113 protein-coding genes and 1 pseudogene (1 of these 114 running past the window's edge) are annotated in these 115,343 nt (G+C 59.8%); 24 read left to right on the top strand and 90 right to left on the bottom strand.

All coding sequences use genetic code 11. The features are described from left to right. Positions 1-71: the final stretch of a PIN domain-containing protein gene (locus AD669_RS07750; RefSeq protein ID WP_371262363.1), read on the top strand. It extends 448 nt beyond the left edge of the window; the window shows 71 of its 519 coding nt (coding positions 449-519); the start codon falls outside the window, past its left edge; it ends in the stop codon at positions 69-71. Positions 72-128: 57 nt separating this feature from the next. On the opposite strand, the gene AD669_RS07745 is transcribed toward AD669_RS07750, so the two are convergent. The 10 genes from AD669_RS07745 to ccmA form a co-directional block, all read right to left on the bottom strand. Further along, positions 129-533, bottom strand: coding sequence for a hypothetical protein (locus tag AD669_RS07745; protein ID WP_053118435.1), 405 nt, complete (start codon positions 531-533; stop codon positions 129-131). A 25-nt stretch (positions 534-558) separates the two neighbouring features. After that, the gene (ccmI, locus tag AD669_RS07740; protein WP_053118433.1) at positions 559-1,761 is read right to left on the bottom strand and encodes a c-type cytochrome biogenesis protein CcmI; all 1,203 of its coding nucleotides are present in this window, start codon (positions 1,759-1,761) and stop codon (positions 559-561) included. Further along, on the bottom strand, positions 1,758-2,228 hold the full coding sequence (locus AD669_RS07735; protein WP_053118431.1) for a cytochrome c-type biogenesis protein: 471 nt from the start codon (positions 2,226-2,228) through the stop codon (positions 1,758-1,760). Before AD669_RS07735 ends, ccmI begins: the two co-directional genes overlap by 4 nt. Then, positions 2,225-2,761 carry a DsbE family thiol:disulfide interchange protein gene (locus AD669_RS07730; RefSeq protein WP_053118429.1) on the bottom strand — a complete coding sequence of 179 codons (537 nt, stop codon included), beginning with the start codon at positions 2,759-2,761 and terminating at the stop codon, positions 2,225-2,227. Before AD669_RS07730 ends, AD669_RS07735 begins: the two co-directional genes overlap by 4 nt. Then, positions 2,758-4,746: a heme lyase CcmF/NrfE family subunit gene (locus AD669_RS07725; protein WP_053118427.1), complete on the bottom strand. Its 1,989-nt coding sequence runs from the start codon at positions 4,744-4,746 to the stop codon at positions 2,758-2,760. Before AD669_RS07725 ends, AD669_RS07730 begins: the two co-directional genes overlap by 4 nt. A 3-nt stretch (positions 4,747-4,749) precedes the next feature. Continuing rightward, on the bottom strand, positions 4,750-5,205 hold the full coding sequence (gene ccmE, locus AD669_RS07720; protein WP_053118425.1) for a cytochrome c maturation protein CcmE: 456 nt from the start codon (positions 5,203-5,205) through the stop codon (positions 4,750-4,752). Continuing rightward, entirely contained in the window at positions 5,202-5,378 is a 177-nt protein-coding gene (ccmD, locus tag AD669_RS07715; RefSeq protein ID WP_008055370.1) for a heme exporter protein CcmD, read from the bottom strand. The genes ccmE and ccmD overlap by 4 nt, the downstream gene beginning before the upstream one ends. Continuing rightward, positions 5,375-6,130 (bottom strand): heme ABC transporter permease, encoded by a 756-nt coding sequence (locus AD669_RS07710; protein WP_053118423.1) that lies wholly within the window; start codon positions 6,128-6,130, stop codon positions 5,375-5,377. Before AD669_RS07710 ends, ccmD begins: the two co-directional genes overlap by 4 nt. Positions 6,131-6,209: 79 nt before the next feature. Further along, positions 6,210-6,878 carry a heme exporter protein CcmB gene (ccmB, locus tag AD669_RS07705; protein WP_007919970.1) on the bottom strand — a complete coding sequence of 223 codons (669 nt, stop codon included), beginning with the start codon at positions 6,876-6,878 and terminating at the stop codon, positions 6,210-6,212. Then, entirely contained in the window at positions 6,875-7,510 is a 636-nt protein-coding gene (ccmA, locus tag AD669_RS07700) for a cytochrome c biogenesis heme-transporting ATPase CcmA (protein ID WP_053118421.1), read from the bottom strand. Before ccmA ends, ccmB begins: the two co-directional genes overlap by 4 nt. 197 nt (positions 7,511-7,707) lie before the next feature. On the opposite strand from ccmA, the gene AD669_RS07695 reads away from it, so the two are divergent. Together AD669_RS07695 and AD669_RS07690 are read left to right on the top strand one after the other, a co-directional pair. After that, positions 7,708-9,282 (top strand): flagellar hook-length control protein FliK, encoded by a 1,575-nt coding sequence (locus AD669_RS07695; protein ID WP_053118419.1) that lies wholly within the window; start codon positions 7,708-7,710, stop codon positions 9,280-9,282. Then, positions 9,279-9,608 (top strand): EscU/YscU/HrcU family type III secretion system export apparatus switch protein, encoded by a 330-nt coding sequence (locus AD669_RS07690; protein WP_053118416.1) that lies wholly within the window; start codon positions 9,279-9,281, stop codon positions 9,606-9,608. Before AD669_RS07695 ends, AD669_RS07690 begins: the two co-directional genes overlap by 4 nt. A gap of 186 nt (positions 9,609-9,794) precedes the next feature. Here the strand turns inward: AD669_RS07690 and AD669_RS07685 are convergent, their stop codons facing one another. From AD669_RS07685 to flhA, 14 genes are all read right to left on the bottom strand, one after another. Then, on the bottom strand, positions 9,795-10,190 hold the full coding sequence (locus AD669_RS07685) for a DUF2802 domain-containing protein (protein WP_053118414.1): 396 nt from the start codon (positions 10,188-10,190) through the stop codon (positions 9,795-9,797). After that, positions 10,191-10,676, bottom strand: a complete 486-nt coding sequence (locus AD669_RS07680; protein ID WP_053118413.1) for a chemotaxis protein CheW — start codon at positions 10,674-10,676, stop codon at positions 10,191-10,193. Positions 10,677-10,749: 73 nt separating this feature from the next. After that, entirely contained in the window at positions 10,750-11,664 is a 915-nt protein-coding gene (locus AD669_RS07675) for a CheW domain-containing protein (protein ID WP_053118411.1), read from the bottom strand. Positions 11,665-11,780: 116 nt separating this feature from the next. After that, on the bottom strand, positions 11,781-12,569 hold the full coding sequence (locus AD669_RS07670) for a ParA family protein (protein ID WP_053118409.1): 789 nt from the start codon (positions 12,567-12,569) through the stop codon (positions 11,781-11,783). A gap of 43 nt (positions 12,570-12,612) precedes the next feature. Next, positions 12,613-13,503: a flagellar motor protein MotD gene (gene motD, locus AD669_RS07665; protein ID WP_053118407.1), complete on the bottom strand. Its 891-nt coding sequence runs from the start codon at positions 13,501-13,503 to the stop codon at positions 12,613-12,615. Between the two features lie 12 nt (positions 13,504-13,515). Beyond that, positions 13,516-14,256 carry a flagellar motor protein gene (locus tag AD669_RS07660; RefSeq protein WP_053118405.1) on the bottom strand — a complete coding sequence of 247 codons (741 nt, stop codon included), beginning with the start codon at positions 14,254-14,256 and terminating at the stop codon, positions 13,516-13,518. Continuing rightward, positions 14,256-15,410 carry a chemotaxis response regulator protein-glutamate methylesterase gene (locus tag AD669_RS07655; RefSeq protein WP_053118403.1) on the bottom strand — a complete coding sequence of 385 codons (1,155 nt, stop codon included), beginning with the start codon at positions 15,408-15,410 and terminating at the stop codon, positions 14,256-14,258. The genes AD669_RS07660 and AD669_RS07655 overlap by 1 nt, the downstream gene beginning before the upstream one ends. A 49-nt stretch (positions 15,411-15,459) precedes the next feature. Beyond that, complete coding sequence (locus AD669_RS07650; RefSeq protein WP_053118401.1) at positions 15,460-17,703, bottom strand: chemotaxis protein CheA; 2,244 nt, start codon at positions 17,701-17,703, stop codon at positions 15,460-15,462. Positions 17,704-17,739: 36 nt separating this feature from the next. Continuing rightward, positions 17,740-18,528 carry a protein phosphatase CheZ gene (locus AD669_RS07645; RefSeq protein ID WP_053118398.1) on the bottom strand — a complete coding sequence of 263 codons (789 nt, stop codon included), beginning with the start codon at positions 18,526-18,528 and terminating at the stop codon, positions 17,740-17,742. An 18-nt stretch (positions 18,529-18,546) separates the two neighbouring features. Next, complete coding sequence (locus tag AD669_RS07640; RefSeq protein WP_024012118.1) at positions 18,547-18,918, bottom strand: chemotaxis response regulator CheY; 372 nt, start codon at positions 18,916-18,918, stop codon at positions 18,547-18,549. Between the two features lie 166 nt (positions 18,919-19,084). Continuing rightward, on the bottom strand, positions 19,085-19,825 hold the full coding sequence (fliA, locus tag AD669_RS07635; RefSeq protein WP_007920004.1) for an RNA polymerase sigma factor FliA: 741 nt from the start codon (positions 19,823-19,825) through the stop codon (positions 19,085-19,087). Then, positions 19,822-20,652 carry a flagellar synthesis regulator FleN gene (fleN, locus tag AD669_RS07630; protein WP_003222917.1) on the bottom strand — a complete coding sequence of 277 codons (831 nt, stop codon included), beginning with the start codon at positions 20,650-20,652 and terminating at the stop codon, positions 19,822-19,824. Before fleN ends, fliA begins: the two co-directional genes overlap by 4 nt. A 116-nt stretch (positions 20,653-20,768) precedes the next feature. After that, complete coding sequence (gene flhF, locus AD669_RS07625; protein WP_053118396.1) at positions 20,769-22,109, bottom strand: flagellar biosynthesis protein FlhF; 1,341 nt, start codon at positions 22,107-22,109, stop codon at positions 20,769-20,771. Between the two features lie 11 nt (positions 22,110-22,120). Continuing rightward, the gene (gene flhA / locus AD669_RS07620; RefSeq protein WP_053118395.1) at positions 22,121-24,250 is read right to left on the bottom strand and encodes a flagellar biosynthesis protein FlhA; all 2,130 of its coding nucleotides are present in this window, start codon (positions 24,248-24,250) and stop codon (positions 22,121-22,123) included. 301 nt (positions 24,251-24,551) lie between these two features. On the opposite strand from flhA, the gene AD669_RS07615 reads away from it, so the two are divergent. Then, positions 24,552-25,430 (top strand): YncE family protein, encoded by an 879-nt coding sequence (locus AD669_RS07615; RefSeq protein ID WP_053118393.1) that lies wholly within the window; start codon positions 24,552-24,554, stop codon positions 25,428-25,430. 282 nt (positions 25,431-25,712) lie between these two features. Here AD669_RS07615 and AD669_RS07610 read toward each other — a convergent pair whose 3' ends face one another. Next, positions 25,713-26,375 carry a hypothetical protein gene (locus AD669_RS07610; RefSeq protein WP_053118392.1) on the bottom strand — a complete coding sequence of 221 codons (663 nt, stop codon included), beginning with the start codon at positions 26,373-26,375 and terminating at the stop codon, positions 25,713-25,715. Between the two features lie 373 nt (positions 26,376-26,748). On the opposite strand from AD669_RS07610, the pseudogene AD669_RS07605 reads away from it, so the two are divergent. After that, positions 26,749-26,961 (top strand): annotated as a pseudogene (locus tag AD669_RS07605) (DUF6124 family protein); the annotation flags it as partial. Between the two features lie 549 nt (positions 26,962-27,510). Beyond that, a complete protein-coding gene (locus AD669_RS07600; RefSeq protein ID WP_053118390.1) occupies positions 27,511-27,867 on the top strand; it encodes a DUF6124 family protein in 357 nt (118 codons plus the stop codon). Between the two features lie 343 nt (positions 27,868-28,210). Here AD669_RS07600 and flhB read toward each other — a convergent pair whose 3' ends face one another. From flhB to AD669_RS07350, 50 genes are all read right to left on the bottom strand, one after another. Next, complete coding sequence (gene flhB / locus AD669_RS07595) at positions 28,211-29,350, bottom strand: flagellar biosynthesis protein FlhB (protein ID WP_053118388.1); 1,140 nt, start codon at positions 29,348-29,350, stop codon at positions 28,211-28,213. A 3-nt stretch (positions 29,351-29,353) separates the two neighbouring features. After that, positions 29,354-30,139: a flagellar biosynthetic protein FliR gene (fliR, locus tag AD669_RS07590; RefSeq protein ID WP_053118386.1), complete on the bottom strand. Its 786-nt coding sequence runs from the start codon at positions 30,137-30,139 to the stop codon at positions 29,354-29,356. Between the two features lie 3 nt (positions 30,140-30,142). Continuing rightward, complete coding sequence (fliQ, locus tag AD669_RS07585) at positions 30,143-30,412, bottom strand: flagellar biosynthesis protein FliQ (protein ID WP_053118383.1); 270 nt, start codon at positions 30,410-30,412, stop codon at positions 30,143-30,145. Next, positions 30,409-31,167 (bottom strand): flagellar type III secretion system pore protein FliP, encoded by a 759-nt coding sequence (fliP, locus tag AD669_RS07580; RefSeq protein WP_053118381.1) that lies wholly within the window; start codon positions 31,165-31,167, stop codon positions 30,409-30,411. The genes fliQ and fliP overlap by 4 nt, the downstream gene beginning before the upstream one ends. Continuing rightward, positions 31,167-31,613 (bottom strand): flagellar biosynthetic protein FliO, encoded by a 447-nt coding sequence (gene fliO / locus AD669_RS07575; RefSeq protein ID WP_053118379.1) that lies wholly within the window; start codon positions 31,611-31,613, stop codon positions 31,167-31,169. The genes fliP and fliO overlap by 1 nt, the downstream gene beginning before the upstream one ends. After that, positions 31,614-32,072 carry a flagellar motor switch protein FliN gene (fliN, locus tag AD669_RS07570; protein WP_053118377.1) on the bottom strand — a complete coding sequence of 153 codons (459 nt, stop codon included), beginning with the start codon at positions 32,070-32,072 and terminating at the stop codon, positions 31,614-31,616. Between the two features lie 58 nt (positions 32,073-32,130). Continuing rightward, positions 32,131-33,099, bottom strand: a complete 969-nt coding sequence (gene fliM, locus AD669_RS07565) for a flagellar motor switch protein FliM (protein ID WP_053118375.1) — start codon at positions 33,097-33,099, stop codon at positions 32,131-32,133. A gap of 9 nt (positions 33,100-33,108) precedes the next feature. Beyond that, positions 33,109-33,612, bottom strand: a complete 504-nt coding sequence (fliL, locus tag AD669_RS07560) for a flagellar basal body-associated protein FliL (RefSeq protein ID WP_053118371.1) — start codon at positions 33,610-33,612, stop codon at positions 33,109-33,111. Positions 33,613-33,819: 207 nt separating this feature from the next. Further along, complete coding sequence (locus AD669_RS07555; RefSeq protein WP_053118370.1) at positions 33,820-35,181, bottom strand: flagellar hook-length control protein FliK; 1,362 nt, start codon at positions 35,179-35,181, stop codon at positions 33,820-33,822. A 105-nt stretch (positions 35,182-35,286) separates the two neighbouring features. Continuing rightward, positions 35,287-35,634, bottom strand: coding sequence for an Hpt domain-containing protein (locus AD669_RS07550; RefSeq protein ID WP_053118368.1), 348 nt, complete (start codon positions 35,632-35,634; stop codon positions 35,287-35,289). 31 nt (positions 35,635-35,665) lie between these two features. After that, complete coding sequence (locus tag AD669_RS07545) at positions 35,666-37,369, bottom strand: fused response regulator/phosphatase (protein ID WP_053118366.1); 1,704 nt, start codon at positions 37,367-37,369, stop codon at positions 35,666-35,668. Between the two features lie 5 nt (positions 37,370-37,374). After that, positions 37,375-37,680, bottom strand: a complete 306-nt coding sequence (locus AD669_RS07540; protein WP_053118364.1) for an STAS domain-containing protein — start codon at positions 37,678-37,680, stop codon at positions 37,375-37,377. Between the two features lie 154 nt (positions 37,681-37,834). Beyond that, on the bottom strand, positions 37,835-38,287 hold the full coding sequence (fliJ, locus tag AD669_RS07535) for a flagellar export protein FliJ (RefSeq protein ID WP_053118362.1): 453 nt from the start codon (positions 38,285-38,287) through the stop codon (positions 37,835-37,837). Positions 38,288-38,293: 6 nt separating this feature from the next. Beyond that, positions 38,294-39,652 carry a flagellar protein export ATPase FliI gene (fliI, locus tag AD669_RS07530; RefSeq protein ID WP_053118360.1) on the bottom strand — a complete coding sequence of 453 codons (1,359 nt, stop codon included), beginning with the start codon at positions 39,650-39,652 and terminating at the stop codon, positions 38,294-38,296. After that, positions 39,642-40,448 (bottom strand): flagellar assembly protein FliH, encoded by an 807-nt coding sequence (gene fliH, locus AD669_RS07525; RefSeq protein ID WP_053118358.1) that lies wholly within the window; start codon positions 40,446-40,448, stop codon positions 39,642-39,644. The genes fliI and fliH overlap by 11 nt, the downstream gene beginning before the upstream one ends. 4 nt (positions 40,449-40,452) lie before the next feature. Continuing rightward, positions 40,453-41,472: a flagellar motor switch protein FliG gene (fliG, locus tag AD669_RS07520; RefSeq protein ID WP_053118356.1), complete on the bottom strand. Its 1,020-nt coding sequence runs from the start codon at positions 41,470-41,472 to the stop codon at positions 40,453-40,455. Then, complete coding sequence (gene fliF, locus AD669_RS07515; protein ID WP_053118354.1) at positions 41,465-43,249, bottom strand: flagellar basal-body MS-ring/collar protein FliF; 1,785 nt, start codon at positions 43,247-43,249, stop codon at positions 41,465-41,467. Before fliF ends, fliG begins: the two co-directional genes overlap by 8 nt. 15 nt (positions 43,250-43,264) lie before the next feature. Then, positions 43,265-43,594, bottom strand: a complete 330-nt coding sequence (fliE, locus tag AD669_RS07510) for a flagellar hook-basal body complex protein FliE (RefSeq protein ID WP_053118352.1) — start codon at positions 43,592-43,594, stop codon at positions 43,265-43,267. Between the two features lie 126 nt (positions 43,595-43,720). After that, complete coding sequence (locus AD669_RS07505) at positions 43,721-45,112, bottom strand: sigma-54 dependent transcriptional regulator (RefSeq protein WP_053118565.1); 1,392 nt, start codon at positions 45,110-45,112, stop codon at positions 43,721-43,723. A gap of 5 nt (positions 45,113-45,117) precedes the next feature. Continuing rightward, positions 45,118-46,329 carry a PAS domain-containing sensor histidine kinase gene (locus tag AD669_RS07500; protein WP_053118350.1) on the bottom strand — a complete coding sequence of 404 codons (1,212 nt, stop codon included), beginning with the start codon at positions 46,327-46,329 and terminating at the stop codon, positions 45,118-45,120. A 110-nt stretch (positions 46,330-46,439) separates the two neighbouring features. Then, positions 46,440-47,915: a sigma-54 dependent transcriptional regulator gene (locus tag AD669_RS07495; protein WP_053118349.1), complete on the bottom strand. Its 1,476-nt coding sequence runs from the start codon at positions 47,913-47,915 to the stop codon at positions 46,440-46,442. A 172-nt stretch (positions 47,916-48,087) separates the two neighbouring features. Continuing rightward, positions 48,088-48,384 (bottom strand): hypothetical protein, encoded by a 297-nt coding sequence (locus AD669_RS07490; RefSeq protein ID WP_053118348.1) that lies wholly within the window; start codon positions 48,382-48,384, stop codon positions 48,088-48,090. Positions 48,385-48,395: 11 nt separating this feature from the next. After that, the gene (gene fliS, locus AD669_RS07485; RefSeq protein WP_053118346.1) at positions 48,396-48,791 is read right to left on the bottom strand and encodes a flagellar export chaperone FliS; all 396 of its coding nucleotides are present in this window, start codon (positions 48,789-48,791) and stop codon (positions 48,396-48,398) included. Positions 48,792-48,921: 130 nt separating this feature from the next. Further along, positions 48,922-50,373 (bottom strand): flagellar filament capping protein FliD, encoded by a 1,452-nt coding sequence (gene fliD, locus AD669_RS07480; protein ID WP_053118344.1) that lies wholly within the window; start codon positions 50,371-50,373, stop codon positions 48,922-48,924. Positions 50,374-50,455: 82 nt separating this feature from the next. Continuing rightward, complete coding sequence (locus tag AD669_RS07475; RefSeq protein ID WP_053118342.1) at positions 50,456-50,812, bottom strand: flagellar protein FlaG; 357 nt, start codon at positions 50,810-50,812, stop codon at positions 50,456-50,458. Between the two features lie 73 nt (positions 50,813-50,885). Next, on the bottom strand, positions 50,886-51,737 hold the full coding sequence (locus AD669_RS07470) for a flagellin domain-containing protein (protein ID WP_053118340.1): 852 nt from the start codon (positions 51,735-51,737) through the stop codon (positions 50,886-50,888). Positions 51,738-51,980: 243 nt separating this feature from the next. After that, the gene (locus AD669_RS07465; protein WP_053118338.1) at positions 51,981-52,247 is read right to left on the bottom strand and encodes a hypothetical protein; all 267 of its coding nucleotides are present in this window, start codon (positions 52,245-52,247) and stop codon (positions 51,981-51,983) included. Further along, positions 52,244-53,533 carry a motility associated factor glycosyltransferase family protein gene (locus AD669_RS07460; RefSeq protein WP_053118336.1) on the bottom strand — a complete coding sequence of 430 codons (1,290 nt, stop codon included), beginning with the start codon at positions 53,531-53,533 and terminating at the stop codon, positions 52,244-52,246. The genes AD669_RS07465 and AD669_RS07460 overlap by 4 nt, the downstream gene beginning before the upstream one ends. Before the next feature lie 84 nt (positions 53,534-53,617). Further along, on the bottom strand, positions 53,618-54,544 hold the full coding sequence (locus AD669_RS07455) for a ketoacyl-ACP synthase III (protein ID WP_053118335.1): 927 nt from the start codon (positions 54,542-54,544) through the stop codon (positions 53,618-53,620). Positions 54,545-54,770: 226 nt separating this feature from the next. Next, a complete protein-coding gene (pseI, locus tag AD669_RS07450; RefSeq protein WP_053118334.1) occupies positions 54,771-55,823 on the bottom strand; it encodes a pseudaminic acid synthase in 1,053 nt (350 codons plus the stop codon). After that, positions 55,816-57,321: a UDP-2,4-diacetamido-2,4,6-trideoxy-beta-L-altropyranose hydrolase gene (gene pseG / locus AD669_RS07445; protein ID WP_053118333.1), complete on the bottom strand. Its 1,506-nt coding sequence runs from the start codon at positions 57,319-57,321 to the stop codon at positions 55,816-55,818. Before pseG ends, pseI begins: the two co-directional genes overlap by 8 nt. After that, complete coding sequence (pseF, locus tag AD669_RS07440; RefSeq protein WP_053118327.1) at positions 57,318-58,013, bottom strand: pseudaminic acid cytidylyltransferase; 696 nt, start codon at positions 58,011-58,013, stop codon at positions 57,318-57,320. The genes pseG and pseF overlap by 4 nt, the downstream gene beginning before the upstream one ends. A 6-nt stretch (positions 58,014-58,019) precedes the next feature. Then, positions 58,020-59,183: a UDP-4-amino-4,6-dideoxy-N-acetyl-beta-L-altrosamine transaminase gene (gene pseC, locus AD669_RS07435; RefSeq protein WP_053118325.1), complete on the bottom strand. Its 1,164-nt coding sequence runs from the start codon at positions 59,181-59,183 to the stop codon at positions 58,020-58,022. Further along, positions 59,180-60,181, bottom strand: coding sequence for a UDP-N-acetylglucosamine 4,6-dehydratase (inverting) (pseB, locus tag AD669_RS07430; RefSeq protein ID WP_053118323.1), 1,002 nt, complete (start codon positions 60,179-60,181; stop codon positions 59,180-59,182). The genes pseC and pseB overlap by 4 nt, the downstream gene beginning before the upstream one ends. 23 nt (positions 60,182-60,204) lie before the next feature. Further along, on the bottom strand, positions 60,205-63,117 hold the full coding sequence (locus tag AD669_RS07425) for a TIGR00180 family glycosyltransferase (protein ID WP_053118322.1): 2,913 nt from the start codon (positions 63,115-63,117) through the stop codon (positions 60,205-60,207). A 61-nt stretch (positions 63,118-63,178) separates the two neighbouring features. Then, complete coding sequence (locus AD669_RS07420; RefSeq protein ID WP_053118320.1) at positions 63,179-63,913, bottom strand: cephalosporin hydroxylase family protein; 735 nt, start codon at positions 63,911-63,913, stop codon at positions 63,179-63,181. Positions 63,914-63,976: 63 nt separating this feature from the next. After that, positions 63,977-64,834, bottom strand: coding sequence for an NAD(P)-dependent oxidoreductase (locus AD669_RS07415; RefSeq protein WP_053118317.1), 858 nt, complete (start codon positions 64,832-64,834; stop codon positions 63,977-63,979). Further along, positions 64,831-66,057 carry a class I SAM-dependent methyltransferase gene (locus tag AD669_RS07410; RefSeq protein ID WP_053118316.1) on the bottom strand — a complete coding sequence of 409 codons (1,227 nt, stop codon included), beginning with the start codon at positions 66,055-66,057 and terminating at the stop codon, positions 64,831-64,833. The genes AD669_RS07415 and AD669_RS07410 overlap by 4 nt, the downstream gene beginning before the upstream one ends. Continuing rightward, positions 66,054-66,614, bottom strand: a complete 561-nt coding sequence (locus tag AD669_RS07405; protein WP_053118314.1) for a dTDP-4-dehydrorhamnose 3,5-epimerase family protein — start codon at positions 66,612-66,614, stop codon at positions 66,054-66,056. The genes AD669_RS07410 and AD669_RS07405 overlap by 4 nt, the downstream gene beginning before the upstream one ends. Beyond that, positions 66,611-67,693: a CDP-glucose 4,6-dehydratase gene (gene rfbG / locus AD669_RS07400; protein WP_053118312.1), complete on the bottom strand. Its 1,083-nt coding sequence runs from the start codon at positions 67,691-67,693 to the stop codon at positions 66,611-66,613. Before rfbG ends, AD669_RS07405 begins: the two co-directional genes overlap by 4 nt. After that, positions 67,675-68,448 carry a glucose-1-phosphate cytidylyltransferase gene (gene rfbF / locus AD669_RS07395; RefSeq protein ID WP_053118309.1) on the bottom strand — a complete coding sequence of 258 codons (774 nt, stop codon included), beginning with the start codon at positions 68,446-68,448 and terminating at the stop codon, positions 67,675-67,677. The genes rfbG and rfbF overlap by 19 nt, the downstream gene beginning before the upstream one ends. Positions 68,449-68,707: 259 nt before the next feature. Next, a complete protein-coding gene (locus tag AD669_RS07390) occupies positions 68,708-72,310 on the bottom strand; it encodes a glycosyltransferase (protein WP_053118307.1) in 3,603 nt (1,200 codons plus the stop codon). Between the two features lie 107 nt (positions 72,311-72,417). Beyond that, the gene (locus AD669_RS07385; protein WP_053118305.1) at positions 72,418-73,986 is read right to left on the bottom strand and encodes a flagellar hook-associated protein 3; all 1,569 of its coding nucleotides are present in this window, start codon (positions 73,984-73,986) and stop codon (positions 72,418-72,420) included. A 13-nt stretch (positions 73,987-73,999) separates the two neighbouring features. Continuing rightward, positions 74,000-76,045, bottom strand: a complete 2,046-nt coding sequence (gene flgK / locus AD669_RS07380; RefSeq protein WP_053118303.1) for a flagellar hook-associated protein FlgK — start codon at positions 76,043-76,045, stop codon at positions 74,000-74,002. Positions 76,046-76,069: 24 nt separating this feature from the next. Then, positions 76,070-77,368: a flagellar assembly peptidoglycan hydrolase FlgJ gene (gene flgJ / locus AD669_RS07375; RefSeq protein ID WP_053118301.1), complete on the bottom strand. Its 1,299-nt coding sequence runs from the start codon at positions 77,366-77,368 to the stop codon at positions 76,070-76,072. A gap of 11 nt (positions 77,369-77,379) precedes the next feature. Further along, positions 77,380-78,468, bottom strand: a complete 1,089-nt coding sequence (locus AD669_RS07370; protein ID WP_053118300.1) for a flagellar basal body P-ring protein FlgI — start codon at positions 78,466-78,468, stop codon at positions 77,380-77,382. 27 nt (positions 78,469-78,495) lie between these two features. Then, positions 78,496-79,191, bottom strand: coding sequence for a flagellar basal body L-ring protein FlgH (gene flgH / locus AD669_RS07365; RefSeq protein ID WP_053118299.1), 696 nt, complete (start codon positions 79,189-79,191; stop codon positions 78,496-78,498). Between the two features lie 51 nt (positions 79,192-79,242). Further along, a complete protein-coding gene (gene flgG / locus AD669_RS07360) occupies positions 79,243-80,028 on the bottom strand; it encodes a flagellar basal-body rod protein FlgG (protein WP_053118298.1) in 786 nt (261 codons plus the stop codon). Between the two features lie 45 nt (positions 80,029-80,073). After that, positions 80,074-80,814, bottom strand: a complete 741-nt coding sequence (locus AD669_RS07355) for a flagellar basal body rod protein FlgF (RefSeq protein WP_053118297.1) — start codon at positions 80,812-80,814, stop codon at positions 80,074-80,076. Positions 80,815-81,158: 344 nt separating this feature from the next. Then, positions 81,159-82,721, bottom strand: a complete 1,563-nt coding sequence (locus tag AD669_RS07350; protein ID WP_053118288.1) for a sigma-54-dependent transcriptional regulator — start codon at positions 82,719-82,721, stop codon at positions 81,159-81,161. A 391-nt stretch (positions 82,722-83,112) separates the two neighbouring features. Here AD669_RS07350 and phhA point away from each other — a divergent pair, with 391 nt between their 5' ends. The 6 genes from phhA (at position 83,113) to AD669_RS07325 (ending at position 87,572) form a co-directional block, all read left to right on the top strand. Next, complete coding sequence (gene phhA, locus AD669_RS07345; protein ID WP_053118286.1) at positions 83,113-83,904, top strand: phenylalanine 4-monooxygenase; 792 nt, start codon at positions 83,113-83,115, stop codon at positions 83,902-83,904. 69 nt (positions 83,905-83,973) lie between these two features. After that, on the top strand, positions 83,974-84,330 hold the full coding sequence (locus tag AD669_RS07340; RefSeq protein WP_016771115.1) for a 4a-hydroxytetrahydrobiopterin dehydratase: 357 nt from the start codon (positions 83,974-83,976) through the stop codon (positions 84,328-84,330). Continuing rightward, positions 84,330-85,523 (top strand): amino acid aminotransferase, encoded by a 1,194-nt coding sequence (locus AD669_RS07335; protein WP_053118284.1) that lies wholly within the window; start codon positions 84,330-84,332, stop codon positions 85,521-85,523. Before AD669_RS07340 ends, AD669_RS07335 begins: the two co-directional genes overlap by 1 nt. Positions 85,524-85,884: 361 nt before the next feature. After that, a complete protein-coding gene (locus AD669_RS28730) occupies positions 85,885-86,016 on the top strand; it encodes a hypothetical protein (protein WP_008088845.1) in 132 nt (43 codons plus the stop codon). A 70-nt stretch (positions 86,017-86,086) separates the two neighbouring features. Beyond that, the gene (locus AD669_RS07330) at positions 86,087-86,269 is read left to right on the top strand and encodes a hypothetical protein (protein WP_053118279.1); all 183 of its coding nucleotides are present in this window, start codon (positions 86,087-86,089) and stop codon (positions 86,267-86,269) included. 115 nt (positions 86,270-86,384) lie between these two features. Next, a complete protein-coding gene (locus tag AD669_RS07325) occupies positions 86,385-87,572 on the top strand; it encodes an MFS transporter (protein WP_172680087.1) in 1,188 nt (395 codons plus the stop codon). Here AD669_RS07325 and arfB read toward each other — a convergent pair. The 8 genes from arfB to AD669_RS07285 all read right to left on the bottom strand — a co-directional run bounded on the left by arfB (position 87,569) and on the right by AD669_RS07285 (position 95,503). Beyond that, positions 87,569-87,982 (bottom strand): alternative ribosome rescue aminoacyl-tRNA hydrolase ArfB, encoded by a 414-nt coding sequence (arfB, locus tag AD669_RS07320; RefSeq protein ID WP_007920134.1) that lies wholly within the window; start codon positions 87,980-87,982, stop codon positions 87,569-87,571. The two genes, AD669_RS07325 and arfB, sit on opposite strands and share 4 nt — an antisense overlap. Positions 87,983-88,174: 192 nt before the next feature. Then, positions 88,175-89,587 (bottom strand): amino acid permease, encoded by a 1,413-nt coding sequence (locus AD669_RS07315; RefSeq protein ID WP_053118275.1) that lies wholly within the window; start codon positions 89,585-89,587, stop codon positions 88,175-88,177. A gap of 918 nt (positions 89,588-90,505) precedes the next feature. After that, positions 90,506-91,726 (bottom strand): 23S rRNA pseudouridine(2605) synthase RluB, encoded by a 1,221-nt coding sequence (gene rluB, locus AD669_RS07310; RefSeq protein WP_053118273.1) that lies wholly within the window; start codon positions 91,724-91,726, stop codon positions 90,506-90,508. Between the two features lie 154 nt (positions 91,727-91,880). After that, positions 91,881-92,072 carry a DUF1289 domain-containing protein gene (locus tag AD669_RS07305; protein ID WP_016771121.1) on the bottom strand — a complete coding sequence of 64 codons (192 nt, stop codon included), beginning with the start codon at positions 92,070-92,072 and terminating at the stop codon, positions 91,881-91,883. A 104-nt stretch (positions 92,073-92,176) separates the two neighbouring features. Continuing rightward, complete coding sequence (gene scpB / locus AD669_RS07300) at positions 92,177-93,163, bottom strand: SMC-Scp complex subunit ScpB (protein ID WP_053118271.1); 987 nt, start codon at positions 93,161-93,163, stop codon at positions 92,177-92,179. Between the two features lie 11 nt (positions 93,164-93,174). Continuing rightward, positions 93,175-93,996, bottom strand: a complete 822-nt coding sequence (locus AD669_RS07295; protein WP_008088827.1) for a ScpA family protein — start codon at positions 93,994-93,996, stop codon at positions 93,175-93,177. Continuing rightward, a complete protein-coding gene (locus tag AD669_RS07290) occupies positions 93,997-94,626 on the bottom strand; it encodes an L-threonylcarbamoyladenylate synthase (protein ID WP_038363745.1) in 630 nt (209 codons plus the stop codon). Positions 94,627-94,639: 13 nt separating this feature from the next. Further along, on the bottom strand, positions 94,640-95,503 hold the full coding sequence (locus tag AD669_RS07285; protein ID WP_053118270.1) for a PHP domain-containing protein: 864 nt from the start codon (positions 95,501-95,503) through the stop codon (positions 94,640-94,642). A gap of 87 nt (positions 95,504-95,590) precedes the next feature. Here AD669_RS07285 and AD669_RS07280 point away from each other — a divergent pair, with 87 nt between their 5' ends. From AD669_RS07280 to AD669_RS07255, 6 genes are all read left to right on the top strand, one after another. Continuing rightward, entirely contained in the window at positions 95,591-96,190 is a 600-nt protein-coding gene (locus AD669_RS07280; RefSeq protein ID WP_053118264.1) for a septation protein A, read from the top strand. Between the two features lies 1 nt (position 96,191). Further along, on the top strand, positions 96,192-96,491 hold the full coding sequence (locus AD669_RS07275; RefSeq protein ID WP_007919677.1) for a YciI family protein: 300 nt from the start codon (positions 96,192-96,194) through the stop codon (positions 96,489-96,491). Positions 96,492-96,854: 363 nt separating this feature from the next. Then, positions 96,855-97,265, top strand: a complete 411-nt coding sequence (locus tag AD669_RS07270; RefSeq protein WP_053118263.1) for a translation initiation factor 2 — start codon at positions 96,855-96,857, stop codon at positions 97,263-97,265. Positions 97,266-97,272: 7 nt separating this feature from the next. Next, on the top strand, positions 97,273-97,950 hold the full coding sequence (locus AD669_RS07265; protein WP_053118261.1) for a response regulator transcription factor: 678 nt from the start codon (positions 97,273-97,275) through the stop codon (positions 97,948-97,950). 301 nt (positions 97,951-98,251) lie between these two features. Then, positions 98,252-98,701 (top strand): Spy/CpxP family protein refolding chaperone, encoded by a 450-nt coding sequence (locus tag AD669_RS07260; RefSeq protein ID WP_053118259.1) that lies wholly within the window; start codon positions 98,252-98,254, stop codon positions 98,699-98,701. A 196-nt stretch (positions 98,702-98,897) separates the two neighbouring features. Continuing rightward, complete coding sequence (locus AD669_RS07255; protein WP_053118258.1) at positions 98,898-100,238, top strand: cell wall metabolism sensor histidine kinase WalK; 1,341 nt, start codon at positions 98,898-98,900, stop codon at positions 100,236-100,238. 224 nt (positions 100,239-100,462) lie between these two features. On the opposite strand, the gene AD669_RS07250 is transcribed toward AD669_RS07255, so the two are convergent. After that, positions 100,463-101,029 carry a nitroreductase family protein gene (locus tag AD669_RS07250; protein ID WP_053118257.1) on the bottom strand — a complete coding sequence of 189 codons (567 nt, stop codon included), beginning with the start codon at positions 101,027-101,029 and terminating at the stop codon, positions 100,463-100,465. Between the two features lie 121 nt (positions 101,030-101,150). Here AD669_RS07250 and AD669_RS07245 point away from each other — a divergent pair, with 121 nt between their 5' ends. Then, positions 101,151-102,605: a TrkH family potassium uptake protein gene (locus AD669_RS07245; RefSeq protein WP_053118256.1), complete on the top strand. Its 1,455-nt coding sequence runs from the start codon at positions 101,151-101,153 to the stop codon at positions 102,603-102,605. Here AD669_RS07245 and AD669_RS07240 read toward each other — a convergent pair. Beyond that, entirely contained in the window at positions 102,562-103,623 is a 1,062-nt protein-coding gene (locus AD669_RS07240) for an AraC family transcriptional regulator (RefSeq protein ID WP_218187425.1), read from the bottom strand. The genes AD669_RS07245 and AD669_RS07240 overlap by 44 nt on opposite strands. A 164-nt stretch (positions 103,624-103,787) precedes the next feature. On the opposite strand from AD669_RS07240, the gene AD669_RS07235 reads away from it, so the two are divergent. Next, on the top strand, positions 103,788-104,099 hold the full coding sequence (locus AD669_RS07235) for a DUF962 domain-containing protein (RefSeq protein WP_053118254.1): 312 nt from the start codon (positions 103,788-103,790) through the stop codon (positions 104,097-104,099). A gap of 25 nt (positions 104,100-104,124) precedes the next feature. Then, the gene (locus AD669_RS07230) at positions 104,125-104,715 is read left to right on the top strand and encodes an HD domain-containing protein (protein ID WP_053118252.1); all 591 of its coding nucleotides are present in this window, start codon (positions 104,125-104,127) and stop codon (positions 104,713-104,715) included. 77 nt (positions 104,716-104,792) lie between these two features. Here the strand turns inward: AD669_RS07230 and AD669_RS07225 are convergent, their stop codons facing one another. Continuing rightward, complete coding sequence (locus AD669_RS07225; protein ID WP_053118250.1) at positions 104,793-105,608, bottom strand: UDP-2,3-diacylglucosamine diphosphatase; 816 nt, start codon at positions 105,606-105,608, stop codon at positions 104,793-104,795. 133 nt (positions 105,609-105,741) lie between these two features. On the opposite strand from AD669_RS07225, the gene AD669_RS07220 reads away from it, so the two are divergent. Both AD669_RS07220 and AD669_RS07215 read left to right on the top strand, forming a co-directional pair. Beyond that, on the top strand, positions 105,742-106,506 hold the full coding sequence (locus AD669_RS07220) for an AraC family transcriptional regulator (RefSeq protein WP_053118248.1): 765 nt from the start codon (positions 105,742-105,744) through the stop codon (positions 106,504-106,506). 164 nt (positions 106,507-106,670) lie between these two features. Further along, the gene (locus AD669_RS07215) at positions 106,671-107,564 is read left to right on the top strand and encodes a DMT family transporter (RefSeq protein ID WP_053118246.1); all 894 of its coding nucleotides are present in this window, start codon (positions 106,671-106,673) and stop codon (positions 107,562-107,564) included. On the opposite strand, the gene AD669_RS07210 is transcribed toward AD669_RS07215, so the two are convergent. Then, positions 107,558-107,845, bottom strand: a complete 288-nt coding sequence (locus AD669_RS07210; protein ID WP_053118242.1) for a SelT/SelW/SelH family protein — start codon at positions 107,843-107,845, stop codon at positions 107,558-107,560. The genes AD669_RS07215 and AD669_RS07210 overlap by 7 nt on opposite strands. Before the next feature lie 71 nt (positions 107,846-107,916). Between AD669_RS07210 and AD669_RS07205 the strand changes: the two genes are divergently transcribed. Beyond that, positions 107,917-110,106: a patatin-like phospholipase family protein gene (locus AD669_RS07205; protein WP_053118240.1), complete on the top strand. Its 2,190-nt coding sequence runs from the start codon at positions 107,917-107,919 to the stop codon at positions 110,104-110,106. A gap of 119 nt (positions 110,107-110,225) precedes the next feature. On the opposite strand, the gene AD669_RS07200 is transcribed toward AD669_RS07205, so the two are convergent. From AD669_RS07200 to recQ, 3 genes are all read right to left on the bottom strand, one after another. Further along, a complete protein-coding gene (locus tag AD669_RS07200) occupies positions 110,226-111,905 on the bottom strand; it encodes a FimV/HubP family polar landmark protein (protein ID WP_053118238.1) in 1,680 nt (559 codons plus the stop codon). A 127-nt stretch (positions 111,906-112,032) separates the two neighbouring features. Beyond that, positions 112,033-112,467 (bottom strand): MarR family transcriptional regulator, encoded by a 435-nt coding sequence (locus tag AD669_RS07195; protein ID WP_053118236.1) that lies wholly within the window; start codon positions 112,465-112,467, stop codon positions 112,033-112,035. 503 nt (positions 112,468-112,970) lie between these two features. Next, entirely contained in the window at positions 112,971-115,100 is a 2,130-nt protein-coding gene (recQ, locus tag AD669_RS07190) for a DNA helicase RecQ (RefSeq protein WP_053118234.1), read from the bottom strand. Positions 115,101-115,343 lie beyond the last annotated feature (243 nt).

The raw sequence follows: 115,343 nt of genomic DNA, 5'->3' as shown, positions 1-115,343 counted from the left end.
TGAGTTTGCTGCAGCGTCAGGGATTGAGGAAGTCGACTCAAGCGCTCGGCAACTACCGCGCAATCCTTTGAAATCGCAAACGCAATTGACAGACAAAAAAACGGCGATCCGAGGATCGCCGTTTTCATTTACTCCCCGAACTGCTTGCCCAGTCCCGGTGGCACGCCGTGGATGTTGGTGTCTTCCCACGGGCCGTTGGGGCTGATCGAGCGGCTCCAGCCGTTGTTCCAGCGGTAGTAGGTGCGCTGGCGGTAGAAGGTGTTGGTCTGGTCGTCGAGGACGTAGACGCCGAGTTTCTGATCCCAGTGGCTGTTGCCGCCCGGCGGTGGAGCGAAGCTGGCTGAGGTGCGCGGGACGGGTTTTGCCGGTTTCGCCGGGATGCTTTTGCCCGGTGTTGGCGAGGTCGACGGGGTCGGGCTTGGTTGCGACGGCGGGATCGGTGGCAGGTTGGTCGTCGGTTCCGGGCGTTGCACCGCACATGCACTCAAGCCCAGGGCCAGTGTGAGGACTGTGATTCGGGCGATGGTGTGCATGGCGGTGCTTTCCTTGTTTGCCCGATTATTTGTCCGGGCTGTCGATGGTCAGTGTTTGTAGCGCGGTGGTGCTGCTGGCCAGAGGGCCGCTGCGACCGACCCATTCCCCGGCAGTCGGTTGGCCGGCACGGGACACGCGCGCAACCAGTTGGACTTCAGGGAAGTTCGACAGTTTCAACTGCGGCATCATTGCGTCGGCATCGCCCAGTTCGACGGTCACCGGCAGATCCGCCACGGTCAGGCGCTTGGCGGCCAGCGGTGCCGGTGGGCCGGAGGTGGCGCGGGCGAAGATGAACACGCTGTCGCCCGGTTGCACTTTGCCTTTGAGCTCGCTGGCCAGATCGACGCTGACTTTCAACAGCGCAGCTTTCGCCGGTGCCGGCGCCGCAGCGACCTTGCCGCCGCTGGCTTCCAGACGTTCGGCAGCGCGCTTGATTCCGCCTTCCAGCGCGGCACGGGAATTGTCGTCCGGCGGCAATTGCGCAAGCAGACGGTTCCAGTAATCGATGGCTTGCTGAAAGCGCTCGCCTTCGAACGCGGCGATGCCGAGCAGACCGAGGCTGGTGACTTCTTTCGGATCAGCCTTCAACGCTTCGTCAGTCAGTGCCTGAATTTTGTCCGACCACTTTTTGCCATCGGCAAAATACTGCGCCTGCGCCCACTGGCCGAGCAGTTCCGGCTGGCGACCGGCAAGATTGGCGGCGCGCTCGAACATCTTCGCTGCGTCCGCCGGACGATCCTGAGCCATGTAGGTACGGCCGAGGAAGTACACGCCCTCAGCAGAATCCGGTTGCGCGGCAACGGCGCGCTCCAGACGCTGGGTCATCTCCTCCATCGACTTCGGTGCTTCGGCGAATTCGCGGGTCAGTTCGACTTTTTCCACGGCACCGAAATGCATGTACAAGCCCAGCCCCAGCACCGGAACCAGCACCGCGGCCAGCAGCGGCAACGGTTTGCCCAATCGGGAAACCCGTGGCGCCGCAACCCCTTCGGTATCGGCCAGCAACTCACGCGCGGCTTCCGCGCGACCGCTGTCCATTTGCGCCGCGTCGAGCACGCCTTCGGCCTGTTGCGATTGCAACTCGGCAACTCGCTCCTCGTACAACGCGACGTTCAGGGCAGTACGATCCTCTTCACGCTGGGCGCGTCGTTCACGCAGAACCGGGATCAGCAGGAAACTCAGGGCGACCAGAAGCAACAGCCCTGCGGCAAGCCAGAAATCAATCATTCTTGGTTTTTATCCAACAGTTGGTCGAGGCGCTGACGCTCTTCGGTGGACAGCGATTGCGGGGGGTCGGCGCGTTGACCGCGACGACGGCGGACGATCACCGCGATCACCACGAAGCCACCGAGCAGCAGACCGGCCGGGCCGAACCACAGCAGCGCGGTCTTGGCGTTGAGTGCCGGTTTGTAGCGGACGAAATCACCGTAGCGATCGACCATGAAGTCGATGATCTGCTGGTTGTCCTTGCCCTCGCCGAGCATGCGGAAAATCTCTTTGCGCAGGTCAGCGGCAATCGGTGCGTTGGAGTCAGCGATGTCCTGGTTCTGGCACTTGGGGCAGCGCAGTTCCTTGGTCAGTTCGCGGAAGCGCTCGCGATCGCCTTCTTTGGCGAATTCGTAGGTGTCGATGGCGGCATGGGCCACGCCAACCAGACTCAAACCCAATACCGCGGCAGCTAGAAAACGCTTCATGGCTTGGCCTCATCGACCAGCGCCTGATATTTGGCCGCGAGTTTTTCGCGCCAGACTTGCTCGTCGATCACGCCGACGTATTTGTCGCGGATGATGCCTTTGGCGTCGATGAAGAAGGTTTCCGGCGCGCCGTACACACCGAGATTCAGGCCCAGCGAACCTTCGTCGTCACGGATATCCAGCGCGTATGGATTGTGAAATTCGCTCAACCATTTCAAGGCATCGGCGTTGGTGTCTTTGTAGTTGATGCCATAGATCACCACGCCACGCTCGGCGAGTTTGTTCAGCACCGGATGCTCGACCCGGCAGGAAATGCACCAGGTGCCCCACACATTGACCAGCGCCGGTTTGCCGAGAATGTCAGCCTTGGTCAGGGTCTTGTCGCCCTGCACGCTCGGCAGGGAAAACTCCGGGAATGGCTTGTTGATCATCGCCGACGGCAGCTCCGACGGATCGAGGTACAGACCGCGATACAGAAACACCGCCACCAGCAGAAAAATCGCCAATGGCACCAGCATCAACCAACGTCTCATGCAGCCGCTCCCGTCATGCCCAGTGCTTCACGCACCTTGGATTTCACCTTGACCCGATAACGTCGATCGAGCGCCGCCAGCAAGCCACCGAGCCCGGTCAGCAAACCGCCGAACCAGATCCAGCGCACGAACGGTTTGACGTGCACGCGCACGGCCCACGCGCCGTTATCCAGCGGCTCGCCGAGGGCGACATACAAGTCACGGGTGAAACCGGCGTCGATCCCGGCTTCGGTCATCACCGAGTTCTGCACGGTGTACAGACGTTTTTCCGGGTGCAGCACGCTGATTTCCTTGCCATTGCGAATGACGCGAATGGTGCCTTTGTCAGACGTGAAGTTCGGTCCTTCGAAGTGCTTGGCGCCTTCGAAGACGAAGTGATAACCGGCCAGATCCATCGACTCGCCCGGCGCCAGACGCAGGTCACGCTCGGCACTGTTCTGACTCGACAACACCACGCCCAACGCGCAAACCGCGATGCCGAGGTGAGCGATCTGCATGCCCCAATAGCTGCGGGTCAGGGTCGGCAAGCCTTTGATCAGGCCTTTGTGACGGGTCTTGTCGACGATGTCGCGCACGCCGGCGAGCAACACCCACGCGGCGAGCAGGAAGGTCGCGATCACCGCCCAGTTGAAATCGCCGTAAGCGATACCGGCAACCACGGCCAGCACCACGCTACCCAGCAGCACCGGGGTCAGCATGTTCACCAGCCATTTCACCGGGGTGTCTTTCCAGCGCACCACCATGCCGATTGCCATCACCACCATCAACAGCGCCATCAAAGGAATGAACAGCGCGTTGAAGTACGGCGGGCCGACCGAAAGCTTGGCGCCGCTGATCGCATCGAGAATCAGCGGATAGAGTGTGCCAAGCAGGATCATCGACGCGGCCACGACCAGCACCAGGTTGTTGCCCAGCAGCAGGGTTTCCCGCGACCACAGGTTGAAGCCAACCTGGCTCTTCACCACTGGTGCGCGCAACGCAAACAGCGTCAGCGAACCACCGACCACGAACAACAGGAAGATCAGAATAAACACGCCACGTTCAGGATCGGAGGCGAACGCGTGTACCGAGGTCAGTACGCCGGAACGCACGAGGAAGGTGCCGAGCAGGCTCAGCGAGAACGCAGCAATCGCCAGCAACACCGTCCAGCTCTTGAACACGCCACGTTTTTCCGTGACCGCCAGCGAGTGAATCAATGCGGTGCCAACCAGCCAAGGCATGAAGGAAGCGTTTTCCACCGGATCCCAGAACCACCAGCCGCCCCAGCCGAGTTCGTAATACGCCCACCACGAACCGAGAGTGATGCCGATGCCGAGAAAGGCCCAGGCGACAATCGTCCACGGACGCGACCAGCGCGCCCACGCCGCATCCAGTCGACCACCCATCAGCGCGGCGATGGCGAAAGCGAAGGCCACCGAAAAACCGACATAACCCATGTACAGCATCGGCGGGTGAACGATCAGACCGATGTCTTGCAGCAATGGGTTGAGGTCAGCGCCGTTGCTCGGCATTTGCGGCAGGATGCGTTTGAACGGGTTGGACGTGAGGATCAGGAACAACAGGAAACCGGTGCTGATCATGCCCATCACCGCCAGCACGCGGGCGAGCATGACTTGCGGCAACTGGCGGGAGAACACCGACACCGCGAACGTCCAGCCGCCAAGAATCAGTGCCCACAGCAGCAACGAACCTTCGTGGGCGCCCCACACGGCGCTGAATTTGTAATACCACGGCAACGCGGTATTCGAGTTGTTCGCCACGTAGGCGACGGAGAAGTCGTCGACCATGAATGCGTAGGTCAAGGCGCCGAAGGCGAACAGCAAAAACGCAAACTGCCCCCACGCGGCCGGTTGGGCCAGACTCATCCAGAAACGGTCGCCGCGCCAGGCGCCAATCAATGGCACCACGGCCTGCACCAGCGCAAAACACAGCGCCAGAATCATCGCCAGATGGCCCAACTCAGGAATAAAAATCGCCGACGTCATGAATCAACCCTCCTTCGCAGGTGTTGGGGCGGATTGACCGCTGTCTTTCAAGGCTTTGGTCACTTCCGGCGGCATGTACTTCTCGTCGTGCTTGGCCAGCACTTCATCGGCGACGACCACGCCATCAGCGTTGATCTTGCCCAGCGCCACGATGCCCTGCCCTTCGCGGAACAGATCCGGGAGGATGCCGCGATAGGTGATGGTCACGGATTTGTTGAAATCGGTGACGACGAATTTGACGTCCAGCGAGTCCGGCGAACGTTGCAGCGAGCCCTTCTCGACCATGCCACCGGCACGGATGCGCGTGTCTTGCGGTGCTTCGCCGTTGGCGATCTGCGTCGGCGTATAGAACAGATTGATGTTCTGCTGCAGGGCGCTAAGGGCCAGGCCGACGGCAGCGCCGACCCCGACCAGAATGGCCAGAATAATGATCAGACGTTTCTTGCGCAGCGGATTCACTTGCCGTTCTCCCGGCGCAGACGACGCGCCTCTTGTTGCAGATACCGCTTGCGGGCCAGGATCGGCGCCGCCACGTTCAGCGCCAGTACCGCCAGACAGATGCCGTAGGCCGACCAGACATAAAGGCCATGATGGCCCATGGCGAGAAAATCGCCGAATGAAGCAAAACTCATCGAGCGGCCTCCAGACTGTTCTGTACTTCTTCTTTCACCCAACTGGCGCGGGCTTCGCGCTTGAGCACTTCAAGGCGCATGCGCAGCAACAGCACGGCGCCGAAGAAACAGTAGAAACCCAGCACCGTCAGCAACAGCGGCAGCCACATCTCCGCCGGCATCGCCGGTTTTTCGGTGAGGGTAAAGGTCGCGCCCTGGTGCAGGGTGTTCCACCACTCCACCGAGTATTTGATGATCGGAATGTTGATCACACCGACGATTGCCAGCACGGCGCAGGCCTTGGCGGCGCTGTCGCGATTGCTGATGGCATTGCCCAGCGCAATCACGCCGAAATACAGGAACAGCAGAATCAGCATCGAGGTCAGCCGCGCATCCCAGACCCACCACGAACCCCAGGTCGGTTTGCCCCAGATCGCCCCGGTGACCAGCGCCACGGCGGTCATCCAGGCACCGATCGGCGCCGCGCATTGCAGGGCGACGTCAGCCAGTTTCATCTTCCACACCAGACCGACAATGCCGCACACCGCCAGCATCACGTAGATCGACTGCGCGAGCATCGCGGCAGGCACGTGGATATAGATGATGCGAAAGCTGTTGCCTTGCTGGTAGTCCGGCGGCGCGAAGGCCAGGCCCCAAACGACGCCGACGCCAATCAACAGCAACGCTGCGATGCTCAGCCACGGCAAGAACTTGCTGCTGATGCCGTAGAACCACTTCGGTGAGCCGAGCTTATGAAACCAGGTCCAGTTCATACTGTTTCCATCACGGGTGCCGCTCATCGATGTGAGCTGGCATTTGGGTCTTTGCTGATCAAATTTTGATCAGACCTCATTATTCGCCGACGCTGATCTTCAGGCCAGCAGCTATTGCAAAAGGTGTCAGGGTGATCGCCAGGGCGGTCAGGCTACCAAGCCACAGCAGATACCCGGTCGCCGGCATGCCTTGGAGGGCGGCCTGCAAGGCGCCACTGCCAAGGATCAACACCGGGATGTACAACGGCAGAATCAGCAGCGCCAACAACAGGCCGCCGCGTTTCAAACCGACCGTCAGTGCCGCGCCCACCGCGCCGAGCAAGCTCAGCACCGGTGTACCCAGCAACAACGACAGCAACAAAACCGGCAGACACGCGGCAGGCAAACCGAGCATCAACGCCAGCAGAGGTGAGAGCAAAACCAGTGCCAGACCGGAGAAAAGCCAGTGTGCCAGCACCTTGGCCAATACCAGTAGTGGCAGGGGGTGCGACGAAAGGACCCACTGTTCCAGGGATCCGTCTTCGAAATCACTGCGGAAAAGCCCGTCCAGCGAGAGCAGAACCGACAAAAGCGCCGCCACCCAGACTAACCCCGGGGACAGGTTTTGCAACACTTGAGTTTCCGGGCCGACGGCCAGCGGGAACAAAGCGATGACGATGGCGAAGAAAATCAGCGGATTGGCCAGCTCCGCCGGGCGGCGGAATAGCAGTCGGGATTCACGGGCAACCAGCAGGCCGAAGACACTCATACTGCCCAGTTCCCCAAATCGATATCGCGATAACCGGCCGGCATCCGGCTCAACGTGTGGTGCGTGGTCAACACCACCAGACCGCCACGTTCACAATGGTTGGCCAGATGTTCTTCAAGTTGCGCCACGCCTTGTTTATCGAGGGCGGTGAACGGCTCGTCGAGAATCCACAGCGGCGGACTGTCCAGATACAACCGCGCCAGCGCCACGCGGCGTTGCTGGCCGGCGGACAAGCTGTGGCAGGGAACATCTTCGAAACCGCGCAATCCTACGGCTGTCAGCGCTTGCCAGATCGCCTCGCGTTCGGCGGGATGATGCAGGGCGCAGAGCCACGAAAGATTCTCTTCCGGGGTCAGCAAATCCTTGATCCCGGCAGCATGGCCGATCCACAACAGGTTGCGCGCCAGTTCGCTGCGCTGTTCAGTCAGCGGCAAACCGTTGAGCAGGACTTGACCGTCGGTCGGCTGCATCAATCCGGCCAACAGGCGTAATAAACTGGTTTTACCGCTGCCGTTGGGACCGCTGATTTGCACCATATCGCCACTGGCCAGTCTCAATTCGAGATTCTCGAAGAGCAGCCGTAGATCACGTTCACACGCGAGGGCAACAGTTTGCAGGACAGGACTGGTCAAGGGATCACGGGCCTTATACGGTTCAAGTCGGCTCTGGCGCGGCCGTTAAAGAGATGCAGCATAAATGCAATGACGGCTCGATCTAGAGAGCTGCGTCAAACAATTGCTATGTTTTTTGAACGAATCGCAAGACGGGCGGCATTATACATGGCGTGCCCGACTCCCCAGAGTGCATTTTCTAAAGGTTGTTTCACTGTATGACAGGCGAAATGAACATCCTCCCGCTCCCACAGGCCACACCGGCGACTGCTCGCCCGCAGGTCGGTGAGCTGCTCAAGCTGCTGACACCGGTCGAAGGCTTGATCGGCGCCGGCCAGAGTGCCAAGGCCGAGGTGTTGTCGCTGAAGCAGGCGGATCAGACCTTTCAATTGTTGCTCAAAGTGACGCTGGACAGCGGCCGCCAGACCACCGTGCAAGCGACCAGCAATCTGCCATTGCTGCAAGGCACCAGCATTGCGATCACCCAACCCTCGGCCGGCAATCTGGCGATCACTGTGCAACAGGCAATCGCCAGCAGCGTCGCCGCCCTCACCCGCATTGATACGTCGCAATTGCCCGTGGGCACGTTGCTGCAAGGCAAAGTCCTGACTTCGCAGGTACTGCCGCAAACGCTGGGGCAAGCGACGGTGTTCCGCTCGCTGGTCAGTTTGCTCAACACCGCGCAGAGCGGCAGCACGCTGACCATCGACAGCCCGCAACCGCTGCGCATCGGCACGTTGCTCTCGGCGTTGGTGGAAGATGCGCAAACCCTGAAATTCCTGCCCCTGAGCGGCCGGCAGGAACAACTGGCCGTCAGTCAGCAACTGGTCGGCCAGCAAAGTCGCCAAGCGTCTCTGAGCGGTCTGCTGAATGCACTGCAAAATCTGCCGACGGACAACGATCAGACTTCAGCGGACTTGCGCGCGGCGGTCGACAAACTGCTCGCCAGCCTCCCCGATCTGCAGCAAATGACCAGTTCCAAAGGCGTGGCGCTGGCCTTGGCCAACAGCGGCGCCTTCCTCGAAGCCAAATTGCTCACCGGACAGAACCCAACCCTGACCTCGGACATCAAAGCCGATCTGCTCAAACTGATCGCGCAACTGTCGCCGGGAGCGCCGGGCAACGCCAGTTTCAACGCAATCATCGCGGCCAACACTTTGGCGCAAGCGCTGCCGAGCTTCGTCCGTAATGCCCTCGGCACCCTCGGCCAGGTCAGCGCGAAACCGCTGCCAAGCAGCTTCCCCCTGCCCGACCGCCTGCTGCAAAGTCTGGATGGCGAAGGCGATCTGGAGCATCTGCTGCGCCTCGCCGCCGCTGCTGTGTCGCGCCTGCAAAGCCATCAACTGTCGAGTCTTGAACAGACCGGCGTCACCGATGATGGTCGCTTGCTGAGCACCTGGCAGTTGGAAATCCCCATGCGAAATATGCAAGACATCGTGCCGTTGCAGGTCAAATTCCAGCGTGAAGAGGCACTGGAACGGGAACCGCAACCGAACGAACGCCGTGACGAACGCGAGCCCAAGCAGCAACTGTGGCGCGTCGATCTGGCATTCGACATGGAACCGCTCGGGCCAATGCAGATTCAGGCGCAACTGGTCGCCGGCAGCCTGTCCGGCCAACTGTGGGCCGAAAGGGCGTACACCGCCGACCTGATCGAAAACAACCTGTTCGCCTTGCGCCAACGCCTGCTTGATCGCGGACTCAACGTCGGCGATATCGACTGCCATCAAGGCACGCCGCCGCAAGGCAACCAAACCCGCCTCGAACACCGCTGGGTCGACGAAACCGCATGAACGATTCCACCGCCCCACGCCAGGCCATCGCCCTCAAATACGACGGCAACCACGCCCCTACACTCACTGCCAAAGGTGACGACGAACTGGCCGAAGAAATCCTGCGCATCGCCCGCGACTGCGAAGTGCCGATCTACGAGAACGCCGAGTTGGTGCGCTTGTTGGCGCGGATGGAATTGGGTGACAGCATCCCCGAGGAGCTTTACCGCACGATCGCCGAGATCATCGCGTTTGCGTGGAATCTGAAGGGAAAATTCCCCGAAGGGCAGGATCTGGAGGCGCCGGTGGTGGAGAAGGACATCACCGATCGCGGGGATGATTATTGATCGTTCCCACGCTCTGCGTGGGAATGCCGCCCGTGACGCTCTGCGTCACATTTCACAGGCGGAACGCGGAGCGTCCCAAGATGCATTCCCACGCAGAGCGTGGGAACGATCCCGGTACATTCCAATGTAGGAGCTGCCGAAGGCTGCGATCTTTTGATCTTGCTTGCCGCTAAAAGCTCGAAGCTCCTAGCTGCCTTTATGCAGTTTGCGCATCAACTCCGCCTCAGCCTGGGTCAACCCGCACGACTGAGTCAGTTCATCAACGCTCGCGCCCATCCCCACCAGCTTCGCCGCTTGGGCGAATGACAGGCTCGAAGGGTCGCGTTGCTCCAATGCAACAAGCTTGTCCGGCAACGGCGCGACGACCGAGCGCAGCTCGTGCAGGGCTTCGCCCATGCGCACGTTGCCGTTCTGGTAGTCGTCGACGCGTTTGGCCAGGTCTTTGATGCGCTGATCACGCAGCGCATCGCCCTGGGCCTGTTGCGCAGCGATTAGTTTCTGCGCCTTGATGTACGCCAGAAACATTGCCAGCGTGCCTGCCCAGAAGAGGAACAGGACAATGACCGCGACTTCAAGAATCAATCAGATGTTCTCCAGATCCGACCATTCTTCTTCGCTCATCATCTTGTCCAGTTCGACCAGAATCAGCAGCTCGCCGTTCTTGTTGCACACGCCCTGGATAAACTTGGCCGACTCTTCGTTGCCGACGTTCGGCGCGGTCTCGATTTCCGACTGACGCAAATAAACCACTTCGGCCACGCTGTCGACCATGATGCCAACTACTTGCTTGTCGGCTTCGATGATGACGATGCGGGTGTTGTCGCTGATCTCGGCATTCATCAGGCCGAAGCGCTGGCGAGTGTCGATCACGGTGACGACGTTACCGCGCAGGTTGATGATGCCCAGCACGTAGCTCGGCGCGCCCGGCACCGGAGCGATCTCGGTGTAGCGCAGCACTTCCTGAACGCGCATCACGTTGATGCCGTAGGTTTCGTTGTCCAGCTTGAAGGTCACCCATTGCAGGATCGGATCTTCAGAACCCTTTGCCGCCGTCGCCTTGTCGTTCATACCCTAGCCCCTCGAAGTACCGCGTGTGGCGGTTTATGTTTCGTCGCCGGCATTTGTACGCCGGTACTGTCTGTTATGTCGGTTTGTGGTTCGGCTTACTGCCGGACATGTGCTTCGCCCCGCCGCTGGCGATCAACTCGGCCAGTGCAGCGACATCGAGCAAGGCGCACATGTGTTCAATCACGGTGCCGGCGAGCCATGGCCGCTGACCCCGGTGACTTCTCCATTTGATTTCATTCGGATCCAGACGCAACGAGCGGCTGACCTGATGCACCGCCAGCCCCCACTCGTAACCTTGTACCGAAATCACGTACTGCAAGCCCTGACGGAAGTCATCGCGATAGCGATCCGGCATGACCCAGCGCGCGGTGTCCAGGACTTTCAAATTGCCGGCCTGGCTCGGCAGAATGCCGAGGAACCACTCCGGCTGACCGAACAGCGGCGTCAGCTCTTGCCCGGCCAGCGAATAGATCGAACCGAGGCACACCAGCGGCACCGCCAGGGTCAGCCCGGCAACGTCGAACAGCAGGCATTCGAACGCATCTGCGGCCCACGCCGGGCGGCCATCGGGCTCGACCGGTGGCGGCGTGCTGCTTGGCGGCAGATGCACTTCCACCACGGGCGGAATCAGTGTCTGTGGCGCCAGCGCTTCAATTTCAGACTCAGGCTCAGGCGCCGGGGGTTCCGGCACTGTCAGCAGTTGTGTTTGCAGCAACGGCGCCAATGTTGAAACCGGCGCACGCGTTTCTTCAATCAACGCCACAGGGGCCTTGGCAACAGGCGCCGCGGCAGGCGCGGCAACCGGTGCGGCAGCCTTTTGCGCATCACGCGCCTGCTCTTCCAGCACGGCTGCCTGAAACTCATCCAGCGCCTCAGGCTGCGCTTCGACTACCGCCGGCAATTCTTCCGGAAGATCATTGAGTAAATCCTCCAGATAAGACTGCAACGCCAACTGCGGACGCGAAGTCAGCTTCACCGGCCGATTCATGCGCAGTCCCCTGTAGGAGCTGCCGCAGGCTGCGATCTTTTGCTCTTTTCAAGGAGGCCACACAGCGAGATCAAAAGATCGCAGCCTGCGCCAGCTCCTACACAAGTCAAAGTCATTCAAGCCACCTGCGCGACGAGTTGCTGCGCCAGCAGATGCTTGAGCAGCGCGCGGTAAGCGAGAACGCCACGGCTCTTGCCGTCGAATTGCGAAGGCGTTACTCCGGCACGGCTGGCGTCACGCAGGCGCGTATCGACCGGGATGTAACCTTGCCAGATCTCTTCCGGAAATTTATCGCGCAGCACGCGCAAAGTACCCAGCGACGCCTGCGTACGGCGATCAAACAGCGTCGGCACAATACTGAACGGCAGCGCCTGTTTGCGTGAACGGTTGATCATCGCCAGCGTGTTGACCATGCGCTCCAGGCCTTTGACGGCGAGGTGTTCGGTCTGCACCGGGATCACCAGTTGCTGACTCGCGGCCAGTGCGTTGACCATCAGCACACCGAGCAACGGCGGGCTGTCGATGATCGCGTAATCGAAGTCCTGCCACAGCTGCGCCAGACTCTTGGCGATCACCAGACCGAGACCACTCTGCCCCGGCGACTGCCGCTCAAGGGTCGCCAGCGCGGTGCTCGACGGCAACAGTGAAATACGTTCATCACTGGTCGACAACAGCAACTGCCCCGGCAAGCCTTGCGGCACGCTGCCCTTGTGCAGAAACAGGTCGTAGTTGCTGTGTTCCAGGCTGTCGGGGTCGTAGCCGAAATAGCTGGTCATCGAGCCGTGCGGGTCGAGATCGACCACAACCACGCGCTTGCCCGCCTCGGCCAGCAATCCGGCTAAAGCGATGGAAGATGTGGTTTTACCGACACCACCCTTTTGATTGGCGACTGCCCAGACTCTCATTCGGTTCGTTCCTCCCGGCCGATATGCTCGACCGAGACATAGCTCAGCGTGTTAATGCGGGTGACGGAGAATTGACGGCACTCTCGCGTCCCGGCGTCTTGACCGGGGTCGGTGCAGTTTGTGTGCCAGCGCGCTTCAACGCGGCGTCCGGTTGCGCATTGGCCGTCCCGGTGCCCGTCAGGCTGCGGCGGACATCGAGATTGCGCGACACCACCAACACCACCCGACGATTCTTCGCGCGGCCTTCAACGGTGGCGTTGTTGGCCACCGGTTGAAATTCGCCGTAACCCACCGACGCCAACCGGCCAGGGTTCACACCCTGCATCGCCAGCATGCGCACGATGCTCGCCGAACGCGCCGAGGACAGTTCCCAGTTGGTCGGGTACTGCGCGGTGCGGATCGGCTGATCATCGGTGAAGCCTTCGACGTGAATCGGGTTATCGAACGGTTTCAGAATCGCCGCGACCTTGTCGATGATGTTGAACGCGATGTCACTCGGCATGGCGTCGCCGCTGCCGAACAACAGGCTGGAATTGAGTTCGATCTCGACCCACAACTCGTTGCCGCGCACGGTCATCTGGTTGGACGCGATCAAGTCGCCGAACGCGGCGCTGATGTCATCGGAGATGCTTTTCAGCGGATCGCTGGCCCCGGCGATACCGGCATCAATCTGCTCGGCATCCTTGACCAGCGGCTTGGCCGGAGTGGTGGTTTTCGGTCGCTCATCACCGATCGGAATCGGTTTGAGCGCACGGTCGGAGTCTTTGAAAACACCGACCAGCGCCTCGGAAATTTCTTTGTACTTGCCTTCGTTGATCGACGAAATCGAGTACATCACCACGAAGAACGCGAACAGCAAGGTGATGAAATCCGCGTAGGACACCAGCCAGCGCTCGTGGTTGACGTGTTCTTCCTGGTGGCGACGACGAGCCATGAGGTTATTCCCTTAATCCATGAAGCCTTGCAGCTTCAACTCAATGGAGCGAGGGTTTTCACCTTCGGCGATCGACAGGATCCCTTCCAACAACATTTCGCGATAACGCGACTGCCGCAACGCGATTGCCTTCAGCTTGGCCGCCACTGGCAACAACACCAGGTTGGCACTGGCGACACCGTAAATGGTGGCGACGAATGCCACGGCGATACCGCTGCCCAGTTGCGTCGGATCGGCCAGATTGCCCATCACGTGGATCAGGCCCATCACCGCACCGATGATGCCGATGGTTGGCGCGTAACCGCCCATGCTTTCGAAGACTTTCGCGGCTTCGATATCGCGCGCTTCCTGGGTGTAGAAATCCACTTCGAGGATGCTGCGAATCGCTTCCGGCTCGGCGCCATCGACCAGCAGTTGCAGGCCTTTGCGCGAGTAATTATCCGGTTCGGCATCGGCCACGCCTTCCAGACCCAGCAGGCCTTCCTTGCGCGCGGTGAGGCTCCAGTTGACGACACGGTCGATGCCGCCGGCCAGATCAACCCGGGGCGGAAACAGAATCCACGCCAGAATCTGCATGGCGCGTTTGAACGCGCTCATCGGCGATTGCAGCAGCGCCGCGCCGATGGTGCCGCCGAGGACGATCAACGCGGCAGGACCGTTGGCCAGCGCACCGATGTGGCCGCCCTCAAGGTAGTTGCCGCCGATGATGGCGACGAACGCCATGATGATCCCGATAAGGCTTAAAACATCCATCAGATACACGCCTCGACGATGTGCTTGCCGATCTCGTCCAGGCTGTACACCGCGTCGGCGAGGTCAGCTTTGACGATGGCCATCGGCATGCCGTAGATCACGCAACTGGCTTCGTCCTGCGCCCAGATCGAGCTGCCGCCCTGCTTGAGCAAACGCGCGCCTTCACGGCCGTCAGCGCCCATGCCGGTGAGCACCACCGCCAGAACTTTGTCACCGTAGGACTTGGCCGCAGAGCCGAAGGTGATGTCCACGCACGGCTTGTAATTCAGACGCTCGTCGCCCGGCAGAATCTTCACCGCGCCACGGCCGTCGATCATCATTTGCTTGCCACCCGGCGCCAGCAACGCCAACCCCGGACGCAGGATGTCGCCATCCTCGGCTTCCTTGACGGTGATGCGGCAGAGTTTGTCGAGACGCTCGGCAAACGCTTTGGTAAACGCCGCCGGCATGTGCTGGATCAACACGATCGGTGCCGGGAAGTTCGCTGGCAACTGAGTCAACACCCGTTGTAGCGCAACCGGACCGCCCGTCGAGGTGCCGATGGCAACCAGTTTGTAAGCCTTGCGTTTCGGTGCCGGCGACGAAGCGCTGGCGGCCGGTGCACGGGTTGCAACCGGAGCATGCACAGGCGCTGGCGCTGGACGCACCGGAGCGCTGCTGCTGTGGCTACTGAAGCTTGATGCAGTCGGAGCAGGCGTCGGCGCAGGTGCAGGTGCAGCCACTGGAGCCGGCGCACTGTAAGCACTGAAACGACGATTACTGCGCGAGATGCTGTGCACCTTTTCGCACAGCAGTTGTTTGACCTTCTCGGGATTGCGCGAGATGTCTTCGAAATTCTTCGGCAGGAAATCCACCGCGCCGGCGTCCAGCGCATCGAGGGTGACCCGAGCGCCTTCGTGGGTCAGCGAGGAGAACATCAACACCGGAGTCGGGCAGCGCTGCATGATGTGCCGCACCGCCGTGATGCCGTCCATCATGGGCATCTCGTAGTCCATGGTGATCACGTCCGGCTTGAGCGCCAGTGCCTGATCGATGGCCTCTTTACCGTTGGTTGCAGTGCCGACCACCTGGATGCTCGGATCCGCTGAAAGAATTTCCGAGACGCGGCGGCGGAAAAAACCCGAATCGTCCACCACCAGGACTTTGACTGCCATAAACACTCCATTAGGTGCAGCGGAGCGTGATCGCCCCGCCGCCCCGGATTCAAATACGCCGTGCGGCGTAACGCTTGAGCATGCTTGGAACATCGAGAATCAGCGCGATGCGGCCGTCACCGGTGATGGTGGCGCCGGACATGCCCGGAGTGCCCTGCAGCATTTTGCCCAATGGCTTGATGACCACCTCTTCCTGGCCGACCAGTTGATCGACGACGAAGCCGATCCGCTGAGTGCCCACCGAAAGGATCACCACATGGCCTTCGCGCTGCTCTTCGTGAGCGGCGGAGCTGACCAGCCAGCGCTTGAGGTAGAACAATGGCAGCGCCTTGTCCCGCACGATCACCACTTCCTGGCCGTCGACGACGTTGGTGGTCGACAGGTCGAGGTGGAAAATTTCGTTGACGTTGACCAGCGGGAACGCGAACGCCTGATTGCCGAGCATGACCATCAACGTCGGCATGATCGCCAGCGTCAGCGGCACCTTGATGACAATCTTCGAGCCCTGGCCCTTGGTCGAGTAGATGTTGATCGAACCGTTGAGCTGGGAAATCTTGGTCTTCACCACGTCCATGCCGACACCGCGGCCGGAGACGTCGGAGATCTCGGTCTTGGTCGAGAAACCCGGAGCGAAGATCAGGTTGTAGCACTCGGTATCGCTGAGGCGATCGGCCGCGTCCTTGTCCATCACCCCGCGTTTTACCGCGATGGCGCGCAGCACGTTCGGGTCCATACCTTTGCCGTCATCGGAAATCGACAGCAGGATGTGATCGCCTTCTTGCTCGGCGGCCAGCACCACACGACCGCCACGGGCCTTGCCCGATGCTTCGCGTTCTTCCGGCGACTCGATGCCGTGGTCGACAGCGTTGCGCACCAAGTGAACCAGCGGATCGGCCAGGGCCTCGACGAGGTTTTTGTCGAGGTCGGTTTCTTCGCCGACCAGCTCCAGGTTGATCTCTTTTTTCAGCTGACGGGCCAAGTCGCGAACCAGACGCGGGAAGCGCCCGAAGACTTTCTTGATCGGCTGCATCCGCGTTTTCATCACTGCGGTTTGCAGGTCAGCCGTGACCACGTCGAGGTTCGACACAGCCTTTTGCATGGCTTCGTCGCCGCTGTTCAAGCCCAGGCGCACCAAGCGGTTACGCACCAGTACCAGTTCGCCGACCATGTTCATGATTTCGTCGAGACGTGCGGTATCGACGCGCACGGTGGTCTCGGCTTCGCTCGCCGGTTTTTCCGGTGGCGGTGTTGCCGGTGCACGGGCCGGAGCCGGCGCAGCAGCTTTGGGGGCTTCGGCTTTTGGCTCAGGCTTGGCGACAGGTTTCGGCGCCGCTGCGGCTGGAGCCTTGGCGACTGGCGTGGCCACCGTCGAAGCGCTGCCCGCAGAGGCGGCGCCGACGTCGGTGAACTTGCCTTTGCCGTGCAATTCGTCGAGCAGCGATTCGAATTCGTGATCGCTGATCAAATCGCTGCCGGCAGCGGCGGCCGCTGGAGCAGCAGGCGCAGGTGCCGAGGCAATCGCCGACTCCAGCGCTTCGACGGCGAAGTTGCCTTTACCGTGCAACTGATCGAGCAACGCTTCAAATTCGTCGTCGGTGATGTCCGAGCTGTCGCCCGCTGCCGGAGCAACCGGAGCCGCTGGCGTCGCTGGCGTCGCCGCTACAGCGTCCGGCGCGAACTGGCCTTTGCCGTGCAGTTGATCCAGCAACGACTCGAATTCGGCGTCGGTGATTTCATCGCTGGCGGCGCTATCGGCCACCGGCGCTGGCGGGGCTTCGGCTTGTGCCTTGACGGCATTCAGCGAGTCCAGCAGTTGTTCAAATTCGTTGTCGGTGATGTCGCCCGAATCGCTTTCGGCGACCGGCGCTTCAACGACTTCTTCGACCGCGACGGCATCCGCCGATTGCGGCTCGGCCAGACGTGCCAGCGCTGCCAGCAGCTCAGGCGTTGCAGCGGTGATCGGTGCGCGTTCACGCACCTCGGTGAACATGCTGTTCACCGCGTCCAGTGCTTCCAGCACCACGTCCATCAGTTCTGCATCAACGCGACGCTCACCCTTGCGCAGGATGTCGAACACGTTTTCGGCGATGTGACAGCACTCCACCAGCTCATTGAGCTGAAGGAAGCCGGCGCCCCCTTTTACAGTGTGGAAACCGCGAAAAATTGCATTGAGCAGATCCGCGTCATCCGGTCGGCTTTCCAGCTCGACCAGTTGCTCGGACAGTTGCTCAAGAATCTCGCCGGCCTCAACCAGGAAATCCTGAAGGATCTCTTCATCGGCGCCGAAGCTCATTAATGGGGTGCTCCTAACAGGTCTAAAAACCTAAACTCAAAATCCAAGGCTGGATAACAAATCGTCCACATCGTCCTGACCGGACACAACGTCTTCTCGTTTATCGGCATGAATCTGCGGACCTTCACCCTGCGAGAGATGTTTTTGTGGATCTTTTTCTGCAAGCATCGCGGCGCGGTCATGTTCGATGCCCGCAAAGCGGTCCACCTGACTGGCCATGAGTACGAGTTTGAGCAAATTGCTTTCGACTTCGGTGACCAGTTGGGTCACGCGTTTGATCACCTGACCGGTGAGGTCCTGGTAATCCTGGGCCAGCAGAATGTCGTTGAGATTGCTCGACACCGCACGGTTGCCCGTGTGGCTGCGCGACAGAAAACCGTCGACCCGGCGCGCCAGTTCGCGGAACTCTTCAGCCCCGACTTCGCGGCGCATGAAACGGCCCCAATCCGTGCTCAGAGCCTGGGCTTCTTCAGCCAGACCATTGACCACCGGCGTGGCGCTTTCCACCAGATCCATGGTGCGGTTGGCCGCAGCTTCCGTCAGCTTGACCACATAGCCCAGACGTTCGGTGGCGTCGGTGATTTGCGACACTTCCTCGGCCTGCGGCATGTGCGGATCGATCTGGAAATTGACGATCGCACTGTGCAGTTCGCGTGTGAGCTTGCCCACTTCCTGATACAGGCCGCGGTCACGGGTCTGATTGAGCTCATGGATCAGTTGCACAGCGTCGCCGAACTTGCCTTTTTCAAGGCTCTCGACCAGTTCGACCGCGTGTTTTTTCAGGGTCGACTCGAAATCGCCCTGTGAAAATTCTTTATGCTCCATAGCTCCCCCGCGCGTTCATCAGCCGATGCGTTCGAAAATCTTCTCGATTTTGTCTTTCAGCGCCTGAGCCGTGAAAGGTTTGACGACGTAGCCGTTCACACCGGCCTGAGCGGCTTCGATGATCTGCTCGCGCTTGGCTTCAGCAGTCACCATCAATACCGGCAGGTGCTTGAGTTTTTCGTCGGCACGCACGTGACGCAGCAGGTCGATACCGGTCATGCCCGGCATGTTCCAGTCCGTTACCAGAAAGTCGATGCTTCCGCTGTTGAGCACTGGAATGGCAGTGGTGCCATCGTCAGCCTCGACGGTGTTGGTGAACCCAAGATCACGCAGCAGGTTCTTGATGATCCGCCGCATCGTTGAGAAGTCATCAACGATGAGGATTTTCATGTCTTTGTTCAATTCGACCTCCAAGCAGTCTTAAACGCGTCCAGCACCTGGACGCGCCACTTCAATCAATCGGCGCAGCACTCGAAGACTGTCTGGAGCACAACAGAGCAAGACCGGTGCCGTTCATCACCGCACCAGCCTCGTTCGCAGTGTCCCCACACTGCCTTCAGCGCGCTCGCCACTCCCCCAAACGCCCCCGCAAACGGGCCGCGCACTGGCTGTGTAACTGGCTGACCCGCGATTCACTGACGCCAAGGACTTCACCGATTTCCTTGAGGTTCAGCTCTTCGTCGTAGTACAGCGCCAACACCAGTCGCTCACGCTCCGGCAAATTGGCAATCGCGTCCGCCAGCGCCGCCTGGAAGCGTTCATCTTCCAGATCGCGTGACGGCTCAAGATGAGCACTCGCGCCATCCTCGTGCAGCCCTTCGTGTTCGCCGTCCTGCAACAGATCGTCGAAACTGAACAGACGACTGCCCAAGGTGTCATTCAAAATCCCGTAGTAATCGTCGAGACTCAATTGGAGTTCGGCCGCAACTTCGTGATCTTTAGCATCACGGCCGGTTTTAGCTTCAATTGAGCGAATTGCGTCGCTGACCATCCGGGTATTGCGGTGAACCGAGCGTGGCGCCCAATCCCCTTTGCGCACTTCGTCGAGCATCGCGCCGCGGATTCGAATGCCCGCGTACGTTTCGAAACTGGCGCCTTTACTGGCGTCGTATTTGGTCGAGACTTCAAGCAGGCCGATCATCCCGGCCTGGATCAGGTCTTCAACCTGCACACTCGCCGGCAACCGCGCCAGCAAGTGATAGGCAATGCGTTTGACCAGCGGCGCGTAACGCTCGATCAGCTCGTACTGAGCGTCGCGTGCCGACTTCTTGTAGTAATTCATACCGCTAGCGGTCATAGCACGGGCCCTGCCGTTTGCTGCACGAGGCGCTCGACAAAAAACTCAAGGTGGCCGCGCGGGTTGGCGGGCAGCGGCCAGGTGTCGACCTTTTGCGCGATGGCCTTGAACGCCAGCGCGCACTTGGAACGCGGGAAGGCTTCATAGACAGCGCGCTGCTTCTGCACCGCTTTGCGCACGCTTTCGTCGTAAGGCACGGCACCGACGTATTGTAAGGCGACGTCGAGGAAGCGATCCGTGACCTTGGTCAACTTGGCGAACAGGTTGCGACCTTCTTGCGGGCTCTGCGCCATGTTGGCGAGGACGCGGAAGCGGTTCATGCCGTAATCGCGGTTGAGCAGTTTGATCAGTGCGTAAGCGTCAGTGATCGAGGTCGGCTCGTCGCAAACCACCAGCAACACTTCCTGCGCTGCGCGAACGAAACTGACTACCGAGTCACCAATACCTGCAGCGGTGTCGATCACCAGAACGTCGAGATTGTCGCCGATGTCACTGAAGGCCTGAATCAGGCCGGCGTGTTGCGCCGGGCTCAGATGAACCATGCTCTGCGTGCCGGACGCGGCCGGTACGATGCGGATCCCGCCGGGGCCCTGCAACAGTACGTCGCGCAGCTCACAGCGGCCTTCGATGACATCGGCCAGAGTGCGTTTGGGTGTCAGGCCCAGCAGAACGTCGACGTTCGCCAGTCCCAGATCGGCGTCCAGCAGCATGACCCGACGGCCAAGCTCTGCCAGCGCCAGAGACAAGTTCACTGACACGTTAGTTTTGCCGACGCCACCTTTGCCGCCGGTCACCGCGATCACCTGTACGGGATGCATGCTGCCCATGTTATTTCTTTACCTTGTCTTGCATAGACGGAGGCCACATTACTGGCTGCGCGTTCACAAACGGAACAATGCATGGCAGACCATCGATGTAGGTACAAAAACTGTTCATGAATACCTCAGCCTACCTGCTTGGTGGGGCTGTGGTAGATATCAGCGAACATGTCAGCCATGGCTTCTTCGCTGGGTTCTTCCTGCATTTGCACGCTGACGGCGCGGCTGACCAGTTGATGACGGCGCGGCAGATGCAAATCATCCGGAATCCGTGGGCCATCGGTCAGGTACGCGACCGGCAATTCATGACTGATCGCCAGGCTCAACACTTCGCCAAGGCTGGCCGTTTCATCCAGTTTAGTCAGGATGCACCCGGCGAGCCCGCAACGCTTGTAACTGTGATAAGCGGCGGTTAGAACCTGTTTCTGGCTGGTGGTTGCCAAGACCAGATAATTTTTTGAACGGATGCCACGCCCGGCGAGGCTTTCGAGCTGCATGCGCAGGGCCGGATCGCTGGCTTGCAGGCCGGCGGTATCGATCAGCACCACGCGTTTGCGCAGCAATGGATCCAGCGCCTGCACCAGCGACTGGCCCGGATCAACGTGGGTCACCGGCACATTGAGAATGCGGCCCAGGGTCTTCAGTTGTTCCTGCGCGCCGATGCGGAAGCTGTCCATGCTCACCAGCGCGACATTCTGCGCGCCGTATTTCAGCACATAACGTGCGGCCAGTTTCGCCAGCGTGGTGGTCTTGCCCATGCCGGCAGGGCCGACCATGGCGATCACACCACCCTCTTCCAGCGGCTCGACTTCCGGCACGGCAATCATTCGCGCCAGATGCGCGAGCAGCATGCGCCAGGCCTGACGCGGCTCTTCGATGTCGCTGATCATCGACAGCAGATCACGCGACAGCGGGCCAGACAGACCGATGCGTTGCAGACGGCGATACAGATTGGCTTGCGCCGGACGGCTGCCCTGCAGTTGATTCCAGGCCAGCGTGCCGAGCTGCACTTCCATCAGCTCGCGCAGGCTGTTCAATTCAAAACGCATCGAATCCAGGGCGCGTGGATCGACGCCGCCGGAGGACTGCGCCGGTGCCGGGGCTGGACGCGCTGGCGCGGCGTAGGTCGGCTCGGTCAGCGGTTCAGCGGCGGTCAACGGCAGGCCAGCGGTGAGTGGCAGGCCGGCAAAGATCTGGCGATTGCTATTGCCATCGGCTTCGCCACGCAGGCTCAGCTCGGCCTGGGCAGTGACGATGCGCGACTGGGTCTTGCGCAGCTCGTCTTCGAGTTCCATGTTCGGAACCCGTGGCGCCAGCGCCGACAATTTGTAATCGAGCGCAGCCGTCAGCTCGACACCGCCGGCAATGCGGCGGTTGCCAATGATGGCGGCATCAGCGCCCAGCTCATCACGAACCAGCTTCATGGCCTGACGCATATCGGCGGCGAAAAAACGCTTAACTTGCATGAACCACTACCTCAGCCGTTGGGCCCTACTGTCGCAACAATTGTCACTTGCTTGTTGTCCGGTATTTCCTGGTAGGCCAGCACGTGCAATCCAGGGACTGCGAGGCGGCCAAAACGCGAGAGCATCGCGCGCACCGGGCCTGCTACCAACAGGATCACCGGCTGACCTTGCATCTCCTGACGCTGCGCCGCTTCGATGAGCGAACGTTGCAGCTTCTCGGCCATGCTTGGCTCCAGCAGAACGCCCTCTTCCGAGCCTTGTCCTGCCTTCTGCAGACTATTGAGCAATATCTGTTCCAACCTTGGTTCCAGGGTGATCACAGGCAGCTCGGACTCAGTGCCTACAATGCTTTGGACGATGGCGCGCGATACGCCAACCCGCACCGCAGCCACCAGCGCGGCGGTATCTTGACTCTTGGCAGCGTTGTTGGCGATGGCTTCGGCAATACTGCGGATGTCACGCACCGGCACGTGTTCGGCCAACAGCGCTTGCAATACTTTAAGCAGTTGCGACAACGAGACCACGCCCGGCACCAGCTCTTCAGCCAGTTTCGGCGAGCTTTTGGCCAGCAATTGCATGAGTTGCTGCACTTCCTCGTGGCCGATCAGCTCACTGGAGTGTTTGTACAGAATCTGGTTCAAGTGCGTCGCGACCACGGTGCTGGCGTCGACCACGGTGTATCCGAGGGACTGTGCCTGCGCGCGCTGGCTGATTTCGATCCACACCGCTTCCAGCCCGAAAGCCGGATCTTTGGCGTTTATGCCGTTAAGCGTGCCGTATACCTGCCCCGGGTTGATCGCCAGTTCGCGATCCGGGTAGATCTCGGCTTCGGCGAGGATCACGCCCATCAGGGTCAAACGGTAGGCGCTTGGCGCCAGGTCGAGGTTGTCGCGGATATGCACGGTCGGCATCAGGAAGCCCAGATCCTGCGAGAGCTTCTTGCGCACGCCCTTGATCCGCGCCAGCAATTGACCACCCTGATTGCGATCCACCAACGGGATCAAGCGGTAGCCGACTTCCAGACCAATCATGTCGATTGGCGTCACGTCATCCCAGCCCAGCTCCTTGGTTTCCATGGCGCGGGCCGGCGACGGCAGCAGCTCCTGCTGGCGTTTGACCTCTTGCAGCGCTTCAACCTTGGCGACGTTCTGCTTCTTCCAGAACAAGTACGCGCCGCCAGCGGCCAGTGCCGCCATGCTGAGGAACGAGAAGTGCGGCATGCCCGGCACCAGGCCCATCACCGCCATCAAACCGGCCGCCACCGCCAGCGCTTTTGGCGAGGCGAACATCTGGCGATTGATCTGTTTGCCCATGTCTTCCGAACCGGAAGCACGGGTCACCATGATCGCCGCAGCTGTAGATAACAACAGTGATGGCAATTGCGCCACTAAACCGTCACCGATGGTCAGCAAGGCGTAAACCCGGCCGGCATCGCCGAAGCTCATGTTGTGCTGGAAGATACCGACGGCCATGCCGCCGATGAGGTTGATGAACAGAATCAGCAGGCCGGCGATGGCGTCACCGCGCACGAACTTGCTGGCACCGTCCATCGAACCGTAGAACTCAGCCTCTTGGGCGACTTCCTGGCGGCGCATCTTCGCCTGGTTCTGGTCGATCAAACCGGCGTTAAGGTCGGCGTCGATCGCCATTTGTTTGCCGGGCATCGCGTCGAGGGTGAATCGCGCGCTCACCTCGGAAATCCGCCCGGCACCCTTGGTCACCACGACGAAGTTGATGATCATCAGGATCGCAAACACCACGATACCGACCACGTAGTTACCGCCGATCACCACCTCACCGAAGGCCTGAATCACCTTACCGGCGGCGGCGTGGCCGTCCTGACCGTGGAGCATCACCACCCGTGTCGAGGCGACGTTCAACGCCAGTCGCATCAACGTCGCGACCAGCAGAATCGTCGGGAACACCGCGAAATCCAGCGGCCGCAGCGCGTACACGCAGACCAGCAGCACGACGATCGACAACGCAATGTTGAACGTGAAAAACACGTCGAGCAGGAACGGCGGGATCGGCAACATCATCATTGCCAACATGACCAGCAGCAACAACGGCACGCCCAGATTGCCTCGCGAGAGGTCATTCAGGTTTGTGCGGGCACTGTTGAGTAACTGAGAGCGATCCACCGGTTTTCCCCGTTCCTTTAAAGCAAACTTTTGACGCCCAGAGCAGGCGCACGGCGGCTATTGCAAGAAGCCTTCCAACTTTTGCACAGACAAAAAAGATCGCAGCCCCAACGCGCTCCCTGTAGGAGCTGCCGAAGGCTGCGATCTTTCATTAAAGCTTGGCGCAAATACGAAAAAACCAACCGCTTACGCCCAAATCATCCAGACGAGTGGTCACCAAACCTGTAATTTCTGACAGTAGACGCTATCTGTCATTTCTCGTCCCATGAGCACTCCATCGGGCTCATAGGAAACTCATGCCATGCAAGCAAACATTCGACTCATTGAATGCGCGAACCAGATCCTTTTCAGTAACGACGGTAAAACCATGCACCTCGATCAACTGGGACATATCCAGACACGGGATGCAGTAACAGGCGAACTCATTCATGAATTCCCCCATAGCGGTACCGCCCTTCGAATCGGAGGGCAGAGCCCTGACGGTAGTCTGATTTACGCCACTGACTTTTACGGCAGCCACGTAATAATCACTGATACCCGGAAACACACCCAGACACTGGGTTATGAGACAGACTGGACTGCGATCGGTCTAGCTGTCAGTGCTGACGGCAAGCTGTTGTACATTATTACCGGGGAGGCCGGAAAAAACGTTATAGCGGTCGTTGACAGTGCGACTCAGTCTCTGGTCAAAAAAATCCCGATCGGTCGAGTGCATGTTGCAATCAAGCTAAATCCCGTTAATTCGTTTTTCTACATCCTTACCGCGGTCAATGAAACCGAAGGTATTCACGTCTTTAACCCTCAGACAGATAAATTAACGTTGGTCCCGATACCGATAACTATCAGGAGCGACGTTGTATTTGACCCCTTGAAGCGCCTTGCCTATATCTCCAATTGGGAGCGCAAAAGCATCGCTGTTGTTGACACTATGAACGATGGCATCAGAGCTACTTACTCCGTCGAAGGGACGCCACATGAAATGGCATTGAGTGTCGATGGATCCTTTCTTTACGCCTTGAACGGTCACGGGTCGAATCTGATTGACGTATATGAAACAGCGACCATGACGTTGGTTGAGCAATTGCCGCTCGATCGGAATGATCTTAGAGTGATCGCGACCGGCCCTACCGGTGATATATGGGTTGGCTATTACATTCAGGATCCTCTCAGCAAAAGCTAAAGCGGGCAGAAGTAATGTCATACGCCTAAGCTCGGCGCACTTGCGCGCATTCAGCGTCGGTGCCAATTACGCACCACTATGCACTCTATTGAATTCCCGCCTCAGCATGAGCTGCCGAAGGCTGCGATTTTTTAATCTGGCTTTTGAAAATCAAAAGATCGCAGCCTTCGGCAGCTCCTACAGGGAGGTGGTCATTTTCAGGCACAAAAAAACGCCACCCCGTTCAATCGGGGTGGCGTTTTTTGTTTCGTCACAGTTTCAGCGCAAGGAGAAATGCCGGATTCAACCAGCCTTCAGAATCCGCTCCGCGCCAATATCACCAAACGCTAACTCGCGCCCAATCACATACTGCGTGCCGGTATACATCGGTTTCCCCTCCACCGACACCAACGGCTCCTTGCCGTACATCAGCACGACTTTGGTCTCGGATGACTTGAGCCCTGAAAAAACCGGCTCACCTAACAGCAAATTCAGCTGCCACTGAAAAGGGATGATGGGCAGATCGCGGATCTGAATCTGTCGACCACCGTCCAATCGATAGTCTACCCGTGCAGTGACGTGCAACTGCCCGTCAACCACCTCGAAAACCGGTACGCCGTAACGAATCTCCAGGCCTCCCGTCGACCACTCTGACATGTAGTACTCCGTGCGAGTGAAAACCTCGAACAGCGCCTCATTCGTGGAGATCTTGCCCGCCGCACCCAATAAATAGTTGTACGCGTAGTGATAGGCCAAGCCGTCCAGCTCGGGCCGGATCGCATTGAGCGGGTTATCCAGAAAGTTGGGAATGTGCTGATTCGCGGCAACTTTGAAGTTAAGAAAATCGAGACTCAGTTTGAATTTGGCCGAGTAACCAATCGCTCTTTCGCTGACGTTTTCCTCCAGCCGAGCGGAGACGTACTCCAGCTCCATCCCCGGAAGATGTTTGTATACGCGCTCTACCATGATGACTCTCCCTGAACAGATCCGAGCATCTCGAACGCTGTCAGGCCCTTGCCCAAGCGCATCCACGGCGAGACCTCCAACGGGAACATTGCCGGCGCTATGAGTGCGCCTGAAATGGAAAGCCGTCTACTGTCAGAACTGTCAGAACTGTCAGGTATCACAGGTTTTCAGACGGAAGGTTCACTCCACCCTCTGTAGGAGCAAAGCTTGCTCGCGAAAGCGGTGTGTCAACCGACGAAAGCGTTGAATATGCCGATGCCTTCGCGAGCAAGCTTTGCTCCTACAAATTGGGGCAAGCCACAAAATATGTGATCACCACAAAACCGTAGGAGCAGAGCTTGCTCGCGAAGGGGCCGTCATTACCTGCAGAAACCGCACGATGTACGCCGTCACCGCCGACTTCAAAAACGAAGAATTATTGGCCAACGCCTGCGAAACCCTCGCCTCCGCCAGAACCATCGCCAATGACTTCGCCAACCTCATACCCGCCTCGCAGCGCAGGACGCTGCTGGGCATTGCGCAACTGATCATGCTCGGCGAGTTGGCGGTGAATCGGGCGCTGGATAATCTGGAGTTGCCGCAGTAACAGCACCCCGGTGATCGTTCCCACGCTCTGCGTGGGAACGCCTCAACGGACGCTCCGCGTTCGGTTCTGGAAGGGACGCAGAGCGTCCCGGGCTGTATTCCCACGCGGAGCGTGGGAACGATCAATTGGGGCAAGCCACAAAATATGTGATCACCACAAAACCGTAGGAGCAGAGCTTGCTCGCGAAGGGGCCGTCATTGCCTGTGCCCGATTTCTGTTTTTAAACGGCTATGTTTAAAAGACACCTCCAGACACGCCTCAAAGGCTACACATCCTTGCGCCTTTGCCTACAGCTAAGCCAGAATCGGCCGGCTTGTGCGCCTTGGGGACGGGTTCTATCGTGGGTCGGTCGCTGATTGTTCAGTGATCGGGTTTAGCAGCTCGGCAAATCTCAAGACACGCGAGTCCCGCCATTACGTTATGGCGGCTTTGCGTGGGGCACTTCGGTGCGCCGGGATTCTTGAGCCTGGTCTGCTAACCCGCGTACAGCCGCCACCCACTTCGTTTAGCAGCGACGGTTGACGGCTCCATTTCTCAAGGAGCTTCACCATGATCAAACCAACACCAAACCCACCCGAAACCGATCCCACCTCCCCCTACGAATCCCTCGATTCAACAAAGCTCCACGAAGCCGCCGACCGCGCCCTCGATCACTACCTCTTCCCGGGCGCCACGCCACCGCCACGCCGAAACCGCACGATGTACGCCGTCACCGCCGACTTCAAAAACGAAGAATTATTGGCCAACGCTTGCGAAACCCTCGCCTCGGCAAGAACCATCGCCAATGACTTCGCCAACCTCATACCCGCCTCGCAGCGGAGGACGCTGCTGGGCATAGCGCAACTGATCATGCTCGGCGAACTGGCGGTGAATCGGGCGCTGGATAATCTGGAGTTGCCGCAGTAACAGCACCCCGGTGATCGTTCCCACGCTCTGCGTGGGAATGCCTCAACGGACGCTCCGCGTTCGGTTCTGGAAGGGACGCGGAGCGTCCCGGGATGCATTCCCACGCGGAGCGTGGGAACGATCAAGAAGTCAGGCAAGAACCTGTGGCGAGGGGATTCAGCGAAACGTCGCACCGCCCCGCTCGGCTGCGCAGCAGTCGTAAATCCTGAGCACGCGGTATTCCTGAAAGATTGAAGTCACAGGTTTTGGGGCTGCTGCGCAGCCCAGCGGGGCGGTGCGACGTTTCGCTAAATCCCCTCGCCACAATGATCTCTGTAAGGCCTAGAGTTTCATCGCAGTAACGTCAAGAATCGCGGCGCAGATCCGGCGGAATCGGCAGGTCATCCTTAAGCGGATCCGGCCGTTTGCCTTTGCCCGCGCGGTATTGGCGGATCTGGTAGACGTACGCCAACACCTGCGCCACCGCCAGATACAACCCGCCAGGGATTTCCTCGTCGAGCTCAGTCGAGTAGTAAATCGACCGCGCCAACCCCGGCGATTCCAGCAGCATCACGTTATTCGCCACGGCAATCTCACGAATCTTCAATGCGAGGAAGTCGCTACCCTTGGCCAGCAGCAACGGCGCGCCACCCTTTTCCGAGTCGTATTTGAGCGCGACGGCGTAGTGCGTCGGGTTGGTGATGACCACGTCGGCGTCGGGAATCGCCGCCATCATCCGTCGCTGGGACATTTCGCGCTGGGTCTGACGGATGCGCTGTTTAACCTCCGGCCGACCTTCCTGATCCTTGTGCTCGTCGCGCACTTCCTGCTTGGTCATCAACAGTTTTTTGTGCGCTTCCCAGAGCTGCACCGGCACGTCAACGGCGGCGATGATGATCAGCCCGCAGGCCAGCCACAAGGTGCTCCAGCCGACCAGCGTCACGCTGTGAATAATCGCTGACTCAAGCGGTTCGTGAGCGATACGCAGCAGGTCATCGACGTCGGACATCAACACCATCAGCGCCACGAACAGGGTGATCACAAACTTGGCGAGTGCCTTGAGCAACTCCACCACAGCCTTGAAGGAAAACATGCGCTTGAGGCCGGCGGCCGGGTTCATCCGGCTGAACTTCGGCGCCATGGAGCTGGCCGCGAACAGCCAGCCGCCAAGGGAGATCGGCCCGACCAGCGCGGCAATCAACAGGGTGATCATGATCGGCTGAATCGCCACCAGCGCCATTTTGCCCGACTGCATCATAAAGGCGCCCATGGAGCCCTGATCCATGATCACCTCGCGCGTCAGCGTGAAGTTCAGGCGCATCAGCTCCATCAAGTCTTCGGCCAACATGCCGCCAAACACCAGCAACGCGCCGGCGCCGGCCATCATCACGGCAAGGGTGTTGAGCTCTTTGGAACGGGCAATCTCACCCTTCTCACGGGAGTCCTTTTTCCGTTTCTCCGTGGGGTCTTCTGTTTTGTCCTGACCGCTTTCGCTCTCAGCCATGACTCAGCGCGCCCGTGCCAGTTCGCGTAGCAACTGCAAGGCCTCGGTGGCCAGCGGCTGATACTGATTGAGAATATCCGCCAACCCGACCCAGACAATAAACAGACCGAGCACAAGGGTCAGCGGGAAACCGATGGAGAAAATGTTCAGTTGCGGCGCCGCGCGGGTCATCACGCCGAACGCGATGTTGACCACCAGCAACGCGGTCACCGCCGGCAACACCAGCAGCAACGCGGCGCCAAGTACCCAGCCGAGTTTGCCGGCCAGTTCCCAGTAATGCGCGGTCATCAAACCACTGCCGACCGGCAGCGTGGTGAAGCTTTCGGTGAGGACTTCAAACACCACCAAATGGCCGTTCATCGACAGGAACAGCAAGGTCACCAGCATGGTGAAGAACTGCCCGATCACCGCCACCGAGACGCCGTTGGCCGGGTCGATCATCGAGGCGAAGCCCATGCCCATCTGGATCGCCACAATCTGCCCGGCAACGGCAAACGCCTGGAAGAACAACTGCAAGGAAAACCCGAGCACGGCGCCCACCAGAATCTGCTCGGCGATCAGCATCAGCCCACTCAGATCCAGCGGACTCACCGCCGGCATCGGCGGCAGACCCGGCGTGATCACCACGGTGATCGCCACGGCAAAATACAGGCGCACACGGCGCGGTATCAGCGTGGTGCCGAACACCGGCATGACCATCAACATCGAGGCGACGCGAAACAGCGGCAACATGAACGATGCCACCCAGGAACTGATCTGGGTGTCGGTCAGCTGAAGCAGCGATTGCATGGCTTAGCCGATGACCATCGGGATGTTTTTGTACAACTGGATGATGTATTCCATGAACGTCTGCACGATCCATGGGCCGGCGACGATCAACGTCACCAGCATCACCAGCAGACGCGGCAGGAAGCTCAGTGTCTGTTCGTTGATCTGCGTCGCGGCCTGGAACATCGCCACCAGCAAACCGACCAACAGGCTCGGGATCACCAGAATCGCGACCATCAGCGTGGTCAGCCACAGCGCTTCACGAAAGATATCGACCGCGACTTCCGGCGTCATGGCGAGACACCTCCAAAACTGCTGGCCAGGGTGCCGATGATCAGCGCCCAGCCATCCACCAGCACAAACAGCATGATCTTGAACGGCAAGGAAATGATCAGCGGCGACAGCATCATCATACCCATCGCCATCAGCACACTGGCGACGACGAGGTCGATGATCAGGAACGGAATGAAGATCATGAAGCCGATCTGGAACGCGGTCTTCAGCTCGGAGGTGACGAACGCCGGCACCAGAATGGTCAGCGGCGCTGCATCTGGCGTCGGGATGTCGGTGCGTTTGGACAGGCGCATGAACAGCTCAAGATCGCTGCTGCGGGTTTGCGCGAGCATGAAGTCCTTGATCGGCACCTGAGCTTTTTCCACCGCTTGCTGCGCGGTGAGTGTCTCCGCCAGATACGGCTGCAAGGCATCTTTGTTCACGCGATCGAACACCGGCGCCATGATGAACATGGTCAGGAACAGCGCCATGCCGGTGAGGATCTGGTTCGACGGCGTCTGTTGCAGGCCGAGGGCCTGACGCAGGATCGAGAAGACGATGATGATCCGGGTGAAACTGGTCATCAGAATGACCGCCGCCGGAATAAAACTCAGCGCGGTCATGATCAGCAGAATCTGCAGGCTGACCGAATATTCCTGCGCGCCATCGGCGTTGGTGCCCAGCGTGATCGCCGGGATCGACAACGGATCGGCGGCGAACGCCAGCGGCGCCGCCAGCATCAGGGCCAGCGTCAAGACGATGCGTAGCGCACCCATTACTTCGTATCCTTCTGATCCTTGCCGAGTATCTTCAGCAACTGCTGGGCAAAATCCGGAGTGGCTTTTTCACTGGTGCTCGGCACCGGCACCGGTTCTTTGAGCACGTGCAGCGCGGTGATGGTGCCGGGGCTCAAACCAAGCAAAATCTGCTCGTTGCCGACCTGCACCAGCATCAAACGGTCACGCGGGCCGAGGGCGCGCGAACCGATCAACTCGATCACCTGACCCTTGCCCGCTGGCCCCGCCTGCTGCACCCGGCGCAGCAGCCAGGCGAGGAAAAAGATAATCCCCAGCACCAGCAGCAAACCGAATACCAGTTGCGTCAATTGCCCGGCAATGCCGCTGTTGACCACCGGCGCGGCGACGGCGGCCGTGGTCGCCACCGGCTCGGCGGCCATTACGCTGATTGGCAGCGCGAGCAGCGCCCAGAGAAACCTTTTCACTCAGCGCAGCTTCTTGATGCGTTCGCTTGGGCTGATCACGTCGGTCAGGCGGATGCCGAACTTCTCGTTGACCACCACCACTTCACCGTGCGCAATCAGCGTGCCGTTGACCAGCACGTCGAGCGGCTCACCGGCCAGACGATCGAGCTCGATCACCGAACCCTGGTTGAGTTGCAGCAGGTTGCGGATGTTGATGTCGGTGCTGCCGACTTCCATCGAAATCGACACCGGGATGTCGAGGATCACGTCCAGGTTCGGACCGTCCAGCGTCACCGGATCGTTGTTTTTCGGCACGCTGCCGAACTCTTCCATCGGCAGACGGTTGGAGCTTGCGGCGCCAGCGTCGGCGGCCAGCAGGGCGTCGATGTCAGCCTGGCCGGCATCACCGGTTTCTTCGAGGGCGGCGGCCCATTCATCAGCCAGTGCCTGATCGTCCTGGGCGTTCATATCGTCGTTCATCATGTGTCCTCGGCGGGCAACAATTCAGTTAGTGCAAAAAGGGGGGGGTGGCGCCGTTTCAGCGGCGCTCGATCGGCTCGATAACCTGCAACGCGAGGTTGCCTTTGTGCGAGCCCATCTTGACCTTGAAGGCCGGCACGCCATTGGCGCGCATGATCATTTCGTCCGGCATCTCGACCGGAATCACATCGCCGGGCTGCATGTGCAGGATGTCGCGCAGTTTCAACTGACGGCGAGCGACGGTGGCACCGATCGGCACGTCGACATCGAGCACGTCCTGACGCAGGGCGTTGACCCAGCGCTCGTCCTGATCGTCGAGATCCGACTGGAAACCGGCGTCGAGCATTTCGCGCACCGGCTCGATCATCGAGTACGGCATGGTCACGTGCAGATCGCCGCCGCCGCCGTCCAGTTCGATGTGGAACGTGGAGACCACGATCGCTTCGCTCGGCCCGACGATGTTGGCCATGGCCGGGTTCACTTCCGAGTTGATGTACTCGAAATTGACTTCCATGATCGCCTGCCAGGCTTCCTTCAAATCGACGAAGGCCTGCTCCAGCACCATGCGCACCACGCGCAGTTCGGTCGGGGTGAATTCACGCCCTTCGATCTTGGCGTGACGGCCGTCGCCACCGAAGAAGTTGTCCACCAGTTTGAACACCAGTTTGGCGTCAAGGATGAACAGCGCGGTGCCGCGCAACGGTTTGATCTTGACTAGGTTTAGGCTGGTCGGTACGTACAGCGAGTGCACGTATTCGCCGAACTTCATCACCTGCACGCCACCGACGGCAACGTCCGCCGAGCGGCGCAGCATGTTGAACATGCTGATGCGGGTGTAGCGGGCAAAACGCTCGTTGATCATTTCCAGAGTCGGCATGCGTCCACGGACGATGCGATCCTGGCTGGTCAGGTCGTAGCTTTTGACACTGCCGGGTACGGCAGCGTCATCGGTCTGTACCAGACCATCGTCGACGCCGTGCAACAGCGCGTCGATTTCATCCTGGGACAGCAGATCCTGCACGGCCATGTCGTGTTCCTACTGCAGTACGAAATTAGTGAAAAGCAACTGTTCGATGACCACTTTGCCAAGTTCTTTCTGCGCCACTTCCTGGACGCTGGCGGTGGCCTTCTGGCGCAACATCTCTTGGCCGACCGGCGTCGCCAGTGTGGCGAAATCCTGACCGGAGAAGAGCATCACCAGGTTGTTGCGGATAACCGGCATGTGCACTTTCAGCGCTTCCAGATCGGCCTGATTGCGCCCGAGCATGGTGATGCTCACCTGCATGTAGCGCTGACGGCCGTTCTGGTTGTAGTTGGCGACGAAGGCCGGCGCCATCGGTTCGAAAATCGCCGGTTGTTTGCCGGTCGGGGCGGTTTCAGCCGCAGCCTCTGGTTTGCTCTGGGCACTGTGCATGAAGAACCAGGTCGCCCCCACGGATGCACCAATGGCCAACAGCAACGCGAGCACGATCATGATGATCAGCTTGAGTTTGCCTTTGGTTGCGGGGTCTTTTACTGCTGCAGCTTCGCTCTTCGCCATGCCAATAATCCGTCACTAATCAGGTTTTCACAGTCGCACGGCAAGGCAAGAGCAAGTGTTATGCCAGAAGTGTCGGCCGGGGATCGGCGCCTGGATCAACAGGACTGAAAAGCAAAAGATCGCAGCCTTCGGCAGCTCCTACAATTGGATGTGTACACCCTGTAGGAGCTGCCGAAGGCTGCGATCTTTTGGTGTCGCTACAACCCGTCAGGCGTAATAGTCGACGGCGCTGCTGCCGATCACGCTGGTGGTGTTGGCAGCAATCTCGGCCGCGCTGACCGGGGCAATTTCTTCATCCGCCGAATCCAGACGACCACCCGCCGCGCTGGTACGACCGCTCTGCCCCTGCTGCGCCTGTTCCTGACCCTGCTGGCCCTGCCAGCCACGGCTCTGATCAGACACATTAACGTCAACCTGACCCATGCCCTGCTGCGTGAACATCTCGCGCAGGCGATGCATCTGGCTGTCGAGCGCTTCTCGCACGCTCGGATGCGCACTCATGAACGTCACCTGGGTCTGCTGATCCGGCACCAGATTCACGCGGATATCCAGACGCCCCAACTCGGCCGGTTGCAGCTGAATATCCGCCGCCTTCAGATTGGCGCTGGACAGGTACATGACGCGGTTGACCACTTCTTCCGTCCAGCCGTTCTGATGCATGGCGATCGGTTGATTCACCGGCACGGCGTTCGCGGTTTTTGGTGTGGCAGCCTGCGTCAACGCAGCGAGACGGTTGGCGAAATCATCAACGCGGGTATCGCTGGTCGCAGTCTTGAGGTCTTTGAGGCCGTCATCGATCAGGCCGCTGAACGCTTTGTCGCCGCCCTGACTGGTGCTGTCCTTGTCGGCTTGCACGTCGAGCATGCTGGCCATGCCGGCGGCGAAGTTCTGCGCCGAGGTCAATTCACCGTCAGCCTGAGCCTGTGCCGAGGTGGTTTTCGGTTGCGCCTGGCTGGCAGCGGAAATATGCCCGCCCTGCTCCATCGCCAAACGCACCGCCGGCATCGAATCGAGCGGATCGGCTGCCGGGTCGAAATCGCTATCGGTCGAGGCCGCCGGGTCTTTGACTGCTGGCAACACGGCGACTGCTGGTGTTTCGGCTTCAGGTTGCGCCGGTGCAGCGGCAACCGGGGCTGGCACCACAGGCGCAGCCACCGGTTGCACGGCAACAGCCAAGGCCGGATCAAGCGCAGGATCAGTCATGCTGGCGTCGGCAACCGGCGTTTGCGCAGGATCGGTAGTGTCATCGCTGGCAGCGGCGTCATCGGCCGCCGCGGATTTGTCAGCAGGCAAGGCATTGCCGCTATCGGCAACCGCCGGAGCCGGGGCGGCAGATTGATCCTTGGCGAGGTCTTTCTTGCCAGCGCTGTCAGCGGCTTTATCGCGCGCGGTTTTCGCCGGGTTATCGGTGCTGACAACAGGCTTGTTCGCACCCTGATCGGCGAACACTTTGGCGAAGCTGGAGGCTTTATTTACGGGCTCTGCGGCCATCGCCGACGATTTGGCCGAGGCAGCTTGCGCCTTGGCCTGAGCGGCATTCTGAAGAAGGATATTGGGGGTCGCAGGCATGAAACGGTCTCCGCTGCACGGGGCTCGTAAGTACAGTTGAGAAAATTGATTGCAAGTGCCGGGCCAGTTTCGCCGAACGCTTGAGAAAAGCGTCCGGCGGCCGGTTCAATGAGTATGCGTGTGCTGCCGTTCGCTTTCGTAAACCGGGCGAACGCCATCAAATTCGAGGCTGATTTCAGCGACCAGTTTGACGATTTCAGCGGGGCTTTTGTGTCTGGCGTCCGACTCCAGTGCCTGGCACAACTCGGCCAGGCGAACAGCGCCCATGTTGCTCGCGCTGCCCTTCAAGCTGTGAGCGACCTCCGACAGCTTTTCGGCATCGGCGGTCGCTTGCAGCTCCTGCAAGCGACTTTCGGAATCCGTCAGGAAGGTATCCAGCAAATCCGGATAGTTCTCCTCCATGACGTCACGCAAAGTATCGAGTACGTCGCGATCCACATGTGGGTCAGTCACTTGTTCACTCCTTGATCAAGAATTGCGCGGATTATGCCTGAACCTCCCAGAAAAACTCCACGCGGGCACTACGACCTTCGTCCGACCAACTGGCGTTGCGCCCCAGTTGCCGCACCAGGCTGACCCCACGTCCCGACAAACGGACATTTTCCAGCGGCCGCTCCATCACCCGCGCCACATCAAAACCCTTGCCGCTGTCTTCAACGCGAATCACCAGACAACCGCCCTGCTCTTGCGGCGTGACCTGCAAATGCACGCGCACGTAGCCGTCCTGCAATGCTTCCAGCCGCGTGTTGCGTTGTTCGTAATAACGCGCGAACCCCACCGCATCGCGCTTGAGACTGGAATCGAGACCGAGCACGCCGTGTTCCAGCGCATTGGAATACAACTCGGCGAGCACGCTGTACAACGCGCCGCTCTGCCCGCGCAGGCCATGCACTTCCAGCAGCAACTGCAACAGGTACGGCAAAGGGTTGAAGCGCTTGAGCGTGGCACCGCGAAACTCGAAACTCACCGACCAATCGAGCGGGCATGACTGGCCGCTGTCGGAATACACCGGCGCCGTTGGTTTGAGCTGCGCCGGCGCGAGCAGGCTGACTTCGACCATGCTGACATCGTCGCGCGCCTCGCCACGAAAATCCCGCAGCGCCTGCTCGATGTCCTCGAACAACCGGTCAGGCTCACGATTGGCGGCAAACACTTGCTGCAAGCGCTCGACACCGAACAGCTGATCATTGGCATCGCTGGTATCGATGACGCCGTCGGACAGCAGAAACACCCGATCATCGACGGCCATCGCATGCACTTCGGTGCTGTCATCAAAGGCCTGCGCGCTCAACACGCCGAGCGGTAAATGCCGTGCTTTCAGCGGAACCCGCTCACCCGTCGCGAGCCTGTGCAGATAACCGTCAGGCATGCCGCCGTTCCACACTTCCACCGAGCGCCGCAGCGAACTCAGGCACAGCAACGTGGCGCAACAGAACATGTCGACCGGCAGGATACGTTTGAGCTTCGCGTTCATCTCGCGCAGGGTTTCCGCCAGGCCGTAACCCTTGGCGGTCATCCCGTAAAACACTTCGGCAAGCGGCATGGCGCCCACCGCTGCCGGCAACCCATGGCCGGTGAAATCGCCGAGCAGCACATGCATATCACCCGCCGGGGTGTACGCCGCCAACAGCAGGTCGCCGTTGAACAGCGCGTAAGGCGATTGCAGGTAGCGAATGTTCGGCGCGCTGAGGCAACCGGAGTGCGCGACCTTGTCGAACACCGCTTTGGCCACGCGCTGTTCGTTGAGCAGGTAATCGTGGTGTTTGGCGATCAGGTCGCGTTGCTGCAGCACGGTGTCTTGCAGGCGGCGCAAGCGATCCATCGCCTTGATTTTGGCGGCAAGGATGATCTGGTTGTAGGGCTTCGCCAGAAAGTCGTCGCCGCCCGCCTCCAGGCAACGCACCAGTGCTTCGCTTTCGCTGAGCGAGGTCAGGAAGATGATCGGCACCAGCGTTTCACCGGCCAGCAGTTTGATCTGCCGCGCCGCTTCGAAGCCATCCATCACCGGCATCATTGCGTCCATCAGCACCAGTTGTGGCTGCTGCTGACGGAACAGTTCGACGGCTTCGGCACCGTTGGCAGCCGCCAGCACTTCGTGGCCTTGACGGCGGACGATGGTCGATAACAGCAGGCGATCGGCGGCACTGTCTTCGGCGATCAGGATGGTCAGCGGCTCTTGCGCCTGCATGGCCGTCACGTGATGTCGAAGAGTTTGTCGAAATTGGAGATGGCGAGGATTTTGCGCACGTCGGAGTTGGGGTTGACCACCCGGATATCCGAATCATCACCGCCCGCGTGGTCACGCAGGAGCAGCAGCATCCCGAGCGCGGAACTGTCCAGATAAGTGGTCTCTTTCAGATCCAGCTCATAGGAATTTGGCTCGGGGTCGACCCGTTCATAGGAATTGCGAAATTCCTGATGTTTGCCGAAATCGAATCGGCCTTTGACCGAGATTTTGAGCTTTTTCCCATCCGGTGAGACTTCTGCAACGACTGACATTGACTGGCTTCCTTGTCATTGACGAACGTGTACAAGGTTTAGCATCTGACTGACCTCGGGGCAAGGAACAAGCAACGTCAAAAGATCGCAGCCTTCGGCAGCTCCTACAGGGATCGCGTGCAGGAGCTGCCGAAGGCTGCGATCTTTTGATCTTCTAAAAGGGTTCATGCCGTGGCAGGCGCTGCGACAATTCGTCGAGCAATTTCTGCTCGCGCTTGTCTTCAAGGCGCTGGGCTTCTTCGCGGTAGCGCTGCACCAGTTTGCGCAAGCCTTCAACTTTGGCAAACGCCTGTTGCCAGGCCTCGCGCGCCTTATCGAGATTGTTCTGGTGCCAGTTCAGACTCTGCCGCTGCTGATCAACAGCCGTATCGAGTTGCGCCAGAAACCCCTGAAAACCCAGCAGCCACTGCCCGGTCACGCCGGTGCTGCCGCGCACGATCCACTGCTCGGAATAATCCAGACGAAAGGCATTGAGGTCGGCGAGTTTGCTTTCGGCCACCTTCACTTGGCCCTGAAAGTAACCGAGGCGCTGCACGGCGGTTTTCTCGGCTTTTTCAGCCATGTCCACCACCGGCGCCAGACGCGCGGCTCGACTGACGGCAGCCATGACCGGTTACCCGCCCGCCGCTGGGGCGAACAGGGTTTCCAGGTAGGCCTGGCTTTCACCCATGTTGATTTTGTCGTTGAGCCCCTGACGCTGGTAGCGCACCAACTGCGGGTGCAGCGAGATCGCCAGATCGGTTTCGCGATCGCCACCGGCAACGTAGGCACCCACGCTGATCAAGTCGCGGCTCTGCTGATAGCGCGACCACAACTGCTTGAAGTACTGCGCACGCTGCATGTGCTCAACCGAGACCACGGCCGGCATCACCCGGCTGATCGACGCTTCGATATCGATGGCCGGGTAATGACCTTCCTCGGCCAGACGCCGCGACAACACGATGTGGCCGTCGAGCACGCCTCGCGCCGAGTCGGCAATCGGATCCTGCTGGTCATCGCCTTCGGACAACACGGTGTAGAACGCGGTAATCGAACCCCCGCCCTTCTCCGCATTACCGGCGCGCTCCACCAGTTTCGGCAGCTTGGCGAACACCGACGGCGGATAACCCTTGGTCGCTGGCGGCTCGCCGATGGCCAGAGCGATTTCCCGCTGGGCCTGAGCGAAACGCGTCAGCGAATCCATCAGCAACAGGACGTTCTTGCCCTTGTCGCGGAAATACTCGGCGATGCGCGTGCAGTACATCGCCGCGCGCAGACGCATCAGCGGCGCATCGTCCGCCGGAGAGGCGACGACCACCGAGCGCTTGAGACCTTCTTCACCGAGGCTGTGCTCGATGAATTCCTTAACTTCTCGACCACGCTCACCGATCAGCCCGACGACGATAATGTCGGCCTCGGTGAAGCGGGTCATCATGCCCAACAGCACGGATTTACCAACGCCAGTACCGGCGAACAAGCCGAGACGCTGACCACGCCCCACCGTCAGCAAACCGTTGATGCAACGAATGCCGACGTCCAGCGGCTCGCTGATCGGGTCACGGTTGAGCGGGTTGATCGTCGGGCCGTCCATCGGCACCCAGTCTTCGGCTTTCATCCCGCCCTTGCCGTCCAGCGCACGACCGGCGCCATCCAGCACGCGACCGAGCATGCTCATGCCCATCGGCAAACGTCCGGTGTCGGCGAGCGGCACCACGCGGGCGCCCGGGGCGATGCCGGCGACACTGCCGACCGGCATCAGAAAAACTTTGCTACCGGAGAAACCCATGACCTCCGCTTCCACCTGCGAGGGGTGATAGCTGTCGTCGTTGATCACCAGGCAGCGCGTGCCCATGGCGGCACGCAGGCCTTCGGCTTCGAGGGTGAGGCCAACCATGCGCAGCAGGCGACCTTCGAGAATCGGCGCCCCGGCAATTTCGACGGCCTCGGCATAGCTGCCCAGGCGCTTGGCGAAACTGGTGCGTTCAAGGCGCATCGGGGTCGTCCGCAAGCGGCTCTTCAGCAGTGGCCGCCGGTTTTACGTCTTCAGGAATTTCAAGGCTCAGATCCGCTTCAGCCGGGTGCAACGCTTGTTCGTGCAACTGATCGAACAGCTTGGCCATGACCTGACCAACGCGGGTTTCGATGCTCGCGTCGATGCGACTGTGCGCGGTTTCGACCCGGCAACCGCCCGGCAGCAGCGTTTCGTCTTCAACGATGCGCCAGGTTTCTTCATGACGTTCGCGCAGGGCTTTGGCCTGCTCGAAGTCCTGCGGATTGACGTACAGACGCACGTTGTCGACGCCCAGCGGCAACAGCTTGAGGGCGTCGCGCATGACGTGCTCGATCTGAGTCGAATCGATGGCCAGTTCGCGCTGAATCACCTGTTTGGTGATGTGTTGCACGAGGTCGACCAGCGACTTTTCGATCTGCGTATCCTGCTCGGCGATCGGCTCGAACAGGTTGGCCATCAACTGCTCAAGGCTGGCGAGTTTGGCGGCCAGAGCGACCTCGGCTTCCTGACGCACCTTGAGGGTGGCGCTGTGGAAACCTTCCTTTTCGCCAATGGCAAAGCCCTCGTTGTAAGCCTCCTGACGGATGCTTTCGAGTTCTTCCAGGGTCAGTGGCTGGACTTCGTCCAGCGGCACTTCTTCCATTTCCGGCGGTTCAGGCTCAGGCTCGGGCTCGGGTTCCGGTTTTGGCGGGTCGAAGCTCGGCAGCGCCCAGGATTCGAAACCACGAACATCGCGGGCGCGGATCAGATCCGTCACAGACTCGTCATGCTTGTCCATGGGCTTAGATCATTTCCTCGCCGCCCTTGCCACCGAGGACGATTTCTCCGGCTTCGGCCATACGGCGGGCGATGGTGAGGATTTCTTTCTGTGCGGTTTCGACGTCGCTGACGCGCACCGGGCCCTTCGCTTCGAGGTCGTCGCGCAGCAGTTCGGCGGCACGCTTGGACATGTTCTTGAAGATCTTTTCTTTGACGCCTTCGTCCGAACCCTTGAGGGCCAGCACCAGCACGTCGGAAGACACTTCGCGCAGCAACGCCTGAATGCCACGGTCGTCGACATCGGCGAGGTTGTTGAACACGAACATGAGGTCTTCGATCTGACCGGACAGGTCTTCGTCGACTTCGCGGATCGAGTCCATGAGCTGGCCTTCGATCGAGCTGTCGAGGAAGTTCATGATGTCCGCCGCACGCTTGATGCCACCCAGGGTGGTGCGCGAGGCATTCGAGTTGCCGGAGAACTGCTTCTCGAGAATCTGGTTCAGCTCTTTCAATGCCGCTGGCTGCACGGTGTTCAACGACGACACGCGCAGGATGATGTCCAGACGCACTTTGTGGTCGAAGTTGCCGAGCACTTCACCGGCCTGATCGGGGTCGAGGTAGGCCACCACGATCGCTTGAATCTGCGGGTGTTCGTAACGGATCACGTCAGCAACGGCGCGCGGTTCCATCCACTTCAGGCTGTCGAGGCCGCTGGTGTTGCCACCGAGCAGGATGCGGTCGATCAGGCCGTTGGCCTTGTCTTCGCCCAAGGCTTGCGTGAGCATTTTGCGCACGTAGTCATCGGAGCCGACGCCGAGGCTGGTCTGGTCGCCGACGATGTCGACGAACTCGCTCATCACTTGTTCGACCTGCTCGCGATGGACGTTGCCCATCTGCGCCATAGCCACGCCGACCCGCTGAACCTCTTTCGGGCCCATGTGGCGCAACACTTGTGCGGCATCGGTCGAACCCAGGGACAGCAGCAGAATCGCGGCTTTGTCGACCTTGTTCAGTTTGACGCTGGCGGCTCGGTTATCACTCATCTGCGTTAATCCACTCTTTCACGACCTGGGCCACGCGACCCGGGTCTTCTGCCACCAGACTCTTGATTGCATTCAGCTGCGCGTCATAACCCTCGCTCGGGCTAGGCAGCAGAATGGATTGCGGACCACCGAGGCTGACGCGATCGTTGGCCAGTTCGCCATCCAGACCGCCCATGCCACCGAGCTCGACATCACTGCCCAGCGCCAGCTCTTTGCTGCGGCCGCCGTTGGTGATGTTGTTGAGCACCGGACGCAGCACGCCGAACACCAGCACGAGGATGAACAACACACCCAGCACTTGTTTGACGATGTCCCAGAACCACGGCTGAGAGTAGAACGGAATGTCGGCAATCACTTCACCGCGTTCAGCGGAGAACGGCATGTTGATCACGCTGACGCTGTCGCCACGGCTGGCGTCGAAACCGACGGCGTCCTGCACCAGACGGGTGAAGCGCGCCAATTCATCGGCGGTCCACGGCGCGCGGGTGGTTTCACCGTTGGCCGCATTGACCTTGACCTGATCGTCGACCACCACCGACACCGACAGACGATTCAGGCGGCCCTGCTGCTGTTTGGTGTGGCTGATCGAACGGTCGAGCTCGAAGTTCTTGGTGGATTGTTGACGCTTGTCTGCCGGATACGGCGCGAGCATTGGCTGGCCGGTGGCCGGATCCATGATCTGCTGACCGTTGGCATCCACCAGTGGCTGACCCGGTTGCACCATGGCAGCCGGCGCGGCGGCATTGGCGGTGGTCTGCGGTGCCGAGGCTGGCGACGGCGGCTGGTTGCTCAAGGCACCCGGCACACCCTGCGGGCCATTGCTGGCGGTGCGTTGTTCGTTGACCGACTGCTCGCTGCGCAACGCCGGTTGATCCGGGTTGAACTGCTCGGCGGTGGATTCGACGGCATTGAAATCGATGTCGGCCGAGACTTCAGCCTTGTAGCGATCGTTGCCCAACACCGGTTGCAAAATGTTGTGTACGCGCTGGGTGAGCATGCTTTCCATGCGGCGGCTGTAATCGAACTGCTTGCCGGCCATGGTCATTTCGGAGTTTTCCGCCTGATCCGAGAGCAAGGTGCCCTTCTGGTCGACGACGGTGATCTGCGATTTGCTCAACTCGGGAACGGAAGTCGCCACCAGGTTGATGATCGCAATCACCTGACCCGGCTCCAGCGAACGACCGGAGTACAGCTCGACCAGAACCGAAGCGCTTGGCTTGCGTTCATCACGGACGAACACCGAGCTTTTCGGAATCGCCAGGTGCACGCGGGCACCCTTGACGTTGTTCAGGCTGGAAATGGTGCGTGCCAGTTCGCCTTCGAGGCCGCGACGATAACGGGTCGCTTCCATGAACTGGCTAGTGCCCAGACCCTGTTCCTTGTCGAGGATTTCGAAACCGATATTGCCGTCGCTGGGAGTGACACCAGCGGCTGCGAGTTTCATCCGCGCACGGGACAAGTCTTCGGCTTTGACCAGCAAGGCGCCGGAGTTCGGTTCGACGTTGTAAGGAATGTCAGCGGCGGCCAGGGTGTCCATGACCTGCTTGGCGTCCATGCCGGCAAGGCTGCCGTACAACGGACGGTAATCCGGCTGCTGCGACCACAGCACCACGGCAAAGCCAATCGCCACGCTCGCTGCCAGGCCGACCAACAGGCCCACCTGACGCAGCATGGTCATCTCGGAGAGGTTTTCCAGGAAGGACAAGCCGAACAACGGCGGTTTGCCGTCTATCGGGGTGGCCTTGGCCGGAACGTTATCGGCGACTGCTTCTGCCATGACTCAATCTCGTCCTTAAACCGGCATCTGCATGATGTCTTGATACGCCTGAACCAGTTTGTTGCGCACCTGGGTCAGAGCCTGGAACGACACGCTGGCTTTTTGCGAAGCGATCATCACGTCAGTCAGGTCGACGCCGGTCTTGCCGACTTCGAAAGCATTGGCCAACTGAGTGGACGCCTGCTGGGTATCGCTGACTTTGTTGATGGCCTGACCGAGCATGTCGGAAAAGCTGCTGCCGGCCATTTCCGGCACGGCGGAAGTGGTCTTCGGCGAAGACATGGCGTCCATTTTCATGGCCTTCATGTCCATCATCAACCGATTAAATTCAATACCTTGGCTCATGGTCTACTCTCTTGGGCGGCCCGCAATTTTTTGACACTCACTCGGCGGGTACACAGGTATTAGCAACAAGGGTGCCAGCTCATGGACACCCTTTTCAGAAAAGCTATTTCACAGCATTGCGCGGGATCAAGTGGCGAACAGATAACCTTCGACATCCATCCCGGCGTCACGCATTTGCGCCAGTTTGTAGCGCAGGGTGCGCGGGCTGATGCCGAGCTTTTCCGCCGCCTCTTTGCGCCGGCCACGCTCGCTGCGCAGGGTGTCGATGATCATCTGAAACTCCCGGCGGCGCAGGTCATCGCCCAAGGCACCGGCGGAATCCGCCTCGATCTCGACTTCACGAATCACCGGCGCAGCGGGCGCTGGCGTCGGCAATGTGGCAAACATCACCGGGCCGGACAGGCAGAAATCCTGCGGCTGGATCAAACCGCCCTGCTGCAGAATCAAGGCGCGCTGAATGGCGTTATCCAGCTCGCGGACATTGCCCGGCCACGGGTAACCGGTCAGGCACCCTTGCGCCTCGGGCGAGAGTTTTGCCGACGCGTGCTTCATTTTATTGACGTGTTTGGCCAGCAGACGCTCGGCCAGCGGCAGGATGTCGGCGGTGCGCTCGCGCAACGGCCGCCAGGCCAACGGAAAAACCGACAGCCGATAGAACAAGTCTTCACGGAAACGCCCCGCCGCCACTTCACCGGCCAGATCACGGTTAGTGGTGGCGACCACGCGAATATCCAGGGTGATCGGCTTGCGCGCGCCAACGCGCTCGACTTCGCGCTCTTGCAGGACGCGCAGCAGTTTGGCTTGCAGGCCCAGCGGCATCTCGGAGATTTCGTCGAGCAGAATGGTGCCGCCGTCCGCCTGTTCAAACTTGCCGGCCTGAGCAGCAATGGCGCCGGTGAACGAGCCTTTCTCGTGCCCGAATAATGTCGCTTCGAGCATGTTGTCCGGAATCGCCGCGCAGTTGATCGCAATAAACGGTTGATTGGCGCGATGGGATTGCTGGTGAATGTAGCGCGCCAGCACTTCTTTACCGGTGCCGGACTCACCGGAGATCAGCACCGTGGAATCGCTGCGCGCGACGCGTGCCGCCAATTCAAGAAGCTGGGCGCTGGCCGGTTCGACCGCAATCGGCCCTTCGCTTTCGCACGCGCCGAGATTGCCCAGCGCATGCCGCGCGACCAGATCGAGCAAGGCCTTGGGCTCAAACGGTTTGACCAGATAATCCGCCGCGCCCTGACGCATCGCATCGACTGCGCGCTCGACTGCGCCGTGGGCAGTCATCAGCAACACCGGCAATTGCGGCTGGCGAGCGCGCAGCAGCGCGAGCAATTGATGACCATCCATGCCAGGCATATTGACGTCGCTGACCACCAGACTGAACGCCTCACGCGCCACCGCCGTCAACGCCTCTTCCGCGCTGCCGACCGCATGGTAATCATGCCCGGCCAGCAACAGCGTGTCGGCCAGCGCTTCGCGCAACGAGCGGTCGTCCTCGACCAGCAAAACCTTGATGCCCATGGCGATCACTCAGCTCCTTGTACAGCGGAAAATAGCGGCAGGATCACCTGCGCGCATGTGCCGCGCCCGACTCGCGAACGCAGCAGCAATTCTCCCTGATGCGCACGGGCGACTGCTTTGACCACGGTCAGGCCGAGGCCAGTGCCGGTCACTTTGGTGGTGAAAAAAGGTTCGCCGAGACGCGCCAGAACGGCGGGCTCGATGCCGCTGCCGCTGTCACTGACGCTGATGCGCAACGTGTTGTCGCGGGCGTAGCAATGCACTTTCAGGCGCACGTCACCGGGACTGGCCTGAATGGCGTTTTCGATCAGATTCAGCAGCGCGCCGACCAGCGTGTCGCGGTTGCACAGCAACTCGCCGGCATGACTGTCGCACTGCCAGCGGATAGGCAGATCCTGCACATGGGTCAGCGCGGCGGCTTGCAGCGATTGCATCAGAGCAGTCGGCGTCAGGCGATCGGTCAGCGGCAGCTCGCCACGGGCGAACACCAGCATGTCGCGCACTTGGTGCTCCAGCTCGTGCAGGCGTTCTTTCAGGCGCCCGGCGAAACGTTGTTGAGTGGCGACCGGCAATTCCTGCTCAGTCAAATGACTGGCGTACAGCAAAGCCGCAGACAACGGCGTACGGATCTGATGGGCCAGCGAAGCGACCATGCGCCCCAACGACGACAGACGCTCGTGGCGCGCCAGTTGATCTTGCAGATGACGGGTTTCCGTCAAATCGTTGAGCAGCACCAATTGCCCCGGCTCGGCATCCAGCGAGCGGGTGGCAATCGACAAGCGTCGACCGTTTTTCAGAGAGATTTCATGGCCATCGTCTTCACGCGGCGCGAAGCAGCGGGCGATGACGTGGCGCCACAATTCGCCTTCCAGCGGCAGGCCGAGCAACTCGATCGCGGCCGGATTGGCTTCGACGACAATGCCGTGACCGTCAATCACAATGACGCCACCGGGCAACAGATCGAGGAGGTTTTGCAGACGGTTGGCCAGGCGTTCTTTTTCCGCCAGTTCCTGCATGCGCTGGGCGCTGACCACGGCCAGTTCACCCTTGAGCTCGGTGACCCGCGCTTCAAGCATGCTGTAAGAGTCGGTCAGTTGGCTCGACATCTGATTGAACAGCGCGAACGACTGCTCAAGACCCTGCCGGCTGGCCTGCTCTACGGACGAGGATGATGCCTCGGATCGGGAGGCAGAAGAGATCGGGGCGGCGTGGGGCATTGTGGTCTCTCGCGTGGCTGACCGTCAGTTAAACGGAACGTTGCGAGGGATGTAGCAATACCCGTGCCTAAAAAAAACTGCTTATAAATGAAGCAGTTGAAAAACAGGCGTCAATCCTCCGCCTGTTCGTCTCCGTCGCGGCGGCTCATGCCGTACTTGCGCATCTTTTCCACCAGCGTGGTGCGGCGAATACGCAGACGCTCGGCCGCTCGCGCCACGATGCCATTGGCGTCGTCCAGCGCCTGCTGAATAAGGCCTTGTTCGAGACCACCGAGGTAGTCCTTCAGATCCAGGCCTTCCGGCGGCAGCAAGGCGTTGGCGGTGAAGTCCGGGGTATGACCGTTGATGGCCACGCGCTCTTCGAGATCACTGCGCAGGCTGTCGACCAGTTGCTCGTCTTCGTCGTCGACGTAGCGGAATTTCTTCGGCAACTCGACCACGCCGATCACCCCGTACGGGTGCATGATCGCCATGCGCTCAACGAGGTTGGCGAGTTCGCGGACGTTGCCCGGCCAGCCGTGACGGCACAGCGACATGATCGCCGCCGAGTTGAAACGGATCGAGCCGCGCTTTTCGTGTTCCATGCGCGAGATCAGTTCGTTCATCAGCAGCGGGATGTCTTCGACGCGCTCACGCAGCGGCGCCATCTCGATCGGGAACACGTTCAGGCGATAGTAAAGATCTTCGCGGAAGGTGCCGATCTCGATCATGCTTTCGAGATTCTTGTGGGTCGCGGCAATGATGCGCACATCGACGCTCTGGGTCTTGTTGCTGCCCACGCGTTCGAAGGTGCGTTCCTGCAGGACGCGCAGCAGTTTGACCTGCATCGGCAGCGGCATGTCGCCGATTTCGTCGAGGAACAGCGTCCCGCCGTTGGCCAACTCAAAGCGGCCAGCACGGCTGGTGATCGCGCCGGTGAAGGCGCCCTTCTCGTGGCCGAACAATTCGCTTTCGAGCAGCTCTGCCGGGATCGCCCCGCAGTTGACCGGCACAAACGGCGCGTCGCGACGCTTGGAATGGTAATGCAGGTTACGCGCAACCACTTCCTTGCCAGTGCCGGACTCGCCAAGGATCAGCACGCTGGCGTCGGTATCGGCGACTTGCTGCATCATCTGGCGCACGTGCTGAATCGCACGGCTAGTGCCAACGAGGCTGCGGAACAGGTTGGGTTCGCGATGGCGACCGCGCTCACGGGCCTGGTCGTACATCTCGCGATAGACCTGGGCACGGTGCAGGGAGTCGAGCAATTTGCTGTAGCTCGGCGGCATTTCCAGGGTCGACAACACCCGGCGGCGCTGGTCTTCGGGCAAGTCGACGGAAGAATTATCGCCCATCAGCAAGACGGGAAGGAACTCATCCCAGCTTGAGAGTGTCTTTAACAAGCCCAAAAGCGCGCCAGGAGCATTAACCGTCCCGATTAGTACGCAAATGACTTCACGACTAGACGACAAAGAGCCGACTGCCTGCTGCCAGTCATGGCTGCCGCAGGGTAAATTTTCTTCGCCGAGAAAATTTAAAATCACCGCCAGGTCGCGGCGGCGGACGCTATCGTCATCGATCAGCAGAATTTTGGTTTCACGCCACATGCAATAGCAACTTCCCTGGTCAACTCAATGCCCGAAAATGGGGGCAAGCGAGACGCTTGCAGGACACTCTGTGCCTGTAGACGCCCGAAATCTGAAAACAGCCACTAGTTAAGTCAAAAAACCGTGCACAGTCAAATTTATGGCGCACATCTCTGGATTAACTGAAGGTTAATTAACCAAACAGATGGTAAACCTTTGCCGCGTTCCGCGCTTGGGTGATCTGCGACATCTCATCGACTATCGCCTGGCGTTCGCCCATGGCCACTTCAAGCAGATCCTTGTAGACGTGAAGCAGCTCTTCGAGGTTCTCGCGCAACGCGACCTCATCCAGCGAAGCTTCAGCCATGACGTCCTCCATGCAGGAACGGCAAGCCAGATCCAGCTCGCCAATAGCTTCCCAATTGCGCTCTGCCAGAGCACTGACCAGCGACTCTCGGGTATCTGCGATTCTCTGCAAAACAGGACTCATGGTGATCTCCTTTAAAACTGCGGACCTGGCGGAGCAATGCCGTCCCAGCCTTCCTTCACGGTACGCAACAGGCCGGCCACTTCATCGAGAATCCGTGGGTCGCTGCTGATATTGGCTTCGGCCAGACGCTTCATCATGTAGATGTAGAGCTGGTTGAGCTCAGCGACTGAATCGGCGCTGTTTTCCAGATCCAGGCCTTCGCACAAACCACCAACAATGCCAATGGCCTTGCCGATTGCCGTGCCCTTGGCCGGGATGTCTTTGCGTTCGATAGCGCCTTTGGCCTGAGCAATACGCTCCAGACCACCTTCCATCAACATTTGCACCAAACGGTGGGGACTCGCCTCGGAGGTCTGGGCGTGCGCGCCTACTTTCTGGTACTGCCGAAGGGCTAACATCGGGTTCATGTTCTACCTCATTGCCACAATGACTCGTATAACCAGTGTATCGCCTACGAATCTCAAAACTTTAGATGAAAAGACAAAAACCCGGCGCACGCCGATAAAGCGTAGCCGGGTTTTTGTCGTCAGTTCATGACTAGCTGGCGGACTTCTGGGCGTCCAGCGAAGCAAAGAACGAGGTGATGTTGCTCGCCGTCGCTTTCATTTGCCCAACCAACAAGTCCATGGCGTTGTACTTGGCGGTCAAGGTCGCCGTCAGGCTGGCAACGTGAATATCTAATGCAGCCTGCTGTTTTTTCAGACTGGCAGCGGCATTGGTCAGATTGCTGCTGCGCTGATCAAGCAGGCCCGTACCTGATTTGACATATGGATCGACGGCACTGCCCATGCGGGCTAGCAGACCATTGGTCGAGGTGGTACCGGAAAACAGCTGCTGAACCTGGCCGGCCATACCCGGGATAGCCATACGGTCGTTGAATACTTTGGTATCAAGCGTCAACTCACCGGTTTCCTTGTCGGTCAGCACACCCATCTGCGACAGAACGGCCAACTGGCCGGTTCCCGCCGAGGACTGGGTCAGTTGCGAACGGATATCGGACATCAGCGAGCGTGGCAGCGAGTCCCCGGTAAAGGCAGCCGACACCGTCAGGTTGCCATCCTCATCCGCTGTCGCATTGGACAGGGTGTCGATGGTGCGCTTGAGGGTGTTGTAGGAGTCCATGAACGTCTGCAGCGACGTCTGGATGCCTGCAGTGTTGGTTGCGACGGTGACGTTCGCCGCAGTCTGGTTCCCACCGGCGTCTTTAGGGCTCGCGGCAACGAGGTTCAGTGTCAGGCCGCTGATTGTCCCGCTGACCGTGTTGCTTTTGCTGGTAACGAGCAACCCGTCAATGGTGATGGCGGCGTCGCCGGCCAACTCACCCACAGCGCCGGAAGCGCCTGCGGCCGGGTTATCACCCATTTTCTGGGTACCGTCGATTTCCAGCCCGGCAATACCGCTGACCGTCAGATCCATGCCTGTGCCGGTCTTGCTCGAGTTGATCACCAGGCGCGAGGCACCGGTACTGTCGGTCACGATGTTGGCGGAGATACCGTTGCTGGCTTGCGCGGTGTTGATCGCGTCTCGCGTGCTTTGCAAGGTCGCATTGGCCGGAATCGGAACATTGTAATCAATGCCATTCTGACTGATTTTCAGAGTACCACTCGGAATGGCACTGGTAGCGCCGCCAGCGAACGCGGCACTGGCGATTTTCGAGCCGGTGGCCAGGTTCTTTACGACAACGCTGTAGTTGCCAGGCACAGCTGTGCTGTCGGAGGTGGCCCCCAGAATTGCGGGGGTATCCGATGTGGCAGAGAAACCGGCAAATGCAGGGCTCGTCGCCTTGCCCAGATCCGTCATCGATTTCTGGAACGCGGCCAGCGCACTTTTCAGCGAGCCGACACCGGAGATCTTCAGCGAGTTGGATTTCGTCTGAGTATCGATCTGCGTCTGTTTGGCCGACTTGTCGGAGTTGACCAGTGCCGTGACGATCGCACCGATGTCCAGGCCGGAACCCAGTCCGGAACCCGGTAAAATTGGACTTGCCATGTGCATCTCCCTTCAGGTTGTTGCCATTCTTTTGACCGCTACCGGCGTCTTGGGAACGAACAAACACTATTCATGCCAGCTCTCAGACTTTGGCGTCGAACAACACGTGGCTGGCGTTGGCGAGACTGTCTGCAAGCTTTAGAGCTTCTGCGGAGGGAATCTGTCGAACGACTTCACCCGTCTCGCTTGCGATCACTTTGACGATGACTTTTCCGGAATGCTCATCAATCGAGAATTCCAGATTGCGCTTGATCGACTGTACAAACTTCTCGATTTCCTGCACGGCCAACTTCAATTTGGCATCGTCCGTATCCTGACTTTTATCAGCGACAGGAGCGTCAACCTTGGCAACTTTTGGCGTCTCGGACGGCTTGTCGGCCACAGGAGCTGGTGGCTTGGGAGCCGGATAAGACACGCTAAGCTTTACGCTCATGTCCATGCTCATCACCTTCTAACGTAAAAAAGCGAGAGAGCACGACAAGCGCACTCCCCCGCCTAAACTCAATCCGAAATTACTGAAGCAGCTTCAGTACAGCGGAAGGCAGTTGGTTGGCTTGAGCCAGAACGGAGGTCGAAGCCTGCTGCAGAGTTTGCTGCTTGGTCAGGTTAGCAGTTTCTGCGGCGAAGTCGGTGTCTTGTACACGACCCTGTGCAGCAGTGGTGTTCTCAACGATGTTTTGCAGGTTGGAGATGGTGCTGGTCAGACGGTTTTGCGAAGCACCCAAGCTGGCACGTTGTGCACCGATCGAAGCGATAGCGGCGTCGATCGCGGTGATCGCGCTGTCGATGTTGGTAGCAGCGGTAGCAGCGTCAGCACCGGTCAGAGCCAGAGTAGCGCTACCAACCGACAGGCTGACGGCGTCGAATGCAGAGCTCAGTACCAGGTCGATGTGGTTAGCCGAACCGGTGTTTGCGCCAACTTGCAGGGTCACAGTACCAGCGGTACCGTCCAGCAGGTTTTTGCCGTTCAGGTTGGTCGAAGCCGAGATACGGGTGATCTCGTCGGACATCTGAGCGAATTCGGAGTTGGTAGCGGTCTGGTCAGCAGTGCCGTTGGTACCGTTACGTGCTTTAACAGCCAGTTCACGCATACGCTGCAGGATGTCGGTAGTTGCTTGCAGGCCACCTTCAGCAGCCTGAGCTACCGAGATACCGTCGTTGGCGTTCTGGATAGCCTGGTTGCCACCACGGATTTGCGAAGCCATACGGTTGGAGATCTGCAGGCCAGCGGCGTCATCTTTAGCGCTGTTGATTTTCAGGCCGGAAGACAGACGTTGCATCGAAGTCGACAGAGCGTCGGAAGCGCGGTTCAGGTTTTTCTGAACGTTCAACGATGTGGTGTTGGTGTTTACTGTTAAAGCCATGACGAATTCCTCGTTGGTTGGGTACTGCGGCTTCCGGCCCTGGCAACCGCCGGGTATGGCCTAGAGAACCTTCGTAATAGTTATCGTCGGGTTTGCAGGTTGCTTGAGGGCTTTTTGAAAAAAATTTGCCATCACCCTGCCACCCCCGAGAAAACAAGGGCTTAGCCGCGCCCCATCCACGAAAAAATGACGTCATAAAATCGACTGCGGCGCAAAGCAGCGGGCCAGCGCCGTTGGTCGCCTTCAGCGCTGCGTGCTTTGCAGCAATTCGATCAGTTCGTACTCCATGAAATCGGCGAGGCCCAACCAGTCCTGACGCTCTTGGCATTCAAGGATTTGCGTCAGCAAGGTCGCCCAGGCTTGCTGGACATCGGTCGATGCCGACATGAGCGCCTGCTGCGCGCCTTCGAACACGTCAACCATGACCAGCGCGGCCTCGACATCACGGCCCAGCCGAAACAATCCGGCGCACTGACGGCACTCGTCCATGCATTTATCGATAGCGGTCATTGCACGAACTCCGGGTCGAACTGCGTGCCGGCAATAAAGGCGCCCGCACGGCTGCTGTTATAGAACTGCACGTGCGGATGGGCGGCGATGTAGCGTTCCAGCACACATAGATAACCGCGAAAGTTGAGCTGCGTGGCGACGCGCTGGCCATTCCCGTCCAGCACCCAGTGCCGTGACTGACTCACGCCCGGCCCCAGATCGCCGTCGTTCCAGCCGGCGTGGGTTTTGTTATTGGGAAACGCAAAGTCAGCGCCGAACAGCGTGATGCGCGCGGCGCCCATCTTCACCGCCAGATCGACGGCGGGATGAATCACACTGCCACCGACATGCAGCAGCGCGCGCGGATGTTGCTCGCGCAAACCGGCGTACACCGGACTTGCCGAATAACCACCGTAGCGCTTGCCCTTCCAGGCCGTCAGTACATCGGGATCACTCATCGGCAGGTACACCAAAGTAATCCCGTCCGATTCCTCGAATGGTAGATGCCGAAAACCGATACGTTGATCGATGCTCACCACCATGTCCGGGACGATCCCGTGTTCGCGCAACGGCCGATAAGCGGTATCCACGGCGATAAACAATGGACGATCAGCCTGCTGACTAATCGCCGCCAACCGTTCGAAATGGCTCTCCAGCGTCGGGCCAGTACCGATCACAAACACCTCGCGGCCGGCGCAGGTGCCGAACAATTGCGCCACATCCTCATCGCCCAGCAGTACCGGCAAACAATCCTGCAACCGCTGTTGAATAATCGGCGACTGCACGTCGAATTCGCGGTTGTTGAAAGTCAGATGAACTTCATTGACCAGCCGATCACGGATCTTCGCGTTGAAGTCATCCGCCAGCAGCATCTCGGCCGGCAGGGCAAAAAACGGCGTGCAGATATCGGAAAGATCGCCGGCGTAAAACAGCTCCACGCGCGGATCTTCCAGCCACTGCCGTTGATCAATCAGTTGCAGCACCAGCGCAAACAACGCGCCATTGAGGATGTGCACGTACAAGCGATCAAGGTTTGAGCGCTCCAGCAACACGCCCGGCAGATCGCCGAGGCTGGTGCCGTAGACGTGCAGTTGCGCTTTGTCCGGAAGACTGGCGGCCTGAATCCGCGCCTCATGCGTGCGGTCATGGCGGCTGGTGAGCTGAATGCCGTTGACGCTCAGTGTCGAGCCCAGCCCTTGCGTCAGCTCAACCTCGATGGCCGAACTGTCCTCAGCCATCAAGCGCTCGAACAGCGCCGGCCAGCGTCGTTGCAGGACTTCGGCATTGGCCTGGAAAAACTCGCTCATGACGCCTCGCACTCCGTTTCAGGCAAAAAAATAGCGCTCAAGGTTAACCCTTGAGCGCTATTTTTGTATCGGCCGTTGTGTGGCTCAAGGACGATAAATAATCGCCGAACCCCACGACAGACCCACACCGAAACCGCTGAGCGCAATGCGCTGCCAGTCGGAATCGATCACGTGTTTTTCCAGCAGCAGCGGAATGCTCGACGACACGGTGTTGCCGGTCTCGACCATGTCCTTGATGAACTTCTCCGGCTCGCCTTCGAAGCGTCGCGCCACGGCATCAACGATCGCCGCACTGCCTTGGTGAATGCAGAACGCGTCGATGTCATCAGCCTTGAGGCCAGAATCGTCGAGCAATTCGTGCAAGTGCGCCGGGACTTTCAGCAACGCAAAGTTGAATACCTGACGACCGTTCATGAAGAACACGCCATCGGTGACTTTCAAGTGCGGCGCACCGGAACCGTCGGTGCCGAACTTGGCCTTGCCCAGCGCCCAGGTCGGATCTTCGCCCATCCACGTGGCGGTGGCGGCATCGCCAAACAGCATGGTGGTGTTGCGGTCTTCCGGGTCGACGATTTTCGAATACGGATCAGCGGTGATCAGCAGACCGTTCTTCAGGCCGGCGGCTTCCATAAAGCCCTTGATCGCGTAGATGCCGTAGACGTAACCGGAGCAGCCCAGGGAAATATCGAACGCTGCGACGTTAGTCGGCAGACCGAGTTTGTCCTGGACGATCGCGGCAGTGTGCGGCAGGCCTTCTTCGTCACCGTTCTGGGTGACGACGATCAACGCGTCGATCGATTCACGCTTCAGTTCAGGGTTGCTGGCAAACAGCGCATTGGCTGCTTCCACGCACAGATCGGAAGTTTCTTGATCAGCGTCTTTGCGCGGCAGAAACGCCGAACCGATTTTGCCAAGGATGAATTCTTCATCCTTTTCGAATTTTGCACCTTGTGCGTAATTGTCCACGCCGGCTACAGGAACGTAGCTCGCAATGCTTTTTATGCCAATCATTACGGCTTCCCAATAAAAAACAGCCCAAGACCACCGCTCGCAAGGATTTCGAGGGGCGCTGACAAACAGAAAACGGCCGCCACAACGGGCAGCCACGGGGAGCGCAAAGGGCTATCACTGCCACCGATAACGGGTCAGGCGCCATCTCACCGATTAATACAATACAGTGAAGATGCGCGTTATGACTCGCAAGTCACGATAAATGCCGAATCGATTGCAGATCGGTCTATTCGATCAGCGACCAGTCCAGCGGCGTACCGCGCTTGATCGGCGTGCGCGCGCAGCGGCCGAGAACGGCGTCGGTGTGCTTGGGCGGCAGCCCGAGACCCGGACGAATGGCGCGCAGATTGGCAGCGCTGAAAGGCTCACCAGCGGCCATATCAGCGGTGACGTACAGCGAACGGCGATAAACCACCGACTTGCGCTCGGCCTCGGTCACGCCGTAATGCACCTGACCCAGCGCCTGCCAGGCGCGTTCGGTTTCCACCACCAGACTGGCCATTTCCGCCGGCTCCAGCGAGAAACTGGCGTCGACGCCACCGGCCGCGCGGTCGAGGGTGAAATGTTTTTCCACCACCGTCGCGCCCAGCGCCACCGCCGCCACCGACACGCCAACGCCCATCGAATGATCAGACAGCCCCACTTCACAGCCGAACAGTTCACGCAGATGTGGAATCGTGCGCACGTGGCTGTTTGCCGGTGTCGCCGGGTAGGTGCTGGTGCATTTGAGCAGCACCAGATCCTTGCACCCCGCCTGCCGCGCGGCGCGCACGGTTTCATCGAGTTCGGCGATGCTCGCCATGCCGGTGGAGATGATCAGCGGTTTGCCGGTGGCCGCAACGCGACGGATCAGCGGCAAATCGGTGTTCTCGAAACTGGCGATCTTGTAGGCCGGTACGTCGAGGCTTTCGAGAAAATCCACGGCGCTGTCGTCGAACGGTGTCGAGAACGCGAGCATGCCCAACTCTTTCGCCCGGGCGAAAATCGGCGCGTGCCATTCCCATGGCGTATGCGCCTTCTCATACAGGTCATACAAAGACGTGCCGGCCCAGAGGCTGCCCGGATCCTTGATGAAAAACTCACCCTCGGCGATATCCAGCGTCATAGTCTCGGCAGTGTAGGTTTGCAGCTTCAAGGCATGCGCGCCAGCCTTCGCCGCCGCTTCGACGATTTGCAGGGCCACGTCCAGCGACTGGTTATGGTTGCCGCTCATCTCGGCGATGATGAACGGCGGCGCGTCGGCACCGATCAGGCGATCGCCAATCTTGAAATCAGGCATGCGGGTGTTCCTTCAAGACACGGGTGAACGCACAGGCACTTTGCAGATACCCGGCGTCACGAAAGACATTCAATGACGGGCGATTGGCAGGCGAAACCTGCGCGGTGATGGCAGTCAGTTGCGGCCAGTGCGCCGTGACGAATGCCTCACCGCGAGCGAGCAGCGCCCTGCCCCAACCGAGGCCCAGACGCTGTTCAAACAGATACAGCGAAACTTCGGCGTCAAACCCACGCAAGTCATAACGCAACACGCCGACCGGGCCGTCATCGCCTTCGGCAATCAACAGCAGCCGCTGCGGATTGCGCAGGCTCGCGCTCAACCAGTGTTGATGCTGCTCGCGGTCGATCACATCGGTTTTCTGCGACCAGCGTCGCACCGCCTCGGCATTGCGCCCGTCGAACAACAACTGCGCATCGTCCAGCGTCGCCGGGCGCAGTTTCAGCACCGCGCCAGCCAGCGCTGCCGCTACGCGCAACGCACCACGACCGTCGACCAGTTGCCGCGAGCGCTGGGCCAGACTTTGCCGCAGATAAAAGTTGCCAACGACGAAACCGATCGCATCGCGCAACTGCTCGACACTGACCTGCTCACGGGCGCCCATGAACACATGCGCACCGGCTGCCGCCATGACTTCGCCGTTGACTTGCTGATTGTTCGACACCGCAATGCAAATCGTCGGCAAACCGAGCGCCGCGCGCTCCCAACTGGTGCCGCCACCAGCGCCAATAAACAAATCGGCTGCAAGCATGCGCTGATGAAAATCGCTGACAAAACTGTGCAGCCGCCAGTGCGGCCGCGTCTCGGCCAGCGCCTGCATTTGCGCCCACGCCGGGTTGTCGGCGCCGGCGACAAAATCCACTTCAAGCTCGGCAAAATCGGCCAGCGCAAACATCGCGTGATGGGTCTGGCGAGCGGCATCGAAACCGCCAAAATTCACCAGCAGTCGCTGCGCCTGCGGCTTGATCTCGATGGCCGGGGCATTGAATTCCTCGCGCAACATCGCATAGCGCGGGCCGAGCAACGTGCGGCAATTGGCAGGCAGCAGCGGCTGATAATTTTCGCTGAGGCCGGACAAATTCTGATTGAGCAACAGGTCGACGCTGTAGCGCCGCGTGGCCAGATCATCGACCGCGGCAATGCGTGGCGCCCAGCGCCGGGCAGCGGTTTGCCAGTGATGATCAAGACCGTAATGGTCGGCGATGATCCAGTCGAACGCGGCGTGGCCAACCAGCAGCTGCGCCAGCGCGTCGATGTCGGCCTGCCACGGCAACATCGCTTCGATGGCTTGCTGCGGGTCTTCATTGGGATAGCGTTCAGGCAGCGCGAAGGTCTCGAAACCCTCGGCGCTCAGCGCATCGAGCCGATGCCCCGGCAAGCGCCGGCAGGCAAACGCGACGTGGCTGCCCTGCCCGCGCAGCACCCGCGCCAGCGTCAGGCAACGGGCAATGTGGCCGCTGCCGATGGTCGGCGAGGCATCGGCACGGATCAGCACTCTCACGATAATTCTCCGCCAGCCTTCAGCGCGGCATACAGGTATTCGGCACGTTTCCAGTCGTCCAGCGTGTCGATGTCCTGCACCAGATGCCGGGGCAGAATCACCGGCAGACTGGCCGGCGAATAGATCACTTCACCGCGTAACCAGGCATCGCTGCGGCCCCAATAAAACTGCCCGGCATCCTGATAGGCCTCAGGCAGATCCTGCGAGCGAGTGTTGCGAAACTCCGGGTACAAAGCTTGTAAAGCGCCCTGCCCGTCCAGCGCCAATGCACGCTGCACCGGAAAGCCAAAACTGCACACGGAGAACGCAAAGGATTTGTCCGGGTGCTGCTCAAGCAACTCAAGCCCCTGACGCAAATAGCGCACGTGCAACAACGGCGCCGTGGCATAAACACAGCAGGCGTATTCGAAATCCGACAGTTGCTGCAACGCATGCACGATCACCGGCGCAGTACCGGCAAAATCATCGGCCAGTTCCGCCGGGCGCATGAACGGCACATCAGCACCGTGAGCCCGCGCCACGTCGGCAATCTCGGCGTCGTCGGTGCTGACCACGACCCGCTCGAACAATCCCGAATCCAGCGCCGTGCGGATCGAGCGAACGATCATCGGCACACCGTCGAACGGTTTCAGGTTCTTGCGCGGGATGCGCTTGCTGCCACCACGGGCGGGGATGATCGCAACGCAGCTCACGTGGGTTTACTCCTCAAGAAGCAGCCGTCGCAGTTGCTCGACCACATAGTCCTGTTGTGCGTCAGTCAGCAGCGGATACAGCGGCAGACTGATTGCTTGCGCGTAATAACGTTCGGCCTCGGGAAAGTCACCCTCGGCAAAACCCAGGTCGCGATAGTAAGGCTGCAAGTGCAGCGGAATATAGTGCAGATTCACCCCGACCCCGGCCGCGCGCAACCCTTCGAAGATTTGCCGGTGACTGAGATTGACGCGCTCGGTCTGCACGCGCACCACGTACAGGTGCCACGCCGATTCAGCCTCTGGCTGAGGGCTTGGCAAGGTCAGTGGCAAATACGCCAGCAAGCGATCATAGCGGGCGGCCAACTCACGACGGCGGGCGATAAACCCGTCCAGCTTCGCCAGTTGCGACAGGCCCAGCGCGGCTTGCAGATCGGTGATGCGGTAATTGAAACCGAGCTCGATCTGCTCGTAGTACCACGGGCCGTGACTGGCTTCGCTCATCTGCTGCGGATCGCGAGTCATGCCGTGGCTGCGCAGGCGCTGCAAGCGTTCGGCCAGCGCCGGACGATTGGTCAGTACCATGCCGCCCTCGGCGCTGGTGATGATCTTTACCGGGTGAAAACTGAACACGGTCATCGCGGCGAATTCACCGCACCCGACCGGGCGCCCGGCGTATGACGCCCCCACCGCGTGCGAGGCATCTTCGATCACATTGAAGTTGTAGCGCTCGGCCAGTTCGGCAATGCGGCGCATGTCGCAGCTCTGCCCGGAAAACGCCACCGCCACCAGCACTTTCGGCAACGTTCCGTCGCGTTCGGCCTGATCGAGTTTTGCTTCGAGCGCGAAGGCATCGAGGTTCCAGGTCAGCGGATCGATGTCGACAAAATCGACGTCGGCGCCGCAATAACGTCCGCAGTTGGCCGAAGCGAGAAAGGTGTTCGGCGTCGTCCACAAACGATCGCCCGGCCCCAGTCCTGCGGCCAGACAGGCAATGTGCAGCGCCGCCGTGGCATTGCACACCGCCACGGCGAAATCGGCCTGGCAACGCTCGGCCATCGCTTGCTCGAAACGCGCGATGGTCGGGCCCTGGGTCAGCCAGTCGGACTGCAGCACCTCGACCACCGCATCGATGTCCGCCTGATCAAGACTCTGCCGACCGTACGGAATCATGCCGACAGCTTCGCGTGCAGGTCGGCGATCTGCCCGACCGACAGGAAGTGCGGATTGGTGTCGGAGCGGTATTCGAAATCCTCACCGACCGCCCGGCCCTGCTCACCGAGTTTGTCGACAGCGAAATCGACGTCGACACTGGTGAAGCGAATCGACGGCTGAATCGTGTAGTGATCGGCAAATTCCAGGGTCATCCGCGCATCGTCCAGCGGCACCATCAGCTCATGGAGTTTTTCGCCCGGACGAATGCCGACGTTTTTATGCGGCAGATGCTCGGCCATGCCCAACGCCAGATCGACGATGCGGATCGACGGAATCTTCGGCACAAACACTTCGCCGCCATGCATCCGCGCGAAGCTGTCGAGCACGAACTGCACGCCGTGGTCGAGGGTGATCCAGAAGCGCGTCATGCGCTCGTCGGTGATCGGCAACTCAGTCGCGCCGTCAGCAATCAACTTGCTGAAAAACGGCACAACGGAACCGCGCGAACCGGCGACGTTGCCGTAGCGCACCACGGCAAAACGGGTTTCCTGCTCGCCGGCAATGTTGTTGGCGGCGACGAACAATTTGTCCGAGAGCAACTTGGTCGCGCCGTACAGATTGATCGGGCTGGCCGCTTTGTCGGTGGACAGCGCGACGACTTTCTTCACGCCGTTATCGATGGCGGCGGCGATGATATTTTCCGCGCCATTGACGTTGGTGCGAATGCACTCGGTCGGGTTGTATTCCGCCGCCGGCACTTGCTTGAGCGCTGCCGCATGCACCACGTAATCGATGCCACGCATGGCCTGACGCAGACGGTCAGCGTCGCGCACGTCACCGATGAAATAACGCATGCACGGCGCGTTGAACGTCTGCTGCATCTCGTACTGCTTGAGTTCGTCGCGGGAGAACACCACCACGCGCTTGGGCTGGTATTGCTCAAGCAGGCGGGCGATGAATTTGCGCCCGAACGAACCGGTGCCGCCAGAGATGAAAATCGATTTACCGTTGAACATGTGCTGATTCCTGTCCGGCGAGCTTAAGCGAGCAACTGCGCCCAGTTGATCGAGGCCTTGTCGCCCAAGGTAAAACCTTTGCCGCTCAGGGCCAGGTTGGCGTTGTAAGCCGGATCCTGCGCGAAGGCGTTGCTCCATTTCTCACGCAGGGCTTGCAGTGCTTCTGGCGCCTGCGGCAGTTCGCCGTTATGCAGCACTTGCACCAGCGGCGTCCACACGATGAGGTAACCGGCCTGACCGGCCTTGAGGCACAGATCGACATCGGCATAACCGTCGGCGAAGGTCACTTCGTCCAGGCCGCCAACCGCGTTGAACAGTTCTTTGCGCACCATCAGGCAAGCCTTCGACACGGCGGAGTAATTTTGCTCGACGGCCAAACGATGCATGTAGCCTTCAGCAGCATGCTTTTCGCCTACGAAGGGTGAACCCACGCCCCCATTCAGACCCAAAATCAAACCGGCGTGGGAAATTTTGCCGCTGCGGTCGACCAGCTTGGCGCCGACGATACCGACTTCAGGACGCTGGGCGTGGTTGAGCAGTGACTCAACCCAGTTCGGATTGACGATTTCACTGTCAGCGGCCAACAGCACCAGATACTCGCCCTGCGCCTGCCCGCTGGCAGCGTTGTACAACGCCACCTCGCCGAGCGGCTGATCGGCTCGCAGCACATTCACTTTGGCATTGCGCAAAGTACCCAGCCAGTCGTTGACCGCCGCCGAGTGATTCGGGTTTGCCGCGATCAGTACTTCATAACGGCTGTAACGGGTTCTGAGCAAAACACTTTCCACGCAGCGCCGTAACAAGGACAGATCATCAATGGCCGGCACAATGATCGAAACCAGTGGCTGTTCGCAGTGGCGATAGTCGATCTGCCATGTGCCCGGCGACGCCGAGGCGACCTTGGCCTTGTAGCCGCGATTACTCAAATGACGGAGCAACGCCTGACGTTCGTGAGCGTTTTCTTCAAGCAGCGGCGCCTGGCAAATCAACAGGGGCTCGTCGAGATGTGCTAGACCGCCAAGACCGCCCTGCTCAATGATGCGCAAGAGCAAATCGAATTCCAGCGCTTTGCTGAAATCCGCCTGATATCCACCGACCTCAAGCAGAATGTCGCGACGAATCAACCAGTGGCGAGCCATGAGCGATGGATGGCTCTGCAACAGATCCAGGTTGAAACCAGGACGGTACACATCAACCAGTGCGCCGGTTTCGGTGCGCTGAATTTCATCGGTGGAAACGGCACGCACATCAGCAGCGGACATCAGTTCCAGGCTGGCGCGCAACAAACCGCTCGCGGTGAACTCATCCCCCACCTGTGCCAGCATCAGCCAGTCACATGGCGACTGGCTGGCGCTCTGGTTCAACTTGTCTACGAAATTGCCCGGCGAAACCCGAACAAAATGCAAGGTATTTTGCGCAGTGGTGGAGGCAAGCGGTTCGCCGGTCGTGAACACCACTATTTTGAAGGATTTGCAGTGGCCTTCGACGAGGCTGTCGAGTGTGGTTTGCAGCTTGTCGACGTTGTTGTCCAGATCCAGCAGGAAGATGCCGAATTGTGGGCCACCGTTGTTCTCGGCCAGATGACCGGCAATCTTTGCCGCTTGTTCGGCGTCAGGCTCGCGAGCGTCCAGCCATTTGAGCAGGCGCCCCGAACGCATGTTGCTGAATGCCGGGTAATGATCGGCGTTCGACGCATTGTCCAGGCGAGCGCTCCATTCGCGCATGGCCTGCGCTTGCGCTTCATCGCCAGTGGCGTCCAATTGCTCCGTCAGACGCTTGATAACGGAACGGTTAAATGCGTTGCTGTCGTGAGCTTGCCACAATCGGTCAATCACACTTTCAGCCGTATCGTTATTGCGCGCACGCAGCAGGTGCTCTTGCCGAGTCCAGACGCCTTCCAATTGTTCGAGCTGAACGCGACCGGCCGGCATTGCGTGAAGCAAAAATTCGAACTGGGTCAGCAGATCAAAAAAACGCTGATTGTAAAAAGGCATCTCGACGTATTGTTTGGGGCCGAACTTTCGCTCCGGTTCTTTGAGCAGTTGATTCCAGACTGATTGAAAAACCAGCTCGGCTGTCAACGCACGACCGGACTTGAGGCTATCAGTCATGGCCTCGAAGCTTTTGAGGGCAAATGCCTTGCGTTGATGCTGGTCAAGATGGGTGATGCCTGTCGGCAGCGATGCCAAAAACCCGGCAAATGCTTCACGCTCAGCCACGGACTTGGCATCGGCGAACGTCAGCGCGTGATACACCTCAGTGTTGTGATCAGAGAAGCCGATGTTGATCTCGCGAACAACATAAGGGATCGGCAGAACGCGCGCCTTGGCGTTAGCCAGCAAATAGTAACTATGGCCGATTTCCTGCCACTCAAAGCTAGTACCGGCAGGCAACGCTGCGTACCAGTCCTGAATGATCGAGGTGCGGCACACACCATAAAATGGCGGCACGTACTGATGCATGAAATCGAGAACGCGCTCTTCGGCACGCTCGGATGAGTAGTCCTCACAGATTTTCTTGTCGCGTCGGTAGTAGCTGACACTTCCGGCAAGCGCCAGGTACATCAGGCAGTAGCCGTGACACAAACCATAATCACGGTTTGCTTCAAGGAAGTTGACCGACTCGGCCAATGACTCATGCAAGATAAAATCGTCGTCAGCCGCGAACACCATGTAAGGCGTCGTCAGTTGCTTAACGCCGTAGGTCAGTTTGGCTTGCATGCCCCAGTAAGCAAATTGCGGCAGGTGCTGATAGTCGACCGAAGAAAAGTCCCCCTCCGGATGCTCGGGAGAAGAGTCCAAGACCAGGACTTTGCAAGGCAGGGTGCTGTAGTACTTCAGCGCCCGACGCAAAAAGGCCGGACGGTTATGGGTGATGAGCACCACCGTCAGCAATTCGCTCAGTGGCGTGTGTTCAGAACCGTAATTGCCTTGCATAACTTCTCCCACAACCGGCGAAACCGCCCGATAAACACTTTGATGATGGCGTTGATTTGACTCAGCGAACCCGACGCAGATAACCATCCGAGGCGACGGTAATCAGCAGCTTGTCCTGCATCGCTTGATCAATCTCGAAATCACGGTTTTCTTTCAAGTAGGCCCAGACCGCCGTTTTCGGATTGTCACCCGGCCCCCACGGACGATCCGGAAAGGCATCGGCCGGCATGTCTTCGACCACGGTGTCCATGACGATGCAATAGCTGTCTGTTGAGACCAGTGGTGCGTAAAGACGCAACTCTTCGAGAACGTGTTCATGGGTGTGATTGGAGTCGAGTACCACAATCACTTTCTTGCCTGCCGCCGCCTGACGAACCTGTTCGGCAACAGCCGGATCCAGACTGGAACCTTCGATCATGCTGATGCGTTTGATCATCGGATGGCTTTCAATGGCCTCACGGTTATGAGCCCGGATGTCGCGATCGATACCCAACACTTCGCCATGGCCTTGCAGCTCCAGCAGCGAAGCGTAGTAAATGATCGAGCCGCCATGGGCGATACCACACTCGATTACCAGATCCGGTTTGATTCGCCAGATCAGTTCCTGCATTGCCATCATGTCTTGTGGCAACTGAATGATCGGACGGCCCATCCACGAAAAGTGATAGGTGTATTTATGCTTGGCCGACTGGTTGTAGAACTCTTGGGCCAGCGCCTTGAGATTCTTGTCCTGGCCTTGGGCAATCACTTCAGCCTGGCACTCCGCCTCGAAGGCTTTGATTACGTTATCGCTCATTGTCCGGTCTCACTGAAAATTCATTTGAAAGTCACGTTGCCTAAGGCCTTGCGTCGGGCTCCATCAGCTTGTCTGCTGCGCCCCCAGTAACTGCTGCAGACGCTCGACCACCGCCCAGAACGCCATGGGTTCGTGAGTCGGGTAGGGGAAATACCCCAAGTTCAAATCGGTCGAGGCCCCGCGTTCACGCAGTCGCTGCTCCACCAACGACCTGACCGAAACTGGCTGACCGCTGGCGCAATTGATCACGCCGTTGAATTCGCGTTGTTGCGCAATAGCGGCGAGATAACCGGCGGCCGTTTCGATCGGCAGAAAATCGCGCAATTGCTCACCGGCCGACATGTTGAACGATGCATCGCCGGCATCGATCGCCCGGTCGAGTGCGGCCAGCAAACTGTTGGGGTTCTGCCCTTCACCATGCAGATAGAACAAGCGCGCCCACTGCAAGGTGAACGGCTGTGCCTGCTGCAGGTTTTGCAAAAACAGGTGCAGCGTGTGTTTGGCCAGACCATAGGGGTTCGCCGGTTGCGCCTCGGTCTGCTCACTGAGCGGGCCGCTTTGCATGCCGTATTCAAAACAGGTGCCGGTGACCAGAACTTGCTTCACGCCCGCCTCGACCACGCTTTTGATAAAGCGGTAATCGGCCATCAGGTTGTGCTCGAAATGAAACAGCGCCCGATAGTTCGGCAACCCCGGCCAGGCCAGATGCGCCAGTGCATCGACGCCATCGGTCAACGCGACAACATCCAGTTCAGCCGCGTGAATATCCGCGCTGACGAACTCGACGTCATTGATCCACGGCATGCCTTGCGCCGTTTCTGCGTTGCGCGCCACCGCACGCACTTCGCAGCCGCGCGCCAGCAATGCGGCGACCAGGTGCCGACCGACGAAGCCCGTGGCTCCGGTGACCAGAAACTTCACAGTACTTTCAACTCAGGCACGGCGATCACGAAGCGGCCGTCCCACTGACGCACTTGCGCCAGTTGCTGACTGACTTCGTGCAGCAGGTTCCACGGCAGCACCAGCACGTAATCCGGCTTCTCGATTTCAATGCGTTCCGGCGCAACAATCGGAATGCGGCTGCCGGGCAGGAATTTGCCCTGCTTGTGCGGATTGGCATCGGCCACCCACGCGAGCAAATCGGGTTTGACCCCGGCGTAGTTGAGCAGCGTGTTGCCCTTGGCCGCCGCGCCGTAACCCACTACGCGTTTGCCATCGGCCTTGGCCTGCAACAGGAAGCGCAGCAGTTCATGCTTGATGCGTTCAGCGGCGGGCGCGAGAGTCGCGTAGTACTCGGCGGTTTTGACCCCGGCATCGAGTTCGGCCTGCAACTGCTGCTGCACCGATGCTTGCACGGCGCGACGTTCGCCGTCCTTGCGCTGGACGAACACGCGCAGCGATCCGCCGTGGGTGTTCAGTTGGCTGACGTCGAACACTTGCAGACCGTTGCGCTCGCACAGTGTCTGCACGGCGGTCAGCGACAGGTAGGAATAGTGTTCGTGATACAGCGTGTCGAACTGCGCGCCGGCCATCAGCGTCAGCAGTTGCGGGAATTCGAAGGTGGCAACGCCGCTCGGCTTGAGCAGCGTTGCGAAACCAGCGAGGAAATCATTGATGTCCGGCACATGCGCGAGCACGTTGTTGGCGGCCATCAAGTCGGCGCCCCAGCCTTCGCTGTTCAGTCGCGTAGCGGTGTCGCGACCGAAGAACAGTTCGCGAATCTCCAGACCTTTTTCTCGTGCAGCTTGCGCGGTGCTGCGGGTCGGCTCAACGCCAAGGCACGGAATGCCACGCGCGGCGACGTATTGCAGCAGGTAGCCGTCGTTGGCAGCGATTTCCACCACGCGGCTGTCAGCGGTCAGGCCAAAACGCTCGACCATCTCGGCAACGTAACGCTCGGCGTGCGCCAGCCAGGTGCTAGAGAACGAACTGAAATACGCGTACTCAGCGTCGAACAGGCTGTCGGCGCGGGTGTAATCCTCGGTCTGTACCAGCCAGCATTGCTGACACACGGCGACCTTCAACGGTACCCATTGCTCGGCCTGTTCCAGGCGATCAGCGTGCACATAGGCGTTGGACGGTGGTGAGGTGCCGAGATCGATCAGCGGCAGGCTCAGCGGTGCGGCGCACCCACGGCAGTTCATAGACGCACTCCAGCGAAGTGTTGATCGAGCGCAGGATGGCTGGAATCGCGCGCTGACAAATTATTGACAGGCAACGGCCAGGCAATCGCCAGCCGTGGGTCGTTCACCGACAAACCGCCCTCGTGCTCCGGCGCGTAATCAGCGCTGTGCAGGTAGAGCAATTCAGCGTCCTCAGTCAGCGTCTGAAAACCGTGGGCGAACCCGGCCGGAATCAACAAACCGCGACCATCACCGGCCTTCAGATGCTCGGCGTGCCATTGCAAAAATGTTGCGGAATCCGGGCGCAAATCCACCGCCACATCCCACACTTCACCGCGCAGGCAAGTGATGAGTTTGGCTTCCGGCGCGTTGGCATTCTGATAATGCAAACCGCGCACGCTGCCCTTCTCGCGAGTGCAGGAATGGTTGATCTGGCGGATATGAAACTCAGCGCCAAACGCGCTCAGGCTGCCTTCGCAAAACAACCGCGCGAAGTGCCCACGCTGATCTTCGAAGCGCTTGTGCTGGACGCTGAACAGTCCGGCCAGTGGCAACGCCTTCAGGGAAAACTCGCTCACAACGCGCCTCGGTACAGGTTCAATTGGCCGAGGGTCACGGCGCGCATGTCGTCGCCGTTCTGCCACGCCAGATGCCAGTCGAGGGTTTGCGCCAGGCATTGCTGCAGTGACCAACGCGGCTGCCAACCGAGCAGTTGCCGCGCGCGACTGCTGTCCAGACGCAACAGTCCGGCCTCGTGCAATTCACTCGGTTCGATGCGCAAACCGCGAGCCTGCGGCCAGCGATTGGCGAGCAGTTCAACCACTTCGCCGACGCTGCACATGTCCGCCTCGCCGGGGCCGAAATTCCATGCGCCGGTGTATTCCGGGCCTTGCTCGTAGAGGCCAGCGGCCAATTGCAGATAACCGGCCAGCGGCTCCAGCGCGTGCTGCCATGGGCGCACGGCTTGCGGGTAACGCAAGGTCACTGGCTCGTCTGCCGACCAGGCTTTCAGTACATCGGGAATCAATCGCTCAGGGGCGAAATCACCGCCGCCCAACACATTGCCGGCGCGCGCCGTGGCGAGGGCCAGACCATGCTCGGCGTACTTGTCCGCCGGGAAAAACGACGCGGCGTAAGACTGCGCCAACAACTCGCAACAGGCTTTGCTGCTGCTGTAAGGATCGTGGCCACCAAGGGCTTCGTCTTCACGGTACGGCCACAGCCATTCCTTGTTGGCGTAGACCTTGTCGGTGGTCACCAGCACACAGGCGCGCACGCAACCGACCTGACGAATCGCTTCGAGCAGGTTGAGCGTGCCCATCACGTTGCTGGAATAAGTGCCTAGAGGATCGCGATAGCCTTCACGCACCAACGGCTGCGCCGCCAGGTGCAGAACGATCTCCGGCTCGGTGTCGGCGATGATCTCCAGCAGCGCGCCGAGATCGCGCAAATCACCGCGCTGATCATTGATGCCTTCGTGTACGCGCGCCAGTTCGAACAGGCTCGGTTCGGTCGACGGATCGAGGGCAAAACCGCTGACCTCGGCGCCAAGGCTTTGCAGCCACAGGGTCAGCCAGCTGCCTTTGAAACCGGTATGCCCGGTGACCAGAACGCGTTTACCGCGCCAGAAATCCGCACTCAGGCCCATTGCTTCCATGGGGCCTCCCCGCTCTGCCACAGCGCTTCAAGATGATTCTTGTCGCGCAGGGTGTCCATCGGCTGCCAGAAGCCATCGTGTTCGAACGCTTTCAACTGTTCGTCCTCAGCGAGACGGGTCAGCGGTTCCGCCTCCCAAGTGGTTTCATCGCCAGCGATATAGGGGAGCACCTTGGGTGACAGTACGAAAAAACCGCCATTGATCCAGCCACCGTCGCCTCGAGGCTTTTCGGTGAATCCGAGAACCTGATCGCCTTGCCGTTGCAGCGCGCCGTAACGGCCAGGCGGCTGTACCGCAGTCACTGTCGCCAGACGTCCATGAGACTGATGGTATTTCACCAACTCACCGATGTTCAGATCAGAAACACCATCACCGTAAGTGAAGCAGAACGCGTCTTCATCCTTGAGGTAGCGGCCGGCACGCAGCAGACGGCCACCGGTCATGGTTTCCTCGCCAGTGTCGATGAGAGTGACGCTCCACGGTTCGCTGTAGTTCTGGTGAACGTCCATGCGGTTCTCGCGCATGTTGAAAGTGACGTCGGAGGTATGCAGGAAGTAATTGGCGAAGAAGTCCTTGATCGCATAGCCCTTGTAGCCAAGGCAAATGACGAAGTCGTGAATTCCGTGGGCGGAATACTGCTTCATGATGTGCCAGAGAATTGGCTTGCCGCCGATCTCGATCATCGGTTTTGGCTTGAGGTGCGACTCTTCACTGATGCGCGTGCCGAGGCCACCCGCCAAAATTACTGCCTTCATCGTCTCCCCTCTCGTTCGTCACCGGGCTGCGCTTGGCTTTCTTGAGCTTTGCGGCCTTCTGGCTAGACCTTTTGCCGATTCGGGCGCTGACGCAATGACCGCGAGCGCTCGTTTTATGGCGATTTGAGGGGGACTTGCAGGAAACGCGCCAGCTCCACAAGCCCTTCGCCCAACCCTCTCGCAAGCTCGGCTGCAACTCATTTCGCAAACATAAAAAAAGACGATCCAAGAGATCGCCTTTTTCGCACAGCCTGACCGATCAATCCGCCAGCCATCCATACTCCCAATAGCGCAAGTTATCACCACGCAACACATAGTCGCGCAAGACCACCTCACGTAGATCATCCCCCATGCGATAACTGGCGTCCGGGTCAGCCAAGTGCATGCGAATCGCCTGAAGCCATTCATCCGTGGTGTTGGTTTTGACCCGCGTGCAAGGCAGGTAGCCGCGATAAGCCTCGGTGTCGGTGCAGATCACCGGATAACCGCAAGCGCCGTATTCCAGCAGACGCAGATTGCTTTTGCAGTCGTTGAAGATGTGAAATTCCAGCGGCGCTAACGCCAGATCAAGGTTGAGGCTGGCCAGTTTGGCCGGGTACACGTCCAGCCCGATCACCCCATGGAACTCATGCATGTACGGCTGAAGTTCTTCGGGGCACATGCCGAAAAAGACCCAGTCGACTTCGCCGGCCAACTCGCGCACCACATCAGCGATCACCGCCAGGTCGCCGTGGTGACTGGTGCCACCGCCCCAGCCGACTCGCGGTTTTTTCGACGTTCGCCGTTGGCTGTGCATGTTGCTCCACATTTTTGCGTCGAGCATGTTCGGCACCACGCGAATATCGTGATGCATGTCCGCCAACGCATTACCTAGCGCGGCGGTCGAGACCACCACCCGATCGCACATGCCAATGGCACGGCGAACCAGACTTTCCATCTCCTGCCTGCTCGGCATGTTGCGGTTGTGCGCATTGCGGTGCGGGACATCAATGACATAGTCATCCAGTTCGTAGATCCGCCGCGCACTGAAATAGTTGCTCAACACCGGCATCTCATTGATCGGTGCTTCTGAGTAACGGCCTTGCAGAATGATCACATCAGGGGACTGACGCTCAATCTCGATAATCGATGGCAGACTCGAACTGTAACGAATCCGCCCCTGCGCCCTGCCCGCCGCCTCCAGCTCAATCAATGGCTGAGTAACGCGGTAGTGCCCGATGGCGGAAGCATTGACCGGCAACGCGAGAATTTTAGGTAACGAGGTATTGGAGAATGGACTCCAGCCACTGCACAGGCCTGGTTCCAGCGCGAAGCTCGACCCCACATGCCCCTGCAAGGAAAGATTGGGATTGTAGGCAGGATCACGGGCAACAACCGGTAGCCAGCGTTTATAGAATGTTTCCTCATGCTGTCCGACCACGGTTTGCTCATCTTCGAGAGCAACCTCGCTCCGCCGCGCGCCGAGCGCCAGTGCGGCATAAGGCGTCCAGACCACCAGAAACCCCTCTTGAGCCACGCGCAGACACAAATCCACCTCGTGCAGCGTCTTCGGCAGATGCTGTTCATCCAGGCAACCCACCGCCTCAAATACCGATTTGCGCACCATCAGACAATCCGCCCCGACAGCACTGAGGTTCTGCACAGACTGCAAGCGGAACATGTACCCGGCGGATTGCATGGCGTTGCCGTAGAACGGCAGCCCAGCGGGACCTTGCAAACCGAGAATCACACCAGCATGCAAAATATGTCCGTCAGGGTTGAAGAGTTTGCCACCGACGATTCCCACTTCGGGGCGCTGGGCATGATTGAGCAACTCGTCGAGCCATTCTGTTTGGGTAATCACTGCGTAAGGATTCAGCAGCAATACATATTCGCCACGGGCATGGCCGACGGCGAAGTTGCGCATAGCCGCAATATTGCCATGAGCCGGGTATGACAGCACACGAACGCGATCACTGCCCAATTGCGCCATACCGGCGAACCATTCACAGGCTTCGCCGCTCTCACTGCCATTGTCCACCAGCAACAGCTCGTACTCGCTGTACGCGGTTTTCTCCAACAAGCTGTCAACACAGCGCTGCAAGGCAGGAATATGGTCTTTGCTGGCAATGATGATCGATACCAGCGGGCGTTGCGCATGGCGATAATCGACCCGATTGAGCAAATCGGTGCTGCCACGCCGAATATCGTGAGCGATGTTCAACCGATCAAGGTGAGCCGCCAGCAACAGTGAGCTGTTTTCCACCACTTCGGGCAGCGACAGCCACTTGGCCAGATCGAATGCAGACTCAACGACAATCTCGGCCAAATGCCCGACCACTTGCGTACCTTCCCGCTCAACCATTCGCCAGAGCAGGTCATGCGGGGCCAACTCGGCAAATGCACAATCGAAACCGCCCAGCATCACAAAGGTTTCGCGCCGGAACGCCAGGGCACGCCCCACGTAGGGATAAGTGCGCATCAGATCCAGATTGAAGTCAGGCTTGAATGCTGGCTCAACCGATTCACCAAGACGCAAACTGCCCTCGTCGCCATAAAGACAGGTCAGTGCAGCAGTGAACGCGATGCGCTCGGCGATCATCAACAGGGCCGGCACTACCAATCGATCACCGGCACGCAGCAGATAGAACCAGTCAGCCCCCTCAAGCTGTGGCAAAAGCTCATTAAGCTGATGTCGCCAGTTTTCCTGCAGGGGTAAATGGAACACCCGCCCATCCAGTACCGGCTCAACGCAGTCAGCAGACAACACCAGCGTCAGCTCCGGCGCATAAGCCTGAGCCGCCAGGCTTTCGAGCGTCCGCTCAAGCGCTGAAGGACTGTGCTGATCATCAACAACCACTGGCACTATTCGCGGTGTACACGGCCAACCGGCCAGAGTGTCCGGCAGCAGCCGACGCTGCACATCACTCAGCGTCCGGCATTCCAGCCATTGCGTATAGAGCTGAGAAAAACTCTGACTGTTGGTACCGACACTCCATATCTGCGCACTTTGCTTGGTGCCCAGCGTACGGCTCAGTGGCAACTCTTCCCAGACCCGTGGTGATTCATCAGCCTTGGGCATCGGCACATATCGCACCCAACCCGGTGCTGGCGCCGACTCACCGCCGCGCGCCTTGAGCATCTGCAGTAACCACTGCTGTTCGATCTCTCGCGCATCTTTCATCGCCTGTTGGCCACTCAGGCGATCCGGATACAAGCGTTCGACACTCAACACATGATTGGAGACGACCACATTGCCGCGCCGCAGCAAACATACGAACAGAGCAAAATCCAGGCTCGCGACAAAACAATGACCCGGCTGGGTCAAAGCCGGCAACAGTTCCAGAATGTCACAACGACGGAACAACGCATTGCTGAAACCGCCAAGAATATTGGCCGGGAATTTCTCGAAGATTGCCAGCAGATCACTGCCCTTGAACAGACCACTGATCGGTGACAGTGGCGTGTTTTCCAGTCGCGAAGGCAATGCCATATCGTCAGCGTCCCAGAACAGACGCTGAGCTAAAACCAGATTGACCTCGTCCCGATTGGCCAGCACGTGGGCCTGACGCTCGATACAGCTCGCAAACAGCTGATCGTCGTCACACAGGAATTTGATGAACTCACCTTGGGTTTGCTCAAGACAAACCTTCAGGTTTTCGACCATTCCCAACGTACGTGGATTGCGCAGATAGCGCACTGCAACCGCGGATTGCTCTGCCACTGCGACAACTATTTTCTCGATCTCGTTGCCACGACTGTCATCGCACACAACGATCTCAAGATTGCCGTAGCCCTGACTGACGGCACTGCGCAATGCACGTTCGAAAAAACGCGGATTAAACGCGGGGATGGCGATGCTGACGAGAGGAAGTGAATTCACGGCGGGCTCACAGGCGGTACGAGCCTGCTCGGAAAGCGAGCCCTGAAACCGCTAAAAAACATTAACTGAGGGACACGGCAAACGGGCGCCTGCGCGCCCGATTACTGTCAGATCTTGTTGAACAGACCCAACTGGCTGATCTTGCTGAACGCCAGTTGCGCCGCTTGCAGCATGGTCTGCTGCAGGGTCAGGCGGGTCATGACTTCGGCCGGATCCGAATCACGGATCGAACCTTGAGTCGTGGAGTTCGCCGTGCTCAGGCTCTGGTTGGTGACGACCTGCATATCCAGCGACTGGCCACGGGAACCGATCGACGTGACAGCAGCGCCGACCTGATTGCTCGCGGCATCGATGTTGCCAAGACCGCCTTCCATGATGCCCTGGAATTTCTGCTTGGCCACATCATCGCCGTCGATCGGTGCGTTCAGCGCGGCAACCATCTGACCCAGGGTATCGAGGATGTTCTGGGTCTGGTGATCATTAGGCTGAATCGAAAACTGATCGCCGGCAGCCGGCGCATTGCCCAGTGCGAACGTCACGCCCGCAGCTGTGGCGTTGTTGCCCGACACCGTACCCGAAGAAACTGGCTTGCTGTCAGCCGTCACTGGCGCCGCGTACAGGTCGAACGCGGTGGCGCTGGTGAACTTGAGCACCGCCCCGCCCTGTGGGAACGCGGCAGTGTAAGCGGCCTGATCAGTGATGTTCGAGCCAGTGATCACGGCAGTGGATGGATTACCCGGGCTGCGCGTCGTGGTGAACGAATCAGGCGTGGCCGCCAACTGGAAGCTGTGCCCGGCGATGACCGCGTCCGGATCGGTGTCGCCGGCCTTGAGGTTGATGTTCAACTTCATGTCGACGCCACGGAAACTGACGGTCTGGTTGGCGCCGCTGGAATTGAGAATCGCGCCGCCCTTGGTCGCTTCAGCGGTGACGTCGTTGCCCTGCGCATCGGTGATTTTCAACTGAGTGCTGCTGAGAAAGCTGACCGTGTACGGCTCGCCGCCGGTGAACTTGGCGTTGTAAGTCGCCGCGGTGCCCACGGTGCCGTTGGACAGCACGACACGGCCATCGTCGACTGCCGGCGACGTCATGCTGGTGTTGGTGCGCGCGGTATTGATGGTCTGCTGGAAAGCGTCCCAACCGGTGGTATTGGTGCCGACGGTCATGCCGTCGCCAATCCCCAGATTGATGGTGGTCTGGTCACCGTTGTAGGTGTAAGTGCCGTCCGGATTCTGCGAGTACGGCGCGGTGTCGGTTTTCGAACCGGAGAACAAATAGTTGCCGTCGGCATCCTTGGAGTTCATCAGGCCCAGCACTTGTTGCTGGATCTGCGCCAGTTGCGAGGCGTAAGCCTGGCGATCCTTATCAGTCAGCGTGCCGTTGTTGGCGGCCAGGCCGATTTCCTTGGCGCTCTGCAATGCAGTGGTGATGGAATCCAGTGTGGTTTCCTGCACCGACAACGCATTCTTGGTGCTGTTGATGTTGCCGTTGTACTGATCGAGCAACGCGGCCTGCTGGCCCAGTTGCAGCAAACGACCGGCACCGACCGGATCATCCGATGCGGTGTTGATCCGCTGCAGGCTGCTCGCCTCGCTCGCGGTGGCCACAGCCTTGTTGAAGTTACGCTGATAGTCCGACGCTTGCGTGCCGTAATACTGGGCGGTGGAAATGCGCATGAATTACGACTCCTTAAAGGCTGTTGATCAGCGTGGCGAAAGTTTCCTGCGCAGCTTTGATGATCTGCGAAGACGCTGTGTAGTACTGCTGATATTTGACCAGGTTGCCGGTTTCTTCATCGAGGTTGACCCCGGACAGCGAATCGCGCGCACCTTGCGCGTTATCCAGAATCGCCGTGGTCGCGGCGCTGTCAGACTTGCCTTGGGCAGTCTTGGTGCCGACGTTGGTCACCAGTTTGTTGTAGGCGTCGGTCAGGCTGATGCCCTTGCTCGCCGAACCGGTGTCGACCGTTTGTTTGGTTTGCAGACCGACCAGCGCCTGCGCGTTGCGGTTGTCCGAAGACGCCGCACCGGTGAGGTTCATGGTGAAGGTTTCACCGGACTTCGGCGTGCCGCCGACCGTGGTTTGCACGGTGAAAGTCTTCTGCACATTCGGCGTAACGGAGGTGTCCATCACTGGATTGCCGTTGGCATCGAGGACGCCGACTTTCAGGTTCAGTGTGTTCGATTGGCCAGGCACGATGGTGCCGGTGCCGATGTTCTGCCCCTTGGCGTCGACCAGCGTGTACGACTGACTGCCGCCGCTGGCGTCACCGAACACCAGTTTCACTGGCGTCGAATTCTTCAGCGCCGCCTGCATGTCAGCCTGGGCAGTCGGGTTGTAGATGTTGATCGTGTCGCTCAGCGTCGGCTGGGTGTAAGTGCCCAGACCGTTGGCGCTGGCCGAACCAGTCAGCGGGCCTGCGGCAGCGATCTTCTTCGGATCGCTGAGCACCGTCTGGATGCTCGCGGCGGCATTACGCGTCGGGGTGATCTTGAAGCTGTCACCGGCGCTCAACGCGCCACCGTTGAGGGCGAGGGTGAAACCGTCAATCACTGGCGGCGGATTGGTCGTGGTGCTGAACGTACCGAGGTCGGTGCCGTCGGAGCGCTTGACGCTGTAGTCGGTCGCGCTGGTGAACGTCACCTGATAATCGCTGGTGGTCAGCTTGCCGGTGTCCTTGATGGTCACGTCAAGGTTGCCCGAACCGCTGCTGTTGCCGGCCTGCGCGATGCTGCGCTGACTGATCAGCGCGGCACTGTTGATGTTGTTGAAAATCGCCGCGCCGAAGTCACCGTTCTTGTCGATGCCTTGCGCTTGCTGGCTGTTGATCTGATCGGCGACTACCAAGGCCACACGGCCCAGCTCATTGAGCGACGGGTCGAGAACGTCTTTGCGATACGTCAGCAGACCACCGATTTCGCCACCGCTGATCACCGAGGTGATGTCGATGGTGCTCGAACCGCGATCCATCTGAATCGACATGCGCGACGGATCGTCTTTGCTGGCAACCATGCTCAGCGAGTTGGTGGTGTTGCCGATCACCAGCGGCTGGCCGCTGCCGACATACACGTCAAAACTGGTGCCGCGTTCAACGACCTGCGCGCCGGTCAATTCGGAGAGCTGGCGCACGGCTTCGTTACGGCTGTCGAGCAGGTCGTTAGGCGCGCCGCCGCTGGTGGAAATCTCACCGATCTTCTGGTTCAGGTTGGCAATCGACGTGGCCAGTTTATTCACCTGAGCAGTCATGTCGCTGAGGCTGCCGTTGATGGTGGTGTTCTGGTCATTCAGTTGCTTGGCGAGGGCGTTGAAGCGGCTGCTCAGCGCTTGCGCACCGGTCAGTACCGACTGACGCGAGGTGTCGTCGGTGGCCGAGGTCGACACGCCTTGCATCGAGGTGAAAAACTTCTGCAGCACACCGGTCAGACCGGTGTTGGTGTCAGACAGAATCGAGTCCAGCGGCGTGGCCTGGGCCAGGTACGAAGCCGCTTCGCTGTTCAGCGAGGTCGCGGTGTGCAACTGCGATTCCAGGTACGAGTTGTAGACCCGACGCACGTCGGCGAGGGTCGTGCCCGTGCCGATAAAAACAGTGCCGTACTGCTGCGAGGCTTTGGTGCCTTGCACGGTTTGCTGACGTGAGTAACCGGCGGTGTCGACGTTGGCAATGTTGTTGCCTGTCGTAGCCAAAGAGGACTGGCTCGACGCCAGACCCGACATCCCGATATTGAGCAAACTCATGGTTCAGACCTTATACCTTGTGCCTTATAAAGGCGTGGTGGATACACCCGCCGCAGCGTAGTTTTGAAGATTGTTCATCTGCTTGGCAATTTGCGAAATCTTTGTCGCGTAGTTCGGGTCGGTGGCGTAACCGGCCTTCTGCAACTCGCGTACAAACTGTTCTGGGTTATCGGCCGACTTCAGCACATCTTGATAGCGATTATTGCTCTGCAGCAAAGTCACCAGATCGTGGAAGCTGTCCTTGTACGAGGCGTAGGAACGGAACTCGGCCGTCTCCTTGACCATCGCCCCATTGCGGAACTCGCTGGTGATGGCGCGAGCTGAATCGCCCTGCCAGTTGCTGCTCGCCTTGATGCCAAACAGGTTGTGGCTGCTGCTGCCGTCCTGCGCACGCATGACCGATTTGCCCCAACCGGTTTCCAGTGCCGCTTGCGCCACCAGATAACGCGGATCGACGCCGATACGGTCGGCAGCTTCCTTGGCCATCGGCAGCATGGTGTTGACGAAATCGTCGGCGGAGCTGAAGGCTTTTTTCGCCGGTGCCAGCGGAATCTGCGCCATGGCGCGGCCGTAGACCTGCATCTGCCCGCCGGAGGCTTTTTCGTTCTCGGCGCGGGCCAGCCAGTCGCCGTTGTACAGCGGGCCGGAACCGGTAATGGCGGCGGGCGCGGTCGCTTGCGGCAACGCATTGGATGCGCTGGTCGCGGTCGTGGCCGACGGCACCAAACCGGCGAGCAAACGATCGGTGAGTTTCGGCGGCAACGACAGACGACGCTTGTTGATCATCGCCATGTCATTGCTGTGCGACGTATCGGTGCTCGACACACGCCCGGAACGCGACGCCCACAACGGACGCTCGCCATTGACCCGCGACAACGGGCCGTTGATCGCCGTGGTGCCCGCCGCAATCGGCGTGACCACGCCAGCGGCTTTCGCCCGGGCTTCTTCCTGTTTGGCGGCGGACGCGGCAGCAGCCTCACCCGGCGCCATCGGTTTGTTCTTCTGCATCTGACGCAGCAGCACGTCTGCCAGGCCGATACCACCGCCCTCGCGGGACATGGACACCGCCAGTTGCTGGTCGGACATTTCTTGATATTGCTTGGCCGCCGGGGTGTTCAGCGGATTGTCCTGACCGAGGGTGTCGGTGGCCGAACGCATCGACTTGAGCATTTCGCCGATGAACAACGACTCGAATTCCTGCGCGACTTTGCGCATGTTGCCGTCGCTGTCCTTGTCGCCAACCTTGAGCTGATTCAGACGATTGAGGTCGGAGTACGAACCCGAATCGGCGTTGCTGACCAGACTGCCTTTGCGCATATCCATGATGGTCGGCCTCAGATCACGATCAGGTCGGCTTGCAACGCGCCGGCCTGCTTCAGTGCTTCGAGGATCGCCATCAAGTCACCCGGCGCCGCGCCGACCTGGTTCACCGCACGGACGATCTCGTCGAGGGTGGTGCCCGGGCCGAATTTGAACATCGGTTTGGCCTCTTGCTCAGCATTCACCCGCGAGCGTGGCACCACAGCGGTCTGGCCGTTGGACAACGGGCCTGGCTGGCTGACGATCGGGTCTTCGGTGATGGTCACGGTCAGGCTGCCGTGGGTCACGGCGGCTGGCGAGACTTTGACGTTCTGGCCGATAACGATGGTGCCGGTGCGCGAATTGATGATGACTTTCGCCACCGCCTGACCGGGATCAACTTCAAGGTTTTCGAGGATCGACAGGTAGTCGACGCGCTGGCTCGGATCGAGCGGTGCAGTGACGCGTACCGAGCCGCCGTCGATGGCTTGCGCCACGCCAGGGCCGAGCATGTCGTTGATCTTGTCGACGATGCGTTTGGCGGTGGTGAAGTCGGAACGGTTGAGGTTCAAGGTCAGGCTGTTGCCTTGGTTGAAACCACTCGGCACCGAACGTTCAACCGACGCACCGCCCGGGATGCGACCGGCCGACGGAACGTTGACGGTGATCTTCGAACCGTCACGACCTTCGGCATCAAAACCGCCGACCACCAGGTTGCCCTGAGCGATGGCGTAAACGTTGCCGTCGATACCCTTGAGCGGGGTCAGCAACAGTGTGCCGCCGCGCAGGCTCTTGGAGTTACCGATCGAGGACACGGTGATGTCGACCTGCTGACCCGGTTTGGCGAACGCCGGCAGATCGGCACTCACCGACACCGCCGCGACGTTCTTCAACTGCACGTTGCCCGAACCCGGCGGCACTTTGATGCCGAACTGCGAGAGCATGTTGTTGAAGGTCTGCAGGGTGAACGGGGTCTGCGTCGTCTGGTCACCGGTGCCGTTAAGCCCGACTACCAGGCCGTAGCCGATCAACTGGTTGGAACGCACGCCAGAAATGCTGGCGATGTCTTTCAACCGTTCGGCGTGTGCAGTGAAAGCCGCAGACATCAACAGCGCGGCCACCATAAGGCTTTTCAGATTCAACGTAGCCACCTAGAAAGGGAACAGCGGGCTGAGGAAGAAACGGTCGAACCAGCCTGGCTGACTCGCATCGGCAAATGAGCCTGTGCCCGAGTAGGTGATGCGTGCATCGGCGACGCGGGTCGACGACACGGTGTTGTCGGTGGCGATGTCATCGGCACGCACCAGACCGGCAATGCGCACCAGCTCATCGCCGGTGTTCAGCGTCATCCACTTCTCGCCGCGCACGGCGATGATGCCGTTGGGCAGCACGTCCGCCACGGTCACGGTGACGGAGCCGGTCAGGGTGTTGCCCTGCGCAGCCTTGCTGTCGCCCTTGGTCGCGCGGTCGCCGCTGTAGCCAACGTCCAGACTCAAATCGTTACCGCCCAACGGGTTGTTGGTCACGCCGCTACCGCCGAACAGCGAGGTCAGGCCGATGCCGGTCTTGCTGTTCTTGGCCACTTGCGAGTTGGCGTTTTTGCTCGCCTGGGTTTTCTCGTTGAGGGTGATGGTGATGATGTCACCGACCCGGAACGCCTTGCGGTCGCTGTACAGGTTCTGTTCGAAACCGGCCTGATAGATCGAGCCATTGTTGGCCGCCGCCGGCAACGGAGTACGCGGCAACACCGGAGCGTAATAAGGGTCATTGGGCTTGGGCGTCGGTGCGACACAGCCCGCGAGCGAGACGACCCCACCCAATGCCAAAACAGATACGAAGCGTTTCATGACCCTACCTCACGGTGTTGCAGGCAGCCTCATGGCCGCCTCATAGACTGATTACAGATTCTGCGTTACGAACGAGAGCATCTGGTCGGCGGTGGAGATCACCTTGGAGTTCATCTCGTAAGCGCGCTGAGTGGTGATCATGTTGACCATCTCTTCAACGGTGCTGACGTTGGAACCTTCCAGGGTGTTCTGCAGCGTGGTGCCGAAACCGTTGAGGCCCGGGGTGCCGATTTGCGGCGCGCCGGAAGCAGCGGTTTCCAGGAACAGGTTGTTGCCCACCGCTTGCAGACCGGCCGGGTTGATAAAGTCGGCGGTTTGCAGGTTGCCGATCACCTGAGCGGCCGGGTTACCCGGAACGGTGATCGACACGGTGCCGTCAACGCCGACAGTGAAGCTCTGCGCGTTGTTCGGGATAACGATGGCTGGCTCCAGAGCGAAACCGCTGGCGTTGACGATCTGGCCATTGGAGTCGAGGTGGAAGGTACCGTCACGGGTGTAAGACGTGGTGCCGTCCGGCTGCAGAATCTGGAAGAAACCGCGGCCGTCGATGGCCATGTCCAGCGGCTGCTCGGTGGTTTGCAGGCTGCCGGCAGTGAAGTTTTTCTGCGTGCCGACGATGCGCACACCGGTACCCAATTGCAGACCCGACGGCAGTTCGCTGTCCTGAGTCGACTGGGCGCCTGGCTGACGCTTGATCTGATAGAGCAAGTCCTGGAACTCGGCGCGGTCACGTTTGAAACCCGTGGTCGACACGTTCGCCAGGTTGTTGGAGATGGTGGTCAGGTTGGTGTCCTGGGCGGACAGACCGGTTTTGGCAACCCATAGAGCCGGAAGCATTCAATTCTCCTCGTGCGCCTGTTTTACGGCGCGACGTTCTGATAATTAGCTGATCTGCAAGACCCGAGCCATGGCCTGGTCGTCGTCTTTGGCGGTGTTCATCATCTTGACGTGCAACTCGAACTGCTTGGCCAGGGCCAGCACCGAGGTCATCTCTTCGACGGCGTTGACGTTGCTCGACTCCAGGAAACCCGAGACCAGTTTGACGTTGGCATCGGCCGGCGCAGGCTGGCCGTCCTTGGTGTAAATCGAGCCGTCGAGGCCCTTGTTCATGTTCTTGATGTCCGGGTTGACCAGTTTGATCCGGTCGACTTCCGCCATGACGCGCGGGCCTTCGCCCATCGCACGAATACTGATGGTGCCGTCTTCACCGACTTCGACTTGCTGCTCGGGCGGCACGGCAATCGGCCCGCCATTGCCCATCACCGCCATGCCGTTGCCGGCACGCAATACGCCGAGGGCATCGATGTTGAGGCTGCCGGTGCGCACGTAGCTTTCGCCACCGTTCGGGTTCTGCACGGCGATGAAACCGTTGCCGGTCACGGCGACGTCGAGGTCGCGACCGGTCTCGACCAGCGAGCCCGGCGAGAAGTCAGTGGCCGGCCGTTCGCTCATGGCAAACGCACGCGCCGGAAAGCTGTCACCAAACACCGGCATCGAACGGGCCTGTTCCAGGTCCTTCTGAAAACCGTTGGTGGAGATGTTCGCCAGGTTGTTGGCATGCGCCTTTTGCGCCAGCGCGTTCTGGCTGGCGCCGGTCATTGCCACATAAAGGTACTTGTCCACACTCTTTCCTCTGCATGCCGGACGTTTGCCGCCCACTGCTGTACTGCTGAGCCATAAGCAATTTGCAGACCAACTTTTTTCTGGCGGCGCGCGGCCCGGTAAACAAAGGACTTGGGAGAGATTTAGAGGATTGGGGAAATGTATCGAAGTCGAAAAACCGGCGGTGTTATGCCGCTTGGCGGCAATCCCGATCTCAGGCTGGATGAATAACCCTGTGGCGAGGGGATTTATCCCCGATGGGTGGCGAAGCCGCCCCGCTTTTCCTTCAGGACGACCTCATTTGCAGGTTTTGCGACTGCTGCGCAGCCGATCGGGGATAAATCCCCTCGCCACAAAAGCTCGACTTAACTGCCTGGATCCTTGCCGACCTCGTATTCGCGCAATTTGTTGGCAATCGTCGTGTGCGAAACCCCAAGCCGCTTACCCAACTGCCGACTGCTCGGGTGCTCTGAATACAGCCGCTCGAGCACCGCTTTTTCAAACCGCCCAACAATCTCGTCCAGCCCGCCCTCCAGCGAAAAATCGCCAAGCGGCTGACGCACGCCGTAATCCGGCAGGCGAATATGCTCAGCCTTCACCGTCCCGCCATCACACAACGAAACCGCCTGAAACAACACGTTCTCCAGTTGCCGCACATTGCCCGGCCAATGGTAGTGGCTGAGTCGATCCATCGCCGCCGGTGCGAGTTTCGGCAACGGGCAACCGATCTGCCGACTGGCCTGATCGAGGAAGTGTTCAACCAGCGGCGTCAACCCATCAAGGCATTCGCGCAATGGCGGAATGTGCAGCGAGAGCACGTTCAAGCGGTGATACAAATCCTGACGAAATTCCCCGCGTGCGCACAGTTCGGACAAGTCGACCTGCGTCGCGCAGATCACCCGCACATCCAGATAAACCTCTTCATCACTGCCGACCCGGCGGAAGCAACCGTCCTGGAGAAAGCGCAGCAGCTTCACTTGAAGGCGCGGGCTCATTTCGCCAACGCCGTCGAGAAACAGCGTGCCGCCCGCAGTCAATTCCAGCAGACCAAGTTTGCCTTCCGCACGCGCACCTTCGAACGCGCCGGGGCCGTAGCCGAACAACTCGGTCTCGGCCATCGACTCCGGCAGCCCGGCGCAGTTAAGCGCCATCAGCGGCGATTGCCCGCGCGGACTGGCGAGGTGACAGGCACGGGCCAGCAATTCCTTGCCGGTGCCGGTTTCGCCTTCAATTAATAGCGGTGCGTCGAGGGGTGCCATTCGGCGTGCTTCGCGTACCACGGCGGCCATGACTTTCGAGCTCTGGAAGATACTGTCGAAGCCACGCAGTTCTTGTTTGCGCACGTTGTAAATGCGTTCGCCGACACGGTCGGCGCGGTGCAACGTGAGTACCGCGCCAGCCATGGCTTCGCTGTCGTCGTGTTCCGATTGCAGCGGCGCGATGTCGGCGAGAAACACGTCGCCCTTGACCTTCACGCGCATGCCGTTGATTCGCGATTTGTTGGCGCGCACCAGTTCCGGCAAATCGAAATCTTCGGCGTAGCGTGACAGCGGAATCCCCGGTACTTCATCGACGCGTACACCGAGCAACTGCGCCGCCGCGCGGTTGGCCGCGACGATCGAGCCGCCCATGTCGATCGACAGCACCGGAAACTCCAGCGCACCGAGCAACGCGTTCAATTCCATGTGCCGCCGTTCGCTTGGCATCAGCCCGACGCGCTTGACGCCGAACACCCCGGCAATCGCCTCGAATTTCGGGCGCAGGGCCTGGAACTGGATGTTGATCAGGTTTGGGCAATGCAAGTAGATCGCGTTGCCATGCTCACCACCGACCTCGCCCCGCGCGACGTTGATCCCGTAGGCCACAAGCAGGTTGAGGATGTCGCGCAGAATGCCGATGCGGTTCTGGCAGTGGACTTTGATACGCATATAAAAGACCCGACAAAATTGGGAATGAACACAATCCCTGTGGGAGCGAGCTTGCTCGCGAAGGCGTCAGCACATACAACATTGATGTGTCAGATCCACCGCTTTCGCGAGCGAGCTAGCTCCCACAGGGTATTGCGGTGCGCCTGCAGTCAATTTTTCTGTGAAGGTGCGCAAACAGTTGTCAAGATTATGTGACAGTCACCGACCTTTTCAAACCGGCGAATCGCCGCAAATGCGCGATAACGCCTAAACCGTAACGATAACTTTACGAAATCCACGGAAATTTCCTACGCGGTCGCGATCCAACCTACTGCACACCACTCCACTCTCAGGTAATTCTGAGCCCATCGCTGGACATAACAAGAACGAATTCCCCTAGCAGGAGAGCAGTATGAAGCAGACGCAATACGTGGCCCGCGAGCCCGATGCGCAAGGTTTTATCGACTACCCCGCCGAAGAACACGCGGTGTGGAACACGCTGATCACTCGCCAGTTGAAAGTGATCGAAGGGCGTGCCTGCCAGGAGTACCTGGACGGTATCGAGAAACTCGGTCTGCCCCACGACCGCATTCCGCAACTCGGCGAGATCAACAAGGTGCTCGGCGAGACCACCGGTTGGCAGGTCGCCCGCGTGCCGGCACTGATTCCTTTCCAGACGTTTTTTGAATTGCTCGCCAGCAAGCAGTTTCCGGTCGCGACGTTTATCCGTACTCGCGAAGAGCTGGACTACCTGCAAGAGCCGGACATTTTCCACGAGATTTTTGGCCACTGCCCGCTGCTGACCAACCCGTATTTCGCCGAATTCACCCACACCTACGGCAAACTCGGCCTGCAAGCGACCAAGGAAGAACGCGTGTACCTGGCGCGTCTGTACTGGATGACCATCGAGTTCGGCCTGGTCGACACCCCGCAAGGCAAACGCATCTACGGCGGCGGCATTCTGTCTTCGCCCAAAGAAACCGTTTATTCGCTGTCGGACGAGCCTGAGCATCAAGTCTTCGACCCGCTCGAAGCGATGCGCACGCCGTACCGCATCGACATCCTGCAACCGCTGTACTTCGTCCTGCCGAACCTCAAGCGCCTGTTCGACGTGGCCCATGAAGACATCATGGCCATGGTCAAACAAGGCATGCAGCTGGGTCTGCACGCGCCAAAATTTCCGCCAAAGCCGAAAGCGGCCTGAGCAGAACCCGCTCGCGACTTGCGTGCAAAGATAGTAATTTCCAACAAGAATCGAATTCAGGAACCGACCATGTCCACATTGAACCAAGCCCACTGCGAAGCCTGCCGAGCCGATGCGCCACAAGTCAGCGACGAAGAACTGCCGATCCTGATCAAGCAGATCCCTGACTGGAACATCGAAGTTCGCGACGGCATCATGCAGCTGGAAAAAGTTTTCCTGTTCAAGAATTTCAAGCACGCGCTGGCGTTCACTAATGCCGTCGGTGAAATCTCCGAGGCCGAAGGTCACCACCCGGGTCTGCTGACCGAGTGGGGCAAAGTCACCGTGACCTGGTGGAGCCACTCGATCAAAGGCTTGCACCGCAACGACTTCATCATGGCTGCGCGCACTGACGAAGTGGCCAAGACTGCAGAAGGACGCAAGTAATGCACTTCGACGCCATCGGCCGGGTACCCGGCGACCCGATCCTCGGCTTGATGGAGGCGTATGCGCAGGACTCCAACCCGCGCAAATTCGACTTGGGCGTTGGCGTCTACAAGGATGCCCAGGGCCTGACGCCGATCCCGGAAGCGGTGAAAATCGCCGAAGCGCGACTGGTCGAAAGCCAGGACACCAAGACCTACATCGGTGGCCACGGCAACCCGCTGTTCGGCAAAGTCATCAACGAGTTGGTGCTTGGCGCAGACTCGAAACTGATCGCCGAACAACGTGCCGGCGCCACCCAGACGCCGGGCGGCACCGGTGCCCTGCGTCTGGCCGCTGACTTCATCGCCCAGTGCCTGCCAGGCAAAGGGGTGTGGTTGAGCAACCCTACCTGGCCTATTCACGAAACCATTTTCGCTGCGGCCGGGGTCAAGGTCAGTCACTACCCATACGTGGGCAGCGACAACCGCCTCGACGTCGAAGCCATGCTCGCCGTGCTCAATGAAGTGCCGAAAGGTGATGTGGTGCTGCTGCACGCGTGCTGCCACAACCCGACCGGTTTCGACTTGAACCACGACGACTGGCAGCGCGTGCTTGATGTGGTGCGCAGCCGCAATCTGCTGCCGCTGATCGACTTTGCCTACCAGGGTTTTGGCGACGGTCTGGAACAGGATGCGTGGTCGACACGGCTGTTCGCGGCCGAGATCCCCGAGCTGCTGATCACCAGTTCTTGCTCGAAGAATTTCGGCTTGTATCGCGATCGCACCGGCGCGCTGATTGTCTGCGCGAAAAGCGCTGACAAGCTCATCGACATCCGTAGTCAATTGGCCAACATCGCCCGTAACTTGTGGTCGACACCGCCGGATCACGGTGCTGCTGTTGTTGCGACGATCCTCGCTGATCCAGAGCTGAAAGCGCGCTGGGCTGATGAAGTGGAAGCCATGCGTTTGCGTATTGCGCAGCTGCGCAGCGGTCTGGTTGAAGCGCTGGAGCCTCACGGTTTGCGCGAGCGTTTTGCGCACATTGGCGTGCAGCGCGGCATGTTTTCTTACACTGGCTTGTCGCCGGAGCAAGTGAAACAACTGCGCGAGCAGCACAGCGTGTACATGGTCAGCTCAGGCCGCGCGAACGTCGCCGGCATCGACGCCACCCGCCTCGCGCTGCTGGCCGAAGCGATCGCCAGCGTCAGCAAATAACACCGCAATCCCCCTATAGGAGCTGCCGATGGCTGCGATCTTTTGATCTTGATTTTAAAAACAAAGATCAAAAGATCGCAGCCTGCGGCAGCTCCTACATTTGCTCGTTCCCACGCTCCGCGTGGGAATGCAGCCCGGGACGCTCTGCGTCCCAACAGCGAACGCAGAGCGTCCATTGAGGCGTTCCCACGCAGAGCGTGGGAACGATCAATCACCACAGTCCGCGCCCTCCCCTGCGGCCATCTGTCGCATTATTTTCAATTAAAAGTCTGATTGTCATTTTTCCTGCTGTATCCTGCGCAAGCTTTGTAAAAGCGCGGATCTACCAGATCTATCAACAGACTTAGCGAGGAGCGCAACCATGCACGAGATTCCTAATCTCCCCTTCCCAAGCCTGCACGTACCTGAGCAGACGACCACGCAACAAGCCGGCGCCCAACAGCCCGAGCCGAAAGAAGCCGTTGAGAGCCGACCGGCCGACAACGAAGAGTAAGACCCGTCGTACAGACCGTGTGGAAAGCGCTAACATGCGCTTTCCACACTGCCTGAACCCCGAGCCCGCCATGACCGACGAATTCTCCGAAAGCCAAGCTGCCGTACTGATCGGCGCCACCGAGAAGATGATCGATATCTGGAACCGTCTCTCCCCCGAAAAACAGGCAGCCCTCCTCGCCCGTTTCGGCACTGAAGAAAACGCCCTTGCCGCACTCGTCACCACGCAACTGGTTGCGCCGGCCAAGCCGTGAATCTGCCATCCGGCAAATAGTTTTACTTTTCCCCGCCCCAGATTCCTCCACGCCGGTATCATAAGCAGCCTATCTAATCTGCCGCTCCCGTGGATCTTTACCCATGTCGTCCTCTATGTCCGAGCCCCAGCGCCCCCTGGCGGTTACGCTGCAAGTCGTTTCCATCGTCCTGTTCACCTTTATCGGTTACCTCAACATCGGCATTCCGTTGGCGGTGCTGCCGGGTTACGTCCACAGCGATCTGGGTTTCGGCGCAGTAATCGCTGGGCTGGTAATCAGCGTGCAATACCTCGCCACCCTGCTCAGCCGTCCGTACGCGGGCAAGATCATCGACAACAAGGGCAGCAAACGCGCGGTGATGATTGGCCTGGCCGGTTGTGGCTTGAGCGGCGTGTTCATGCTGATTTCGGCGTGGACACCGAACATGCCGATGCTCAGTTTGATCAGCTTGTTGATCGGTCGACTGGTGCTGGGCAGCGCCGAGAGTCTCGTCGGTTCCGGTTCGATTGGCTGGGGCATCGGCCGCGTGGGTGCGGCCAACACCGCCAAGGTCATTTCCTGGAACGGCATCGCCAGTTATGGCGCACTGGCGATCGGCGCACCGTTCGGCGTGTGGCTGGTTGGGGAGCTAGGGCTGTGGAGCATGGGCGTCAGCATCATCTTGCTGGCCATTCTCGGCTTGGCGCTGGCATGGCCGAAAACCGCCGCACCGATTGTCGCCGGCGAACGCCTGCCGTTCATGCATGTGCTCGGTAAAGTATTTCCCCACGGCTGCGGCCTCGCGCTGGGCTCGATCGGTTTCGGCACCATCGCCACCTTCATCACACTCTATTACGCGACTCAGCACTGGGAAAACGCGGTGCTGTGCTTGAGCCTGTTCGGCGCGAGTTTCATCGGTGCGCGGCTGCTGTTCGGCAACCTGATCAACCGCCTCGGCGGCTTCCGCGTGGCGATTGCCTGCCTGTCGGTGGAAACGCTGGGCTTGCTGTTGTTGTGGCTGGCGCCGGACGCACACTGGGCATTGGCCGGTGCGGCGTTGAGCGGTTTCGGCTTCTCGCTGGTATTCCCGGCGTTGGGCGTAGAGGCAGTGAATCTGGTGCCGGCGTCCAGCCGTGGCGCGGCGGTCGGGGCTTATTCGCTGTTCATCGATTTGTCGCTGGGGATCACCGGGCCATTGGCCGGCGCGATTGCGGCGGGATTCGGATTTGCCTCGATCTTCCTCTTCGCCGCTCTTGCCGCGTTGAGCGGTTTGGCGCTAAGCGTCTATCTGTACAAGCACACCGCCAAGTACCGCGAAGACTAAAAATCCACCTTGCCGCGCCCGGCCTTGATGCTGCCGCGCTTGGTTTTCGATTCGAGCCGACGCTTCTTTGAACCGAGGGTCGGCTTGGTCGGACGGCGTTTCTTTTCGACTTTGGTGGCGCTGAGGATCAGCTCGACCAGCCGTTCCAGTGCATCGGCGCGGTTGGCTTCCTGCGTGCGGTATTGCTGCGCTTTGATGATCAACACGCCATCGCTGGTGATGCGACTGTCGCGCAGCGCCAGCAGCCGCTCCTTGTAGAACTCGGGCAAGGACGAGGCCGGGATGTCGAAGCGCAGGTGCATGGCGCTGGAGACCTTGTTGACGTTCTGCCCACCCGCGCCTTGCGCGCGGATGGCGGTCAATTCGATCTCAGCATCCGGCAGATGCACATTGTTGGAAATCACCAGCATGGAAAAGCGTCCGTATTCAGAGCGTGCAGGATACGCCATGAACCCTGTAGGAGCTGCCGCAGGCTGCGATCTTTTGATCTTTTAACAAGCAAGATCAAAAGATCGCAGCCTGCGGCAGCTCCTACAGGGGGAAAATGTGCAGAAATGACAAACCCGGCACTGTGGCCGGGTTTGTTGTTTCTGCTCACGCGATTACTTCGCGGTCGCAGGCACCGCAGCTTGAGCACTGCGCTTGTTCTTGATCACGTAGCAGACCCACATGAACACCACCCACACCGGAATCGCGTACACCGAGATCTGAATCCCCGGGATCAGCAGCATCACGCCAAGGATGAACACCACGAACGCCAGGCAGACATAGTTGCCGTACGGGTACCACAGCGCCTTGAACAGCGGCGTCTGCTGCGTCTTGTTCATGTGTTGACGGAACTTGAAGTGCGAAAAGCTGATCATCGCCCAGTTGATCACCAACGTCGCAACCACCAGCGACATCAGCAGTTCCAGCGCGCTGTGCGGGATCAGGTAGTTGAGCAACACCGCGATCACCGTCACCGCTGCCGAGGCCAGAATCGAACGTACTGGCACGCCGCGCTTGTCGATCTTCGCCAGGCCTTTCGGCGCATCGCCCTGCTCAGCCATGCCCAGCAACATGCGGCTATTGCAGTAAGTGCCGCTGTTGTACACCGACAGCGCCGCGGTCAGTACCACGAAGTTGAGAATGTGCGCGGCGGTGCTGCTGCCTAGCATCGAGAACACTTGCACGAACGGGCTGCCGCTGTAGGAATCGCCGGACGCGTTGAGGGTTTCCAGCAGGCTGTCCCAAGGGGTCAGCGACAGCAGGATGACCAGTGCGCCGATGTAGAAAATCAGGATGCGGTAGATGACCTGATTGATCGCTTTCGGGATCACGGTTTTCGGCTTGTCGGCTTCTGCTGCGGTGAAACCGAGCATTTCCAGACCGCCGAAGGAGAACATGATGATCGCCATGGCCATCACCAGACCGCTGACGCCGTTCGGAAAGAACCCGCCGTGCGACCATAGGTTGGTGACCGACGCTTGCGGGCCGCCGTTGCCGCTGACCAGCAGGTAGCTGCCGAGCGCAATCATGCCGACGATCGCCACAACCTTGATGATCGCGAACCAGAATTCGGCTTCACCGAAGACTTTGACGTTGGCCAGGTTGATCGCGTTGATCAGCACGAAGAAGGCTGCCGCAGAGGCCCAGGTCGGAATGTCCGGCGCCCAGTAGTGGATGTACTTGCCGACCGCGGTCAGCTCCGACATGCCCACCAGAATGTACAAAATCCAGCAGTTCCAGCCCGACAGGAAACCGGCAAAGCCGCCCCAGTACTTGTGCGCAAAGTGGCTGAAGGAACCGGCCACCGGCTCCTCGACGATCATTTCACCCAACTGGCGCATGATCATGAAGGCGATGAAGCCGCAGATGGCGTAGCCGAGGATCATCGACGGGCCGGCGGATTTCAGTACCCCGGCCGAGCCGAGGAACAATCCGGTACCGATCGCGCCACCGAGGGCGATCAGTTGAATGTGGCGATTTTTCAGGCCGCGTTTCAGCTCGCCTGATTGCGAGGGTTGTCCACTCATGAAAAAGGTCTCACGCAAGGTTTGATGATGTTCAGTAGACGTTGCTGCAAGGTTGCGATTTCAAGCAGCCCCGATCAAACCCCAGCGCAGGCACCAGGAGTTCAGCTCAATTACAACGGTCATGCGTCACCTGTTTGTTTTTATCTGTGACGAAATCGAACCCGAAACGCTTGTGGCGCGACGGAGTGAACAAGGCGGGTAGCCTTGAGTTTTGCGCGATTACGCAGAGGGTCACAGTTAAAACGCGGCGCATTGTACACCGCTAACCCCCTGCTGCCAGACCCCGCTGGATCAGCGTGTCGGTTGCCGGGATTGCGTGTGTCCGTTTCGAGAGGCTCGAACGGCTGCAAAATTTGAGTCAGGCCTTTGCGGGCCATCGACGTGGACGAGGAAAAAACCGTCCCACGGAGAGAAGTGGAAATCAGTCACGGCGTTCATTGCGCCTCCTTGTTGTTATGCACCTGCACGGCAGGCATGGGGCGCATCTCACCCTGCAAACGTCGCTGAAACAAGCGGCCCAGAGCCTTACGTCGGGCTCGGCCCATTGGGCTTCGGAAGCTTTTCCTTACACCCACGCGGGAACCTGCCATTCACGGGGATTTAGCGGATTTTTCGTAAACATTTCTTTACGAGTCGTAACGCAGAGTTTCCATTTCAGAATTTTCTGTAGGACGTCTGTTGGTTGACGGTCATCGGTGTTTTAGCCAGGAATTAATTTGTTGAGACCACCGGCCCTTTCGCGAGCAAGCCCGCTCCCACAGGGGATCGCATTCCAAATGTGGGAGCGGGCTTGCTCGCGAAGAGGCCCGATCAGACACCGAACACCTTTCTTCAGACGAAAAAAAACGCCAACCCTGCGGTTGGCGTTTTTGCTCGAGCTTGAAGCTTGAAGCTTGCCGCTAGAGGCTCACAGCCGCCTTATTCAGGCTTGCGACGACCAAACCCCGGACGCTGACCGGAACCGGCCGGCGCACCGCGGCGCTTGCCCGACGGCTTGTCGCCATCAACCAGCTTGATCCCCGGACGCTTCGACGTCGGTTTAGCCGGACGCTTGTTGGTGGTGTCTGCTGGACGATCCGCCACTGGCGTACCGCGACCGGCAGGCGCGCCACGCTCGCCACGTTCAGTGCGACCGTTGGCCGGACGCGGAGCGCGCTCGCCGTCACGGGCAACCGGCTTGCGGGCTGGACGCTCGCCTTCGATCTGCGGCTCACGGCTTGGGCGTGGGCCGGTCGGTGCGCCAGCGGCTGGACGCAGGGTACGTACGCGCTCGGTCTTGCCCATCGGACGCGACGATTTACGCTGCATACGCTCAAGCTTGTCTTTGCTCTTGGCGTTCAGTTGCGGCATCGCCACTGGCGTCAGGCCGACTTCAGCACTGAGGATGTCGACTTCGTACTGGCTCATTTCGCGCCAGCGGCCCATCGGCAGGTCGGAGTTGAGGAACACCGGGCCGAAACGCACGCGCTTCAGACGGCTGACCACCAGACCCTGGGATTCCCACAGACGACGAACCTCACGGTTACGACCTTCCATCACCACGCAGTGGTACCAGTGGTTGAAGCCTTCGCCACCTGGCGCCTGCTTGATGTCGGTGAACTTGGCCGGGCCGTCTTCCAGCACCACGCCAGCCTTCAGACGCTCGATCATCTCGTCGTCGACTTCACCGCGTACACGCACGGCGTACTCACGGTCCATCTCGTAGGACGGGTGCATCAGGCGGTTGGCCAGCTCACCGTCGGTGGTGAACATCAGCAAACCGGTGGTGTTGATGTCGAGACGACCGATGTTGATCCAGCGCCCTTCTTTCGGACGCGGCAGCTTGTCGAACACGGTCGGACGGCCTTCCGGGTCGTCACGGGTGCAGATCTCGCCGTCGGGTTTGTTGTACATGATCACGCGGCGTACCGATTCGGCCGCTTCTTCGCGCTTGATCACCTTGCCATCAATAGTGATGGCGTCGTGCAGATCGACACGCAGACCGAGGGTGGCGTCTTTGCCATTGACCTTGATCCGGCCCTGGCTGATCCAGGATTCCACGTCACGGCGCGAGCCGACGCCGATACGGGCGAGGACTTTCTGCAGTTTTTCGCCTGCTGGGCCGATTGGCTGGTCGTCTTGCTGATCTTTGATACTCATCTGGGCACCTCCCGGTGTGGTCTGTTCAGGCGCTCTGAATTGGGGGCCTGAAGCATTGAAATCTGGGTTCTCGGCCGAAGGGATCGGCGAAGGGTCGCGAATCATACGCGGATGTGCGCCGTCGCGCATCAGAGACTAGCTGATCAATGGACAGTTATTTCTTTTTCCGCCGACCGGCGCCACCGAGTTTGATCAGGCGCAGCGCGGCTTCGGCAAGCACCGTGCGCTTGTCGTCCTTGTCGAGTTTCTTCCAGGCTTTGATCTCACGCTTGCTGCGGCCGCAGCCGAGGCAGATGTCATCGCTGAATTTGCAGAGGCTGATGCAGGGGTCTTTTGTCGAACTCATTTGGGTACCTTTGGGAGATCAAAAGATCGCAGCCTTCGGCATCTCCTACATTGGAATGCGGTCCCTGTAGGAGCTGCCGAAGGCTGCGATCTTTTCGGCGCCCCTCAGTCTTCGAACTCGCGGCGTTCGGCTTCGATGGCTTCGGCCAGTGCGCGGGCTTCGGCTTCTTCTTCGCTTAGCTCAGGCTCTGGCGCGGGTTGTTCGAGGGCGGCGACAGCGGCCAACAGCTTTTCGCGCGCTTCGGCGACGCCGAGAATGTCCTCTTCCGGTTCGGCTTCTGGCTCAGCTTCAAGTTCAACTTCAATGACGGGCTCAGGCTCAGGCTCAGGCTCAGCCTCGACTTCAGGCTCGGACGTCGGCGCCTCACCGTGCGCCGCATCCCGCAGCAAATCGTCGAAGTCGGTCTTGATCCCCTCCTCCATGCTGTCCAGCTCCAGCAGCAAGGTGTGGAAACTGGTTTCTTCCTTCTCTTCCTCCGGCTCGGCACTGGCGTCGGCCAGTTCCTGCAGACTCTGCGGCACCGGCGCGTCGTCGAAATCGAGCACCGGATCAGTTTCCATTTCGCGCAGTTCGGCCAGTGGCGGCAGGTCTTCGAGGTTCTTCAGGTTGAAGTGATCGAGAAACATCTTGGTGGTGGCGAACATCGCCGGTTTGCCCGGCACGTCGCGGTAGCCGACGACACGAATCCACTCGCGCTCCAGCAAGGTTTTGACGATGTTGCTGTTCACCGCCACACCGCGCACGTCTTCGATCTCGCCACGGGTGATTGGCTGGCGATAGGCGATCAGCGCGATGGTTTCCAGCAAGGCACGGGAATAACGCTGCGGGCGCTCCTCCCAGAGTCGGCCAACCCACGGCGAAAACTTCTCGCGAATCTGCAGGCGATAGCCCGACGAGACTTCCTTGAGCTCGAACGCACGGCCCTCGCAGGACTTGCCGAGCAGGGTCAGGGCTTTCTTGAAGACTGCAGGCTCAGGCCGTTCGCCCTCTTCGAACAGTTCAAAAAGACGCTCAAGGGATTGCGGCTTTCCCGAGGCCAACAGAAAGGCTTCAAGCAGGGGTGCCAGCTCGCGGGGTTCAGTCAGGTTCATGTTTCGACTCGTTATTCGGCTCGGGCTCGCACGTGGATCGCGGCGAACGGCTCATTCTGCACCAGCTCGACCAAGGATTCCTTGACCAGTTCAAGGATCGCCATAAAGGTCACCACCACACCTAGCCTGCCCTCTTCGGCAGTGAACAGCTCGACAAACGGCACAAAACCGCCGCCCTTGAGGCGTTCCAGCACATCGCTCATGCGTTCGCGGGTGGACAGTGCTTCACGACTGACCTGGTGGCTTTCAAACATATCGCCACGGCGTAGCACTTCGGCCATGCACATCAAAATTTCTTCCAGCGCTACATCCGGCAACAGCTTGCGCGCGCGGGCTTCCGGGGCATCGAGCTTGGGCACGACCACGTCGCGGCCGACGCGGCTGAGGTTGTCGATGCCTTCGGCGGCAGCCTTGAAACGCTCGTATTCCTGCAAACGGCGGATCAGTTCGGCGCGCGGGTCGTCTTCTTCATCTTCGACAGTTTCGGCGCGCGGCAGGAGCATGCGCGACTTGATCTCGGCGAGCATCGCCGCCATCACCAGATACTCGGCGGCGAGTTCCAGGCGCACTGACTGCATCAACTCGACGTAACCCATGTACTGCCGGGTGATTTCCGCCACCGGGATGTCGAGGATGTTGATGTTTTGTTTGCGGATCAGGTACAGCAGCAGGTCGAGCGGGCCTTCGAATGCCTCGAGAAAGACCTCGAGCGCATCCGGCGGGATGTACAGGTCGAGCGGCATTTCCATGACCGCCTGGCCATAGACCATGGCAAACGGCAGTTCCTGCTGAGCATCGGCCTGGGGATCGACAACGGTTTCCACTGCGGACATTCAGGCCTCGACCATGAATGGCGTCGGATCGCCGCAACCGACGCGCACCACTTCCGGGTCGTCGCCGGTCAGGTCGATCACGGTGGAGGCCTTGATGCCGCCGAAACCGCCATCCACGATCAAGTCCACCTGGTGTTCGAGCAACTGACGCATTTCGTACGGATCGCTGAGCGGGTCTTCATCGCCAGGCATGATCAGGGTCACGCTCATCAGCGGCTCGCCCAGTTCGGCCAGCAGCGCCAGCGCAATCGGATGGCTCGGCACGCGCAGGCCGATGGTGCGCTTCTTCGGGTGGAGCAACAGGCGCGGCACTTCGCGGGTGGCGTTGAGAATAAAAGTGTAAGGCCCCGGCAGGTGCGCCTTGAGAATGCGGAAGGTGCCGGTGTCGATCTTGGCGTAATTGCCCAGTTGCGACAGGTCGCTGCAAATCAGCGCGAAGTTGTGCTTTTCATCGAGCTGACGCAGGCGTCGCACGCGCTCGATGGCAGTCTTGTCGCCGATTTGGCAACCGATCGCGTAGGAAGAGTCCGTGGGATACACCACTACCCCGCCCTTGCGGATGATCTCGACCGCCTGTTTGATCAGGCGCGCTTGCGGGTTTTCCGGATGAATCTGGAAAAATTGACTCACATTCTCTACCTGTTCAGACGGCGGCAATATCTGTGTCATGTTTGAACCGACACCACAGGGGTGGAAGGTCCTCGGGAACCGGCCGGTACTGGCCGATCTCGGACCAGCCGCCAGGGCCATGGAAGTCACTGCCGGCGCTGACCAGCAGACCGAACTCACGGGCAAGGATTGCCAGGCTGCCCACCTGTTCCGCAGGCTGATGGCCATTGACCACCTCGATTGCATGCCCGCCTGCTTGAATATAGTCGGCAATCAGCTTTCGGCGCTTGCTGCGGGTGAAATCGTAGTGCCACGGATGCGCCAGACTGACCCAGGCATTGGCGGCGCGCAGCGTACCCACGGTGTCTTCCAGCGTCGGCCAGTGCAGCTTGACGTCGCCCAGCTTGCCGGCACCGAGCCATTTGCGGAATGCCTCGGCGCGATCCTTGACGAAACCTTCGCGGACCATCCAGTCGGCGAAATGCGGACGGGCCGGGGCGTTGCCGCTGTCGCCCAGCTCCTGCTGGATTTTCCGCGCGCCGTCGAGGGCCCCGGGCATGCCCTTGAGGGCGAGCTTGCGGCTTATTTCTTCCGACCGCAGCCAGCGGCCATCGTGCAATTTGGCGATTGCCTCGACCAACGGCGCGGCGTTGACGTCGAATCCGTAGCCCAGCACATGGATGGTCGCGCCGCCCCAGGTGCAGGACAATTCGACGCCGTTGACCAGTTGCATGCCCAATTCGTTGGCGGCCGTGCGCGCTTCGGCGAGGCCTTCGAGGGTGTCGTGGTCGGTCAACGACAGGACTCGCACGCCGTTTTCGAACGCACGCGCAACCAGAACCGCAGGCGCCAGGGCGCCATCGGAGGCCGTGCTATGGCAGTGCAAATCAACATTCACGGGGAGTTGTAACCTCAAATCAGCTGGCGCTATCGCGCGCCCATATGTTTGTTATTATGCCGCCACATCCAGCTTCTGGCTCTCACTGTGAAACAATTCATCGATTTCATCCCGCTTCTGCTGTTTTTCATCGTTTACAAACTTGATCCACGGGTGGTCGATGTCGCGGGCCATGAAGTCACTGTAGGCGGTATTTACAGCGCCACCGCGATGCTGATCATCAGCTCCCTGGTGGTGTACGGCGCGCTTTTCATCAAACAGCGCAAGCTGGAAAAGAGCCAATGGCTGACCCTGATCGCGTGTCTGGTGTTCGGCAGCCTGACACTGGCCTTCCACAGCGAAACCTTCCTCAAGTGGAAAGCCCCGGTGGTCAACTGGCTGTTTGCCGTCGCGTTCATCGGCAGCCACTTCATCGGCGACCGCCTGCTGATCAAACGGATCATGGGCCACGCGCTGACCCTGCCGGATCCGGTCTGGACGCGCCTGAACATCGCCTGGATCGCCTTTTTCCTGTTCTGCGGGGCCGCCAACCTGTTCGTCGCCTTCACCTTCCAGAGCTACTGGGTGGACTTCAAGGTGTTCGGCAGCCTGGGCATGACCCTGGTGTTCCTGGTCGCACAGGGCATTTACCTGTCGCGCCACCTGCACGATGCCGATACCCCAACAACACCAAAAACCGAGGACTGACATGCTCTACGCAATCATTGCCACCGACGTCGCCAACTCGCTGGAAGCCCGCCTGGCCGCGCGCCCTGCGCATCTGGAACGCCTGCAAGCGCTCAAGGGCGAAGGCCGCATCGTATTGGCCGGCCCACACCCGGCGGTCGACAGCAATGATCCGGGCGCCGCGGGTTTCACCGGCAGCCTGATCGTCGCCGAGTTCGACTCCCTAAGCGCTGCGCAGGCATGGGCTGATGCTGATCCGTATATTGCGGCGGGTGTGTATGCCAATGTGGTCGTGAAGCCATTCAAACAAGTCCTGCCTTAACGCTGAAGACAGGGCCTTACAGGATTACTGAGACAAAGGGGATTCCTGTGGTGAGGGGATTTATCCCCGATGGGTGGCGAAGCCGCCCCAAAAGCCATTCGATGTGGTGTGCCTGACACACCGCATACTCCTTTTTCAGGACTGCTTCGCAGCCCATCGGGGATAAATCCCCTCGCCACAAAGTCACCTGCACCATCAACTCCCTTGCACCACAAAGCCACCCGCACCAAAAAACCACCTATACCCAATGCAAGTCCGCTCCGGCGCAATGAACCTTCCTGATTCTTGCAGCTCTCAATCGCTCATTATTCTCGTTCGTCTGCCGACAACCTGCCCACTATCCATTGGGAAGCAGGTGTTGCGATGCGCAAGGGTTCGTTGTGTCTGATGTTGATCACGCTGTCGATCATGGCGCCCGCCCATGGTGAGGAAAACGCCGAAGGCGGCAATTCCACGCCATTGTCATTAAGCGCCGGCAGCCAGATCACCGAGTTGCAGCAACGCCTCAAGGCCAGCGAGCAGCAGCGAGAAGAACTGAACAAACAACTGCAAAATGTCGACAACGAACGCGAAAGCGCTCAGCTCGCCCGGTTGCGCCAGGAGAACCAGCGCCTCAAGCTGCAACTCAAGGAAGCACAGGCCAGCCCGCTCCCGCGTTTGTTGACCGATCAACAGCAGTGGTTCGTCACGGGAGCCGGGGTAGCGCTATTGGCGCTGCTCTGCGGTATCTTTGCCAGTGGAGCAAGCCGAAAACGTCGGCAATGGCTAAATTGAGTGAGTCATGAGCGAGCTGTTACTGATTGATGATGACCAGGAGTTGTGCGAACTCCTGAGTAGCTGGTTAAGCCAGGAAGGCTTCCAGGTGCGCGCCTGCCACGATGGCCAGAGCGCCCGTAAAGCGTTGGCCGAAACCGCTCCGGCGGCGGTGGTGCTGGACGTGATGCTGCCCGACGGCAGCGGTCTGGAACTGCTCAAGCAGTTGCGCAACGATCATGCTGATCTGCCGGTGTTGATGTTGTCGGCCCGTGGCGAGCCACTGGATCGTATCCTCGGCCTGGAACTCGGCGCCGACGATTATCTGGCCAAACCGTGCGACCCGCGCGAACTGACCGCGCGCCTGCGCGCCGTATTGCGCCGCAGTCACCCGGCCGCCGTTTCGACGCAACTGGAGCTGGGCGACCTGAGTTTCAGCCCGGTGCGCGGTGTGGTCAGCATCGACGAGAAAGAACTGACCCTCACTGTTTCCGAAAGTCGTTTGCTCGAAGCCCTGCTCAAGCAGCCCGGCGAACCACTGGACAAGCAGGAACTGGCGCAGATCGCCCTCGGCCGCAAACTGACCCTGTACGACCGCAGCCTCGACATGCACGTCAGCAACCTGCGCAAAAAGATCGGCCCCCACCCCGACGGCCGCCCACGCATCGTCGCCCTGCGCAGCCGGGGTTACTACTACAGCCTCTGAATTACACCCGTCCCGCACGGGGATGACGATAAATCGCCCCCTGTAGGAGCTGCCGAAGGCTGCGATCTTTTGATCTTGTTTTTCTGATCGTTCCCACGCTCTGCGTGGGAATGCAGCCGGAGACGCTCTGCGTCCCACAGTCAAAAGATCGCAGCGTGCCGCAGCTCCTACAGGGGTATGTGTAAGGCTGATGACGAAACGTCTTTACCCAAGCTTTACGTAGCGCTGACCGCCGCTGACCTTGATCTCCGTAATCTGAACTCATCCGGAACGTACCGGGAACGAGACAAGGAGATTCACCATGCGCAAGACTCTTATCGCTCTGATGTTCGCTGCCGCTCTGCCAACCGTTGCCATGGCCATGCCGCAAGATGGCGGCCCGATGGGTGGCCCGCTCGACGGCCCACGCCACGGCGGTCAGATGCACGGCATGCACGGCAAGGGCCCGTACAGCCAACTCGACCTGTCCCGCGAACAACGCGAGCAGATCCGCAAGATCATGGGCGAGCAGATGCACGAGCGTAAGCAAGTGGTCGACAAGTACCTGGAAAAACTCTCGCCAGCGGATCAGAAAGCCCTGAAAGACGAGATGGCCGCCAACCACAAGAAAGGCGAGGCCGATGTTCGTGCGGTGCTGAAGCCGGATCAACAGAAGAAATTCGACGAGATCCAGAAAAAACAGGCTGAACGCCGCGCCGAATGGGCCGAGTTCAAGGCGTGGAAAGCGCAACAGCCGCAAAAAGCGCAATAATGTTCTGACCATGGCCCAACGGCTAACCCCGTTGGGCCTTTTTGCACTTGCCCCTGTAGGAGCTGCGGCACGCTGCGATCTTTTGACTGTGGGACGCAGAGCGTCCCCGACTGCATTCCCACGCAGAGCATGGGAACGATCAGATCGCAGCGTGCCGCAGCTCCTACAGTGGTTTATGTTTGATTGAGGATTTTCTGTGCGTTCATTGTTCTGGCGTATTCTCGCGAGCTTCTGGCTGGCCATCGCATTGGTGGCCGGGTTGTCGATTCTGCTCGGGCATATGCTCAATCAGGACGCGTGGATCCTCAGCCGCCATCCGGGCCTCAACACCTTGGCCGGCGACTGGACGCAAACCTACGAAGCCCAGGGCGAGGAAGCCGCTCAGGACATCCTCGAACAACGCAAACGTCAATATCACATCGACGTCCAGGTGCTGAACGAATCCGGCGATCCGGTCGTACGCGGCACCTTCCCGCGCCGCGCCGCCGCGTTCGAAGCCCGGCAGAACAACGATGACCGCCGCCTGCCATGGCGCCGCCTCACTGACGAATTCACCAGTGAGAAAACCGGCGACACCTACCTGTTCATCTACCGCATCCCACACCCGGAACTCGACGCCTGGCACCGCGAAAGCCTGCTTTGGCCGCTGAGTGCGTTGGGCATCGCGCTGGTCGTACTGACCCTGTTCAGCTTACTGGTAACTTTCTCCATCACCCGCCCGCTCAGTCGATTACGCGGCGCGGTGCATGATCTGGGGCAGACCACCTATCAGCAAAACAGCCTGGCCAAACTGGCCAACCGCCGCGACGAATTCGGCGTGCTCGCCACCGACTTCAACCGCATGGGTGCGCGTCTGCAAAGCCTGATCGGCAGTCAACGCCAGTTGCTGCGCGACGTTTCCCACGAATTACGTTCACCACTGGCGCGGCTGCGCATTGCCTTGGCGCTGGCCGAACGGGCCAACCCTGAAGAGCGCGAAAAACTCTGGCCACGCCTGACCCGCGAGTGCGATCGCCTCGAAGCCTTGATCAGCGAGATTCTGGTGTTGGCGCGGGTCGATGCGGATAACGCCAGTGCGGAAGACGTGGATTTGAATTCACTGCTCGGCACTTTGCAGAAAGACGCGAAACTCGGTTCGCCCGAGCAGACAGTAAGTCTGGACGTTGAACCGAATCTGCAACTTAAAGGTTGGCCGACGATGATTGAGCGGGCCGTCGATAATCTTCTGCGTAATGCTCAGCGCTTCAACCCCGAGGGTCAGGCGATTGAAATGCAGGCCTCGCGTCAGGGCGAAAAAATTGTCGTCAGCGTGCGCGACCATGGGCCGGGGGTGCAGGCCGAACATTTGAGTCAGTTGGGTGAACCGTTCTATCGCGCGCCGGGACAGACGGCGGCGGGACATGGTTTGGGCCTGGCGATTGCGCGGCGGGCGGCGGAGCGGCATGGCGGGAGTCTGACGTTGGCCAATCATCCGCAGGGCGGGTTTATTGCCAGTCTGGAATTGCCGCTGGTGCCGGGCGCGGTGGTGCAACTTTAAGAGCCTAAAAGCTACCCTCACCCCAGCCCTCTCCCGGAGGGAGAGGGGGCCGACCGCGGTGTCTTGTGTCATGCATCGACCTGAAACACTGTGTTGAATATGGATTCTGAACCGTAATCAACTCCGGACTCAGCCGAGCACTTTCAGGTCGGCGCACCTCTACAGCATCCCCCAATCAGTCCCCTCTCCCTCCGGGAGAGGGCTAGGGTGAGGGGCTCTTCGCTTTACGCCTGTCCGGGCCAGGCGCTGACGAACTCGGCCAGGTCAACCTTCTCCGCCACACGCGGTTCTTTCTGCGGCGTGCCGAGGTAAAGGAATGCGATCACTTCTTCACCTTCCGCCAAGCCCAAACCCTGCGCCACGTGCCGGGAATACGCCAAATCCCCGGTACGCCAAACCGCGCCAATCCCCTGCGCATACGCCGCCAGCAAAATCCCGTGCGCCGCACACCCGGCTGCGAGCAATTGCTCAGCTTTCGGATACTTCACGTGTTCCTGCAATTTAGCGATGACCACAACCACCAACGGCGCTCGCAGCGGGCCGTTGCGGGCCTTGTCGATCATCGCTTCAGTGACTTCGCCTGCCTGCTGCTGCGCCGCTTCGGCCAATAACTCGCCCATTTGCTCGCGCGCCGCGCCTTCGACGGTCAGGAAGCGATACGGCTGCAAATGCCCGTGATCCGGCGCACGCAAGGCTGCGCCAAACAAGGCTTCGCGCTGTTCGGCAGTAGGGGCCGGTTCGACCAGTCGTGGAACGGAAACACGGTTGAGCAACGCGTCGAGAGCCTGCATCGGCCACCTCCTGAAAAATATGTGCGGCTATTCTAGCTGTAACTGCCAACAGGATGCCGGTTTACATGCCCTGCCCCGCAGGTAGAATGGCGCCCTCCCCACCACAGCCCGAGCGGACTTCATGGCGTTGCCGACCTTACGGATCATTGGTTTCATCATCGGCATCTTCCTGATCACGCTGGCTGTCGCCATGGTCGTGCCCATGGCCACCCTGGTGATTTTCGAGCGCACCAGCGATCTGCCGTCGTTCCTCTGGGCGAGCATGATCACCTTCGTCGCCGGCCTCGCGCTGGTGATTCCGGGCCGGCCCGAACACATTCACTTGCGCCCGCGTGACATGTATTTGCTCACCGTCAGCAGCTGGCTGGTGGTGTGCATTTTCGCCGCGCTGCCGTTTCTGCTGACCCAGCACATCAGTTACACCGACTCGTTCTTCGAGAGCATGTCCGGGATCACCGCCACCGGTTCGACCGTGCTCAATCATCTCGACGACATGTCCCCCGGCATCCTGATGTGGCGCTCGTTGCTGCACTGGATCGGCGGCATCGGCTTTATCGGTATGGCGGTGGCAATTCTGCCGCTGTTGCGCATCGGTGGCATGCGCCTGTTCCAGACCGAATCGTCCGACCGTTCGGAAAAGGTCATGCCGCGCTCGCACATGGTGGCGCGCCTGATCGTGGCGGCGTACGTCGGCATCACCATTGTCGGCAGCCTCGCGTTCTGGTGGGCCGGGATGAGCCCGTTCGATGCGATCAATCACGCGATGTCGGCGATTTCCACCGGCGGTTTCTCGACCTCCGACCAGTCGCTGGCCAAGTGGACGCAACCGGCGGTGCACTGGGTTGCGGTGGTGATCATGATTCTCGGCAGCCTGCCGTTCACCCTGTACGTGGCGACCATGCGCGGCAACCGCAAGGCGTTGATCCGCGATCAGCAGGTACAGGGTTTGCTGGGGATGTTGCTGGTGACCTGGCTGGTGCTCGGCACCTGGTATTGGTGGACGACCAACCTGCATTGGCTGGATGCGCTGCGACACGTGGCGTTGAACGTGACCTCGGTGGTCACCACCACCGGTTTCGCCCTCGGCGATTACAGCCTGTGGGGCAACTTCTCGCTGATGCTGTTTTTCTATCTGGGCTTTGTCGGCGGCTGCTCCGGCTCGACCGCGGGCGGGATCAAGATTTTCCGTTTCCAGGTCGCCTACATCCTGCTCAAGGCCAACCTTAATCAGTTGATTCATCCACGCGCGGTGATCAAGCAGAAGTACAACGGTCACCGTCTCGACGAAGAGATCGTGCGTTCGATTCTGACCTTTTCGTTCTTTTTCGCCATCACCATCTGCGTGATCGCCCTGCTGCTGTCGCTGCTTGGCGTCGACTGGATGACCGCGCTGACCGGCGCTGCCAGCACCGTGTCCGGCGTTGGCCCGGGCCTGGGCGAAACCATTGGCCCGGCGGGCAACTTCGCCACCCTGCCGGATGCGGCGAAGTGGATTCTGTCGTTCGGCATGCTGCTCGGCCGACTCGAGATCATTACTGTGTTTGTGCTGTGTATTCCGGCATTTTGGCGTCATTGACCGCGTTCGGCGCCTGCAACAGCCGCGCCCGGTAATCGCCGGGCGTGGTGTCGAACCAGCGGCGGAAGGCGCGGAAGAAGTTGCTCGGGTCGGCGAAGCCCAACAGATAAGCGATTTCCAGCAAGGTCATGCTCGGTTGCGCCAGATACTGCTCGGCCAGTTCGCGGCGGGTGTCATCGAGCAACTGCTGAAAACTCGTGCCCTCCTCCTGCAAGCGCCGCTGCAACGTGCGCTGAGATAAATGCAGAGTTTGCGCCACGGTGTCGCGCTTCGGCTCGCCTTGCGGGAGTAAACGGCACAGCACCTGCCGTGCCTTGTGCGTGACCCGGCTCTCGGAAAACCGCGCCAGATATTCCCCGGCAAAACGATCGTGCAGCAGCGCCATCGCCTCGTTGGCGGTGGGCAGCGGCGCTTCCATGTCGGCGCGTTCGAAGATCAGCGCATCGTATGGCGCGTTGAACACCAACGGCGCATGGAAAGCTTGTTTATACGGTTCGAGATCGGCGGGTTGAGCGCCCTGCACCAGCACCTTGACCGGGTGCAGCGTACGCCCGCTCAACCAGCCGCACAGGCCCAACGCGCAGGCCAGAGAGGCTTCGGCGCTCTGTCGGGTTGGCGGCAGATGATCGCCGTGCACGGTCAGAATCAGCGCGTAGCCTTCTTCGAGCAGACGAAAACTCAGGTCGGCACTTTCGGCGATGATCCGCTGATAACGCACCAGCCGCTGAAAGCCTTCGGCGAGGGTATTGCTCGACATCAGCGCATAGCCGGCGACATGAAACGAGGCCGGTCGCACCACTTTGCCCATGTTCAGGCCGATCGCCGGATTACCGGACAGCTCGACCGCCCGTTGCCACAACCGGGTCATGGAATCTTGCGGAAAGCGCGCATCCGGATCATCCAGAGCCGTGTAATCGAGCCCCAGTTGCTTGAACAGAACCCGGCAATCCAGGCCGTCCATCTCCAATGCTTTGACAATCCCCATCGCCCAGCTTGCAGAAGTCGTTCGTTCGCTCATGGCGTTTTTCTTTTACATGATGGGCCGCATGTTACGGCCTGATTTGCGAAGGATACTAAAGTGGCGCCGATTGTCACTGGCCCACGCCAATGATCACTCTAGACTCAAATAAGCTACCCGCAGAACAACTCGTTGCCAGAACAATAACCACAGAGAACGCGGTCGTGGAAAACATCAAGCAATTCAACAGCTTCGCTGAGTTCTATCCGTATTACCTCAGTGAGCACAACAACAGCACCTGCCGGCGTCTGCATTTCATCGGCACGACGCTGGTTATTTTCATTCTGGCGATGACCATCGCCAAAGGCGCCTGGCTGCTGTTATTGGCCGTGCCATTGGCGGGGTACAGCTTTGCCTGGATCGGGCATTTCTTTTTCGAGAAGAACCGGCCAGCGACTTTCCAGCATCCGCTGTACAGCCTGCTCGGCGATTTCGTCATGTACCGCGACATGATCCTGGGTCGCGTGGCGTTCTAAACCATAAGAAACACGAGGTTTGCCGATGAATGCCAATGCCCGTTTCACCCATATGAAGGACGGTACGCAGGAAGACTGGGCGATCATCGCCTCGGACTTCAGTGCCTACGCCAAACAATTGCCCTCGCGGATCATGGCGCACCTGAAATTGCTTGAAGGCGACTTCGGCGGCTTCCCGGTGGATCGCCTGACCCACTCGCTGCAAACCGCAACCCGCGCCTTTCGTGATGGTCGCGACGAGGAATACGTGGTCTGCGCGTTGCTGCATGACATTGGTGACACTCTGGGTTCTTACAACCATCCGGACATTGCGGCGGCGATTCTCAAGCCGTTTGTCAGTGCCGATAATTTGTGGATGGTCGAGAAGCATGGGGTGTTTCAGGGTTATTACTTCTTTCATCACTTGGGCATGGATCGGCATTTGCGCGAGCAGTTCGCCGGGCATCCGCAGTATCAGGCGACGGCCGAGTTTTGCGCCAAGTACGATGCGGCGGCGTTTGATCCGGCGTATGACACGCTGCCGTTGAGCTTCTTTGAACCGATGATGGAACGCTTGTTTGCGCAGCCGAAGAACTCGATTTACAAGGCGGCGATGGAAGAACATTGCCCAGCCTAAGATCAAAAGATCGCAGCCTTCGGCAGCTCCTACACAGGTCTCATGTAGGAGCTGCCGAAGGCTGCGATCTTTTGCATTTAAGCGAGTTCGGCGACTTTGGCCGCTTTTAGCTCCGCTTCTCGCGCCTGCGCATCCGCCAGCCGATACAACTCGATCGTGCCATCCCAATGCTCGATCAGCGCCGTACACGACTCCACCCAATCGCCGCAGTTGAGGTAATCCACCTCACCGACCTTACGAATTTCGGCATGGTGAATGTGCCCGCAGACCACCCCGTGCAACCCGCGCTTCACGCACTCATGGGCGATGGCTTCTTCGAAGTCGCTGATAAAACTCACCGCCGTCTTCACCTTGTGCTTGAGGTACGCCGACAGCGACCAGTAACCGTAGCCATAACGCGCACGCCAATGGTTGAGCCAGCGATTCAGGGTCAGGGTAAATTCGTAGGCCGAATCGCCGAGGAAGGCCAGCCAGCGGTGATATCGGGTGATCACATCAAACTGATCGCCGTGAATCACCAACAGATGCCGACCGTCAGCCGTGACATGCACCGCTTCGTCGACCAACTGAATATTGCCGAGAATCAGCTTCGAGTAACGGCGCAAGAACTCATCGTGATTGCCGGTGACATAGATCACCTCGGTGCCGCGCTTGCTCATGGTCAGCAAGCGCCGGATCACGTTGGTGTGCGCTTGCGGCCAGTACATGCCGCCGCGCAGTTTCCAGCCGTCGATGATGTCGCCAACCAGATACACCTTGTCGGCGTGATAGCCCTTGAGGAACGTCGACAAGTGCTCGGCCTGGCAATCGCGCGTGCCCAAGTGCACGTCGGAGATCCACAGGGTTCGCACCCGTTGTTTGCGGCTGGGTCTGGCGAGCTCGGCGCTGGTCATGGGCAACCCTCTGCGATGTTTTCGCCACTCTGCGCGCATCCGGTTAATCGACCATGACAGGCGCGAGTCAGTCGTGTGACAGCGCACACAGCGCCCGCCGGTGTAGACTGCAGACCTGCCCGGAGACTTGTTTATGCGCCCGATTCTCACCCTGCGTCAGTACACCCGCGATCTGATCGTCCACAGCCACGAGCACGCCCAACTGGTGTTCGGGCTGTCCGGCGCGCTGGATTTCGAGGTCGAGGGCCGTGGCAGTCAGGTGCGTCAGCAGAGTTTTGTGGTGATCCCTTCGGGCGCGCACCACGCTTGCGGCAGTCCCGATGGCAGTCGTTGCCTGGTGATGGACATTCCTGACGGGCAATGGCTGGTGGATTCGTTGGGTGAACATGCCGAGGCCAGCCGCCGCTTGCTCGATCAGCCTGCGCGCCTGTCGCTGGATTCCGGGCAGAGCCAGTTGGTCAGTTGGCTGGCGAACAGCCCGGTCAGCGATCCGTTGATCGCGCAGCAAGGCTCGGTGTTGCTGCTGGCCAGCCTCAATCATGCGAAACCAGCTGAACTGACTGCCCGCCGTTTGCCTTATGCGGCGCTGGATGCGCACATCGAGCAGAACGCGGCTTATCCGCTGCAAGTTGCCGATCTGGCGCGGGTTGCCGGGCTGTCGAGTGCGCGGCTGCATGCGCGGTTTATGGCGGAATGCGGGCAGACACCAATGGATTACATGCGCAGTCGACGCCTGCATCTGGCGGTGCAAATGTTGCGCGACACGCTTTTGCCGATGGGCGAGATTGCCAGCCGCGTCGGTTACAGCTCGCAAAGCGCCTTCTCGGCCGCCGTCCTGCGCGAGTTCGGCTCATCACCCGGCCAGCTTCGCCGCGATTCCGGCGACAAAAGACGATAGTCCGCCGACAGACTTACTGATCTCCACACGCTTAAATGTAGGAGCTGCCGAAGGCTGCGATCTTTTGATGTTGTTTTTTAAAAGCAAGATCAAAAGATCGCAGCCTTCGGCAGCTCCTACAGTGAGATTGTGTCAGTGATTTTGTTTGAGATAGAAGGATTGCAATGACCCCGCGTACCGCCCTCGGCGCTCTGCACATTGGTGCTTTGATGTTTGGCCTGACCGGTGTGTTCGGCAAACTCGCTGCCGCCTCCCCCGCCGTGATCGTTTTCGGCCGCGCCGCTTTTGCCGTGCTCGCTCTGGCGTTTTTCGCCCGTTTCGCCAGTGCGCAGGGCTGGCAAAAACTCGAGGCCGTGGACTGGCGTCGACTGATCCTCAGCGGCGTGTTGCTGGCCGGGCATTGGGTGAGTTTCTTCATTTCGGTGAAAGTCGCCGGCGTGGCCATCGCCACGTTGGGCTTCGCCAGTTTCCCGGCATTCACGGTGATTCTTGAAGGGCTGATCTTCCGCGAACGCATCCGCGCCAACGAAATTGTGCTGGTGGTGCTGGTCAGCGTCGGCCTGATTCTGGTGACCCCGGCCTTCGATCTGGGCAGCGGCGCCACCGTTGGCTTGCTCTGGTCGGTGCTGTCGGGGCTGCTGTTCTCATTGCTGTCGCTGACCAACCGCGCCAGCTCCGGACGCATTCCGGCGGTACAGGCGGCGCTGTGTCAAAACGTGGTGGTGGCGCTGTGTCTGCTGCCGGTTGCGGCGCCACAACTGAGCGAAGTGCGCGCGCTGGACTGGCTGTGGATCGCCCTGCTCGGCGTGTTCTGCACCGGCGTCGCTCACAGTCTGTTCGTGGCCAGCCTGGCGGTGATCAAGGCGCGTACCGCCGCGGTGGTGTTCGCGATGGAGCCGGTCTACGGCATCACGGTCGCCTGGCTGCTGTTCAATGAAAACCCGACGCCGAAGATGTTGATCGGCGGCGCGTTGATCATTGTCGCCATCGTCGTCTCGGCGCGGATGTCAGGCAATGCCGACAAGAAAACCGTCGCCGCCGAGGCCGCGTCTCACTGAGTGCGGTCGTTGTGACCGAGGTCGCGGTCAGGATCGATCTGATCGCGCACCCGCTGTTTCAGCACCTTGGCTTCCGGAAAACCGCCGTCGGCCTTGCGTTCCCAGATCTGCACGTCAGCGCAGGTGATCTGAAACACCCCGCCGGTGCCCGGCACCAACGAGACTTTGCCGAGGTCGTCGCCGAAGGTGCTGAGCAACTCCTGCGCCAGCCACGCGGCGCGCAACAGCCATTGGCATTGCGTGCAATAAGTGATGACAACTTCTGCTTTTGCGACAGTCATGTTCGCGACAACTCCTGAGACAGAGGGCGCCGCTATAATAGCCGGCTTTACCGCTTGCCCCGAGACTCACAATGCGCCGTCTGCTGTTCTGCCTGCTGCTTGGTTTTCTGCCCCTCTTCGTCCATGCCACTGAAGCGCCGCGCCCGAAAATCGGCCTGGTGCTGTCCGGCGGCGCCGCGCGCGGGCTGGCGCACATCGGCGTGCTCAAGGCTTTGGAAGAGCAAGGCATCAAAATCGATGCGATCGCTGGCACCAGCATGGGTGCGGTGGTCGGCGGCTTGTACGCCTCGGGTTACAAGATCGACGAGCTGGAAAAACTCGCGCTGAACATCGACTGGCAAGCCGCGCTGTCCGACGCGCCACCGCGTGAAGACGTGCCGTTTCGACGTAAGCAGGATGACCGCGATTTTCTGGTGAAACAGAAACTCAGCTTTCGCGACGACGGCAGCCTCGGCCTGCCGCTGGGTGTAATTCAAGGGCAAAACCTCTCGTTGCTGCTGGAAAGCCTGTTGGCCCACACCAGTGATACCCGCGATTTCGACAAACTGCCGATCCCCTTCCGCGCCGTGGCCACCGACATCGCCAACGGTGAGAAAGTGGTATTCCGCAAAGGCCATCTGCCGCAGGTGATTCGCGCGAGCATGTCGATCCCGGCGGTGTTCGCGCCGGTCGAACTCGATGGCCGGTTGCTGGTGGACGGCGGCATGACCGACAACATTCCGCTGGATGTGGCGCGGGAAATGGGCGTCGACATCGCCATCGTGGTCGACATCGGTACGCCGCTGCGCAACCGCAAACAACTGACCACCGTGGTCGACGTGCTCAACCAGTCGATCACCCTGATGACCCGGCGCAACTCGGAAGAACAACTCGCCGCGCTGCACGCCGATGACGTTTTGATTCAACCGGCACTGGCCGCCTTCGGCGTCACCGATTTCGGCAAGGCGCAGGAAATGATCGACGCCGGTTACCGCGCGACCAAAGCCCTCGACGCCCGCCTCGCCCAGCTCAAGCCGAGTGAATCCCAGGACGCCGAACTCAACGCCGCCCGTTCGCCGGGCCAGCGCACGCCGGTCATCACCGCCATTCGCGTGGAGAACGATTCGAAAGTCGATGATGACGTGATCCGCTACTACATCCGTCAACCCATCGGCGAACCGCTGGATCTGGGCCGACTGCATTCGGACATGGGCACCTTGTACGGCCTCGATTACTTCGAGCAGGTGCAATACCGCGTGGTGCACAAAGGCCCGGATCACACCCTGGTGATCAGCGCGCGCGGCAAACGCAGCGGCACCGATTACCTGCGCGTCGGCCTCAATCTGTCGGACGACATGCGCGGCGACAGCGCCTTCAACCTCGGCGCCAGCTACCGCGTCAACGGCATCAACCGCCTCGGCGCGGAATGGCTGACGCGTGCGCAGATCGGCGACAAACAAGAGCTTTACACCGAGTTCTATCAGCCGCTGGACGTCGGTTCGCGCTACTTCGTCGCGCCGTATGCATCGTTCGAAGCGCAGAACGTCGAGTCGATTCTCGATAATGATCCGATCGCGCAATACCGCGTCGAGCGCTACGGTTTCGGCCTCAATCTCGGCCGGCAGATCGGCAACAACGGCGAAGTGCGTTTCGGTGTTGGCGAGGCGTGGGGCAAGGCCGATGTGCGCATTGGTGATCAGGATCTGCCGAGCGAAAGCTTTAACGAAGGCTTCTACTCGCTGAAGTACTCGTACGACTCGCTGGACAATGTTTACTACCCTCACGAAGGCAAGGACATCAGCCTGACGCTGACGCAATTCGAACCGAGTCTGGGCTCGGATACACGTTACCGGCAGTGGGATTTCAAGATCGACAAAGCCATGAGTCATGGCCCTGACACGTTGATTCTTGGCGGTCGTTATGGGCGCACGCTGGACGACGCCAATGTGGTGACATCAAGCTTCCTGCTCGGCGGCGCGCGGCAGTTGTCGGGGTTCCGGGAAGACGCGATTTCCGGGCAGAACGTCAGCCTGATGCGTGCCGTGTATTTCCGCCGCCTGACACCGCGTTCATACCTGCCGCTGGACTTCCCGCTGTACGCCGGTGCTTCACTGGAGCGTGGGCGGGCGTGGAACAATGACAATGAGTTCGACAGTGGTTACATCAATGCGGCGAGTGTGTTTATCGGGTTTGACACGCCGCTGGGGCCGTTGAATTTCACGTATGGGTTGAATGATGCGGATGAGCAGGCGGTTTATCTGAACCTTGGGCAGACTTTTTGATTGATATTGTTTGGTCTGGCCCCTTCGCGAGCAGGCTCGCTCCCACAGTTTGGAATGCGTTCCCCTGTGGGAGCGAGCCTGCTCGCGAAGGCGTCGGCACATTCACCCCATCAATCAGATCAGCGAATCCCCGCCAACAACGTCCGCGCCGTCTGCTTTAGCGGTTCATCGCCCTCTTTGAGCAATTCATTAAGCAACGCAATCGCACTGTCGATATCGCCGTCATCAATGCAGTTCTGCGCCTGCTCAAGCTTGCCGGCGCCCTCCTCCATTTCAGGCTCTGACAGCTGCAAATCCAGCGGCTCCAGCGTCAACGCCTGCGAATCACCAAACTCATTGAGGAAGTCATCATCCAGCGGCTGCGCATCCGGCTCGGGAATCCATTCCAGCTCCGACTCCTCCGACAATGGCTGAACCGGCGCTGGAGGGTTGTCCTGCAGATCCCAACTGGAATCCATCGACAGCTCGCCCAGATTCAATTCGAAATCATCCACCGGCGCTGCAGGTTCGGGCTGAGCGGCAGCGATCGGTGCGGCCACCAGAACCGGCGCAACACTCGTCAGCTTCGGATACCGATCGCGAACTGCCTGTAACTCGTGTTCATCCACTCCAAGCTGTCGCAAGTGGTTTTCCTGTTGCTCGTACGCGGCGTTATCGCCTTGACGCCCTAAAACTTCGAGCAGTTGCACCCCGAGGTCGATGCGTTCCGGTTCCTTGGCCAAGGCGTCGCGCAGTAAGCCGACGGCCTCGCTGAGTCTTCCGTAAGCGAGGTAAATGCCCACCGCTTCCAGCACATCGCCTGCTGCGGGTTCTTCGCGGTGTTCGGCTGAAGCGTGGTGTCTGAATGAATCGGGACTTTGCGTTTCCTCGGTGTCGGGCTCGATGCCAAGTGGCAGCGCCGGCGCGGCAACGGTTTGCGTTTGTTGGCGACGGCGCACGATCAACCCGCCAATCAGCGCGACCAACAACAGCACTAATCCGCCCAGCAGCAGCCAGTTGGGCGAATCATCTTCCGTAGCGACTGGCGCAACCACCGGAGCGGGTGCTGGCGTCACCACAGCTGGCGACGGTTTCTGCAGCTCGGCCAGACGCGTCTGCAATTCGCCCATTTGTTTTTTGCCGTCGGTGATCAGCGCCTGTTGCTCCTGCAACTTGGCGTTTTGCTCTTCGATGGTTTTTTGCAATTGTTGATTGAGCAACACGCTAGCGGCTAACTGTTCAGCGACTGCATCGTTGGCCGGTGCGGCCGGGGCTGGCGGCGGCGGAGCAGTCTCACGTTTGCCCTGAGCCGCCTGAACCGGCGCGGTCACAGGCTCGACAATCGGAAACGCAGAAGATTGCGCGCGAGGATCCGGCTCATCAGTGGCCGGTTCGATTCCCGGCGTCCCTGGCGGATCGATCAGCACCGTGTATTCGCGCAGCAAACGGCCATTGGGCTGATTGAGCTGCACGAGGAAATTCAGGAAGGGTTCGTTAACCGGTTTGCTGGACGTCACCCGGATCATCTGGCGATTGCCATGCAGAATCGGGATGAACTTGAGGTCGTTGAGGAAAAACACCCGCTCGACCCCAGCCTCAGCGAACTCATCCGCCGTGGCCAGACGCACCGACAGATCGTTTTGCGTCAGCCCGCCGACATCCACCAACGCGATATCGGCCTTGAGCGGCTGATTGAGGCTTGAATGGATCGTAATGTCACCCAGCCCCAACGCCATCGACCACGTCGAGTAACTGAATAGCCCAGCCAGCAGCAACCATTTGCCGCCACTGCGCCGTACCACGCGCCAACTTGCGAGCATGAGCATCCCTTAAATAAGCAAAACCGACTTCAATGCGTTCGCACATCCGGTACGAACACGATATTGCCCAGTAGTTCTTATAGTCGGCTCAGTGCGATCTCTCAAAAAATCGGCACAGGGTTGTGCCTCAAGATTTTTCCAGGTTGGTCAGAATGTGCGCATGAACACGCATGCACACCTTTAAATCCGCCTCGTCGACGCCTTCGAACAATTCGTGGCGCAACTGCGTGGCAATGGTTTCAATTTGTTCGATAAGGGGCAGCGCGGGCGCGCAAAGGACGATTTTTTTCGCCCGACGGTCTTCCATCACGGACTGGCGTTGCACCAGGCCCTGGCTTTCCAGACTATCGAGCAAGCGCGCGAGGGTCGGCCCTTCAACGCCGACGCTCTGCGCCAGCTCACGTTGGGTCGGCGCCTCTTCGAACCGCGCCAGATGCAGCAGCACCAGCCAGCGCGCCTGGGAAAGGCCCAGCCCGGCGAGACGACGATCCAGTTCGGCGCGCCAGCCACGGGACATCTGGGCCAGTTGCATGCCAAAGCGGTGTTGATCGGTTAACGGCATAAAACACTCACGGTTAGTCTGAAAAATAAGGAATTTCTAATTATTAGCCAGCTAAGCATGAGCCGCAGTTATAGGCAAGAGTCGCTCTGTACTGAATCGTTACATCTTGAAGCCCCTCACCCTAGCCCTCTCCCGGAGGGAGAGGGGACTGATTGGGGGATGCTCGGGATTTTCGGCGACTTGGGAGTGCTTTGATGAGTTCGAAATTGGAATGCCCTCACCCTAGCCCTCTCCCAGAGGGAGAGGGGACTGATTGGGGGATGCTCGGAATATTGGGCGACTTGAGAGGGCTTTGCTGAATTCGAAATTGGAATGCCCTCACCCTAGCCCTCTCCCGGAGGGAGAGGGGACTGAATGGGGGATATTGGGAAATTACGCCGACGTGATAGTGCGACGTTGAATCCATAATCGACTCGGTCATTCAGGTCGATGTAGGACGCAAGACACCTCGGTCGGCCCCCTCTCCCTCTGGGAGAGGGCTGGGGTGAGGGGCAACAGCCAAATTACATCTCAAATTCCGACTGCAACGCCGCCCGAACGCAATACAGCACGCCTTCCGGCACGCGCCCGGCGAACAACTCGGCAATCTCAGCGACCGACGGCAACTCACCTTCGCCATCAAGAAACGCATCCTGCACTTCACCCATCAGCTCTTCAGGCAGATCCAGCGCCTGTTCCAGCGACAACTGCTGCTTGCCAATCGCCTCAGCCAACATCGTGTAAACGTTCTTCTCCGAACATTGCAACTGACCGGCAATCTGCAACGGCGTCATCCCCGCGCGGGCCAATGTGATCAGCTCATGGCGCACATCGGCCACGACTTTCGGCGCCTCGACCTCGCCACCGAGCACTTCGAGGAAGGCATCGCCGTAACGCTCAAGTTTGCGCGCACCAACACCACTGACCCGGGCCATTTCCGCCAACGAAGTCGGTTGGCTGCGGAGCATTTCCAGCAACGTCGAATCCGGGAAAATAACGTACGGCGGCACACCATGTTCTTCGGCGAGTTTGCGCCGCAACGCACGCAGCGCTTCCCACTGTTCGCGCTCTTCGCCGCGCACCAGTTGACTGGCCGGGCTCTTGCTGCCGCTTTTCGCAGTGACTTGCGGCTTGAGGTCGCGACGCAGCTCCAGGCTCACTTCGCCCTTGAGCAGCGGTCGGCAGCTATCGTTCAATCGCAGACCGCCATAACCTTCGTGATCGACATCCGCCAGGCCCCGCGCCACTAACTGGCGGAACAGCGAGCGCCATTCGCTCTCGCTCAACGCCTTGCCAACGCCCCACACCGACAAATGCTGATGACCGAAGCTGCGGATTTTTTCGTTGTCCTTGCCCAGCAACACATCGACCAAATGACCGACGCCGTAACGCTGGCCAGTACGGAAGATGGCTGACAACGCCTGACGCGCAGGCTCGGTGGCGTCCCAGGTCTGCACGCCATCGACGCAGTTGTCGCAGTGGCCGCACGGCTCGGGCATGTCTTCGTCGAAATACGCCAGCAAGGTCTGACGACGGCAGCGGGTTTCTTCACACAGCGAGAGCATCGCGTCGAGTTTGTGCTGCTCCAGACGCTTGTGACGCTCGTCGCCTTCGGAGTTTTGCAGCATCTGCTTGAGCATCACCACGTCTTGCAGACCGTAGGCCATCCACGCGTCCGCCGGCAGACCGTCACGGCCGCCGCGACCGGTTTCCTGGTAATACGCCTCAAGGGATTTCGGCAAATCGAGGTGCGCGACAAAGCGCACGTTGGGCTTGTCGATGCCCATGCCGAACGCCACGGTGGCGACCATGATCAGGCCTTCCTCATTAAGGAAGCGCTTCTGGTTGAAGGCACGCAGATCGTTGGGCAGACCGGCGTGATACGGCAGCGCCGGGAAACCCTGCTCGCTCAAGAACGTCGCGACCTCTTCAACTTTCTTGCGCGACAGGCAATAGACGATGCCGGCGTCGCTGCGCCGCTCGGCCAGAAACGCCAGCAACTGCTTGCGCGGCTGCTCTTTCGGCACGATGCGGTAAAAAATGTTCGGACGGTCGAAGCTCGACAGGAAACGCTCGGCGTTCTGCAGGTGCAGACGCGTGACGATTTCTTCGCGGGTACGTTTGTCGGCGGTGGCGGTCAGGGCGATGCGCGGCACATCGGGAAACAGTTCCGCCAGTTGACCGAGTTGCAGGTATTCCGGACGGAAGTCGTGGCCCCATTGCGACACGCAGTGCGCTTCGTCGATGGCGAACAGGGCGATGTCCAGGCTCTGCAGGAACGACAGCATGCGCGGCTGCACCAGACGCTCGGGCGCCAGATACAACATTTTCACTTCACCGCGTTTGATCCGCGCGGCGAGATCGCGTTGTTGCTCGGCGCTCAGTGTCGAGTTCAACGCTGCCGCCGCGACGCCCAGCTCTTCAAGAGTGGCGACCTGGTCGTCCATCAACGCGATCAGCGGCGAGACCACCACTGCCAGGCCTTCGCGCAACAGCGCCGGCACCTGGAAGCACAGGGATTTGCCGCCACCGGTAGGCATCAGAACCAGTGCGTCACCGCCGCTGGCCACGCGCTCAATGATTGCACCCTGACGGCCACGAAAACTGTCGTAACCGAAGATGTCTTTGAGGACGCGTTGAGCCTGTTCGAGCATAGAAACTCCAAAAATCACAAAAACATCCCTGCAAGGCTGGTTCATGACGGGCAAAGCTGCACCGCAGAATCGTAAGAACGCATTGCATGACGGCCGCAATGCGGGCAGGGATCGCAAAACGCGGCAGTATACCCGAGGCCTTCCCTGCACAGGGCGACACCCGTCGATACAATCTGCGATGGGCCCCTGTCCCCTGTAGGAGCTGCCGAAGGCTGCGATCTTTTGATGTGGTTTTTAAAAGAT

The sequence above is a fragment of the Pseudomonas sp. P1.31 genome, assembly GCF_001269815.1.
GTDB lineage: Bacteria > Pseudomonadota > Gammaproteobacteria > Pseudomonadales > Pseudomonadaceae > Aquipseudomonas > Aquipseudomonas rustica.
Note: the sequence above shows the minus strand (reverse complement) of the source record. Positions and strands in the feature narration are given on the sequence as shown.

Bases quoted from the DNA above. Each gene is read 5' to 3' on its own strand.
- AD669_RS07745 (WP_053118435.1), bottom strand. From the start codon at position 533: ATGCACACCATCGCCCGAATCACAGTCCTCACACTGGCCCTGGGCTTG.
- ccmI (WP_053118433.1), bottom strand. From the start codon at position 1,761: ATGATTGATTTCTGGCTTGCCGCAGGGCTGTTGCTTCTGGTCGCCCTG.
- AD669_RS07735 (WP_053118431.1), bottom strand. From the start codon at position 2,228: ATGAAGCGTTTTCTAGCTGCCGCGGTATTGGGTTTGAGTCTGGTTGGC.
- AD669_RS07730 (WP_053118429.1), bottom strand. From the start codon at position 2,761: ATGAGACGTTGGTTGATGCTGGTGCCATTGGCGATTTTTCTGCTGGTG.
- AD669_RS07725 (WP_053118427.1), bottom strand. From the start codon at position 4,746: ATGACGTCGGCGATTTTTATTCCTGAGTTGGGCCATCTGGCGATGATT.
- ccmD (WP_008055370.1), bottom strand. From the start codon at position 5,378: ATGAGTTTTGCTTCATTCGGCGATTTTCTCGCCATGGGCCATCATGGC.
- AD669_RS07710 (WP_053118423.1), bottom strand. From the start codon at position 6,130: ATGAACTGGACCTGGTTTCATAAGCTCGGCTCACCGAAGTGGTTCTAC.
- ccmB (WP_007919970.1), bottom strand. From the start codon at position 6,878: ATGAGTGTCTTCGGCCTGCTGGTTGCCCGTGAATCCCGACTGCTATTC.
- AD669_RS07695 (WP_053118419.1), top strand. From the start codon at position 7,708: ATGACAGGCGAAATGAACATCCTCCCGCTCCCACAGGCCACACCGGCG.
- AD669_RS07690 (WP_053118416.1), top strand. From the start codon at position 9,279: ATGAACGATTCCACCGCCCCACGCCAGGCCATCGCCCTCAAATACGAC.
- AD669_RS07680 (WP_053118413.1), bottom strand. From the start codon at position 10,676: ATGAACGACAAGGCGACGGCGGCAAAGGGTTCTGAAGATCCGATCCTG.
- AD669_RS07675 (WP_053118411.1), bottom strand. From the start codon at position 11,664: ATGAATCGGCCGGTGAAGCTGACTTCGCGTCCGCAGTTGGCGTTGCAG.
- AD669_RS07670 (WP_053118409.1), bottom strand. From the start codon at position 12,569: ATGAGAGTCTGGGCAGTCGCCAATCAAAAGGGTGGTGTCGGTAAAACC.
- motD (WP_053118407.1), bottom strand. From the start codon at position 13,503: ATGGCTCGTCGTCGCCACCAGGAAGAACACGTCAACCACGAGCGCTGG.
- AD669_RS07660 (WP_053118405.1), bottom strand. From the start codon at position 14,256: ATGGATGTTTTAAGCCTTATCGGGATCATCATGGCGTTCGTCGCCATC.
- AD669_RS07655 (WP_053118403.1), bottom strand. From the start codon at position 15,410: ATGGCAGTCAAAGTCCTGGTGGTGGACGATTCGGGTTTTTTCCGCCGC.
- AD669_RS07650 (WP_053118401.1), bottom strand. From the start codon at position 17,703: ATGAGCTTCGGCGCCGATGAAGAGATCCTTCAGGATTTCCTGGTTGAG.
- AD669_RS07645 (WP_053118398.1), bottom strand. From the start codon at position 18,528: ATGGAGCATAAAGAATTTTCACAGGGCGATTTCGAGTCGACCCTGAAA.
- AD669_RS07640 (WP_024012118.1), bottom strand. From the start codon at position 18,918: ATGAAAATCCTCATCGTTGATGACTTCTCAACGATGCGGCGGATCATC.
- fliA (WP_007920004.1), bottom strand. From the start codon at position 19,825: ATGACCGCTAGCGGTATGAATTACTACAAGAAGTCGGCACGCGACGCT.
- fleN (WP_003222917.1), bottom strand. From the start codon at position 20,652: ATGGGCAGCATGCATCCCGTACAGGTGATCGCGGTGACCGGCGGCAAA.
- flhF (WP_053118396.1), bottom strand. From the start codon at position 22,109: ATGCAAGTTAAGCGTTTTTTCGCCGCCGATATGCGTCAGGCCATGAAG.
- AD669_RS07615 (WP_053118393.1), top strand. From the start codon at position 24,552: ATGCAAGCAAACATTCGACTCATTGAATGCGCGAACCAGATCCTTTTC.
- AD669_RS07610 (WP_053118392.1), bottom strand. From the start codon at position 26,375: ATGGTAGAGCGCGTATACAAACATCTTCCGGGGATGGAGCTGGAGTAC.
- AD669_RS07600 (WP_053118390.1), top strand. From the start codon at position 27,511: ATGATCAAACCAACACCAAACCCACCCGAAACCGATCCCACCTCCCCC.
- flhB (WP_053118388.1), bottom strand. From the start codon at position 29,350: ATGGCTGAGAGCGAAAGCGGTCAGGACAAAACAGAAGACCCCACGGAG.
- fliR (WP_053118386.1), bottom strand. From the start codon at position 30,139: ATGCAATCGCTGCTTCAGCTGACCGACACCCAGATCAGTTCCTGGGTG.
- fliQ (WP_053118383.1), bottom strand. From the start codon at position 30,412: ATGACGCCGGAAGTCGCGGTCGATATCTTTCGTGAAGCGCTGTGGCTG.
- fliP (WP_053118381.1), bottom strand. From the start codon at position 31,167: ATGGGTGCGCTACGCATCGTCTTGACGCTGGCCCTGATGCTGGCGGCG.
- fliN (WP_053118377.1), bottom strand. From the start codon at position 32,072: ATGAACGACGATATGAACGCCCAGGACGATCAGGCACTGGCTGATGAA.
- fliM (WP_053118375.1), bottom strand. From the start codon at position 33,099: ATGGCCGTGCAGGATCTGCTGTCCCAGGATGAAATCGACGCGCTGTTG.
- fliL (WP_053118371.1), bottom strand. From the start codon at position 33,612: ATGGCGAAGAGCGAAGCTGCAGCAGTAAAAGACCCCGCAACCAAAGGC.
- AD669_RS07555 (WP_053118370.1), bottom strand. From the start codon at position 35,181: ATGCCTGCGACCCCCAATATCCTTCTTCAGAATGCCGCTCAGGCCAAG.
- AD669_RS07545 (WP_053118366.1), bottom strand. From the start codon at position 37,369: ATGCAGGCGCAAGAGCCGCTGACCATCCTGATCGCCGAAGACAGTGCC.
- AD669_RS07540 (WP_053118364.1), bottom strand. From the start codon at position 37,680: ATGTCAGTCGTTGCAGAAGTCTCACCGGATGGGAAAAAGCTCAAAATC.
- fliJ (WP_053118362.1), bottom strand. From the start codon at position 38,287: ATGGCTGCCGTCAGTCGAGCCGCGCGTCTGGCGCCGGTGGTGGACATG.
- fliI (WP_053118360.1), bottom strand. From the start codon at position 39,652: ATGCGCCTTGAACGCACCAGTTTCGCCAAGCGCCTGGGCAGCTATGCC.
- fliH (WP_053118358.1), bottom strand. From the start codon at position 40,448: ATGGACAAGCATGACGAGTCTGTGACGGATCTGATCCGCGCCCGCGAT.
- fliG (WP_053118356.1), bottom strand. From the start codon at position 41,472: ATGAGTGATAACCGAGCCGCCAGCGTCAAACTGAACAAGGTCGACAAA.
- fliF (WP_053118354.1), bottom strand. From the start codon at position 43,249: ATGGCAGAAGCAGTCGCCGATAACGTTCCGGCCAAGGCCACCCCGATA.
- fliE (WP_053118352.1), bottom strand. From the start codon at position 43,594: ATGAGCCAAGGTATTGAATTTAATCGGTTGATGATGGACATGAAGGCC.
- AD669_RS07505 (WP_053118565.1), bottom strand. From the start codon at position 45,112: ATGGGCATCAAGGTTTTGCTGGTCGAGGACGACCGCTCGTTGCGCGAA.
- AD669_RS07500 (WP_053118350.1), bottom strand. From the start codon at position 46,329: ATGCCCCACGCCGCCCCGATCTCTTCTGCCTCCCGATCCGAGGCATCA.
- AD669_RS07495 (WP_053118349.1), bottom strand. From the start codon at position 47,915: ATGTGGCGTGAAACCAAAATTCTGCTGATCGATGACGATAGCGTCCGC.
- AD669_RS07490 (WP_053118348.1), bottom strand. From the start codon at position 48,384: ATGAGTCCTGTTTTGCAGAGAATCGCAGATACCCGAGAGTCGCTGGTC.
- fliS (WP_053118346.1), bottom strand. From the start codon at position 48,791: ATGAACCCGATGTTAGCCCTTCGGCAGTACCAGAAAGTAGGCGCGCAC.
- fliD (WP_053118344.1), bottom strand. From the start codon at position 50,373: ATGGCAAGTCCAATTTTACCGGGTTCCGGACTGGGTTCCGGCCTGGAC.
- AD669_RS07475 (WP_053118342.1), bottom strand. From the start codon at position 50,812: ATGGACATGAGCGTAAAGCTTAGCGTGTCTTATCCGGCTCCCAAGCCA.
- AD669_RS07470 (WP_053118340.1), bottom strand. From the start codon at position 51,737: ATGGCTTTAACAGTAAACACCAACACCACATCGTTGAACGTTCAGAAA.
- AD669_RS07465 (WP_053118338.1), bottom strand. From the start codon at position 52,247: ATGACCGCTATCGATAAATGCATGGACGAGTGCCGTCAGTGCGCCGGA.
- AD669_RS07460 (WP_053118336.1), bottom strand. From the start codon at position 53,533: ATGAGCGAGTTTTTCCAGGCCAATGCCGAAGTCCTGCAACGACGCTGG.
- AD669_RS07455 (WP_053118335.1), bottom strand. From the start codon at position 54,544: ATGATTGGCATAAAAAGCATTGCGAGCTACGTTCCTGTAGCCGGCGTG.
- pseI (WP_053118334.1), bottom strand. From the start codon at position 55,823: ATGCCTGATTTCAAGATTGGCGATCGCCTGATCGGTGCCGACGCGCCG.
- pseC (WP_053118325.1), bottom strand. From the start codon at position 59,183: ATGATTCCGTACGGTCGGCAGAGTCTTGATCAGGCGGACATCGATGCG.
- pseB (WP_053118323.1), bottom strand. From the start codon at position 60,181: ATGTTCAACGGTAAATCGATTTTCATCTCTGGCGGCACCGGTTCGTTC.
- AD669_RS07425 (WP_053118322.1), bottom strand. From the start codon at position 63,117: ATGCAAGGCAATTACGGTTCTGAACACACGCCACTGAGCGAATTGCTG.
- AD669_RS07420 (WP_053118320.1), bottom strand. From the start codon at position 63,913: ATGAGCGATAACGTAATCAAAGCCTTCGAGGCGGAGTGCCAGGCTGAA.
- AD669_RS07410 (WP_053118316.1), bottom strand. From the start codon at position 66,057: ATGAACTGCCGTGGGTGCGCCGCACCGCTGAGCCTGCCGCTGATCGAT.
- rfbG (WP_053118312.1), bottom strand. From the start codon at position 67,693: ATGGAAGCAATGGGCCTGAGTGCGGATTTCTGGCGCGGTAAACGCGTT.
- rfbF (WP_053118309.1), bottom strand. From the start codon at position 68,448: ATGAAGGCAGTAATTTTGGCGGGTGGCCTCGGCACGCGCATCAGTGAA.
- AD669_RS07385 (WP_053118305.1), bottom strand. From the start codon at position 73,986: ATGCGCATTTCCACCGCCCAGTATTACGGCACGCAAGCGTCGGACTAT.
- flgK (WP_053118303.1), bottom strand. From the start codon at position 76,045: ATGAGTTTGCTCAATATCGGGATGTCGGGTCTGGCGTCGAGCCAGTCC.
- flgJ (WP_053118301.1), bottom strand. From the start codon at position 77,368: ATGGATATGCGCAAAGGCAGTCTGGTCAGCAACGCCGATTCGGGTTCG.
- AD669_RS07370 (WP_053118300.1), bottom strand. From the start codon at position 78,468: ATGGTGGCCGCGCTGTTGATGTCTGCGGCTTTCACTGCACACGCCGAA.
- flgH (WP_053118299.1), bottom strand. From the start codon at position 79,191: ATGAAACGCTTCGTATCTGTTTTGGCATTGGGTGGGGTCGTCTCGCTC.
- flgG (WP_053118298.1), bottom strand. From the start codon at position 80,028: ATGCTTCCGGCTCTATGGGTTGCCAAAACCGGTCTGTCCGCCCAGGAC.
- AD669_RS07350 (WP_053118288.1), bottom strand. From the start codon at position 82,721: ATGCGTATCAAAGTCCACTGCCAGAACCGCATCGGCATTCTGCGCGAC.
- phhA (WP_053118286.1), top strand. From the start codon at position 83,113: ATGAAGCAGACGCAATACGTGGCCCGCGAGCCCGATGCGCAAGGTTTT.
- AD669_RS07340 (WP_016771115.1), top strand. From the start codon at position 83,974: ATGTCCACATTGAACCAAGCCCACTGCGAAGCCTGCCGAGCCGATGCG.
- AD669_RS07335 (WP_053118284.1), top strand. From the start codon at position 84,330: ATGCACTTCGACGCCATCGGCCGGGTACCCGGCGACCCGATCCTCGGC.
- AD669_RS28730 (WP_008088845.1), top strand. From the start codon at position 85,885: ATGCACGAGATTCCTAATCTCCCCTTCCCAAGCCTGCACGTACCTGAG.
- AD669_RS07330 (WP_053118279.1), top strand. From the start codon at position 86,087: ATGACCGACGAATTCTCCGAAAGCCAAGCTGCCGTACTGATCGGCGCC.
- AD669_RS07325 (WP_172680087.1), top strand. From the start codon at position 86,385: ATGTCCGAGCCCCAGCGCCCCCTGGCGGTTACGCTGCAAGTCGTTTCC.
- arfB (WP_007920134.1), bottom strand. From the start codon at position 87,982: ATGCTGGTGATTTCCAACAATGTGCATCTGCCGGATGCTGAGATCGAA.
- AD669_RS07315 (WP_053118275.1), bottom strand. From the start codon at position 89,587: ATGAGTGGACAACCCTCGCAATCAGGCGAGCTGAAACGCGGCCTGAAA.
- rluB (WP_053118273.1), bottom strand. From the start codon at position 91,726: ATGAGTATCAAAGATCAGCAAGACGACCAGCCAATCGGCCCAGCAGGC.
- AD669_RS07305 (WP_016771121.1), bottom strand. From the start codon at position 92,072: ATGAGTTCGACAAAAGACCCCTGCATCAGCCTCTGCAAATTCAGCGAT.
- scpB (WP_053118271.1), bottom strand. From the start codon at position 93,163: ATGAACCTGACTGAACCCCGCGAGCTGGCACCCCTGCTTGAAGCCTTT.
- AD669_RS07295 (WP_008088827.1), bottom strand. From the start codon at position 93,996: ATGTCCGCAGTGGAAACCGTTGTCGATCCCCAGGCCGATGCTCAGCAG.
- AD669_RS07275 (WP_007919677.1), top strand. From the start codon at position 96,192: ATGCTCTACGCAATCATTGCCACCGACGTCGCCAACTCGCTGGAAGCC.
- AD669_RS07270 (WP_053118263.1), top strand. From the start codon at position 96,855: ATGCGCAAGGGTTCGTTGTGTCTGATGTTGATCACGCTGTCGATCATG.
- AD669_RS07265 (WP_053118261.1), top strand. From the start codon at position 97,273: ATGAGCGAGCTGTTACTGATTGATGATGACCAGGAGTTGTGCGAACTC.
- AD669_RS07260 (WP_053118259.1), top strand. From the start codon at position 98,252: ATGCGCAAGACTCTTATCGCTCTGATGTTCGCTGCCGCTCTGCCAACC.
- AD669_RS07250 (WP_053118257.1), bottom strand. From the start codon at position 101,029: ATGCAGGCTCTCGACGCGTTGCTCAACCGTGTTTCCGTTCCACGACTG.
- AD669_RS07245 (WP_053118256.1), top strand. From the start codon at position 101,151: ATGGCGTTGCCGACCTTACGGATCATTGGTTTCATCATCGGCATCTTC.
- AD669_RS07240 (WP_218187425.1), bottom strand. From the start codon at position 103,623: ATGAGCGAACGAACGACTTCTGCAAGCTGGGCGATGGGGATTGTCAAA.
- AD669_RS07230 (WP_053118252.1), top strand. From the start codon at position 104,125: ATGAATGCCAATGCCCGTTTCACCCATATGAAGGACGGTACGCAGGAA.
- AD669_RS07225 (WP_053118250.1), bottom strand. From the start codon at position 105,608: ATGACCAGCGCCGAGCTCGCCAGACCCAGCCGCAAACAACGGGTGCGA.
- AD669_RS07220 (WP_053118248.1), top strand. From the start codon at position 105,742: ATGCGCCCGATTCTCACCCTGCGTCAGTACACCCGCGATCTGATCGTC.
- AD669_RS07215 (WP_053118246.1), top strand. From the start codon at position 106,671: ATGACCCCGCGTACCGCCCTCGGCGCTCTGCACATTGGTGCTTTGATG.
- AD669_RS07210 (WP_053118242.1), bottom strand. From the start codon at position 107,845: ATGACTGTCGCAAAAGCAGAAGTTGTCATCACTTATTGCACGCAATGC.
- AD669_RS07205 (WP_053118240.1), top strand. From the start codon at position 107,917: ATGCGCCGTCTGCTGTTCTGCCTGCTGCTTGGTTTTCTGCCCCTCTTC.
- AD669_RS07200 (WP_053118238.1), bottom strand. From the start codon at position 111,905: ATGCTCGCAAGTTGGCGCGTGGTACGGCGCAGTGGCGGCAAATGGTTG.
- AD669_RS07195 (WP_053118236.1), bottom strand. From the start codon at position 112,467: ATGCCGTTAACCGATCAACACCGCTTTGGCATGCAACTGGCCCAGATG.
- recQ (WP_053118234.1), bottom strand. From the start codon at position 115,100: ATGCTCGAACAGGCTCAACGCGTCCTCAAAGACATCTTCGGTTACGAC.